The 115343-nt window shown below is 70.4% G+C and carries 82 protein-coding genes, 1 tRNA gene and 1 pseudogene (2 of these 84 cut by a window edge); 28 read left to right on the top strand and 56 right to left on the bottom strand.

Going from position 1 to position 115343, the window contains the following annotated elements; translation table 11 throughout:
- Nucleotides 1-20684, bottom strand: part of the annotated coding region (locus A5681_RS24370) for a non-ribosomal peptide synthetase (protein ID WP_067281902.1) (this coding region is incomplete at its 3' end). The annotated region extends 376 nt beyond the left edge of the window; 20684 of its 21060 annotated nt are in view.
- A 52-nt stretch (nt 20685-20736) separates the two neighbouring features.
- Nucleotides 20737-20958, bottom strand: a complete 222-nt coding sequence (locus A5681_RS24365; RefSeq protein WP_067281848.1) for an MbtH family protein — start codon at nt 20956-20958, stop codon at nt 20737-20739.
- Nucleotides 20959-22010: 1052 nt separating this feature from the next.
- Between A5681_RS24365 and A5681_RS24360 the strand changes: the two genes are divergently transcribed.
- Nucleotides 22011-22796 (top strand): GAP family protein, encoded by a 786-nt coding sequence (locus tag A5681_RS24360; RefSeq protein ID WP_067281844.1) that lies wholly within the window; start codon nt 22011-22013, stop codon nt 22794-22796.
- 141 nt (nt 22797-22937) lie between these two features.
- On the opposite strand, the gene A5681_RS24355 is transcribed toward A5681_RS24360, so the two are convergent.
- Nucleotides 22938-23978, bottom strand: coding sequence for a hypothetical protein (locus A5681_RS24355; protein ID WP_067281840.1), 1041 nt, complete (start codon nt 23976-23978; stop codon nt 22938-22940).
- A 149-nt stretch (nt 23979-24127) separates the two neighbouring features.
- Here A5681_RS24355 and A5681_RS24350 point away from each other — a divergent pair, with 149 nt between their 5' ends.
- The 3 genes from A5681_RS24350 to A5681_RS24340 all read left to right on the top strand — a co-directional run bounded on the left by A5681_RS24350 (nt 24128) and on the right by A5681_RS24340 (nt 26876).
- The gene (locus tag A5681_RS24350) at nt 24128-25684 is read left to right on the top strand and encodes a succinic semialdehyde dehydrogenase (protein ID WP_067281837.1); all 1557 of its coding nucleotides are present in this window, start codon (nt 24128-24130) and stop codon (nt 25682-25684) included.
- Nucleotides 25685-25781: 97 nt separating this feature from the next.
- Complete coding sequence (locus A5681_RS24345) at nt 25782-26360, top strand: cyclic nucleotide-binding domain-containing protein (RefSeq protein WP_067281834.1); 579 nt, start codon at nt 25782-25784, stop codon at nt 26358-26360.
- An 81-nt stretch (nt 26361-26441) separates the two neighbouring features.
- Complete coding sequence (locus tag A5681_RS24340) at nt 26442-26876, top strand: DUF4383 domain-containing protein (RefSeq protein WP_067281831.1); 435 nt, start codon at nt 26442-26444, stop codon at nt 26874-26876.
- Here A5681_RS24340 and A5681_RS24335 read toward each other — a convergent pair.
- On the bottom strand, nt 26873-27709 hold the full coding sequence (locus A5681_RS24335; RefSeq protein WP_156738133.1) for an isocitrate lyase/PEP mutase family protein: 837 nt from the start codon (nt 27707-27709) through the stop codon (nt 26873-26875). The two genes, A5681_RS24340 and A5681_RS24335, sit on opposite strands and share 4 nt — an antisense overlap.
- 128 nt (nt 27710-27837) lie before the next feature.
- Complete coding sequence (locus A5681_RS24330; protein ID WP_231996406.1) at nt 27838-28122, bottom strand: hypothetical protein; 285 nt, start codon at nt 28120-28122, stop codon at nt 27838-27840.
- Nucleotides 28123-28282: 160 nt separating this feature from the next.
- On the opposite strand from A5681_RS24330, the gene A5681_RS28005 reads away from it, so the two are divergent.
- From A5681_RS28005 to A5681_RS27550, 3 genes are all read left to right on the top strand, one after another.
- The gene (locus A5681_RS28005; RefSeq protein WP_269454973.1) at nt 28283-28417 is read left to right on the top strand and encodes a hypothetical protein; all 135 of its coding nucleotides are present in this window, start codon (nt 28283-28285) and stop codon (nt 28415-28417) included.
- Between the two features lie 95 nt (nt 28418-28512).
- A complete protein-coding gene (locus tag A5681_RS24325) occupies nt 28513-29193 on the top strand; it encodes a DUF2510 domain-containing protein (protein ID WP_067281820.1) in 681 nt (226 codons plus the stop codon).
- A gap of 26 nt (nt 29194-29219) precedes the next feature.
- Nucleotides 29220-29378: a hypothetical protein gene (locus tag A5681_RS27550; RefSeq protein ID WP_197498712.1), complete on the top strand. Its 159-nt coding sequence runs from the start codon at nt 29220-29222 to the stop codon at nt 29376-29378.
- A gap of 6 nt (nt 29379-29384) precedes the next feature.
- Here A5681_RS27550 and A5681_RS24320 read toward each other — a convergent pair whose 3' ends face one another.
- A complete protein-coding gene (locus A5681_RS24320; protein WP_067281817.1) occupies nt 29385-30383 on the bottom strand; it encodes an ArsR/SmtB family transcription factor in 999 nt (332 codons plus the stop codon).
- 62 nt (nt 30384-30445) lie between these two features.
- On the opposite strand from A5681_RS24320, the gene A5681_RS24315 reads away from it, so the two are divergent.
- Nucleotides 30446-31690 (top strand): MFS transporter, encoded by a 1245-nt coding sequence (locus A5681_RS24315; RefSeq protein WP_067281814.1) that lies wholly within the window; start codon nt 30446-30448, stop codon nt 31688-31690.
- A gap of 82 nt (nt 31691-31772) precedes the next feature.
- Here the strand turns inward: A5681_RS24315 and A5681_RS24310 are convergent, their stop codons facing one another.
- A complete protein-coding gene (locus tag A5681_RS24310; protein ID WP_067281811.1) occupies nt 31773-32675 on the bottom strand; it encodes an alpha/beta fold hydrolase in 903 nt (300 codons plus the stop codon).
- Between the two features lie 257 nt (nt 32676-32932).
- Between A5681_RS24310 and A5681_RS24305 the strand changes: the two genes are divergently transcribed.
- Entirely contained in the window at nt 32933-33355 is a 423-nt protein-coding gene (locus A5681_RS24305) for a DUF4189 domain-containing protein (RefSeq protein ID WP_067281807.1), read from the top strand.
- A gap of 10 nt (nt 33356-33365) precedes the next feature.
- Here the strand turns inward: A5681_RS24305 and A5681_RS24300 are convergent, their stop codons facing one another.
- The gene (locus A5681_RS24300) at nt 33366-33563 is read right to left on the bottom strand and encodes a hypothetical protein (protein ID WP_067281803.1); all 198 of its coding nucleotides are present in this window, start codon (nt 33561-33563) and stop codon (nt 33366-33368) included.
- 649 nt (nt 33564-34212) lie between these two features.
- On the opposite strand from A5681_RS24300, the gene A5681_RS24295 reads away from it, so the two are divergent.
- Nucleotides 34213-35454 carry a cytochrome P450 gene (locus A5681_RS24295; protein WP_082968524.1) on the top strand — a complete coding sequence of 414 codons (1242 nt, stop codon included), beginning with the start codon at nt 34213-34215 and terminating at the stop codon, nt 35452-35454.
- A gap of 60 nt (nt 35455-35514) precedes the next feature.
- Here the strand turns inward: A5681_RS24295 and A5681_RS24290 are convergent, their stop codons facing one another.
- Nucleotides 35515-36405 (bottom strand): alpha/beta hydrolase, encoded by an 891-nt coding sequence (locus A5681_RS24290; RefSeq protein ID WP_067281896.1) that lies wholly within the window; start codon nt 36403-36405, stop codon nt 35515-35517.
- Nucleotides 36395-37324: an SDR family NAD(P)-dependent oxidoreductase gene (locus A5681_RS24285; RefSeq protein WP_067281899.1), complete on the bottom strand. Its 930-nt coding sequence runs from the start codon at nt 37322-37324 to the stop codon at nt 36395-36397. Before A5681_RS24285 ends, A5681_RS24290 begins: the two co-directional genes overlap by 11 nt.
- Nucleotides 37325-37518: 194 nt before the next feature.
- Between A5681_RS24285 and A5681_RS24280 the strand changes: the two genes are divergently transcribed.
- Nucleotides 37519-38070 carry a TetR/AcrR family transcriptional regulator gene (locus tag A5681_RS24280; protein WP_067281797.1) on the top strand — a complete coding sequence of 184 codons (552 nt, stop codon included), beginning with the start codon at nt 37519-37521 and terminating at the stop codon, nt 38068-38070.
- An 87-nt stretch (nt 38071-38157) separates the two neighbouring features.
- On the opposite strand, the gene A5681_RS24275 is transcribed toward A5681_RS24280, so the two are convergent.
- The 10 genes from A5681_RS24275 to A5681_RS24230 all read right to left on the bottom strand — a co-directional run bounded on the left by A5681_RS24275 (nt 38158) and on the right by A5681_RS24230 (nt 46107).
- Nucleotides 38158-38231, bottom strand: a tRNA-Pro gene (locus tag A5681_RS24275).
- Nucleotides 38232-38290: 59 nt separating this feature from the next.
- The gene (locus tag A5681_RS24270; RefSeq protein WP_067281793.1) at nt 38291-39031 is read right to left on the bottom strand and encodes an IclR family transcriptional regulator; all 741 of its coding nucleotides are present in this window, start codon (nt 39029-39031) and stop codon (nt 38291-38293) included.
- Nucleotides 39028-39858: a cyclase family protein gene (locus tag A5681_RS24265; RefSeq protein ID WP_067281892.1), complete on the bottom strand. Its 831-nt coding sequence runs from the start codon at nt 39856-39858 to the stop codon at nt 39028-39030. The genes A5681_RS24270 and A5681_RS24265 overlap by 4 nt, the downstream gene beginning before the upstream one ends.
- A gap of 11 nt (nt 39859-39869) precedes the next feature.
- Nucleotides 39870-40655, bottom strand: coding sequence for an SDR family NAD(P)-dependent oxidoreductase (locus A5681_RS24260; protein WP_419866353.1), 786 nt, complete (start codon nt 40653-40655; stop codon nt 39870-39872).
- Between the two features lie 189 nt (nt 40656-40844).
- Entirely contained in the window at nt 40845-42245 is a 1401-nt protein-coding gene (gene der, locus A5681_RS24255; RefSeq protein ID WP_067281787.1) for a ribosome biogenesis GTPase Der, read from the bottom strand.
- A complete protein-coding gene (cmk, locus tag A5681_RS24250; RefSeq protein WP_082968523.1) occupies nt 42242-42925 on the bottom strand; it encodes a (d)CMP kinase in 684 nt (227 codons plus the stop codon). Before cmk ends, der begins: the two co-directional genes overlap by 4 nt.
- Nucleotides 42926-42981: 56 nt before the next feature.
- Nucleotides 42982-43725, bottom strand: a complete 744-nt coding sequence (locus A5681_RS24245) for a pseudouridine synthase (RefSeq protein WP_067281781.1) — start codon at nt 43723-43725, stop codon at nt 42982-42984.
- A complete protein-coding gene (gene scpB, locus A5681_RS24240) occupies nt 43725-44432 on the bottom strand; it encodes an SMC-Scp complex subunit ScpB (protein ID WP_067281887.1) in 708 nt (235 codons plus the stop codon). The genes A5681_RS24245 and scpB overlap by 1 nt, the downstream gene beginning before the upstream one ends.
- Nucleotides 44432-45247 carry a segregation/condensation protein A gene (locus A5681_RS24235; RefSeq protein ID WP_067281778.1) on the bottom strand — a complete coding sequence of 272 codons (816 nt, stop codon included), beginning with the start codon at nt 45245-45247 and terminating at the stop codon, nt 44432-44434. Before A5681_RS24235 ends, scpB begins: the two co-directional genes overlap by 1 nt.
- Nucleotides 45244-46107, bottom strand: a complete 864-nt coding sequence (locus A5681_RS24230) for a ParA family protein (protein WP_067281774.1) — start codon at nt 46105-46107, stop codon at nt 45244-45246. Before A5681_RS24230 ends, A5681_RS24235 begins: the two co-directional genes overlap by 4 nt.
- Nucleotides 46108-46429: 322 nt before the next feature.
- On the opposite strand from A5681_RS24230, the gene A5681_RS24225 reads away from it, so the two are divergent.
- Nucleotides 46430-47182: an O-methyltransferase gene (locus A5681_RS24225; protein WP_067281767.1), complete on the top strand. Its 753-nt coding sequence runs from the start codon at nt 46430-46432 to the stop codon at nt 47180-47182.
- A 72-nt stretch (nt 47183-47254) separates the two neighbouring features.
- Here the strand turns inward: A5681_RS24225 and xerD are convergent, their stop codons facing one another.
- From xerD to tyrS, 13 genes are all read right to left on the bottom strand, one after another.
- Nucleotides 47255-48196: a site-specific tyrosine recombinase XerD gene (xerD, locus tag A5681_RS24220; RefSeq protein WP_067281763.1), complete on the bottom strand. Its 942-nt coding sequence runs from the start codon at nt 48194-48196 to the stop codon at nt 47255-47257.
- Nucleotides 48193-48816, bottom strand: a complete 624-nt coding sequence (locus A5681_RS24215) for an NUDIX domain-containing protein (protein WP_067281760.1) — start codon at nt 48814-48816, stop codon at nt 48193-48195. Before A5681_RS24215 ends, xerD begins: the two co-directional genes overlap by 4 nt.
- Nucleotides 48809-50563, bottom strand: a complete 1755-nt coding sequence (locus tag A5681_RS24210) for a CTP synthase (protein WP_067281756.1) — start codon at nt 50561-50563, stop codon at nt 48809-48811. Before A5681_RS24210 ends, A5681_RS24215 begins: the two co-directional genes overlap by 8 nt.
- A gap of 122 nt (nt 50564-50685) precedes the next feature.
- Nucleotides 50686-51630, bottom strand: coding sequence for a copper transporter (locus A5681_RS24205; protein WP_067281753.1), 945 nt, complete (start codon nt 51628-51630; stop codon nt 50686-50688).
- Nucleotides 51631-51638: 8 nt separating this feature from the next.
- Complete coding sequence (gene steA / locus A5681_RS24200) at nt 51639-52820, bottom strand: putative cytokinetic ring protein SteA (protein WP_067281750.1); 1182 nt, start codon at nt 52818-52820, stop codon at nt 51639-51641.
- A gap of 150 nt (nt 52821-52970) precedes the next feature.
- The gene (gene recN / locus A5681_RS24195) at nt 52971-54728 is read right to left on the bottom strand and encodes a DNA repair protein RecN (protein WP_067281746.1); all 1758 of its coding nucleotides are present in this window, start codon (nt 54726-54728) and stop codon (nt 52971-52973) included.
- A complete protein-coding gene (locus A5681_RS24190; RefSeq protein WP_156738132.1) occupies nt 54729-55661 on the bottom strand; it encodes an NAD kinase in 933 nt (310 codons plus the stop codon). It abuts the gene before it with no gap.
- Nucleotides 55658-56518: a TlyA family RNA methyltransferase gene (locus tag A5681_RS24185; protein ID WP_067281743.1), complete on the bottom strand. Its 861-nt coding sequence runs from the start codon at nt 56516-56518 to the stop codon at nt 55658-55660. Before A5681_RS24185 ends, A5681_RS24190 begins: the two co-directional genes overlap by 4 nt.
- Nucleotides 56519-56526: 8 nt before the next feature.
- Nucleotides 56527-56712: a hypothetical protein gene (locus tag A5681_RS24180; RefSeq protein ID WP_067281740.1), complete on the bottom strand. Its 186-nt coding sequence runs from the start codon at nt 56710-56712 to the stop codon at nt 56527-56529.
- A 23-nt stretch (nt 56713-56735) separates the two neighbouring features.
- The gene (locus A5681_RS24175) at nt 56736-57746 is read right to left on the bottom strand and encodes an HAD-IIA family hydrolase (protein WP_067281737.1); all 1011 of its coding nucleotides are present in this window, start codon (nt 57744-57746) and stop codon (nt 56736-56738) included.
- Nucleotides 57743-58531 carry a tetratricopeptide repeat protein gene (locus A5681_RS24170; protein WP_082968521.1) on the bottom strand — a complete coding sequence of 263 codons (789 nt, stop codon included), beginning with the start codon at nt 58529-58531 and terminating at the stop codon, nt 57743-57745. Before A5681_RS24170 ends, A5681_RS24175 begins: the two co-directional genes overlap by 4 nt.
- 28 nt (nt 58532-58559) lie before the next feature.
- Entirely contained in the window at nt 58560-58934 is a 375-nt protein-coding gene (locus tag A5681_RS24165) for a DUF732 domain-containing protein (protein ID WP_067281730.1), read from the bottom strand.
- 75 nt (nt 58935-59009) lie between these two features.
- On the bottom strand, nt 59010-60281 hold the full coding sequence (gene tyrS, locus A5681_RS24160; protein WP_067281727.1) for a tyrosine--tRNA ligase: 1272 nt from the start codon (nt 60279-60281) through the stop codon (nt 59010-59012).
- Between the two features lie 127 nt (nt 60282-60408).
- Here tyrS and A5681_RS24155 point away from each other — a divergent pair, with 127 nt between their 5' ends.
- Entirely contained in the window at nt 60409-61287 is an 879-nt protein-coding gene (locus A5681_RS24155) for a bile acid:sodium symporter family protein (protein WP_067281724.1), read from the top strand.
- 50 nt (nt 61288-61337) lie between these two features.
- Here A5681_RS24155 and A5681_RS24150 read toward each other — a convergent pair whose 3' ends face one another.
- Nucleotides 61338-61949, bottom strand: a complete 612-nt coding sequence (locus A5681_RS24150) for a DNA-3-methyladenine glycosylase (RefSeq protein WP_067281722.1) — start codon at nt 61947-61949, stop codon at nt 61338-61340.
- A 71-nt stretch (nt 61950-62020) separates the two neighbouring features.
- Here A5681_RS24150 and A5681_RS24145 point away from each other — a divergent pair, with 71 nt between their 5' ends.
- From A5681_RS24145 to A5681_RS24130, 4 genes are read left to right on the top strand one after another with little or no spacing between them, the layout of a single operon-like run.
- Nucleotides 62021-63301 (top strand): ammonium transporter, encoded by a 1281-nt coding sequence (locus A5681_RS24145; protein ID WP_067281719.1) that lies wholly within the window; start codon nt 62021-62023, stop codon nt 63299-63301.
- 31 nt (nt 63302-63332) lie between these two features.
- Nucleotides 63333-64088 (top strand): ABC transporter ATP-binding protein, encoded by a 756-nt coding sequence (locus A5681_RS24140; RefSeq protein WP_067281716.1) that lies wholly within the window; start codon nt 63333-63335, stop codon nt 64086-64088.
- On the top strand, nt 64022-64840 hold the full coding sequence (locus A5681_RS24135; protein WP_156738130.1) for an ABC transporter permease: 819 nt from the start codon (nt 64022-64024) through the stop codon (nt 64838-64840). Before A5681_RS24140 ends, A5681_RS24135 begins: the two co-directional genes overlap by 67 nt.
- 6 nt (nt 64841-64846) lie before the next feature.
- Complete coding sequence (locus A5681_RS24130) at nt 64847-65470, top strand: TetR family transcriptional regulator (RefSeq protein ID WP_067281710.1); 624 nt, start codon at nt 64847-64849, stop codon at nt 65468-65470.
- On the opposite strand, the gene A5681_RS24125 is transcribed toward A5681_RS24130, so the two are convergent.
- From A5681_RS24125 to A5681_RS24110, 4 genes are all read right to left on the bottom strand, one after another.
- Nucleotides 65436-65651, bottom strand: a complete 216-nt coding sequence (locus A5681_RS24125; protein ID WP_067281874.1) for a Trm112 family protein — start codon at nt 65649-65651, stop codon at nt 65436-65438. The genes A5681_RS24130 and A5681_RS24125 overlap by 35 nt on opposite strands.
- Nucleotides 65644-68631 (bottom strand): acyl-CoA synthetase, encoded by a 2988-nt coding sequence (locus A5681_RS24120; protein ID WP_067281877.1) that lies wholly within the window; start codon nt 68629-68631, stop codon nt 65644-65646. The genes A5681_RS24125 and A5681_RS24120 overlap by 8 nt, the downstream gene beginning before the upstream one ends.
- Before the next feature lie 86 nt (nt 68632-68717).
- Entirely contained in the window at nt 68718-69122 is a 405-nt protein-coding gene (locus tag A5681_RS24115; RefSeq protein WP_082968520.1) for a DUF4189 domain-containing protein, read from the bottom strand.
- Between the two features lie 108 nt (nt 69123-69230).
- Nucleotides 69231-69470 (bottom strand): hypothetical protein, encoded by a 240-nt coding sequence (locus tag A5681_RS24110; RefSeq protein WP_067281705.1) that lies wholly within the window; start codon nt 69468-69470, stop codon nt 69231-69233.
- Between the two features lie 209 nt (nt 69471-69679).
- Here A5681_RS24110 and A5681_RS24105 point away from each other — a divergent pair, with 209 nt between their 5' ends.
- Nucleotides 69680-70369, top strand: coding sequence for an MspA family porin (locus A5681_RS24105; RefSeq protein ID WP_231996405.1), 690 nt, complete (start codon nt 69680-69682; stop codon nt 70367-70369).
- A gap of 7 nt (nt 70370-70376) precedes the next feature.
- Here A5681_RS24105 and A5681_RS24100 read toward each other — a convergent pair whose 3' ends face one another.
- Complete coding sequence (locus tag A5681_RS24100; protein ID WP_067281702.1) at nt 70377-71828, bottom strand: HNH endonuclease signature motif containing protein; 1452 nt, start codon at nt 71826-71828, stop codon at nt 70377-70379.
- Nucleotides 71829-72268: 440 nt separating this feature from the next.
- Between A5681_RS24100 and A5681_RS24095 the strand changes: the two genes are divergently transcribed.
- The 9 genes from A5681_RS24095 (at nt 72269) to A5681_RS24055 (ending at nt 83061) form a co-directional block, all read left to right on the top strand.
- On the top strand, nt 72269-72748 hold the full coding sequence (locus tag A5681_RS24095; RefSeq protein ID WP_067281698.1) for a hypothetical protein: 480 nt from the start codon (nt 72269-72271) through the stop codon (nt 72746-72748).
- A gap of 5 nt (nt 72749-72753) precedes the next feature.
- A complete protein-coding gene (locus tag A5681_RS24090; RefSeq protein WP_067281695.1) occupies nt 72754-73500 on the top strand; it encodes a gluconate 2-dehydrogenase subunit 3 family protein in 747 nt (248 codons plus the stop codon).
- Nucleotides 73500-75206, top strand: a complete 1707-nt coding sequence (locus A5681_RS24085) for a GMC family oxidoreductase (RefSeq protein WP_067281690.1) — start codon at nt 73500-73502, stop codon at nt 75204-75206. Before A5681_RS24090 ends, A5681_RS24085 begins: the two co-directional genes overlap by 1 nt.
- A complete protein-coding gene (locus tag A5681_RS24080) occupies nt 75199-76992 on the top strand; it encodes a glycoside hydrolase family 15 protein (RefSeq protein ID WP_067281687.1) in 1794 nt (597 codons plus the stop codon). The genes A5681_RS24085 and A5681_RS24080 overlap by 8 nt, the downstream gene beginning before the upstream one ends.
- Nucleotides 76993-77020: 28 nt before the next feature.
- Nucleotides 77021-78037, top strand: a complete 1017-nt coding sequence (locus tag A5681_RS24075; protein ID WP_082968519.1) for an SDR family oxidoreductase — start codon at nt 77021-77023, stop codon at nt 78035-78037.
- Complete coding sequence (locus A5681_RS24070) at nt 78034-79140, top strand: enolase C-terminal domain-like protein (RefSeq protein WP_067281869.1); 1107 nt, start codon at nt 78034-78036, stop codon at nt 79138-79140. Before A5681_RS24075 ends, A5681_RS24070 begins: the two co-directional genes overlap by 4 nt.
- 75 nt (nt 79141-79215) lie before the next feature.
- A complete protein-coding gene (locus tag A5681_RS24065; RefSeq protein WP_067281680.1) occupies nt 79216-79935 on the top strand; it encodes a PAS and ANTAR domain-containing protein in 720 nt (239 codons plus the stop codon).
- Nucleotides 79936-79954: 19 nt separating this feature from the next.
- A complete protein-coding gene (locus tag A5681_RS24060; protein WP_067281675.1) occupies nt 79955-81730 on the top strand; it encodes an ABC-F family ATP-binding cassette domain-containing protein in 1776 nt (591 codons plus the stop codon).
- Between the two features lie 5 nt (nt 81731-81735).
- On the top strand, nt 81736-83061 hold the full coding sequence (locus A5681_RS24055) for a cytochrome P450 (protein ID WP_156738134.1): 1326 nt from the start codon (nt 81736-81738) through the stop codon (nt 83059-83061).
- A gap of 13 nt (nt 83062-83074) precedes the next feature.
- Here the strand turns inward: A5681_RS24055 and A5681_RS24050 are convergent, their stop codons facing one another.
- From A5681_RS24050 to A5681_RS23970, 17 genes and pseudogenes are all read right to left on the bottom strand, one after another.
- Entirely contained in the window at nt 83075-84136 is a 1062-nt protein-coding gene (locus A5681_RS24050) for a type III polyketide synthase (RefSeq protein ID WP_067281666.1), read from the bottom strand.
- A 127-nt stretch (nt 84137-84263) separates the two neighbouring features.
- The gene (locus tag A5681_RS24045) at nt 84264-87293 is read right to left on the bottom strand and encodes a type I polyketide synthase (RefSeq protein WP_067281662.1); all 3030 of its coding nucleotides are present in this window, start codon (nt 87291-87293) and stop codon (nt 84264-84266) included.
- A gap of 1 nt (nt 87294) precedes the next feature.
- Complete coding sequence (locus A5681_RS24040; RefSeq protein WP_067281660.1) at nt 87295-93621, bottom strand: type I polyketide synthase; 6327 nt, start codon at nt 93619-93621, stop codon at nt 87295-87297.
- A gap of 7 nt (nt 93622-93628) precedes the next feature.
- Complete coding sequence (locus A5681_RS24035; RefSeq protein WP_067281658.1) at nt 93629-99988, bottom strand: type I polyketide synthase; 6360 nt, start codon at nt 99986-99988, stop codon at nt 93629-93631.
- Between the two features lie 41 nt (nt 99989-100029).
- Nucleotides 100030-101091 carry a type III polyketide synthase gene (locus A5681_RS24030; protein WP_067281645.1) on the bottom strand — a complete coding sequence of 354 codons (1062 nt, stop codon included), beginning with the start codon at nt 101089-101091 and terminating at the stop codon, nt 100030-100032.
- A gap of 109 nt (nt 101092-101200) precedes the next feature.
- Entirely contained in the window at nt 101201-102619 is a 1419-nt protein-coding gene (argH, locus tag A5681_RS24025; RefSeq protein WP_067281629.1) for an argininosuccinate lyase, read from the bottom strand.
- On the bottom strand, nt 102616-103824 hold the full coding sequence (locus A5681_RS24020; RefSeq protein WP_067281621.1) for an argininosuccinate synthase: 1209 nt from the start codon (nt 103822-103824) through the stop codon (nt 102616-102618). Before A5681_RS24020 ends, argH begins: the two co-directional genes overlap by 4 nt.
- 12 nt (nt 103825-103836) lie before the next feature.
- A complete protein-coding gene (locus tag A5681_RS24015; protein WP_067281617.1) occupies nt 103837-104337 on the bottom strand; it encodes an arginine repressor in 501 nt (166 codons plus the stop codon).
- Nucleotides 104334-105260 (bottom strand): ornithine carbamoyltransferase, encoded by a 927-nt coding sequence (gene argF / locus A5681_RS24010; RefSeq protein WP_067281614.1) that lies wholly within the window; start codon nt 105258-105260, stop codon nt 104334-104336. Before argF ends, A5681_RS24015 begins: the two co-directional genes overlap by 4 nt.
- Complete coding sequence (locus A5681_RS24005) at nt 105257-106444, bottom strand: acetylornithine transaminase (protein WP_269454972.1); 1188 nt, start codon at nt 106442-106444, stop codon at nt 105257-105259. The genes argF and A5681_RS24005 overlap by 4 nt, the downstream gene beginning before the upstream one ends.
- Nucleotides 106441-107322, bottom strand: coding sequence for an acetylglutamate kinase (argB, locus tag A5681_RS24000; protein ID WP_067281610.1), 882 nt, complete (start codon nt 107320-107322; stop codon nt 106441-106443). Before argB ends, A5681_RS24005 begins: the two co-directional genes overlap by 4 nt.
- A 77-nt stretch (nt 107323-107399) precedes the next feature.
- Nucleotides 107400-108611, bottom strand: coding sequence for a bifunctional glutamate N-acetyltransferase/amino-acid acetyltransferase ArgJ (gene argJ / locus A5681_RS23995; protein WP_067281607.1), 1212 nt, complete (start codon nt 108609-108611; stop codon nt 107400-107402).
- Nucleotides 108608-109667, bottom strand: a pseudogene (argC, locus tag A5681_RS23990) (N-acetyl-gamma-glutamyl-phosphate reductase). The gene argJ and the pseudogene argC overlap by 4 nt, the downstream one beginning before the upstream one ends.
- 41 nt (nt 109668-109708) lie before the next feature.
- Nucleotides 109709-112195: a phenylalanine--tRNA ligase subunit beta gene (pheT, locus tag A5681_RS23985; protein WP_067281600.1), complete on the bottom strand. Its 2487-nt coding sequence runs from the start codon at nt 112193-112195 to the stop codon at nt 109709-109711.
- Nucleotides 112195-113238, bottom strand: coding sequence for a phenylalanine--tRNA ligase subunit alpha (gene pheS / locus A5681_RS23980; protein ID WP_067281597.1), 1044 nt, complete (start codon nt 113236-113238; stop codon nt 112195-112197). The genes pheT and pheS overlap by 1 nt, the downstream gene beginning before the upstream one ends.
- A 131-nt stretch (nt 113239-113369) precedes the next feature.
- A complete protein-coding gene (locus tag A5681_RS23975; RefSeq protein WP_067281593.1) occupies nt 113370-114176 on the bottom strand; it encodes a rhomboid-like protein in 807 nt (268 codons plus the stop codon).
- 17 nt (nt 114177-114193) lie between these two features.
- The gene (locus A5681_RS23970; protein WP_067281590.1) at nt 114194-115108 is read right to left on the bottom strand and encodes an adenylate/guanylate cyclase domain-containing protein; all 915 of its coding nucleotides are present in this window, start codon (nt 115106-115108) and stop codon (nt 114194-114196) included.
- 189 nt (nt 115109-115297) lie between these two features.
- Here A5681_RS23970 and A5681_RS23965 point away from each other — a divergent pair, with 189 nt between their 5' ends.
- A protein-coding gene (locus A5681_RS23965) for an oxygenase MpaB family protein (protein ID WP_067281587.1) crosses the window boundary here: on the top strand, nt 115298-115343 show its 5' end (the start). It continues 998 nt past the right edge of the window; the window shows 46 of its 1044 coding nt (coding positions 1-46); its start codon is at nt 115298-115300; its stop codon lies beyond the right edge, outside the window.

Here is a 115343-nt window from a genome sequence, read left to right as displayed (position 1 = left end):
TTCTCGTAGGCGAACAGGGTGTCGAACAGCTGGTCCTGGCCGGTGATGCGGTGAATGTCGTTGAGCGCCAAGTGCTGGTGGTCGAGCGTGTGGTTGTAGGCACCCTGCAGCTGTTCGAGCAGGCCGGCCGCGGTGGTGGTCGGGCCGATGTTCGCCCGCACCGGCACGGTGTTGATCAGGAGGCCGATCATCGATTCCGCGCCGGGGATTTCGGCCGGCCGGCCCGAGACCGTGGTGCCGAACGTGACGTCGTGCTGGCCGGTCAGCCAGCACAGCAGTTGCGCATAGGCGCCTTGGAGCACGGTGTTGACCGTGGTGTGGCAGGAGCGGGCCAGCTCGCCCACGGCGCGGGTGAGGTCGGCGGGCAGCCCGAGCGTCCGGACGCCCTGCTCCCCCGGCTGCAGCCGGTCCTGGCGGCCGACCAGCGTCGGGGTGTCGAAGCCGGCGAACACCTGCGCCCAGGCGGCGCGGGCGGCGTCGCGGTCGCGGGCGGCCAGCCAGGTCACGAAGCTGCGATACGGCGCGGGCGCGGGCAGCCGCTGACCGTAGTAGGCGGCGAAGATGTCGCCGAGCAGGATCGGCATGGACCAGCCGTCGAGCACGACGTGGTGGTTGGTCAGCACCAGGTGGTGGCGGTCAATTCCGGTGCGCAGCAGGGCAACTCGGAAGGGCGGCTGGTTGGCGAGGTCGCACACGGCGGCCCGCTCGGCCGCACACACCTGCAGGACGCGATCGTCGACGTCGTCGACGTCGTCGGGCAGCTCGATGTATTGCCAGGCCGCCGTGGGGTCCGCCGCGATGACTTGCACCGGCTCCTCGAACTGATCGACGAAGCGCGCCACCAGGTTTGGGTGCCGCTTGACCACGCCGCGCACGGCGTCGCGCAGGCGGGCGGGGTCGAGCGGGCCGGTGACGCTGATGTCGAGCTGTCCGGCGTAGAGGTCGCCGGCGTCCGCGCCGGCGCCCCGGACGGTGTTGGCGTGGAAGAGCAGTCCCTGCTGCACCGGAGTCAGCGGGAGCACGTCGGCGATGTCGTGTTGCCGCTGCAGCTGGTCGATCTGCTTCTGGCTGATGCGGGCCGGTGCGACGTCGGAGGGTGTCAATCCGCCGCCGCCGGAGCGCACGTGGGCGCAGATTCCGGCCAGGGCCTCGAACCACAGCCGGCTCAGCCGGGTGACCTGTTCGTCGTCCAGCGCGGAGGGCGCCCAGGTCCAGTTGGCGTGCAGGTGCGGGCCGGACTCGGTGTCGACGGTGGCCGCGTTGAGCTCCAGGGTGTGCATCAGCGGCATCGGGATGGCCGCGGCCGCGGCGGTGACCGAGCCCGGCACCGGCCGCCACATCTCCTCGGACAGCTCGGCCGTACCGCCTTGGCGCCCAAGGTAGTTGAACCCGATCGGCGGGTCGGCGCCGTCCAGGTCGGCATCGGCGTTCAGGTAGCGCAGCAAGCCGTAGGTCAGCGGGTCCGGCAGGGCGCGCAGCTGTTCCTTGCCGGCCTTGACGGAAGCGCCCAGCGCGGCGTCACCGGCGACCACCTGCGCCCAGGACAGTCCACCGACGGTCAACCCCACCGGATATTTGGCGGTGAACCACCCCACGGTGTGCGAGAGGTCGATGTCGCGGCCCAGCTCCTCGTTGCGGCCGTGGCCCTCGACGTCGATGCCGATCGGCGCGTGCGGGTCGCCGAGGAATTCGCCGACCGCCAGGGCGAATGCGACGAGCAGGATGTCCTGGATGCCGGCGTGGAACGCCGCCGGCACCGCACCGAGCAGCATGCCGGTGGTTTCGGCGTCCAGCTCCATCGACAGATGTCCGGCGGTGGCGAAGGTGTCCACGTCGGGGCGCACCGCGGGCAACGCCGCGGGGGTGGCCGCCGCCTGCTGCCAGGCGCCCAGCTGGTCCAGCACGTCCGGGTGGTCCGCGCGCTCGGCCAACCGCGACGACCACCGTGCGAACGACGTCCCCGCCGACGGCAGTGCCACCGGCCGCCCGAGCCGGTGCTGGGCCCAGGCGATGTTCAAGTCTTCCAACAGGATTCGCCAGGACACGCCGTCGACGGCCAGGTGGTGGATGATCACCACCAGCTCGTTGGTGGTGATGACCCACAGCGCGCTCAGCATCGCCCCGGCGGCCGGGTTCAGCCGCGAGCGGGCCTCGACGAGTGCCGCGTCGGACAACTCGTCCACCGTGTGCAGGCAGTCGCGGGCGTGCACCGAACCGGGCTCGGGCACCGTGAGCGACCACTCGTCGTCGACGCGCAGCCGCAGCATGCCGTGCCGGTCGAGCAGGGCCTGCAGCACCACCAGCACGTCGGCCTCGCCCGCCGCGGCGGGCGCCTGCACCAGCATCGTCTGGTTGAACTGATCGACGGGCCCGTCCACCCCGCGCAGCCAGCGCATGATCGGGGTGGCCGCGACCGGACCCACGCCGTCGTCGATCACGCCGTCGCCGGCCTCGGCCACCTCGGCCACCCGCGCCAGCCGGGCGACGGTCTGCTCGACGAACAGGTCGCGGGTGCGCAAGATCAGGCCGGCGGCGCGTGCCCGCGTCACCACCTGCATCGACGAGATGCTGTCGCCACCGAGGTCGAAGAAGGAGTCGTCCACCCCGACGCGGTCGAGCCCGAGCACCTGGGCGTAGATGCCGGCCAGGATCTCCTCGACGGCGTTGCCCGGGGCGCGGTATTGGTCGGCGTCGGAGTACTCCGGGGCGGGCAGGGCGCGGGTGTCGAGCTTGCCGTTGGGTGTGAGTGGCAGGGTCGGCAGCGCGACCACGGCAGCGGGAATCATGTACGCCGGCAACCGCTCCGCCAACGCGGCGCGGACCTCGGCCGGATCGGCCGTTCCGGTGAGGTAAGCGACCAGGCGCTTGTCTCCGGGACGGTCCTCGCGGGCGATCACCACCGCCTGCTCCACCCCGTCTAGCCAGGCCAGGGCCGCGCGCACGTCGCCGAGCTCGATGCGATAACCGCGGATCTTGACCTGCTCGTCGACGCGGCCCAGGTAGTCCAGCTGGCCGTCGGCGCGCCAGCGCACCAGGTCACCGGTGCGGTACATGCGGGTTCCGGCCCCGCCGAACGGGCAGGCCACGAACCGCGACGCGGTCAGACCGGCGCGCTGCCAATACGCGCATGCGACACCGGAACCCGCCACGTACAACTCGCCGACGACGCCGACGGGCACCGGCCGCAGCCGCCCATCGAGGACGAACAACGCGCCGCCGGGCACCGGCGACCCGATCGGCACCACACCCGACTCCACGGATGCCGCCGTCAGGGGCTCGCTGACCGCGGCGTACACCGTGGCCTCGGTGGGACCGTAGGCGTTGATCATCGCCCGATCCGTCCCCCACCGGTCGACCAGCTCGGCGGGGCACGCCTCGCCGGCCACCACCAGGGTGACCGACTCCAGCCCCTCGGGCGACAACATCGCCGCCGCGGACGGGGTCTGGCTCAGCACGCCGACCCGTTCGGCCACCAACAGCGCGTGCAGGTCTTCCGGTGAACGGGCGACCGACTCGGGCACCACGACCAGCCGTCCGCCGTGCAGCAGGGCACCGAAGATCTCGTGGACCGAGACGTCGAAGGCCAGGGAATGCCACTGCGACCACACGCCGGCGCGCGGCAGACCGGCGTCCATGCGCGCGAGCAGTTGGGTCGCGTTGCGATGTGTCACCGCAACGCCTTTGGGGACACCGGTGGTGCCGGACGTGTAGATCAGGTAGGCGAGGTCCTCCGGGCCGGGCGCGGTCGGCGCCGGGCCGGGCTGGTCGGCGGTCTCCACGTCACCGACGTCGATCACCGGCACGTCGTGGCCGATCAGCCGGTCGGCCAGGTCGGCGGTGGTGAGGACGGCCATCGGCGCGGCGTCGGAAAGCACAAACCCGATCCGGGCCTCCGGCAGTGCCGGGTCGATCGGTAGGTAGGCCGCGCCGGACTTGAGCACCGCCAGGATCGCCACGATCGCCTCGGCCGATCGCGAAAACAGCAGCGCCACAAACTGTCCCGGGCCGGCCCCGCGGCCGGCCAGCACGCGCGCCAACCGCTCCGCGGCCGCGTCCAGCTCTTGGTAGGTCATGGACCGGCCGTCGCACACGAGTGCCACGGCCTTCGGCGTGCGGGCCACCTGGGCGGCGAACAGCTGCGGAACCGATACCGGCGCCGCCGCCGGCCCGGTCAACGCCGCGCGGTTCCCGATCTGGTCGAGGCGGGCATGCTCGGCCGCGTCGAGCAGGTCGAGGGTCGACAGCGCCCGGGTGGGGTCGACGGTCATCGCGGTCAGCACCCGCCGCAACCGTCCGACGAGCGCCTCGATGCTGTCCGCGTCGAACACGTCGGTGCGGAACTCCACCGTCCCGCCGATTCCGGCGGGTTCACCCGCGTCGCTCCAGCGCTCGGCCAACGAGAACGTGAGGTCCATGCGGGCGGTTTGGGTGTCCACCGGGATTGGAGTGATCTCGACGTCGCCCAGGGTCAGCCCGCCGACCGGGCCGCCGCCGTGCCCGGCGAAGTTCTGCCACGCCAGCATCACCTGAACCAGCGGGTGATGGGTCAGGCTGCGGGTGGGGTTGAGCCGCTCGACGAGCACCTCGAAGGGCACGTCTTGGTGTTCGTAGGCGGCCAGGCTGCGCTGCCGCACCTGGGCCAGCAGGTCGGTGAAAGTGGGGTCACCGGCCACATCGACCCGCAGCACCAGGGTGTTGACGAAGAACCCGACCAGGTCGTCGAGCGCGGGGTCGCGCCGCCCGGCGATCGGGAAGCCCACCGCCACATCGGGATTGGCGCTGATCTTGGCGAGCAGCACCGCCAGCGCCGTCTGGACCACCATGAAGCTGGTCGCGTTGTGCCGGCGGGCCAGCTCGCCGACTCCCTGCTGCAGCTCGGTCGGCCAGTCGACTTCCACGGTGGCGCCGCGCTGGTCGGCGACCAGGGGGTAGGGCCGATCGGTGGGCAGAGGCAGCCGGTCGGGCATGCCGGCCAAAGCCTCTTCCCAATAGGTCAGCTGGGCGGCGATGGGGCTGCTGTCGTCGTCGAGGTCGCCGAGCTGGGCGCGCTGCCACAGCGTGTAATCGACGTATTGCACCGCCAGCGGCGCCCAGCCGGGGGCCTGGCCGGCGCACCGGCTGGCGTAGGCCATGCCAAGGTCGCGCACCAGCGGGGTGATCGACATCCCGTCGGCCGCGATGTGGTGCACCACCGCCACCAGCACGTGCTCGTCGTCGTCGATGCGGAAAAGCTCTGCCCGCAAAGGGATTTCGGTCGCGAGGTCGAAGGTGTAGCGCGCCGTGGCGCCAACGGCCTCCTCGAGTTGGCCGGCGGACCAGCCGCCCGCATCGACGACCTCCCACCCGAAGTCCGCGCGATCGACCGGGGTCACCAGCTGCTGGGGCGTGCCGTCGGGCGCGGCGATCAGGGTGCGCAGGCTCTCGTGCCGGGCCACCACGTCGGCCAGCGCCGCGCCGAGCGCGTCGGGATCGAGGCGCCCGGTCAGCAGCAGCGCCGCCGCCATGTTGTAAACCGGTGACGGGCCTTGCAATTGGTCGAGGAACCACAGGCGGTTCTGCGCGAACGACAGCGGAACCACCGCGGGACGCTCGGCGGCCACCAACGGCTCCAGCCCGCCCGTGCCCTCGCCGATCCGCAACGCCAGCTGGGCGACCGTGGGCGCCTCGAACACGACGCGGACCGGCAGGCCGGCACCCAGGCTGCTGTTGATGGCGGCGACCAGGCCCATCGCCGAGATGCTCTCGCCGCCGAGTTCGAAGAAGGAATCGTCGATGCCGACGCGGTCGAGGCCGAGGACCTCGGCGAAGATGGCCGCCAGGATTTCCTCGGTCGGGTTTTGCGGGGCGCGGTAGTGCCCGGCGCCGTATTCGGGGGCCGGCAGCGCGCGGGTGTCCAGCTTGCCGTTGGCGGTCAACGGCAAGGCCTCCAGCCCGATGATCGCCGCGGGCACCATGAACCCCGGCAACCGCCCCGAAAGCTGTGCGCGCAAGTCCCCCGGGTCCGCGGTCCCGGTGACATACCCGACGAGCCGCCTGTCCCCGGGGCGGTCCTCGCGGGCGATCACCACCGCCCGCGCGACCCCGTCCAAAGCGCTTAACGCGGCCTGGATCTCACCGAGCTCGATGCGATACCCGCGGATCTTGACCTGCTCGTCGGCGCGGCCGAAGTACTGCAGTTGTCCGGCGTTGTCCCAGCGCACCAGATCGCCGGTGCGATACATCCGCGTTCCCGCCCCGCCGAACGGGCAGGCCACAAACCGTGACGCGGTCAGGCCGGGCCGACTCCGATATCCCAGGGCCACCCCGGATCCGGCCACATAGAGTTCACCGACCACGCCTTCGGGCACCGGGCGCAACGCCCCGTCGAGCACGAACAGCGCCGCCCCGGGCACCGGGGAGCCGATCGGCGGGACCCCCGACCCCGCGGCCAGTGGGGTGCTGATGGCCACGCACATCGTGGTCTCGGTCGGTCCGTAGGCGTTGACCATCACGCGTCCGGGCGCCCACCGGTCCACCACCTCGGCCGGGCAGGCCTCCCCGGCCATCACCAACGCCACCGAGTCCAGGCCGGCCGGATCGAGCATCGCCACCGCCGACGGCGTCTGGGTCAACACGCTGACGCCCTGGGCGATTAGGGCCGCGTGGAGTTCCTGCGGTGAGCGCGCCACCGACTCGGGCAGCACGACCAGCCGCCCGCCGCGCAGCAGCGGGGCGAAGATCTCCCACACCGACACGTCGAAGGCCAGCGAGTGCGCGTGCGACCACACCCCCGGCGCCGGCAATCCCGCATCCAGCGACCCGATCAGCTGCGTCACGTTGCGATGCGTCAGCGCAACACCTTTGGGCACCCCGGTGGTGCCCGAGGTGTAGATCACGTACGCCACGTTGTCCGGTCCCGGCAATGGCAGGCCCGTGACCGGCAAGTCGTCGAGGCGCCGATCGTTGACGTCGATGACGCGCACGCCGTGCCCGGCCAGGCGCCCGGCCAGCTCAGCGGTGCTGACCGCGACCACCGCAGCGGCGTCACCGAGCATGAACCCGATCCGGGCGTCCGGGGACGAAGCATCGATCGGCAGGTAGGCCGCGCCGGTCTTGAGCACCGCAACAATCGCCGCGACCGCTTCGGCCGACCGCGAAAACAGCAGCGCCACAGTCTGTCCCGGGCCCGCCCCGTGGTCGACCAGCAGGCGCGCCAGCCGGTTGGACGCCTCGTCGAGCTCGCGATAGGTCACCGCCAGGCCCTCGCACGTCAGCGCCACCGCATCCGGGGCGGCGGCCACCTGCGCGGCGAACAACTCCGGGACCGACACTGGGGCGCTCGGCCGCGCCAAAACGCCGGTATTGCCGAGCTCTTCCAGGCGCGCGTGCTCGGCCGCGTCGAGCAGGTCGACCGACGACAGCACCCGCGAAGGGTCGGCGGTCATCGCCGCCAGCACCCGCTGCAGGCGTTCGATCAGGGTCTCGACGCTGCCTGCGTCGAAGACGTCGGTGCGGAATTCCACCCGGCCGCCGATGCCGGCGGCCTCCCCCGTCTCGCTCCAGCGTTCGGCCAGGGAGAACACCAAATCCATGCGGGCGGACTCGGTGTCGACCGGCACGGAGCTGACCTCGAGGTCGCCCAGGGTCAGGCCGGCGGCCGGATCGTCGTGCCCGGCGAAGTTCTGCCAGGCCAACATGACCTGCACCAGCGGGTGATGGGTCAGGCTTCGGGTCGGGTTGAGCCGCTCGACGAGCAACTCGAACGGCACGTCTTGGTGCTCGAAGGCCTCCAGGCTGCGCGCCTGGACCCTGGCCAACAGCTCGGTGAAGCTGGGATCGCCGGCCAGGTCGACGCGCAGCACCAGCGTGTTGACGAAGAAACCCACGAGCAGGTCGAGGGCGCGGTCGCGGCGCCCGGCGATCGGGAAACCGATCGAAACATCCGAGCCGGCACCGACTTTCGACAGCAGCACGGCCAGCGCGGCCTGCACGACCATGAACGTGGTCGCGTTGTGCTCGCGGGCCAGCCGGCGAACCTGCCGCTGCAGCTCCGCCGGCCAGTCCACCTCCACGCTGGCGCCGCGTTGGTCGGCGACGGGCGGGTAGGGCCGGTCGGTGGGCAGCTGCACCCGCTCGGGCATGCCGGCCAGGGCGTCCTGCCAGTAGGACAGCTGGGCCGCGATGGGGCTTTCGCTGTCGTCGACTTCACCGAATTGCGCGCGCTGCCACAGCGTGTAGTCGACGTATTGCACCGGCAGGTCGGCCCACCCGGGCGCGTGCCCCGCGCTTCGGCTGGCGTACGCGACACTGAGGTCCGCGGCCAGCGGCGTGAGCGACAGGCCGTCCGCGGCGATGTGGTGCACCACGATCACCAGCAGGTGCTCGTGCTCGTCGATCGCGAAAAGCCTTGCGCGCAGCGGGGTCTCGGTGGCCAAATCGAAGGCGTAACGCGTCGTCGCCGCGATGGCTTCGGCTAGCTCGCCCGCCGGGAATCCGGTGGCGTCGACGACCTCCCAGCCGAAGTCGGCCTCCTCGGCGGGGACCACCAACTGCTGGGGGGTGCCATTGCGTGCGGGGAACAGCGTGCGCAGGGTCTCGTGGCGGCGCACCACGTCGCCCAGCGCGGCGCGCAGCGCGTCGGCGTCGAGGCGCCCGCCCAGCCGCAACGCGGCCGCCATGTTGTAAATCGGGGACGGGCCCTGCAGTTGTTGGATGAACCACAACCGGCTCTGCGCGAACGACAACGGGATCTCCGCCGGGCGCTCGGCGGCCACCAGCGGCCGCAGCCGTCCCGCGCCCTCGCCGACGCGGGGGGCGAGTTGCGCGACCGTCGGCGCCTCGAACACGGCACGCACCGGCAGTTCGGTCTCGAGTGAGCTGTTGATGGCCGCGATCAGGCGCATCGTGGACAGTGAATCGCCGCCGAGATCGAAGAACGAGTCGTCTACCCCGACGCGTTCGACGCCGAGCACCTCGGCGTAGATGCCGGCCAGGATCTCCTCGACCGCCGTGCTCGGGGCGCGGTAGTTGTCGGCGTCGTGGTAGTCCGGGGCGGGCAGGGCGCGGGTGTCGAGCTTGCCGTTGACGGTCATGGGCAGCGCCGGCAGGACGACGACCGCGGCCGGGACCATGTAGGCGGGGAGCCGTTCGGCCAGCGCGGCGCGGGCCTTGTTCGCGTCCGCCGTCCCGGTGACGTAACCCACCAGGCGCTTATCGCCGGGGCGGTCCTCGCGGGGGACGACCACGGCTTGCTCGACGCCGTCCAAAGCACCGAGGGCGGCCTGTATTTCGCCCAGTTCGATGCGATAGCCGCGGATCTTGACCTGCTCGTCGGCGCGGCCGAAGTAGCGCAGCTGGCCGTCGGGGCCCCAGCACACCAAATCCCCGGTGCGGTACATGCGGGTTCCCGGCGCGCCGAACGGGCAGGCCATGAAGCGCGACGCGGTCAATGCGGACCGGCGCCAATACCCGACACCGACGCCGTCGCCGGCCAGGTACAGCTCTCCGACCACCCCGGCGGGGACCGGTTGAAGCCATTCGTCCAGCACGAAGAAGGCCGCCCGCGTCACCGGTGAGCCGATCGGGGGGAAGCCCGACCCCGCCGCCAACGGCGCGCTCTTGCACGCCCACATCGTCGTTTCGGTTGGGCCGTAGACGTTTACCATCACCCGTCCGGGGGCCCAGCGATCCACCAGCTCGGGCGGGCAGGGCTCCGCCCCGATCACCAGAGCGGTCGCATCCAGCCCGTCCGTCGGCAACAACCCCACGGCCGACGGGGTTTGGGTGAGCACGGTGACGCGCTCGTCGACCAGGAGGGCATGAAATTCTTCCGGTGACCGCGAAACCGATTCGGGCACCACCACCAGCCGGCCGCCGTGCAGCAGTGCGCCCCAGATCTCCCACACCGAGAAGTCGAAGGCGTAGGAGTGGAACTGGGTCCAGACCTGCTCCGACGAAAGTTCGATGCCGATCCGCAGCGAGTCGAAGAGCTGTGCGACGTTGTGTTGGGTTACCGCAACGCCTTTCGGCACACCGGTGGTGCCGGAGGTGTAGATGATGTGCGCGAGGTCGTCGGGCGCGGGCGCCGGCGGCGCCGTGCTGGGCTCGGTGTCCAGGGCGAGGTCGTTGACGTCGACGACCGCCAGGTCGAACCCGTTCAAGCGGTCGGCCAGCTCGGTGGTGGTGACCGCGGCGACCGGCGCGGCGTCGGTGAGCATGAACTCGATCCGGGCCGCCGGCAGCGCCGGGTCGATCGGCAGGTAGGCCGCCCCGGACTTGAGTGCGGCCAGGATGGCCACGATCGCCTCGGCCGAACGCGAAAACAGCAGTGCCACACGCTCACCCGGGCGTGCGCCGCGCCGGATCAGCAGGTGCGCCAGCCGGTTGGCCGCCTCGTCGAGTTCGCGGTACGTCATGGACCGGCCGTCGCAGACCAGCGCCACCGCGTCGGGGGTGCGGGCCGCCTGCGCGGCGAACAGTGCCGGAACCGACGCCGGCGCGGCCGGCTCGGTCAGCACTCGCCTGTTGCCCCATTCCTCGAGCCGGGCGCGTTCGGCGGGGTCGAGCAGGTCCACCGCGGACAGCCGGCTCCGCGGCTCGGCGGTGACCGCCGTCAGCATCCGCTGCAACCGCTCGATCAACGCCTCGACGGTCTTGCCGTCGAAGACGTCGGTGCGGTATTCGGCCGTCACGGCGATGCCGGCCCGTTGGCCGGAATCGGTCCAGCGCTCGGCCAGCGAGAACGTCAGGTCCATGCGAGCGGTGTCGGTGTGCACGGGCATCGGCGTGACCTGCAGGTCGCCCAGCGCCAGCCCGCCGGCGGGCGCGGTGACCTCCCCGGGGAAGTTCTCCCACCCCAGCAGCACCTGGATCAGCGGATGATGGGTCAGGCTTCTGGTCGGGTTGAGCCGCTCCACCAAGAGTTCGAAGGGCACGTCCTGATGCTCGAAGGCGGCCAGGCTGCGCCGCCGCACCTGGGCCAGCAGGTCGGCGAACGTCGGGTCGCCGGCCACGTCGACCCGCAACACCAGGGTGTTGACGAAGAAGCCGATCAGCTCGTCGAGCGCGGGCTCGGATCGGCCGGCAATCGGAAAGCCCACCGCCACATCGTCATTGGCGCCGACTTTGGAGAGCAGCGCGGCGAACGCGGCTTGAATGACCATGAAGCTGGTGGCGTTGTGTTCGCGCGCCACGCGGCGGATCTGTTGCTGTAGCTCCGCCGGCCAGTCCACCGCGAGGCGGGCGCCGCGGTGGTCGGCAACCTGCGGGTAGGGCCGATCGGTGGGCAACTGCAGGCGTTCGGGCAACCCGGCCAGCGTGTCGGTCCAGAAGTCCAGCTGCGCCGAGATCCGGCTGTCGCGGTCGTCCACCTCGCCCAGATGCGCGCGCTGCCAGAGGGTGTAGTCGACATACTGCACCGCCAGCGGCGCCCAGTCCGGGGCCCGCCCCGCGCTCCGGCTGGCGTAGGCCAGGCCGAGGTCGCGCGCGAACGGGGTGATCGACCAGCCGTCGGCGGCGATGTGGTGCACCGCCACCACCAGGAAGTGTTCGTCGTCGCTCAGGGTGAAAAGCTCGGTGTGCAAGGGACTTTCACTTGCGAGGTCGAAGGCGTAGCGGGCCGCCCCGGCCACTCGCTCGCGCAGGCGGTCTTGCGGCCAGCCGCGGGCGTCGGTGACGGCGCAGGCGAATCCGATCTGCTCGGCGGAGACCACCACCTGCCGCGGGATTCCGTCGCTCGCCGCGAACACCGTGCGCAGGCTCTCGTGGCGGTCCACGACGTCGGCCAGCGCCGCGACCAGCGCGTCGGCGTTCAGCTGCCCGCACAGCCGCAGCGCGACGGTGACGTTGTACATCGGCGAGGGGCCCTGGAACTGGTCGATGAACCACAGCCGCGTCTGCGCGAACGACAGCGGAATCACATCCGGGCGTTCCCCGGCCACCAGGGGCACCGGGCGGTTCGCCTCGTCGCCGATGAGGAGCACCAGCTCGGCGACCGTGGGTGCCTCGAAGACGGCCCGGACGCCGAGGTCGGCGTTCAGGCTCGCGTTCACCGCGGCGATCAGTCGCATCGCCGACAGGGAATCGCCACCCAGGTCGAAGAACGAGTCATCGACGCCGACCCGCTCGAGCCCGAGCACCTGTCCGTAGATGCCGACGAGGATCTCTTCGGCGGGCGTGGCCGGGGCGCGGTAGCGGTCCACGTCTTGGTACTCCGGCGCCGGCAGCGCCTTGCGGTCGAGCTTGCCGGAGGAGGTCAGCGGGAATTCCTCAAGCGCGACAATGTGTGTCGGCACCATGTACTCGGGCAGCCACGCGCTCAGCTGGTCGCGCACCTCGCCGATCTTGGTGTTGGTGCGCGGGTCGTTGGCGTGGCTGGTGCGCTGTCGCGCGGCGGGCAGGTAGAGGTCGGTCAGAGGCGCGGCGGGCTGGTCCCCGGCGTCGACGAAGACCGCACTGAGCGTCCCCGGTTGGGCGCCCCAGGTCACCGCGACGCGGTAACCGGCGGCCTCCCCGAGGCGATGCAGTTCCTCGGCGACGGCGGCGTCCTCGACATCGGCTTCGGCGAGCGCGTCGGCGACGGGCCGCCCGGCGGCGAGCGCCGCTTCGACGCGGACGTCGTTGATCACCCCGGCCTGCGGGATGTCGGTGATCCGGACGACGGCCGGCCGCTGGGAGGCGAGTTCGTCGCGCAGGCCCGTCAGGCCCGCGCACTCTGTCCACGACCACGTGGGGGCGTCGGCCATCGAACGGACCTGCGCGGGCGCCTTGTGGATGACGACGTCGTAGCGGTACCTGTTGAGTTCGTTGTCGGCGAAGCCGCGCTTGACCTGGATGCCGACGCCGCCGGCCGCCGGGCAGTTGACCGCCCAGGTGGTGAAAAAGTCTGGGGCCAATAGCAATTCGGTCTCGCCGAGCATGGCGTGCCGAACCCGCTGACGGATCTCGGCCGCCTCGGCGGCCTCGGCGGCCGCCCCGGCGCGCGTCAGCACGATCGCGGTCTGGAACGGGCCCTGCAGGGCGTGGTTGCGGATGTCGCCGATGAACAACGCCCCGCCGGGGGCCAGCAGCTCCATCGCGGTGTCGATCACCTCGGCCAGGTAGCCCGCATTGGGGAAGTACTGGACCACCGAGTTGATGACGATGGTGTCGAAGTGGTTGCGCGGCAACCCATCCGCGACGTGGGCGGCCCGGGTCAGCAGCTCGACGCGGTCGCGCCAGGGCAGCTGCAACCGCTCGAGCGAGCGGGCCAGGTTTTCGATCGCCACCGGTGAGAAGTCGGTCGCGACATACTGGTCGGACTGCGGGGCGATCTGCGACAGCAGCAGGCCCGAGCCCGCGCCGATCTCCAGCATGCGCCGCGGCCGCAGCGCCATGATTCGCTCCACCGTGGCGGCCTGCCACTCGATCATCTCCTCGAGCGGGATCGGGTCTCCGGTGTAGCTGCTGTTCCAGCCGCGGAAGTCCATCCCGAACCGGGTGTCGAGCTCGGCGCCGTACAGGTCGTCGTAGAGGTGCTGCCACTCCTCGACGTTGTCGGCGTCGTGGTCGGCGCTGGTGTTGTGGTCGAGGGTGACGTACGCGACCAGCGCAGCGCCGGTCCCGCCGTCGTGCACGGTGACGGCGGCCTGGGTGACGTGCGGGCAGGCCAGCAGGGTGTTCTCAATCTCGCCCAATTCGATGCGCTGCCCGCGCAGTTTGATCTGGCCGTCGGCGCGGCCGACGAAGTCCAGTTCCCCGTCGCGGGTCCAGCGCACCAGGTCGCCGGTGCGGTACATGCGCTCGCCGGGTTCGCCGAAGGGGTTGGCGACGAACCGTTCCGCGGTCAGGTCCACGCGGCCCATGTAGCCGTGGGCCAGCGCGGGCCCGCTCAGGTAGAGCTCGCCCACCACCCCGATCGGCGCCGGTTTCAGCCAGCCGTCGAGCACCACCGCGCGCACGCCCGGGATGGGGGCGCCGATGCGGACGGGCCGATCCGGCGAGAGCGGCGCACTGGAGGTGACCCAGACGGTGGTTTCGGTCGGCCCATAGACGTTGAACATGCGGCGGCCCGGTGCCCACGCGGCCACCAATTCCGGCGGGCAGGCCTCACCGCCGATCATCAGCTTGTCGAACCCGTCCAGCCGGGCGCGGTCCAGTGATGACAGCACCGTCGGGGTCATGAACGCGGCGCTGACGCGCTGGCTCTGCAGCAGCGCCGTGAGCGGTTCACCGGCGTACACCTGCGGCGGCGCCACCACCAGCGCCGCGCCCGACACCGCCGCCAGCAGCATCTCGCCCACCGACGCGTCGAAGGTCGGCGCGGCCACCATCAGGATCCGCGCGTCCGCGTCGAGCCCACACGAATCACGTTGCGCCGTAGCCCATCCCGGCAGCCCGGCGTGGCTCACCACCACGCCCTTGGGGGCGCCGGTCGAACCCGACGTGAAGATCACGTAGGCGGTGTTGTGCGTCGACAGCGGCGCCGCCCGATCGGCGTCGGTGATCGGCTCGGCGCTGCGTCCCGACAGGTCCAGCCCGTCCACCCGCAGCACCGGGCGCGCGCCGGCCCCGGCCGCCTCGTCGTGCCCGCGGGTCAACACGCACACCGCCCCGGCGGCGTCGAGGACCGCGGCGACCCGCTCGACAGGATGGTCCAGCCCCACCGGCGTGTGGACGCCGCCCGCCTTCACCACCGCCCACCACGCGACCACCAGCTCGATGCCGCGATCCATCGCCACGCCCACCGCGCGCTCCGGACCCACGCCCGCGTCGATCAGGGTGCGCGCCAGGCGGTTCGACCACTCGTCGAGCTCGCGGTAGGACAGCTCCCGCTCGCCGTCGACGACGGCGACCCCGTCGGGGTTCGCGGCGACCGCGGCGGCCAGCAGCTGCGGCGCGACTCCGATCGGGGCGGTCACGCCGGCGCCGGACAAGCGCGACAGGACCAGGTCGCGCTCCTCGCGGTCGAGCAGCTCGATGGACGACAGGCGCCGCGCGGGATCGGAGGTCATGCCCGCCAGCACCCGCCGGAACCGCTCGACGAACGCCTCGACGCTCGCGGCGTCGAACAGGTCCGCGTCGAACTCGACGTGCAAGCCGAGTTCACGGCCCGGGAGGGCCTCCATCGTCAGCGGGTAGTGGTTGTATTCGCGGTTGGTGAATTCGGCGATGGCCAACCCGTCGGGGCCCAGCTGCATGCCGTCGCCGATCGGGTAGTTCTCGTAGACGAAGAGGGTGTCGAAGAGCTGCTCGTGGCCGGTGGCGCGGTGGATGTCGCTGAGCGCCAGGTGTTGATGCTCGAGTGTGTCGTTGTGGTCGTCCTGCAGCTGGCGCAGCAGGTCGGCGGTGGTGGTCGTCGCGGTGATCTTGGCCCGCACCGGCACCGTGTTGATCAGCAGCCCCACCATCGATTCCGCGCCGGCGACGTCGAGCTGACCCACCCGGGATCGCGGGGTGCCGAAGACGACGTCGTGCTGACCGGTCAGCGAGGTCAGCAGCAGCGCATAGGCGCCCTGCAGGACGGTGCTGACGGTGGTGTGGCAGGAGCGCGCCAGTTCGGTCAGGGCCTGGGTGGTGTGCTCGGGCACGTGGAAGGAGCCGGTGCCGCGCCGCCCCCGGCCCAACCGGTCCTTGGACCCGACGAGTGTCGGCGTCTCGAAGTCGGTGAGCATCTCGGCCCATGCCGCGCGGGCCGCGTCGAGGTCCCGATCGGCCAGCCAGGTGACGAAGCTGCGATAGGGCGCGGCCGCCGGCAGCCGCTCCCCGTAGTAGCTGGTGAAAATCTCGCGCAGCAGGATCGGCAACGACCACCCGTCGAGCACGATGTGATGGTTCGTCAACACCAGCCGGTGCCGGTCTTCCCCGGTGCGGATCAACGCCACCCGGAAGGGCGGCTGGTCGGCCAGGTCGCCGACGGCGGCGCGTTCGGCCGCGCACAGCTGCTCGATCTGCTCGTCAGTGTCGAGCTCGACGAATCGCCATGCCACAACGGGATTGGCCGGGATGATCTGCACCGGCTCGTCGAACCGTTCGTAGAACCGGCCGGCCAGGTGGGGATGACGGTGGATCACCGCGCGCACCGCGTCGTGCAGGCGATCGGGGTCCAGGTGGCCGGTGAGCGTGAAATCCAGCTGCACGGCATACATCTCGTCGCTGCCGTGCGCGGTGCTGGAGTGGAAGAGCAGGCCCTGCTGCAGGGGCGTCAGCGGCAAGATGTCGGCGAGGTCGTAGCGGCGGTCGAGCTCGTCGATCTGCGGTTGGCTCAGCCGGGCGGGCGCGATGTCCGACGGCGTCAGGCCGCCGCCGCCGGCCCGCACGTGCGCGCAGATGCCGCTCAGCGCGTCGAGCCACAGTTGACTCAGGCGCCCGATCCGCCCCTCGTCGAGCGCCGACGTCGCCCAGGTCCAATCGGCGTGCAGCCGCGGCCCGGCGTCCGTGTCGATGCTGCCGGCGTTCAGTTCGACGGTGTGCGCCAACGGCATTGGGATCGCCGCGGCCGCACCGGTCACCGCAAGGCTCTCGGGATGCAGCCGCCACAGGTCATCGGAGAGCCCGGTGCCCGCGATGAGGCGACCGAGGTAGTTGAACCCGATCGTCGGGTCGGCGTCGTCCAGCTCGACGTCGGCGTTGAGATAGCGCAGCACGCCGTACGTCAGCGGGTGCGGCACGGCGCGGAGCTGTTCCTTGGCGTCTTTGATCACGCTTCCCAGCGCCGGGTCGCCGGCCCGCACCTGGGCCCAGGCCAGCCCGCCGACCGCGAGCGACACCGGGTATTTGGTGGTGAACCAGCCGATCGTGCGCGAGAGGTCCACGTCGGGGGCGAGTTCCTCGTGGCGGCCGTGGCCCTCGACGTCGATGGCGACCGGGCCACCGTCGCCCACGAACTCCGCGCACGCCAGCCCGAAGGCGATCAACAGAATGTCTTGCACGCCAGCGTGAAACGCCGCCGGCGCGTCCCCGAGCAACGTCCGGGTGTCCTCGACGCTCAGCGACGCCGACAGGCGCCCGGCGGTCGCGTAAGTGTCGACCCCGGGACGCACCGCCGGCAACGCGGCCGGTGTCGCCGCGATTCTCTTCCAGGTGCGCGCCTGTTCGACGACCTCGGGGCGTCGGGCGTGTTCGTGCAGCAGCGTGGCCCAGCGGGCGAAGGACGTTCCGCCCGTCGGCAACGCGGCCGGCTGACCGCCCCGCTGCTGGGCGAAGGCGATGTTCAAGTCCTCCAACAGGATTCGCCACGACACCCCGTCGACGGCCAGGTGGTGAACCACCAAGGCCAGCTCGCCCGTGGCAGCGACCCAGACCGCGCTCAGCATCGCCCCGGTGGCGGGGTTCAGCTTCGACCGCGCCTCCACCAGCGCCTGATCGGACAACGCGTCCACCGAGCGCAGGCACGCGGTCGCGTCGACCGATCCCGGGTCGGGCACCCAGAGTGACCATCCGTCGTCGCCGTCGCCCGCGACGCGTAGCCGCAGCATGGCGTGGCGGTCGAGGACGGCCTGCAGGGCCGCCGTCACGTCGGCTTCCGTCGTCACCCCGGCGGGCGCCTGCAGCACCATCGTCTGGTTGAACTCGCCGATCGGCCCGTCGATGTCGCGCAGCCACCGCATGATCGGGGTGGCCAGCACCGGCCCGAGGCCCTCGTCGGCCGCTGCGGTCTCGCCGTCGGCCGCCGCGGAAACGGTGGCCAGGCGTGCGACGGTCTGCTCGACGAAGACGTCCCGCGGTCGGAACCTCAGGCCCGCGGCCCGCGCCCGCGAGACCACTTGCAGCGCCAGGATGCTGTCGCCGCCGAGTTCGAAGAAGGAGTCGTCGGTGCCGACGCGGTCGAGGCCGAGGACCTCGGCGAAGATGGTCGCCAGGATTTCTTCGGTCGGGTTTTGTGGGGCGCGGTAGTGCCCGGCGCTGTATTCGGGGGCCGGCAGCGCGCGGGTGTCCAGCTTGCCGTTGGCGGTCAGCGGGAGGGCTTCGAGCGCCACGATCGCGGCGGGCACCATGAACGCCGGCAACCGCTCGGCGAGCCGGGCGCGCAGCGCGGCCGGTTCGGCGGTCCCGGTGACATAGCCGACCAGGCGCTTGTCGCCGTCGCGGTCCTCGCGGGCGATCACCACCGCCTGCTCGACGCCGTCCAAAGCGTTTAACGCCGTTTGGATTTCACCGGGCTCGATGCGATACCCGCGGATCTTGACCTGCTCGTCGGCACGGCCCAGATACCGCAACTGCCCGTCGCCGCCCCAACACGCCAGATCCCCGGTCCGATACATCCGCGACCCCGGCGCGCCGAACGGGCAGGCCACGAACCGCGCACCGGTCAACCCCGCCCGACCCAGATACCCGGCGGCCACCCCGGACCCGGCCACATACAACTCCCCGACCACCCCGGCCGGCACCGGCCGCAACCAGCCGTCCAGCACGAACACGGCCGCACCGGCCACCGGGGATCCGATCGGCGGTGACCCCGACCCGGCCTGCAGGGGGGCGCTGATCGTCACACACATCGTGGTCTCGGTCGGCCCGTAGGCGTTGACCAGCACCCGCCCCGGCGCCCACCGTTCCACCACCTCGGGCGGGCACGCCTCCCCCGCCAACACCACCGCCACCGAATCCAGACCGGCCGGGTCCAGCATCGCGATCGCCGAGGGCGTCTGGGTCAACACGCTCACCCGATGCTCCACCAGGACCGCGTGCAGCTCCTCGGGTGAACGCGCGGTGTCCTCGTCGACCACCACCACCTGCCCGCCGCGCAGCAGCGGAGCGAAGATCTCCCACACCGACACGTCGAAGGCCAGCGAATGCGCGTGCGACCACACCGCGGGCACGGGCAACCCGGCATCGAGCGAGCCCAGCAACGCCGTCACGTTACGATGCGTAACCCCAACACCTTTCGGCACGCCCGTGGTGCCCGAGGTGTAGATCACGTACGCGAGGGCTTCAGCATCGGGCTCCGGCAACGCCACATCCGGCAGCTCGGCGATGCGCCCATCATCGACCTCGATGACGGCCACACCGCGGCCGGCCAACCGTCCCGCCAGAGCCGCGGTCGTCAGCACCGCCACCGGCCGGGCATCGTCCAACAGGAACCCGATCCGCGAATCCGGGGACACCGCATCGATCGGCACATACGCGGCCCCGGTCTTGAGCACCGCCAACATCGCCGTGATCGCCTCGGCCGACCGCGAAAACAGCAGCCCCACAACCTGTCCCGGGCCCACACCCCGGCTCGTCAGATAGCGCGCCAGCCGATTCGACGCCGCATCCAATTCCCGGTACGACACCGACGCGCCACCGCACGACACCGCCACCGCCCCCGGCGTCCGCGCCACCTGCGCGGCGAACAGCCCGGGCACCGAATCCGACCCCGCCGCCGCCCCACTCAAAACCGCGCGATTGCCAACCACATCCAGCCGTGCACGCTCATCGCCGTCGAGCACGTCCAGCGACGACAACAACCGTGCCGGGTCGGACGCCATCGCCACCAACAGCCGCTGCAACCGGCCCGCCAAATCCGAGACGTCAAAGTTCGCGAAGGGCTGCCCCACACCCACCGTGCTCAGGAATTGCTGATCCCCGAAACCGAGGAAGAACAGCCCGAAGTGGCCCACCGGGCCGAACGTCGTGTACGTCGCGGTCGCCGGGACCCCGGCGAGGCTGAGGGTCATGCGGGCCGGCACGAAGTTGACGACGACCCGGTTGGACTCCTGCGGAGCGCCTCGGAAACCGCCGTCCCCGCCAAGCATGTGTACCGGGAAACGCTGATGCCGCAACGCCTCCCGCGAACGCGTGTCGACCTGCTGGAGGAAATCGCCGGCGGTGACGTCCGGCGCCGCATTCAACACCAGCGGCACCACTCCGGCGAGCATGCCGGGATGCGTCTTCGACGCCGGATCGAGCCGGCGGCTGACCGGGAAGTCGAGCACCACCTCGTCGGAATTGCCCGCGCGGAACGCGCGCACCAGGAGGGCGCAGGCGGCGGTGATCACCGACGACCGGCGGACGCCCAACGACTTGGACAGTTGCTTGATCGCGCCGACCACTGTCGAGTCCAACTGGACCGGCGGCGAGGGGGCGTACGGGTCGCGGTCGCTGGCCGCCTGGGTCACCCGATAGTCGGGCTCACCGGCCGAAGGCAGGTGCTCGGACCAATAAGCCTCGTCGGCAAGGTAATCGGCGGATGCCGCATACTCCGCCTCGCTGCTGACGAAGTCCTGCACCGAGCCGAAGAAGGCCGGCGACATGGCCGTGCCGGAGGCGAGCGCGGAGTAGACAGCCGCGATGCGGCGACCGATCAGCGCGATGCCCATCCCGTCGATGGCGATGTGATGGCAGCAGGTGAACCAGTAATACTCGTCGGGCGCCGTCTGGAACAGGTAGAAGTTCATCATCGGACCGGTGAGCGGCATCGGCGTTCGTTGGATCGCCGACGCCCGGTCGCGGGCCTCGCGCTCCGGATCGGGGGACGCGCTCACGTCGTAGAAGGCCAGCTCGACGTCCGGGTCTTCGATCACCCGCTGGAAGACCTGTCCGTCCGCCTCGAAGAAGCGGGCCCTGAGGCTCTCGGCCTCGCCCACCACCTGTCGCATCGCCTGCTCGAACAGACCGCGGTCGACCGCTCCCTCGATCCGCACGAGCACGCCGAGTTGCCACGCTACATCGAAGTGACCCGTTTGCTGCGCGAGCCAGATATCCAGCTGCGCCCGCGTCAGCGGTAGTGCCCGGTCACTGCGTTCCACTAAGTCCCCCCCAAAACCTTTCCGACTCTTTCATACCTAGACGGTCTATACATCACAAACCGGGAGCGGAGAGCCTCTCGCGCAGCGACTTAGGGCGAATATCGGGCCAGTTTTGTTCGATGTAATCGAGGCAAGCGGCCCGTTCGGCTTCGCCGTAGGCCACCCGCCAGCCGGCGGGAACATCGGTGAAGACCGGCCACAAGCTGTGCTGGTCCTCGTTATTGACTAACACGACAAATTTGCCGGTCTCGTCGTCGAACGGATTGAGCTGCAATGGATTGACCTCCTCCTATGAGCGAGCTGAGAATCGCAGAACGCCGAGCGCAGCACCGAAGACGATGCTGCGCTTCAGGATTGGCCGTCAGTTTCGACCAGTGTGCCGACCCGCCCGGCGGCGCCGTGCCCGCGCCGGCGAGCTTCGCGGAGATCCCCGTCGTAAGGTGACCGTTGTGGCTGCGTCTGGGGCCCCAGTGGTGTCCCCTGCCCAAGTCGCGATGCCGTCCGCAACGCCAACGGTAGCCCACGAATTGGTAGCGATCGCCCCGCGGGCCGTGCCGTTCGCGCACCAGCGAACCATTAGCAAGCTGGCACTACGACAACGAATGTCGTACTCCACGGCTCGCCGTGTACCCGACGGCTCCTGGCCCAAACCTGTGAATTTCGTTCGCACATAAGAGATTCACCGCGAGTGACTGTTGGACGCATGTCGTGCGGGCCAGCAAAACAAAGGTTTGCCCCTCAGGGCTTCGCCGCACCGCACGGGGCCGGGCCGCACGCTTTGACACGCGACCCGAGGGGCGTTGGATTCGTTGCCGGCACGTCGGCGCGCGGCCCGCCGACGACAGCGCGGGGCCTTTGCGGATGACCACTGGTCACTCCGCCCACGGTCCGCTTGGCGCGCGCCGGTGCTGCGGCGATCCGGGCGGAGTCCCGACGAATCCGTGTGCCTGGCCGGGAATCGGAGATTGCTGCATCCCGCCCGAGCGCAGTTGCTGTCGCCCGCGCTGACACCTCCGTGCCATTGCTGCGTGGGTGCGGGCTGCGGCACGGATGCCCCGGTGCGGCCCGAGGCTGGGCTACGGCGTTCCGCGATCGCTCGCGGCTACGCGATCGCAGCGCTGTGATCGACTTCACGGACGGGTGCGCGGCCGCGTTCACACCGGGTTGGCCCCATGTTCACGTGCCCGCGGTCGCTGAAGGTGTTGCACCAGGCCGAGATTCGCATGACGGGCCGAACTCCGCCGCCTGTGCGCTCCGCTCCGGGCCGGCGTTGGCGATCGCGAGTTCGGCGTTTAGCGACCACCGGCCGCGGGTAGAAATGCGCCAATGTGGGGGTCAGTGCTGGGACTGGGAATTCTGGCGGCACTCAATCCCGTGCGCCTGGGCCTGGCCCTGTTGATGATCTCCCGACCGCGTCCGGGGCCGAACCTGCTCGCCTACTGGGTCGGCGGCCTCACGGTCTGTGTGCCCGAACTGCTCGCGCCGCTGATGCTGCTCAATTTCACGTCGGCGTTCGGTTCGCTCGGCCACGGCGGGACCACGAAGGCCACCAGCTCCACACTTCCGCATATCCAGATCGGCCTCGGCGTGCTCGGGCTGTCGATCGCCGCGGTGATGGCCGTGCGGTTCCTGACGCGTCAGCGTGCGGAGGCCGGCGTATCGAGTGACGGGACCTCGACGCCCACCCCGGCGGCGCCTATCGCGGTGCCACGATTTCTGAGCCGCGCGCGCGATGTCCCCCCGGGGGACGGTTCCGGAACTCGGCGTCTGCTTCACAAGGCCCACCGCGCGTGGGAGCAGGGGTCGCTGTGGATCGCGTGGGTGATCGGGCTTGCGTCGGTGCCGGTCGACGGAGTGCTGTTCATTCTGGCGATCATCGTCGCCTCGAGGGCCGCGGTCGCCACACAGGTCAGCGCCTCGATCGCGTTCGTCCTGCTGATGTATTCCGTCGTCGAGTTGATCCTGGTGGGATATGTGGCCGCGCCGGGGAGGACCCAGGCCGTGCTGCGCCAGCTGCATGATTGGGTGCGCGCCTATCACCGCCAGATTCTGGTGACCGTCTTCACGGTGGTCGGCGTGTCACAGCTGGCCCAGGGCATGCACATCCTCTGAGCGCCGGACTGCCCGCCGCCGCGAACGGCCTCTGCTAGGCACCGGCGGTCAAAAGATCGATTCGCCGCATGTGCACGGCGCGCAGTCATCAAGCCGTTGAGCGGCAACAGCTTCCGAGGCGCGACGGGCTTGGGACGAGCTTCATCTGGACTGGTCGAATCGCCGGCGCTGCCGAACCCCATATGCCGCAGCCTTGACGGCCTCGTTGTCCTCGAGCCCCGAACCGAGAGCGCCGCCCAACGTCGCGACTGCCGCCGCCAGCCACGCCAACATCAATAACGCGGAAATGCCGACGGGATGGCCGATATTTTGGGCGACCAGTCGCGGTGGAAGAGTCCACCAAGCGGTCAGCAGGAGCAGCAGGAACAGGCCGACGTGCAGGACGGCGACGCCGATGGTCAGGGTCACCACGGTCGCCGCGTTGTACAAGGCGGCGCGTTCACGTTCCTCCGGCGACTGCGGCCTCTCCCACAATTTGTGGTCGAGGATGAGCCAGGCGATCATCGCTGCGCTGGCCAGTGTGGTCGCGGCGGTCAACCGCCAGGGACCCATGGTGGCGGACAACTGCCAAATGGTCGGATACGCAAGGCTCACAGCGCCGGTCGCGAACGCGGCCATCAGCACTTTGGACAATCCGGCCGCCAATCCCCACGGGCGGTTGGCGTACACCATGCCCGTGAGGAGGCGCAGACGCGACAAGGTTTTCGGCGCGAAGTAGCGGACGACGTCTTCCTCACGCTTCCGGGTCAATCGTTGGGCGGACGGTGGTTGTTGGCCCTCGGTTACCTCGGTCACGACTGTCTGGACCAGGCGCCGTACTCGCCGATCGATGAACCAACCACCCACGCCGGGAATGGAGATCAGTCCGAACCGGCACCGCAGGCTGATGTCGACTATGAGCGGCGTCGTCCCCACGCGCCGCGGTAGATCGGTGAGGTAGACGACGATGTCCTCGGTTTCGCCGGCCGGGTCAACGGCGCGGATGGCTTCGACGAACTCCGCTTGATCATCGAAGGGGTAGGAATCGCGTCGCGTTGATACGACCCAGTCGCCAGTGCCCGGCGCCCACTCCCTGAGGGCTTTCGGGAGCGAGTCAGACAAACGTTCGGCGACCTCCGCCGGCAGACCGGGATCGGCGATAAGCAAGATTGACGACGGAGCGCCTGACACCGGACGGCGCATACCCCTGCCACCTGGCTCCAAACGTCGGCTCCGGACCCGTCCGCGACGCCGGCCGGCGCGGCGCGGTACTCGATCAGGGCCGGCCGCCTCGGCACTCGAGACGGATAGGCTGGTGGTTTGCCCGCCGTGCTCATTGGGGAGGTAACGACATGCCCGCACCGTCAGCCGAGGTTTTCGACCGCTTGCGTCAGCTGGCCGCGATCAAGGACGTCGCCGCCCGCCCGACGAAGACGATCGACGAGGTCTTCACCGGTAAACCCCTGACCACTATCCCGATCGGCACGGCCGAAGACGTCGAAGCGGCGTTCGCCGAAGCGCGCGCGGCTCAGGTCGAGTGGGCGGCCCGTCCCGTCGCCGAGCGCGTCGATGTCATCAGCCGCTATCGCGACCTGGTGGTCGAGAACCGCGAGTTCCTGATGGACCTGCTGCAGGCCGAGGCCGGCAAGGCCCGCTGGGCGGCGCAGGAGGAGATCGTCGACCTGATGGCGAACGCCAACTACTACGTGCGCGTCTCCGCCGACCTGCTCAAGCCCCGAACCGTGCAGTCGCTGCTGCCGGGCGTCGGCAAGACCACGGTCTGTTACCAGCCCAAGGGCGTAATCGGGGTCATCTCCCCGTGGAACTACCCCATGACGCTGACGGCGTCCGATTCGGTGCCCGCCCTGCTGGCGGGTAACGCGGTGGTGCTCAAGCCGGACAGCCAGACCCCGTACTGCGCGCTGGCGTGCGCCGAGCTGCTGTATCAGGCCGGCCTGCCGCGAGCGCTCTATGCGATCGTCCCCGGGCCGGGTTCGGTGGTCGGCACGGCGATCATCGACAACTGCGACTACTTGATGTTCACCGGCTCGACCGCCACCGGCCGGCAACTCGCCGAGCACGCGGGCCGTCGGCTGATCGGCTTCTCCGCCGAGCTCGGGGGCAAGAACGCGATGATCGTCACGCGCGGGGCCAACCTCGACAAGGCCGCCAAGGCGGCCACCCGGGCGTGCTTTTCCAACGCAGGCCAGCTGTGCATCTCCATCGAGCGGATCTATGTCGAGAAGGACATCGCCGACGAATTCGTCGGCAAGTTCGGTGCCGCGGTGCGGAACATGAAGCTGGGGACCGCCTATGACTTCTCGGTGGACATGGGGAGCTTGATCTCCGGCGGTCAGCTGGACACCGTGACCGACCACGTGGACGACGCGAAGGCCAAGGGCGCCAAGGTGATTGCCGGCGGCAAAGCCCGACCCGACATCGGGCCGCTGTTCTATGAGCCGACGGTGCTGACCGACGTCACGCCCGAGATGGAGTGCGCGGCCAACGAGACCTTCGGGCCGGTGGTGTCGATCTACCCGGTCGCCGACGTCGACGAGGCGGTCGAGAAGGCCAACGACACCGAGTACGGGCTCAACGCCAGCGTGTTCGCCGGCTCGTCCGCGGAGGGCCAGCAGATCGCCGCCCGGTTGCGTTCGGGGACCGTGAACGTCAACGAGGGTTACGCGTTCGCCTGGGGCAGCCTGAGCGCGCCGATGGGCGGGATGGGTCAGTCCGGGGTCGGCCGCCGGCACGGCCCCGAGGGCCTGCTGAAGTACACCGAATCGCAGACGATCGCGACCGCCCGCGTGTTCAATCTCGATCCGCCCCTTGGCATTCCGAGCACGCTATGGCAGAAGTCGCTCGTCCCTGTCGTGCGTGCGGTGATGCGGCTTCCCGGGCGCAACTGACCGCGTGCCGTCCGCGGCGGGACTGGATCTAGAGTTGCGCCGCATGTCCGCGTTACGCTCCTCGATGTAGCGTCACATCGCACGTCAGGAGCCCGCTATGAAGGCCGACGAGAAGCAATACCTGGAAGACGCTCGCCGGCTACGCCAGTACGCCACCTTCGAGAAGTTCTCGGACGCCGAACTGCAGCGTCTGGCCCGCGTGGCCCACCGCACTTCGACGTCGGCCCCGTTGCCGCTGATCCACGAGCAGACCCCCTCGGACTCCTGCTACATCCTGCTCAGCGGCGAGGTGGGCGTCTACGCCGGCCGGGACCGCATCGCCGTGCTCGGGCCGGGCGAGGTGATCGGCGAATCGGCGCTGCACCGCGGGAAGCTGCGTTCGGCGACGGTCACGACGATGGGGCCGGCCGAGGTGCTGCGGATCGAACGCGACGAACTGACCCGAGCGCTCGACGACATACCGGCGCTTCGCGAAATCATCGACGCATCCGTCGCGCGACACGTGCCCGTAGACCTGCCGCCGAAGCCAAAACCGGCGCGCACCAAGTTGGGCGCCTCCGTCCACACCGAGCTGGTCGAGCGGTTCGAGCAGGCCGCCGACGCCGCCGGTGTGGACGTCGCCGACGCGCTCGAAGACGCAATGACCCAATGGATCGAACGGAGCAGCACCTCCTAGCCATCACGGCCGCACCCGTTGCCACGGTCTACTACCGCGCGTAGTATTCGGGCTATCCCACCGTGCACAAGGAGGTGCAACGTGAGGTGGAGTTTCGCCCAGATCGGGTTGCTGATCATCTGCGTTTTTCACGTCGCCCAGGCGGTGGCCGGCCTCATCGTCAACCCCAGCTTCGCCACCGGGCCCACCGCGCCCACCGTCCAGCTGCTCGGCATGGACTACAACGGCTGGCACGCCGTCGCCGGTCTGGCCCTGTTCGCCCCGGGCCTGGTGTTCGCGATGCGCAAGTCGTGGGCAGTGCTCTATTTGTTGATCGCCGCGATAGCCGGTGCGCTGCCGGGCATTTGGGCGTTCTTCTCGCACCAGGTCGCCTTCGTGTTCACGTTCCCCAACAACGTCACCGACGGCGTGGTGCACTTGGTGACCGCCTCGGTGATGGTCGCGGTGGCCGCGGTGCAGATCCGGCTGGACGGGGGCCTACGCAACTCCCTCGCCGATCTCCGGAAAGCGTCCTAGCGCGACCGTTCCGTGAACAGCCCATTGAGCTCGTCGAAGCTGCTGGCCCCTGCCAGTCCCGCAAAGGACCCGTCCTCGATCAACTGCCGCGCGGCCGCCAGGAACGCACCCCACGCAACGCGACTGAAGGCCGAGCCCACGCTGATCCGGCGCACCCCTAGCCGCGCAAGGTCGTTAACCGTCAACCCCGTGTCGGACGACACCAGGACGTTGACGGGATACGGCCGCACGGCGTCAACGAGGGTCGCGATGTCCTCTTTCCGACGAATGCCCGGCGCGAAGAGCACCTCGGCTCCCGCCTCGGCATAGGCCTGCAGCCGCCTGATGGCCTCGGCGAGGGGGTCGGGGTGGCCGTAGAGGAAGCACTCCGCGCGGCCGGTCAGCATGACGCCGGTGCCCGAGTCGTCGATCGCCGAACGGGCGGCGCGGATCCGATCGGCGGCCTCGGCAAGTTCGAAGAGCGGCGCGGACCCGCTGCCCGTGCCGTCCTCGATGGACAGCCCGGCTACGCCGGTGGCCACGCAGCGCGCCACATTGTCGGCGAGCTCGCCGACGTCGGAGGCGTAACCGGCCTGGAAGTCCGCGTTGACGGGCACGCCGACCGCGGCCACGATTTCGGCGATGTTGTTCAGTGCGTCGTCGACGGAAAGCGCGGTCACCGCGTCAGGGAGACCGCGCGCGAAGCTCAGGCCGGCGCTCGTCGTGGCCAGCGCCGGGAAGCCGAGCTGTGCGAGGGCGATCGCGGAGCCGGCGTCCCACGGATTCGGGATGAGAAAACATCCCTCTCGGTGCAGCCGGCGAAAATGCGCGACGGCGTCGCGGTGTGGGTCCACCACCCGATTATGCTCGCGCCGGCCTGAACCCGCCGCCACTCGGCCTGACCTGGCCGTGGAAAGCCTTGTGCGCCTTGATGTTTGAACGACGGATGGCCGTGCCGTTCACGGTGACACCGGCCTAGGCGCTAGCTGGGGCCGCCGATCGCACCGAGGCGCTCGTTCACCCGGGCCAGCGCAGCGTCGAAGATCTCCACCTTTTCACCGCGCTTCTCGTTGGCCGGCTGGGCGGCGCCGCGCGCGCCTTCGGCCTCCACCCGCGCCGCGCCCCGCCGCCGCAGCAAGCTGAAGTTCTTCTCGCGCGCTTGCCTGAGCCGGCTCTGCAGGTCCTTCAGCGACTGCTCGTCCATGCGCGTGAGCGCCTCGGGATGACTCTCGCCGATCAACGAGCTTTCCTGCTGGGTCAGGTTCACATGGTGGTTGCTCACTCCTAGATTCATAGCCCGCCCCGGGCACGCCGGCTCGTCGAACGCCGCGGGTCGCGCCGAACCGTCACGCCGGGGCCATCTCGAGTTCATGTCGCGTGGAGGTCGCGCGGCGCGGGTAGTCCTTCGGTCGACGAAGGGAGTCGCGATGGGAAAGCATTCGCAAAAGGACGACGACGAGCCCGCGGGCGGCCGCCCGGGTCCCGCGGACCACGGGCGCGAGGGCGGGATGGCGACCCGCGAGAACGCACCGGAGCTCACCGAGCCCGATCGCGAGGACTGAAAGCGTGCGAGCATGACAGCTTAGGAAACGGACCCGTTTCCAAAGGTCAGGACTGCGGGTAGCCGAGATGTCTCCGCCGCGACGAAAATGGATAGATGCCATCTGAACAGGCGCCGCCCCCGCCGAAATCGGCGCCGGGCTGGTACCCCGATCCCGCAGGGGTAGGCCACGGGCTGCAGCGGTATTTCGACGGCACCAACTGGACCACCGAGTGGGCGTTCTCCACCGAAGCGCCGAAGAAGGACACCCCCGGAAAGGCGGCCCTGGCCCTGGCGGCGCTGGGCGCATTGGTTCTCCTCGTCATCGTCGGCAAGAGCTGGGTTTTCGACCCGAAGAAGGACGGCCAATCGCCCCCTCCGGGCAACTCGGCCACGGCGGGACCGCCGGAATCGACCACCGCCGCGCCGTCAACACCGGCCGGTCCCAAGAAGCCCGACGGGGTCACCTTCACCACCAGCCCCGGCCCGGACGGCGACGTGGTCGACGCGCGATTCGCCATCCGGGACAACTACACCGAGCAGATGATCAAGGACGGCGCCCGGACGGACACCATCGACATCCTCAGGTACGCCAGAGCGACCTATCCCGACGCGGCCGCGGTGAACGTGCAGGGGACCTTCCCGATGACCGACCCGTACGGCAACACCGCGACTCACGTCGCCATCGACCTCACGTATTCCCGAGCGACGCTGAGCAAGATCAACTTCGACGGCATCACCAAAGCCAGCATCTGGGAGATCCGCGACTCCGGCACGATCCTTCCGGCTTTTCAGTAGCAGGCCGGGGCGCGGATAATCGCCTCGTGCCCAGCGAACCCCCACGCCGACCACCGGCCGCGCCGAAACCCCCGCGGGCGCGCATCACGCCCGAGGATTTGGAGCGGTTCGGTGACGAGGAGCAGATGCGCGCGGCGTCGGACGAGGGCCGGCTCCGCGACGAGCGACCGCCCCATCACGGCTAGCCCGGGTCATGCGTCTGCTTGCGGATTTTCTCCGAGGACTTTCAGTAATCGGTGCCCTCGTTCGGTGAGTCGGTAGGTGACACTGCGGCCGACTCTCGTTCCAACGATCGTTCCCGCCTCGCGCAATACGGCGAGGTGGCTGCTGACCGTGCCCAGGGATAGGCCCAGGGTGTGTGCGAGTTGGGTGCTGGTGGCCGGGGTTTGCAGCTGGCGCGCTACGCGAGAGCGGCCAGGACCGAGCAGCGTCGACAGGGCATCGGTGGCTCGAGCGTCAGTGGCGGCCGGCTCGGCATGGGGACCGTGGGCGCAGTAGACCAGGGCGAAGCGCGGTGGTCGTTCACAAGTCCACCAGCCGCCGGTTGTGGTGCGGGGCACAAAGATCAGTCCCTCGTCGATCGTGCGGTCCGGCCAGTGCTGATTGCTGAAGCGAATGCTGTCGTCGCCGACCCAGACCGAGCGTTGCTTCATCGTCTCGACGGTGTGCTTCCAGCCGTAAGCGGCCAGAAGCCCCGCGCGATACATGATGTCGCGCTCGAGGACCGCACGACGCCGCGGCCAGTCTCGCTTGACGAATTGCTGCCAGCCCTGGTCGAACACCGCCGCAGCGCGGGCTCCAAGGTTTTCCTGATCGAGCCAGTCGAGCGGGTGGGTTTTCCAGCTAGCCCCCGCGGCGGCCCGCACCCCGGCGCGGATTTCGTCGTCACTGAAGGTGGCCATCACCGCGAGTTCGTCGCTGATGCGGGTATTGATGCCACGCTCGGGTGGTAACGCGATCATGTCGGGGAGTCTTTTGGTCGAAGCGGTCAGCGCCACCAGTTGGGCAGCGATCGGGCTGGCGCCCAGCCAGCGGCGGTAGGCCGGCTGGTGTTGGGCGTGCCAGCGGGCCAAGGCGGGGTCGGTGCATCGGCGCTGCAAGGTGATCAGCACACCGACGGTCTCGGCCAGCGGCGAGATTGCGAAGCGGCAGTGGGCCAGTGCATTGGGGCTGAGCTTGAGAAGTGTCATATCCTTGCGCCTGTCGCCGCAAGGATAGCGGCGTATTGCGCGGCTGGCCATGCTGTCTGGCTATGCCATTCTCGGTGCCTCGAAACGCATTCCGGTCACCCTTCGGCTGCTTCGTGTTGGGCAGGGCGATCTCGTTAGCCGGTAGCGCGATGACACCTGTCGCGCTGAGCCTCGCGGTGCTGCAGACATCGCATCGTCTGAGCGACCTCGGCGTGGTGCTGGCCGCTCAGGTCACGGCGCATCTGAGCTTGTTGATGGTGGGCGGTGTCATGGGTGATCGCCGGCCGCGGCGTGCCCTCTTGGTGGCAACCAATCTGGGGGCAGGCCTGACCCAAGGCGCCGTCGCCGCTGTCTTGTTGACCGGCCATTACCAATTGGCACTGCTAGCGTGCCTTCAGTTGGCACTGCTAGCGTGCCTTCAGTTCGTCAACGGCGCACTGGAGGCGTTGGCTTCACCGGCGCTCCGAGGCATCGTGCCCGAGCTGGTCGAGCCCGCACAGCTGCCGCGTGCCAACGCAACACTGGCCACCGTGAAGAACCTCACCAAGGTACTCGGGCCGGCCGTTTCCGGTGTGCTCGTCGCGGCGGGCGGCGGCGGGATCGCCCTTGCCGTCGACGCCGTCAGCTTTCTGGCCGCCGCGGCGGTCTTGGCCAGGCTCCGGCTGGGCACCACTGCCATCCGTTCCGGAAACGGTGTCTTGACCGAGATCCGCCAGGGGTGGCTCACATTTCGGTCAACACCATGGCTCTGGGCGACCGCCGTCTCGTTCGCGGTCATCAACCTCATTGGTACCGGAACATGGCAGATGCTGGGTCCCGAAATCACCATGGCGCGGGCCAACGCGTCCGTGTGGGGTATCGCGTTGAGTACCCGCGCCGTCGGCGCCTTGGTAGTGGGCGTGGTGCTGTATCGCCATGCCCCGCAACGATTTCTGGCAGCGGGCCAGCTCCTTGCCGCCGTGGGCTCGTTCGGGCTTCTGGGCTTGGGGGTAGGACTGCCGACTCCTTGGTTTCTGCTCGCCGCATTTATTTCCGGGCTGGGATTTGCCGCACCATCGATCACCTGGGACACCTGCGTGCACCAGCACGTTCCCCGCCATGAGCTGTCTCGCGTTTCGGCTTACAACGATCTGCTGTCGTACACGTGCGTCCCTGTCGGGCAGCTACTCGTCGGACCCGCCGCGGCATGGTTGGGTCCCACCAGCGTCGCGCTTTACGCGGGAGTCGGTTTCGTCGGCGCGGCGCTCGCCCCGCTCACCTGCCGCTCAGTGCGGGAACTCCGCCTTCAGCATCAATCCACGTCGTGAACTTGCTTCCGCACCAACTCAGCACGCCTTGGTTGGCGCGCCCCCTTAAGGCAGAGCCGTAGCGGGCAGGACGACGAGTTGTTCAGCCGGCGGAGACGCGGTCGATGTGGGCCAGGAAATGCGTCAACACCGCATCGGGCGCCTCGATCTGTGGCCAGTGCCCGATGTCGTCGGCGAGCATCACCACGTCGGGTTGGGGAATGACCTCGGCGTAGCGGCGCGCCATGTGCGCCCCGGAGTTGGGGTCGACCGGCCCGTCGATCAACCGCATCGGCACCGCGGTCTGCCGCATGGCACGCACCCAGCGGTTGCGGTGCGTGTAGCGGTCGTTGATGAACCGGCCGACCTTGTGCAGCACGCGGCGGCCGTCGTTGTAGTCCAGGATCTGGTTGAACACCTCCATCATGTGCCGGGTCGGCTTGGTGTTCGGGCCGAACATCTCGCGCAGCGTCGGTTCCAGCAGGCGACGGGACACCGGGCTGTTCTGGACGTGGCTGAAGACGTCGCCGAGCGGGGTGCCGGACATCAGCTTTTGCGCCGTTCGCGGTTTGTAGGCCTCGATGAACATCCCGCCGTTGAGCCAGGTGATCGAGTCGATGCCCATCCGGCCGTGGCTTTGCTGACCGAACTCGTGGCGAGCCAACATCTCCTGGCCCACGGAATCACCGATGTCGTGCGCCAGGATGTGCGCGTTGCCGATGTTGAGGTGCGCCAGCAAAGCCTCGTGCATGTCGGCGTGGTCGATCACCGAGTACTGGTAGGCCACGGGTTTCTCGGAGAAGCCCATGCCGATCATGTCCGGTGCGATGACCGTGAACCGCTGTGTCAGCGTGGGCCAGATCTGTCCCCAGTCAAAGGAATTGAAGGGGTACCCGTGGATCAGTAGCAGCGCAGGCCCGCTGCCCTCCACGCGGTAGAAGATGTCGAAGCCGAGGTAGTCGAAGTAACCGCCGGCGGCCAGCCAGCGTCCTAGTTCAGCGTCCATGACAGTCATCATCCTTCGGCCGCCAGGGTGTCGCCGGCGTTCTCCTCGTTTACGGCCGGGGCGGCGCCATGGCAAAGCATCAGCGGAACCGTCGGCGGCTGGCCCCGCGTCGGGCCGCTCCGGCCGCTGGCCGGGAACTGTGAAGATTTGCTACGCCCGTGTCAAGGCCTTGTTAATGACGGCGCACATGCGCGGTCGAGCCAGCACTGTAGGAGTACGGCACCGGTCGTGCCGGAACACGATGTGAAAGGAAGCATGTGTTCAAGGCTCTTGCGCCCGCGGTGATCCTTACTGTTTGCGCTGTCGGACTGGCCGCACCCGCACAAGCCCAGGGCGGCTTCATCGTGATCGCGGGGTCGGACTCCACCCACTCCGTCGACGTCACCGTCGGCGGTAACCATGCCAGTCTGGCCGACGTCGAGGCGTACGCGATCAGTCATTGCGCCGAGAAGCACGGCGCCACCGACTGCCGCGTTCTCGCCGAAGGCCGGGGTGGCTGTGTAGCCCTCTCGGACAACGGTCACGGCTTGGTCGGGGGCTGGGGCCCCACCCGCAACGCGGCCGGCGCCGCGGCGGCGGCCAAGGTGGTATCGGGGCAGCCGAACGTCGATGGCACGCGCTGCGTCGTCGACCCGGATCTGATTTCCACCGGGAACTTCTCGTTCGTGGCCACGCAGTAGCCGCCTCGTCCTACCAACCCCACTCGTCATCGTCGAGGACGTCCACGGTGACGGAGTTGTCGGCGGGCCTCTTCGTCCCGTAGAGGAACGTGAGCAGAGTCTGGCCGTCGTCAAGGGGTTCGGTGGCGACGACGGTGGCGTGCCCGATCTTCATGCGGATCCGGTCGCCGGGCTTGAGTTCGTCGACGCGCTTAAGGGGCACGCTCACCCATCGACGCCGTGCACGGCTTTGTCCCCACAGTTGCCATCATCCACGCGGCGGGCGAAATCTCCGACGACTTTCGAGCGGGTCGGGTGAAACGGAGCGGTGACGCCCGACGACCAGCCATTGCTTTGAGAAAACGGTGCACTGGCTCCTCACGTTGACAGAGATAGCGCCCAAATCGTCTGATGCGGTGGCGTGAGCCGCGGCGATCAGCCAGCCACCGTAGCCTCCAGCATTATCGCGTCGGCGGTTGAAACCCCGATAGCCCGCGACCTCATCACCTGTGCCGCTACTCGTGATGACTGCCACGGGTATGCGGCCGAAAGCACTCGCACGGAATTGTCGCGATGAGAAAAGGTGACCGTCAATCGCATCGGTAAGCAATGGTCAGCGTCCCCCACTGCGAAAAACGAGGCCGCTCGGCGCAGCGCTACGTTCGCATCTTTGCCTCCGCGTATTGATTTCGCCCCGACACCCCGAGAACCTGAGGCGGTGAAGACCCGTTCTCGGCTTACTCACCGATGACTCGACAACTAGCGGCGAACCGTCAGTTCCGTGCCGGCGTAAGCAGATTGGTTGCTTACTCGTGAGTATCGCTGCCAGGGCGCGAAATGCGGCGGCGCTAGCCGACCCGCTGGCCAGCGCCATCCGGATGAACGTCGCCGGGGCCGTTCGCACCCGCAGGCGGGGCGTTCGAGGTTGGACCGGAGCCGTCAACACCGATTACGACCCGCTCGACCCGGCAACTGCCGCGCAGCCTCACGATGCCTATCGGGCCCTGCACGACGGTGGACGGGTGCATTACAACCCTCGCCGCGCTACGTGGATCCTGCATCGCCTCGAGGACGTGCGCGCCGCCTTACGCGACACCGACTACGTCACCAGCAGCCAGGGTGTGACGCGAATGCGGATAGCCGCTGATCTGGTCGTCGTCACCGACGGTGAGCAACACAGCAGATTACGCAAACAGGTCCAGCCGGCGTTCACCAAGCGCGCCCTCGACAGCTGGCACAGCATCGTCGACAAGCTTGCCGTCGAACTCGTCGACACGATGATCGCCAATCCGGGCGGCGACGCGGTGCAGCTGCTGACGATCCCCATGCCATTGCGGGTCATCGCCGCCATACTCGGCGTCCCCGACAGCGACATCACCGATTTTCGTCGCTGGTCCGAACGCAGTGTGCAGGTGATCGACTTCGTTCCCACGCCAAAGGGAATGCTGAAGGTTGCGAAATCATTGGGCGGCGCCATCGCGCTGCGGCGCTATTTCCTACAGCAGCTCGCCACGGGACACCTCAAAGACTCCGACACCGTGCTGGGTCGGTTGATCGAACACAGCACCGAGGGGTCGTTGACCGACGACCAGCTGTTTCTCATCGCGATCCTGTTGCTCATTGCCGGAAACGAGACCACCACAAACCTTCTCGGCGGCATGCTCGACACCTTCGCCAATGATCCGGCCCTGTTCGACAGACTCCGAGCCGAACCTGAGCTGATTCCCATGGCGGTCGAAGAGCAGCTGCGGTTCACCACACCCATCCAAAACCTCTACCGGTACACCCGGGCGGACTACCGGGTCGGGTCGGTGACGATTCCGGAGGGTTCACGCGTCCTGTTGTCCTTCGGCGCCGCCAACCGTGATCCCCTCGTTTTCGACGACCCGGACACCTACCGAGTCGACCGCAATCCGCGAATGCACGTCGCATTCGGCTACGGCGCCCACATGTGTCTCGGCGCGCCGTTGGCCCGACTCGAGGCACACGCCGTGCTGAGGGAACTCACCAACCGGGTCTCTCAGATCACTCCGACCGCTGCGCCGAGGTGGTCGACCAACAGCTCACTACGCGGGCCTACCCTCTTGCCGTTAACGTTAAAAGCGGCAACTAGCAAGTGAATCCGGGCTGCAGCCACTCCACGGCGCACCGATTCTGTGCTAGTTGAGGATGCCGAATCCTCAGCTAGCGAACGCCTTTTCGAGCGCCGCGCATTGCCGGGCGAAAAAGCTTTGCGCCACTGGGGTTTTGGAGGCGATGATGTCGAATCCGTGGAAGGCTCCTTCGACGACGTCGAGCTCACAGCTCACGCCCGCGGCGCGCAGCCTATGCGCGTATTCCACGTCCTGGGCGTAGAGCGGATCCACCGTTCCCACGCCAATCCACGCGGGAGCAAGATTGGACAGGTCGTCGCGCCGCGCCGGCACCGCAGACTGGCGATCAGCGCCCTTGAGGTACGCATGCCACCCCAGCCGATCGCTCTTTTCGCTCCACATCCGGTAGTGCGGACTCTTAAGGCCCGGGCGACTTGACGGGCGATCGTCGACCATGGGATAGACCAGCAGCTGGAACAACGGTGTCACTTCGCCGCGATCGCGCGCCAGCAGTGCCAGCGCAGCTGCCAGACCGCCACCCGCACTGGCGCCGCCGATCGCGACCCGGCCGGGGTTCACGCCGGGCAGCCGCGTCAACCACGTCAGCGCGGAGTAGCAGTCTTCCAGCGCGGCTGGGTAGGGATCTTTTGGAGCAAGCCGGTAGTCGACTGACGCGACCGGAACGCCCATACGGCCAACGAATCGTCGGCACAGCTTGTCGTCCTGTGCGGCCGTTCCGATGACGTATCCGCCGCCGTGGATCCACAGCAGTGCGTCCCCGTGCGTGCACTCACGCTTGGGCCGGTAGAGCCTGACCCCTGCGCTTCGTGTGATGGTGAGGACCTCGACACCCTCCCGCGCGGACGGGGCGAATCGGGTCAGGTTGCGCATCACCTGCAGCGTCACTTTGTTGAACGGCGACCGGGGAAGCACCCGCGCGATACTCCTCAAGTCGGGGTGATAGCGGTCAGACCGGATACGTGACACCAGTCAACTCCTCGGACACCGTCCACAACCGTTCCTGCACCCGTTGCTCGTAGGACTTCTTGCTGGAACGGACGAGCGTCGGGTAGCCCGCCATCTCCAGGAATCCGTCCGGTCCCCAGTACTGGCCACCCTGTACATCAGGCATCGTCGCGGCGTACAGCTGTGGCAGTGCGCCCTTCGCTGGATCCTGGCCGATGAAAAGGTCTGAAAACTTCATCATCGCCTGGACCGGTTTCCACATGTTGCGGAAGAGATCGGACTTTGTATAGCCGGGGTGGGCAGTCACCGTAATGAGTGGCGCGCCCGACTTGACCAGCCGACGATGAAATGCGTAGCAGAACATCAGGTTCGCCAGCTTCGACTGCGCGTAGGCCAGCGCACTGCTGTACCGGCGCTCCCACTGGAGATCGTCGAAATGGATGGCACCGCCGAGCTTGTGGTCCAAACTTGCCACCACCACCACTCGAGCCCCGTCGACGCCGAGCATGTTCTCGAGCAGCAGTCCCGTCAGCGCAAAGTGGCCAAGGTGGTTTGTGGCGAACTGCAACTCGAACCCGTCAGGTGTCGTCGTCTTGGGCGGGAACGCCACGGCGGCATTGTTGATGAGCAAGTCGATGCGGGGGTGCTCGTTCCTCAACGTTCGGGCAGCGGCACGCACCGACTGCAACGAGCTCAGATCGAGGGCTTGGACGCTCAGGTCGGCGTCCGGCGCTGCTTCGAGAATGCGCTTGCGGGCGACCTCTCCCTTGTCGACATCGCGTACTGCGAGAATTACCGAGGCGCCATGTTCGGCGAGCGCACGTGCAGTGTCGTAGCCGAGCCCCGTGTTCGCGCCGGTGACAATGGCGAGTCGCCCAGTCTGGTCGGGTATGTCCGACTCGGTCCACTTCCGTTTCTGCGCGGCAACCATGCGATCAGGCTGATGAAGATCGTCAGTGAGGTCAATGACGTGCGGCGAAGTTGATAATCGAGTCGCGAGCCGGAGCAAGTCGCTCTCCTCAGCATCGATCGTCGAACAGGCGCTTTGGGTGATAATTGCCTCCGGCGCCATCTCACTGTGAGAGATGCGTTCCATCTGGTCGCATTTGCAGGCAGCATTGACGCGTGCCGAAGATTGATTGGCTGGTCGGGGCAGACAGGAATAGCGCCGCCGCGGACAAGATCTACGCCGCGGCCGCCGACCTCATCGCCGACGTCGGTTATGACGCTTTCACTATCGAAGCGCTGGCCGCGAGGATCCATTGCTCGCCCGCGACTATTTATCGGCGCGCTGGCGGCAAGGCAGCCATTCGCGATGCCGTCGTAGCGATCCAGGCCACCCGGATCCTGCATTCTGTACGTGACGCCATCGACGGACTTAGGGGTTCGGATCGCGTTGTCAGAGCAACACTTTCGGCGCTACAACGCATCCAGTCAGATCCCGTGGTCGAGTCGATGTCATCCTTCCAGATAGCGCCTGACGTTGATTGGGTGACCACTTCGCCAGTGGTCGCCAACTTTGCCGCCGAGATGCTCGGGGAGGACAATCAAGACCCTCTCGCGGCGCAATGGCTCATCCGGGTCTTCCTAGCTCTATTGTGCTGGCCTGTCAGAGACAGCGCTGCCCAGCACGCACTGGTAGAGCGCTTCCTCGGCCCATCGTTCAATGGCCATTGAAGCTGGCGAGCTTCACCTCACCTCGAGGGGCGTAAATACCCCTGCTGCGTATTGGTGATCTAGCGGCAAAACCACTTATGACCTCCGTCGGGCTGACAGGATTTGAACCTGCGACCACTTGACCCCCAGTCAAGTGCGCTACCAAACTGCGCCACAGCCCGGTGCCGCCGGGATCACCGGCAGCAGGTCGAAAGCCTACCGCAGCCGACCCGCCACCTTCCTAATCGACCTTCCGCAACGCCGCGTCCACCCGCTCGACCCAGGCCAACAGGGCCGCGGCGAGTTCGGGTTCGCGGCCGTAGAAGCGCGGCGCCGGCACGGGCACGCTGACCGCCACCGTGTGCCCCGTCACGCCCGTGAGCGCGGCGCCCACCGCACAGATGCCCTCGGTCTGCTCCTCGCGGTCGTAGGCGACGCCGTCGGCCCGCACCCGGTCGAGCTCCTTGCGCAGCGCCGCGGGGCTGGTGATGGTGTTCGGGGTGAGCCGCGCCAGCCGGCTCGGCAGCTGCTCGGCCGGCAGGCCGGCCAGCAGGGCCTTGCCGTTGGCGCAGCAGTGCAACGGGAACGACTCGCCGACCGCGCTGATCGCCCGCAACCGGTGCGGCGAGACCACCTGGTCGACGAACGTCGCGCGATCCCCGTCCAGGATCGACAGGTCGACCGTCTCCCCCAGCTCCCGCGACAGCTCCTCCATGAACGGGTGCACGTCCATCACCACGCCGAGGCGCACGGTGCCGGCCATCCGCGCGATCTCCGGCCCCAGCCGATACCCGCCCCGGCCCCCGCGCGAGGCAACCAGGCCCTCGGCCTCCAGCGCGCCCAGGATCCGGCTGACCGTGGACCGCGCCATGCCCAACCGGTCGCCGATCTCGGCCTGGCTCAGCCCACCGGGGTGGGCCTGCAGCAGCCGCAGCATCTCCGCCGCGCGGGCGATGACCTGAATCCCGCCGTCGGCACTCACGCCGCCCGGCCCGTCTCGATGCGGTAGCTGCCCGTGGGGTCGACGATGGCCACCAGCCGCACGATGCAGCCGTCGCCGCCGACCCAGCGCCACGGGAACGCGGCGAAGGTGACCCGCTTGCCAGTGACCCTGTCCAGGTCGCCGCCGACGTTCTCGAAGCCGTAGATTCCCTTCGACAGGATCGCGCGATGGCAGGGCTCCCATTCCGGGAAGTCGTCGAGCACCCGTCGGCCGGTTTGTTCCTCGTATTCCCTTACCGCCCAGGGCAATAGCCCGCCGGTGTGTTCGGCGGGTCCGTGCGGCGCGATCGAGGTCGCCATCGGGTGGTCCAGCGCCTGGGTGTCGGTGCCGACGGCCTTGACGCCCTTGGCGGCGAACCACTCGCCGGCCTCCTTGTAAAAGCCCGGGGAGTAGGCGTAGTACTCGGCGCTGTCGGAGTACTTGTGGTGCCAGCCGGTGTTGACGACGACGATGTCGCCGGGCCGGATCTCGGGCGTGGCGTTCTCCAGGTCGTCGGCGGTGACCACTCCCCACTTCTCTTTCGGGATCGACACCACCACGCCGGTGCCGAAGAAGGCGCTCAGCGGGATCTCGTGCAGGAAGGGGGTGCCCTCCACGACGTGCGCGGGCGCGTCGATGTGCGTGCCGGAATGCATTACGGTGGTGATCTTTTGGGTCAGCACGCGACTCTTGGCCATGTTGTGCAAGCGCTCGATCCTGACGTCCTCGAAGTACGGCCACGCCGGCACGCCGTGACCCCACGGATGCGACAGGTCGTAGAACTCCAGCTTGGCTTCGGCCTCGCCGAGCGGCCAGGTGATACTCATGTCGGTTCCTTTCAGCACGCGGTGTATCCGCCGTCCAGGTACATCACCTGGCCGGTGTAGAAACGCGACGCGTCGCTCAACAGATAGATCAGCGCGCCGACGAAGTCCTCCGGTTCGGCGAAGCGGCGCAAGGGAATTCGCGCGAACATCGCCTCGCGGGTGGCGCGGCCCTTTTCGTCGTCGGCGTACATCCACTCCGTGAGCTCCGAGCGGAAAACCGTGGGGGCGAGCGCGTTCACCCGAATGCCGGCCGGGCCCCACTCGGCGGCCAGGCTCTTGGCCAGCAGGTCGGTGGCGCCCTTCGACGGGCAGTAGGCGCTGTAGCCCGCGGCGTGCCCGAGGGATCCGCGCACCGACGACACGAGCACGACGCTGCCGCCGGTCCCCTGGTCGAGCAGGACCCGTCCGGCAGCTTGGCAGACCAGCCAGGCGCCCCGCGCGTTGGCGCCCATCACTTTGTCGAAGTCCTCGACGGCCATCTCGGTGATGGGGGCGACGTGGTTCATGCCCGAGGCGACGAGCACCCCGTCGAGGCGCCCGTGCCGGGCGACCGCCGCCTCCACCATGGCCTGGGCGTCGGCCGGGGTGTCGGGCCGGCGCGCGACCACCGCGGCGTCGTCGATACCGAGGGCGTCCAGGCCCGCGGCGTTGCCGCCGGTCAGCGTGAGCCGGGCCCCCGCGTCGGCGAGCGAGCGGGCCGCGACGCTGCCCAGCGCACCGGTCGCACCGGTGATCAGGATCGACTTGCCTTCGACGCTGAAGCGCGCGGCGGCGGGCGCTTCCTGTGCGATGTTCACCATTCCTCCTGCGATACGAGCCGAACGGCCCATATGAGAACCGTAGGGAGCATCCAGCGCCGAAGTCAACGGACTTCTCCTGTGATGTAGCTTTCAGATTCCGTATCGCGGGATTTTGTGCGGAGTGATATCGCCGGCGCTATCGCTTTCGAGAATCGCCGATTGGTCCGGGAGAGAACCCGAAGAACCTCAGCGCCGCTTGGTCCCCCGCTTTTCGCGCACCCGCACGTTGATCCGGATCGGCGAACCCTCGAACCCGAACGCCTCGCGCAGCCGCCGCTCCAGGAAGCGCCGGTACCCGGCCTCCAGAAAACCGGTGGTGAACAGCACGAACGTCGGCGGGCGTGCGGTGGCCTGGGTGGCGAACAGGATGCGCGGCTGCTTGCCCCCGCGCACCGGCGGCGGCGTCGCCGCCACCACCTCCTTGAGCCACGAATTCAGCGGGCCCGTCGGGATGCGCATGTCCCACGACGCCAGCGCCGTCTCCATCGCGGGCACCAGCTTCTGCACCGCGCGGCCCGTCCGCGCCGAGATGTTGACCCGTTGCGCCCAGCGCAGCTGCACCAGCTCGCGGTCGATCTCACGCTCCAGCAACTCGCGCCGGTCCTCGTCCACCAGGTCCCACTTGTTGAAGGCCAGCACCAGCGCGCGGCCCGCCTCGATCACCATGGACAGCACCCGCTGGTCCTGTTCGGTCAGCGGCTCCGAGGCGTCGATGAGCACGACCACCACCTCGGCCGAGTCGATCGCCGAGTGGGTACGCACCGAGGCATAGAACTCGTGCCCGCTGGCTTGGCCGACCTTGCGCCGCAGGCCCGCGGTGTCGACGAACCGCCATACCTTGCCGCCCAATTCGATCAGCGAGTCCACCGGGTCGACCGTGGTCCCCGCGACATCGTGCACCACCGAGCGCTGGTCACCGGCCAGCTTGTTCAGCAGCGAGCTCTTGCCCACGTTCGGTTTGCCGACCAGCGCCACCCGGCGCGGGCCGCCCGGTGCGGGCGCCGCCTCGGACACCTCCGGCAGCGCGGCCAACACCTCGTCGAGCAGGTCGGCGACGCCGCGGCCGTGGATCGCGCTGATGGCGTGCGGCTCGCCGAGTCCCAGCGACCACAGCGCCGCCGCGTCCGCCTCACCCTTTTCGCTGTCAACCTTGTTGGCGGCCAAGAAGACGGGCTTGCCCGAGCGCAACAGAATCCGGGCGGCCGCCTCGTCGGCCGCGGTGGCGCCGACGGTGGCGTCGACCACCAGGATCACCGCGTCGGCGGTGCGCATCGCCACCGACGCCTGTTCGGCCACCAGCTGCTGCAGGCCCTTCGCGTCAGGCTCCCAGCCGCCGGTGTCCTGGACGACGAACCGGCGTCCCGTCCACAGCGCGTCGTAGGACACCCGGTCGCGGGTCACGCCCGGGATGTCCTGCACCACCGCCTCGCGCCGGCCCAGGATCCGGTTCACCAAAGTCGACTTGCCGACGTTGGGCCGTCCGACCACCGCCACGACGGGCGCGGGACCGGCCTCGGCCTGCTCCTCGAGCTCCGATTCGACCGACTCCCAATCGCTTTCGTCGGTCCAGGTGCCGTCGGAAGTCATCGCACCGCCCCGCTTCGCTGGTTGACCAGCTCCAACAGGTGGTCGATCACCTGCGCCTCGGTCATCTCGCTGGTGTCGACGACGACGGCGTCCGGGGCGGCGCGCAGCGGCGACACCGCGCGAGTGGAATCCAGATGGTCGCGCCGGCGTACGTCGGCGAGCACCGCGTCGTAGTCGTCGCCCAATCCCGATGCGACGTTCTGGTCGTTGCGCCGCCGCGCGCGGGTTTCGGCCGACGCGGTGAGGAAGATCTTCACCGGCGCGTCGGGCAGGACCACGGTCCCGATGTCGCGGCCTTCGACCACGACGCTGCCCGGCCCGCCGGCCATTTCACGCTGCAATGCCACCAGCCGGGTTCGCACCGCGGGGACCGACGACACCGCCGACACCGCGCCGGTGACCCGGTCACCGCGGATCTCCGCCGAGACATCCTCTCCCGCAAGGAAAAAGCGATCACCCTCGGGCTGGTAGTCCACCGACATCTGCGCGGTCTCCGCGATCTGCGCCACCGCATCGGCGTCGGCGGGATCGATACCGGCGCGCAGCACCGCGAGGGTCACCATCCGGTACATCCCACCGGTGTCCAGGTAGCGCGCCCGCAGGGCGCGCGCCAATTGCTTTGATACCGAAGACTTTCCGGTTCCGGCGGGTCCGTCGATGGCCACGACAATGGGGTTCACAGCCCGATGGCTCGCTTCACTCCCGTCACTCACTGCGTTCGTTCCGCTCGTTCCGCTCACAGCCCGACCGCCTTGTACAGTTGGCCGATCTCGCCGTGACTCAAGGCCCGGATGCTGCCCGGGCGTTGCTTGCCCAGCGCCAAAGGTCCGATGTCGGTGCGCACCAGCGCCTCGACCGGGAAGCCGGCGGCGCCGAGCAGCCGGCGCACGATGCGGTTGCGCCCCTCGTGCAGCACCACCCGCACCAGGGTCTTGCCCGGAATGGCGTCCACCACCGCGAAATCGTCGACGCGCGCGGGGCCGTCGTCCAAGTCGATTCCCGCCTTCAGCCGCTTGCCCAGCCCCCGCGGCACCGTCCCCGTCACGGTCGCCAGGTAGGTCTTGGGCACCTCGTGCGAGGGGTGCATCAACCGGTGGGCCAGCTCGCCGTCATTGGTCAGCAGGATCAGGCCCTCGGTGTCGGCGTCGAGCCGGCCGACGTGAAAGAGGTTCTTGTTGCCCCGCACCCGGCGTTCCACCAGGTCGCCGATGCACGGCCGGCCCCGGTCGTCCGACATCGTCGAGTGCATGCCCCGCGGCTTGTTCAGCGCCAAGTACACCAACGACTCGTCGAGGACCACCCGGGCGCCGTCAACGCGGATCACCGAGGCGTCCGGGTCGACCCGGGTGCCCAGCTCGGTGACCACCTGCCCGTCGACCTCGACGCGGCCGTCGATAATCAACTTCTCGGCGGCCCGCCGCGACGCAATTCCGGCCTGCGACAACACCTTTTGCAGGCGGATCCCTTCGGTCTCGACCATCAATCCTGGTCCACGTCGAACGTCAGCGCCTGGTCGGGCGCCTGACCGCCGGCGAGTTTGATGAAACGTGGTTCGCTGTCCAGGGATTCGCTCAGGTCGTCGATCGTGTCGACGTCGGGCAGCAGCGGGGCGATGTCGGGCAGGTCGGCGAGCGACGTCAGGCCCAACCGCTCCAGGAACAGGTCGGTGGTGGCGAACGTGATCGCGCCGGTGTCGTCGTCGACCCCGGCCTCGGTGATCAGGCCGCGCGCCAACAACGTCCGCATGACGGCGTCCACGTTGACGCCGCGGACCGCGCTGACGCGCGCCCGGGTCACCGGCTGGCGGTAGGCCACCACGGCCAGGGTTTCCAGCGCGGCCCGGGTGAGCTTGGATCGCGCGCCGTCCAGCAACAGCTTCTCCACGTACGGCGCGAACCGGGCGCGGGTGTACATCCGCCAGCCCTCGCTGGTCTGGCGCAGGTCGATGCCGCTGTCGCGTTCGGTGAGCTCGTCGGCCATCTGCTGCAGCCGCGCGGCGACCCGGTAGACGGGTTGCTGCGTGGCGGCGCCCAGCGCCTCGGCGGTGACCGGGGTGTCGACCACCAGCAGCAGCGCCTCCAGCACGGACCCGAGTTCCTCGGGCTCCATCGGCGCGGCCTCGGCGATGTCCGGGATGCCCGCGTCGAGATCCGTGTCGAGATCGACGTCGGGCAGATTCTCGCTCATCATTCGTCCCGCACTTCTACCAAGGCTTCGCTGGCCGGACGTTCCCCGGTCCATGAAATCTGGAGCACACCCAGCGGCTCCGACTGGTCGAATGCTACCGCCCGGCTCCGGTAGAGCTCGAGCAGCGCCAGGAAGCGCCCGACGACCTCCATCGGCGCCTCGCAGTCGGCGACCAGCTCGGAGAACGTCGCCCACTGGCCGGTGCCGCGGGATTCGAGAAAGGCCAGCAGCTTCTTGGCCTGCTCGGGCACCGACACCGCCACCTCGTGCAGGTGCCCGATCGACACCGTCGGCACGGGCCGCGGGCTGAAAGCGATCGCGGCGATCTGGGCGAAGCGTTCGGCGTCGACGCCGAGCATCACCTCGGGCAGCAGTTCGGTGAACCGGTCCTCCAGCGACACCGCGCGCGGGTAGCTGCGCAGCGCGGTGGCCTCCAGCTCGGCGAACATCTCGGCGACGTGCTTGAAGGCGCGGTACTGCAGCAGCCGGGCGAACAGCAGGTCGCGCACCTCCAGCAGTGCCAGGTCCTCCTCGTCGTCGACCTGGCCGGCCGGCAGCAGCCGGGCCGCCTTGAGGTCGAGCAGGGTGGCGGCGACCACCAGGAACGCGGTGGTCTCCTCGAGGTCCAACTGGGAGCCGATCTCGCGGGTGTAGGCGATGAAGTCGTCGGTCACCTGGTGCAGCGCCACCTCGGTGACGTCGAGGCGATGGGCGAAGATCAGCTGCAGCAGCAGATCGAACGGCCCCTCGAAATTGGTCAGGCGGACTTGAAAGCCGTTCTTGGGTGGCGCCTCACCGTTCGCGCTGGCCGTCACGCGCCGAATCGGTCGATGAACTCGCGGGCCAGGGCGCGGTAGGCGATCGCGCCCGTGGACCGCGGCGCCCAGGTGGTGATCGGCTCGCCGGCCACGCTGGTCTCCGGGAAACGGACGGTGCGGGTGATGACCGTGTCGAACACCAGGTCGCCGAATCGCTCCACCACCCGCGCCATCACCTCGCGGGAGTTGACCGTGCGCGGGTCGTACCGGGTGAGCAGGATCCCGCTGATCTCCAGCTTCGGGTTCAGCCGGTCGCGCACCTTGTCGACGGTGTCGGTCAGCAGCGCCAGCCCGCGCAGCGAAAAGAACTCGCACTCGGTGGGAATCACCACGCCGTCCGCGCAGGCCAGCCCGTTCACCGTGAGCAAGCCCAGCGACGGCTGGCAGTCGATCAGGACGTAGTCGTAGCGGTCTAGCACCGGGTGCAGCGCCCGGCCCAGGGTCTGCTCGCGACCGACCTCATTCACCAGCTGGATCTCGGCGGCCGACAGGTCGATGTTGCTGGGCACCAGGTCCATGTGCTTGACCCGGGTCTGCAGCAGCACGTCGTCGATCGACACCCGCGGCTCGACGAGCACATTGTGAATCGTCTTCTCCAGCTCGTAGTGCGGGACGCCCAGGCCCGCGGACAGCGCGCCCTGCGGGTCCATGTCCACCAGCAGCACGCGCCGGCCGTATTCGGCGAGCGCGGCGCCCAGGTTGATCGTCGAGGTGGTCTTCCCGACCCCGCCCTTCTGGTTGCACATCGCGACGACCTTCGCCGGGCCGTGCGAGGTGCGCGGCTGCGGTTCCGGGATCGCCCGCGGCGGCCGCCCGGTCAGACCGAGCTCGACGCCGCTGTCCGGCTGCTCAGTCATGGCGGGGGTGTTCGGGAGGTGAACATCGACCGAAAGTCTAACGGGTTCGCGCGCGGAAGCCGGGCGACCCGCAGGCAATTCGCCGGCCAATTTCGCCGGATTTGCGCTGGTAGCGCGCCTAATCGCGCTCATCGTTAACAGCAGTCACACCAGCATCAGCGGGGAGGCGGTGGGCGGCTTTCAAACTTGATATCGCGGGCGATATCGCGGCGGTACCGCGGCGCCGAGATTGCCGTGACGGTCGCGATTCGCGGTGCCGCGACGACCTTGGCGGCCATCTCGGCGCCCGCTCCCCTGCGGCCGTCCGCACTAATGTGGCGGCATGGACCTCAAGCGACGGATTCCCCTGCTGCGGTGGTCGGTCTGGCGGATGGCGACCGGGGCGCGCAACATCACCACGACCGGTCAGATCGGCGACGGTCGCGAGGCCGCCGCGGTGGACTACGTCCTGCGCAACGCCACCGCCGGCGACGTCGACGACGTGCTGGCCACCATCGACAAGTTCGCCTACGAGAAGTCGATGCTGATCAACGTCGGCGACGAGAAGGGCCAACTCCTCGACGCGGCCGTCCGCCGCGCCGACCCGACGGTGGCGCTGGAGTTGGGCACCTACGTCGGGTACGGCGCGCTGCGCATCGCGAGGGCCGCACCGAACGCCCACGTGTACTCCGTCGAACTCGCCGAGGCCAACGCCGCCAACGCCCGGCGCATCTGGGCCCACGCCGGCGTCGCCGAGCGGGTGACCTGTGTCGTCGGCACCATCGGTGACGGCGGCCGCACCCTGGACACGCTGGCGGGCGAGCACGGCTTCGCACCCGGCGCCCTCGACTTCGTGTTCCTCGACCACGACAAGGACGCCTACCTCGACGACCTGCGCAGCATCATGGCGCGGGGGTGGCTGCACCCGGGCGCGATCGTGGTCGCCGACAACGTCCGGGTGCCGGGCGCGCCGAAGTACCGCGAGTACATGCGCCAACAGCAGGGCAAGCAGTGGAACACCGTCGAGCACAAGGCGCACCTGGAATACCAGTCGCTGGTGTCAGACCTGGTGCTGGAATCCGAGTTTCTGGGCTGAATCGTGGCCGGGCGTCGGCAATTTGGGGCGATTCCGGCGCGATCGGCACGACAAGTCGACGTTCGGCGCGGGCTACTGAGCGCGGGGGTGGGCGCCGGCCCACACCTCGCGCAGCGCGTGCACGGTGACCATCGTGTAGATCTGCGTCGTGGTCACCGAGGCGTGCCCCAGCAGCTCCTGCACCACCCGCACGTCGGCCCCGCCCTCGAGCAGATGGGTCGCGAAGGAATGCCGCAGCATGTGCGGCGAGACGCCCGACGTGATGCCGGCGCGTTCGGCGGCGTCCTGCAGCACCTGCCACGCGCTCTGCCGCGACAGCCGGCCGCCGCGCACGTTGAGGAAGATGGCCGGCGTCCCGCGCCCGCGGCGGGCCAGGTCCGGGCGGCCGCGCACCAGATAGGCGTCCAGGGCCTGCACGGCGGGGCGCCCGATCGGCACCAGCCGCTGCTTGCCGCCCTTGCCGCGCAACAGCACCGACCGGGCCCGGGTGTCGATGTCGTCGACGTCGAGGCCGACGGCCTCCGAGATCCGCGCACCGGTGGAGTACAGGAGTTCCAGCAGCGCCCGGTTGCGCAGCGTGAGCGGGCCGTCGGACGCGCTGTCGCCGCCGGCGCCCTCCAGCAGCGCCAGCACCTGATCGATGGTCAGGCTCTTCGGGAGCCGGCGGCCCGGGGTCGGCGGGCGGACCGCGCGCGCCACGTCCAGCTCGGCGAGCCCCTCGGCGGCGGCGAACCGGTGCAGGCCGCGCACCGCGATCAGGGCCCGCGCCGCCGACACCGCGGACAGCGCGGCGGTCCCCGAGTCGGGGTCGCCGCGGCGCAGCGCCACCAGGAACTCGCTCACATCGTCCTCGCCGACCTTGGCCAAGTCATGAATTCCGCGCTCCGACAGGTGTTTCGAGTAGCGGCGCAGGTCGCGGCGATAGGAGCTCAGGGTATTCGCCGCCACGCCCCGCTCGATCGTGAGGTGGTCGAGGTAGCCCTGCAGTTGAAGGTCCAGGGCCGCCGTCGTCATCGCGCGGCCTTCCGCGCGGCGAACGCCGTCGGCTTGTCGGGCCAGGGGCTGTCCACCGGCCGCGGTTCTGCTACCCCTTCGGTCACCGCGTGCGCGGCCAAAACCCCTGCGATGGCAATGGAATTCACGATCTCGCCGCTGAACACCCGGCGTACCGCCTCGGCGACGGGGAACCATCGCATCGTCATGTCGGCTTCCTCGTGGTGCGCCTCCGGCCGCTCCACCTCGGTCAGCCCGGTGGCCAGGTACACGCGCACCGACTCGTCGCTGAAGCCCGGCGCGGAGTTCAGGTCCACCAGCACCTGCCACGTGTCGGCCCGCAGGCCGACCTCCTCCTGCAGCTCGCGGGCCGCCGTGCGCTGCGGCGGCTCCCCCGCCACGTCCAGCAGCCCGGCCGGAAGTTCCCACAGCCGGCGGCCGAACGCGTGGCGGTATTGGTAGACCATCGCGATGTTGTTGTCGGAGTTGAGCGCCACGATCGCGACCGCCCCGTAATGCTCGACGACTTCACGAACGGCGGTGGCGCCGCCGGGCATGCGCACCTCATCGCTGCGCAGCGCGAAAATCCTTCCGGTGTACAGCGTTTCGGATGACGCCGTCTCGAAATCGTGCTCAGCCACGGGTGGCGGGTTCAGGTAGCGACTGGCTGACGCTGTCCCGCTGCTGCTGGTTGCCGTTGGAGGCGTGCTCGGGGATCTCCACCGGCAGCAGCTCGCCCGACTGGTAGTCCAGCGCCGCCCCGACGAACGCGACGAACAGCGGGTGCGGCCGGGTGGGCCGGCTCTTGAGTTCGGGGTGAGCCTGGGTACCCACGACGAACGGGTGCACCTCGGGCGGGTATTCGACGAACTCCACCAGATGCCCGTCGGGCGAGGTCCCGGAGAACCGCAGGCCGCTCTCGGCGATCTTGTCCCGGTAGGCGTTGTTGACCTCGTAGCGGTGGCGGTGCCGCTCCGATACCTGCGTCGTGCCGTAGGCCTGCGCCACGATCGAATCCGGTTGCAGCACGGCGGGATACGCACCCAGCCGCATCGTGCCGCCCAGATCGGCCTGGCCGGCCACGGCGTCGACCTGGTCGGCCATCGTGGAGATGACGGGATCCGGTGTGTCGGGGTCGAATTCGGCCGAATTGGCCTCGGCCAGCCCGGCCGAGCGCGCGGCCTCGATCACGATGCACTGCAGCCCGAGGCACAGGCCCAGCACCGGCAGCCCGCGCGACCGGGCATACCGGATGGCGCCGATCTTCCCCTCGATCCCGCGGATGCCGAAGCCGCCCGGGATCAGGATGCCGTGCACGTCACCGAGCGCCGCCGCGGCGCCCGCCGCCGTCTCGCAGCCGTCGGAGGCCACCCATTGCATCTCGACCTTGGCGTGGTGCTTGAAGCCGCCGGCGCGCAACGCCTCGGTGACCGACAGGTAGGCGTCGGAGAGCTCAACATACTTGCCCACCAACGCGATTCGCACGGTCTCGTGCGGCTCGTGCACACGGCGCAGCAGGTCGTCCCACTCGGTCCAGTCGACGTCGCGGAACGGCAGGTTCAGCCGGCGCACCACGTAGGCGTCGAGCTCCTCGCGGTGCAACCGCTTCGGGATGTCATAGATCGACGGCGCGTCCGGTGTCGAGATGACGCCGTCGATGTCGACGTCACACATCAACGCGATCTTGTTCTTCAGCGCCTCGGGGACGTCACGGTCGCAGCGCAGGATCAGCGCGTCGGGGGTGATACCGATGCTGCGCAGCGCCGCCACCGAGTGCTGGGTGGGTTTGGTCTTGAGCTCTCCCGACGGCGCCAGGTAGGGCACCAGCGACACGTGCAGGAAGAAGACGTTCTCCCGGCCGAGGTCGTGGCGGACCTGGCGCGCCGCCTCCAGGAACGGCTGCGACTCGATGTCGCCGACGGTGCCGCCGATTTCGGTGATGACGACGTCCGGGCGGTTGCCCTCGGCGTCCGGCTGGGCCATCGCCAGGATGCGGCTCTTGATCTCGTCGGTGATGTGCGGGATCACCTGGACGGTGTCGCCCAGGTATTCGCCGCGCCGTTCCTTGGCGATGACGGTCGAATACACTTGCCCCGTCGTGACATTCGCCGAGCCGGACAGGTCGCGATCCAGGAATCGCTCGTAGTGGCCGACATCGAGATCGGTCTCGGCGCCGTCCTCGGTGACGAACACCTCGCCGTGCTGGAACGGGTTCATCGTGCCCGGGTCCACGTTGAGGTACGGGTCGAGCTTTTGCATCGTCACGTGCAGCCCGCGGGCCGTCAGTAACTGACCGAGGCTGCTGGCGGTGAGACCCTTACCCAACGAGGAAGCCACGCCCCCGCTGACGAAGAGGTGCTTGGTTGCGGATTGCGGGTGCTTTCGCACAGGCGACCTCCGTGAAGACGGGCAGGGCGTCGAATTTTGCTAGCGAATAACTAGTTGGGCCTGCCGACCCACGGAAACCCACCCTAACATCCACGACCGACGTGTCGCGGCGAACACGCCCGCTACTGGGGCACAGTGATCGACGTCGCGCCGTGACCCGTGCCGTATTGGCCCGGGTGACCGCCGCCCAGCAGGTCGTGCAGGCCCAGCACGGCGGTGATCCGGCCCGGCGCGGTGTCCACGTCGTCGACGGTGCTGACCGCGGAGTTCATCCCGGCGTCGGCCCGCGTCACGGCGACGGCGGCGCCCCCGGTGGCCGAGCCGTCCCGGCCGGCCAGCAGGATCCCGGAGCCGTGCGGCGCCATCGCGGCGGCGAACCGGGCGACGCTGGCGCCCTGGTTGCCGGCGTCCTGGGGCAGCGCGCCGCCGGTGACGATCAGGGCGGCGTTCGCCGCGCCCATGTGGTCGCTGGGCTGATAGGTGATGAAACCAGTTTCGCGCAGCGCCGCCAGCACGGTGTCCCGCTGCGGCTCGTCGACCGCCGGGACCGCCGGATTCGCGTTGATCAGCAACGCGATGCCCATCAGGTCGCCGGCCTGCGAGCCCTGGTCGACGAGCTTGGTGCTCAGCTGCTGACCGGCCGGCAGGATCGACGAGTTCACCACGGTCTGCAGTTTCTCCGCGGAATTGGCCTCGACGAACTCGCTTGTCAACGACACGGTTCCGGTCACCGCGCCGCCGGCCTGGCCGATGATCTTCGACACCGAGGCGACGTCGTCGTCCTTGGCGTCCGGGGTGCGGAACACCACGACCGACTTGCCGGCGAGCGCGTCATGCACCATGCGGCCGCCCAGCTGGAGGTCGAAGTTGTTTGCCGCGCTGAGCTTTTCGTTGAGCACGTTCTTCTGATCGTTGAGCCCGTTGATCTGGGTGTGTAGATCCCGCTTCTCGTCACGCAGGCTGGACAGCAGGGTGTCGGACAGGAAGCCGGAACCGAGCACGACTCCCACGGCCAGCGCCAGGAAGACGGCAGCCAGCGATAACGCGTGTTGGCGGAGCGAGATCATTTCCGGCCCTAGCTCACCAGGTGGGCAACCCAGAGGGAGAAGTGGTTCCAGTAGTCGGTGGCCCAGTGCATCACCACGCCGTCGGTGCGCGACACCCACAGGGCGACGATGACGGCGATCAGCATCGTCAGCGCCAGCAGCGCGATCGCGCCCGCCGAGATGTGATTGCGGTACAGGGTGGCCACGGCCTTGGCGTCCACCACCTTCTCCCCGACCCGGAGCCGGGTCAGGAAGGTCGAGGGGTTGCTGTGCGCGCGCGTGCGGTCGAAGAACGTCTCGATGTTGGCGGTGTGGCCGGCGGTCACCAGCAGCGCGGCGCCGTGGTGGTCGGCCAGCAGCAGCGCCAGGTCGATCGCCGAACCCGCCGCCGGGAACGTCATCGCCCCGACGCCGAGATCCTGGATGCGCTCCAGGCCGGGCGCGTGACCGTCGGCGTCGGCGGGCAGCACCACCTGCGCGCCGCACTTGAGGGCGTCGGTGCTGATCTGGTCGGGGTCGCCGACGATCACCTGCGGCCGATAGCCCGCCTTGCGCAACACATCCGCGCCGCTGCCCACGCCGAAGAGCACCGGCTGGTACTCCTTGATGAACGGCTTGAGGGACTTCAGGTCCTCCTCGGCGCTGGGCTCGTCGGCGACGATCACGACGTGCCGGCGGCGCAGGTCGACGTCGATGTCGGGGATCCCGATGCCGTCGATCAGCAGCGGGCTTTCGCTCTTGATGAACTCGATCGTGTTGCCGGCGAACGCCTCCAGATGCGCGGACAGGCCGCTCTTGGCCTCCCGCATCAGGTCGGCGATGTCGTGGTCGGTGCGCTCGGTGCCGCGGACCAGCCGCCGGTCGCCCGAGTACACGCCGCCCTCGTGCAGGCGGATCTTGGCGCCGTCCTTGACCTTCTTGAAGATGTCCGGCCCGGTCTCGTCGATCAGGGTGACCCCGTTGTTGACCAGGACCTCCGGCCCCATGTTCGGATAGCGGCCCGACACCGAGGGCGAGGCGTTGACGACCGCGGCGATATCGGCCTCCACCAAGGCGTCCGCCGTGATGCGGTCCAGATCCAGGACGTCGAGCACCACGATGTCGCCGGGGCACACCCTGCGCAGCAGTCGGTCGATGTTCCGATCCACCCGGGCGGTGCCGACGAGGCCGGGTCGGGCGGTGTTACGGGTAAGCAGGCCTGACATCTTCATGGGGGCGATTCTGTCGGTGATGCGCGAGGGAGGCGTGGAGGCGCGCCGTAACATCAGCCTCAGAAGTTGACTAGAGTCCCATTAGTCACAAGCCGCTAACGGGTTGATCGCGCGCGGGTACACGGGTTGCGCGGCCGCGGGCGGCGGCCGTTAAATCTCGTCCCGCTGCGCCGCGTCGAGCAGTTCGCGGGCGTGCGCGCGGCCGCTGTCGGATTCGCCCAACCCGGCCAGCATCCGCGCCAGCTCGGCGACCCGCTCGTCGCCGCTGACCCGCCGCACCACGCTGGTCCCCTTGGGACCGGCGCTGTGCACCACCAGATGCACGTCGGCGTACGCCGCGACCTGCGGCAGGTGCGTGACCACGATGACCTGATGGGTGCGGGCCAGCCGCGCCAGCCGCCGCCCGATCTGCACCGCCGCCCGCCCGCCGACCCCGGCGTCGACCTCGTCGAACACCATCGTGGTGCCCGCGGCCGAGGCCGCCAGCACCACCTCGAGCGCCAGCATCACCCGGGACAGCTCACCGCCCGAAGCGCTCTTGGCCAGGGGAAGCTGGTCCATCCCGCGGTGCGCCGCGAAACCGAACTCGACCTGGTCGACGCCGTCGACACCCGCTCGGACCAGCTCGCCCGACGGGAGCGCCAGCGCGGCGGGGTCGTCCTTGTCGGCGGCGGCGTCATTGCTCACCTCGATGCTGAACTGGGCGTCGGCCATCGCCAGCCCGGACAGTTCCGCGGTGACCTCCTTGGCGAGCCGCTTTGCGGCCTTGCGCCGAATGCCGCTGAGATCGATTGCGGCTTGGGCTAATTCGCGGGCGAGCTCGTCGACCCGGGCAGCCAGCGCCTGCAGGCCTTCCTCGGAGACGTCGAGCTGGGCCAGGCGTTGGCGCGACTCCGTGGCCCACCGCAACACCCCGTCGACGTCCGCGGCGTACTTGCGGGTCAGCGTGCGCAGCTCGGCTTGCCGGGCCAGCTTGGCCTCCAGCGCGCTGGCGTCGACCGGCAGCTCGTCGAGAAAGGCGCTGAGTTCGCCGGCCGCATCGGCGACGACCGTGAGCGCCTCGCCGACTTGCCCGGCCAGCGACCGCAGCTTCGCGTCGTCTGTCGACTCCAGGGCGGCTCTGGCCCGCCCCAGGCTGTCCGCGGCGCTGTGCCCGGCGGCGTCGCCGTCGTCGGGGGCGCCGGAAAGCGCCGCGTGGGCGGTGACCGCGGCCTCGCGCAGGGTGTCCAACTCGGAGAGCCGCACGATGTCGGCGACCAGCGCGTCGTCCTCGCCCGGTTGCGGGTCGACGGTGTCAATCTCGTTGAGCGCGAACGCCAGTCGGTCGGACTCCAGCGCGAGTTCGCGCATGCGGTTACGGCGGTCGATGAGGTCGTGGCGGGCGCTGAGCCAGGCGTCGCGCAGTTTGCGGTAGCGCTCGAGCGCGGGGCCCGCCTTGGCGAAGCGATCCAGCGCGCCGCGCTGCTCCTCGGGCCGCATCAGCCGCAGCTGGTCGTTCTGCCCGTGCAGGGTGAGCAGCTCCGCGGTGAAATCACCCAGCGACTTGGCGGGCACGCTGCGACCGCCGAGATACGCCCGCGACGGCCCGTCGCGGCTGACCGAGCGCAGCGCGATCACGCTGCCGTCCTCGTCGCGTTCGGCGCCCGACGCGTCCAGCATCCCGTCCAGCAGCGCCACCGCGGCGTCCTCGAGATCCGTTGTGGTGAAACGGCCTTCGACGACGGCCCGGTCGGCGCCGGACCGGACCCGGGTGGCGTCGGCGCGGGCCCCGCCGAGCAGGTGCAGCCCGGTCACCACCATGGTCTTGCCGGCGCCCGTCTCACCGGTCAGCACGGTCAGGCCGCGGTCGAACTCCCCGACCGCTGCGCTGATGGCGCCCAGCGACTCGATGCGGATTTCGGTCAGCATCTACTTTCCACGCCACCCGGTGACCGGCAACCGGAACTTGCGCACCAGCCGGTCGGTGAACGGCGCGCTGTCCAGGCGCGCCCATTTCACCGGTGTGTCGCACCGTCTCACCTCGATCCGGCTGCCCGCCGGGATCAGGATTTCGCGGCGCCCGTCGCAGAACACCAGGGCGTCGTGACCGTCCGCCTCGATCTCGATCGCGATCGTGGCGTCGGGGCTGGTGACCATCGGCCGGCCGAACAGCGCGTGAGCGTTGTTGGGCACCACCAGGATTGCTTCGAGATCCGGCCACAACACCGGCCCGCCCGCGGAGAACGCGTAGGCGGTCGACCCGGTGGGCGTCGACACCAGCACTCCGTCGCAGCCGAACGCCGACACCGGCCGCCCCTCGATCTCGACGACCACTCCCAGCACGCCCAGCCGCGGGCCCTTTTCCAGGCTGACCTCGTTGAGCGCCCAACCGTGCGCGATTTCGCGTCCGCCGGCCCGCACGAGCACGTCCAGCGTCAGGCGGTCCTCGACCCGGTAGTCCTTGGCGACCACGTGGTCCAGCACCCGGTCGATGGCCTCCGCCTCGGCCTCGGCCAAAAAGCCGATGCGGCCGAGGTTGACGCCCAGGACCGGGATCCCGGCGTTGCGGGCCAGTTCTGCCGCGCGCAGGAACGTGCCGTCCCCGCCGAGCACCAGCACCAGTTCGCAGCCGTCGGCGGCCTGCGGGTCCGCGTCGACCACCTCGATCTCGACGCCCATCGCCCGGATGTCGTCGGGGGCCACGTGCAGCGAGCCGCGGTCGACCGCTTCGGCGGACAGCACACGAAGTCCGATATTATTGTCGCCCAACACTTTCTGCACGCGCGCGGCCGTCTCGGTCGCTTCCTCGCGGCCGGTGTGCACCACCATCAGCACGGTGCGCTGCTCGGTCCCCGACGTCACTGCGGGCTCCGTTCGGATTGGCCCGCTTCTCCTCGGGCCGTCCCGGCCCGCATCGTCGACGGGCCCTCACTCACGGCGCGCTGCACCGCCGAAACCAATTCGTCATTCCCCAATCCCGTCTGGCCGCGAAGCAGGAGGAAGTATTCGACATTGCCCGACGGCCCGGGCAACGGGCTGGCGGTGACGCCGACGGTATGCCAGCCCAGCTCCCCCGCGCGGCGCGCCACGCCCAGCACGGCATCGGCGCGCAATCCGGGGTCGCTCACCACGCCGCCGGCGCCGACCTGGCCCCGGCCCACCTCGAACTGCGGCTTCACCATGGGAACGATATCCGCAGTGGGCGAAGCACATCCAACCAACGCGGGCAACACGGTGGCGAGCGAAATGAACGACAGGTCGGCCACGATCAAATCGGCGGGGCCCCCGATCGCCTCCGGCGACAGGTCGCGGGCGTTGGTCCGCTCGACCACGACGACCCGCGGGTCGCAGCGCAGCGACCACGCCAGCTGGCCGTAGCCGACGTCCACGGCGACCACCTCGGCGGCCCCGCGGTCCAGCAGGACTTCGGTGAACCCGCCCGTCGACGCGCCGGCGTCCAGGCAGCGGCGGCCCGCCACCGGAATCTCGAAGGTGTCCAGCGCGCCGATCAGCTTGTGCGCGCCGCGGGACACCCAGCCCCGTTCCCCGTCGTCGGCGACGGTCAGGGCCGCGGTGACGGCGACGGCGGTGCCCGGCTTGCGTGCCGGCAGCCCGTCGATGCTGACCCGGCCGGCGCCGATCAACTCCGCGGCCTGCTGTCGCGATCGCGCGAGGCCGCGCCGAACCAGCTCGGCGTCGACGCGGGCGCGGCGAGACATGCGCGCACTCAGCCCTTCTCCGCCGACTCCAGCGCGGCCAGCAGCACGTCGTGCGCCTCGGAGAGGCGGCGAGCAATGTCTTCGAGCTCGGTCAGCGACGGAGCGTTGTCGGGATTCTCCGGCGTCCCGGGCTCGGGCAGCCGGGCGAGCAGGGCGTCGATTTCGGCACGGATTTCTTCAGGATCGATAGTCATTGCGCTCTTACGCTAGTCACCCGTCAGTCACCGCGCACCAAGGACCAACGCTGCAACGCGGCCCGGGCGCGGTCGTCGGCGGCCCGGATCTCCGGCGGGCTCCCGTCCGTCCGCGCATCCCATACCGCGCCGGCGACCGCCCGCACGATCGAGAGCCCGTCGCCGTCGTCGGGCCCGGCGCCGCGGACGGTCACCGCCTTATCGTCGACGTCGACACGCCAGCCCGGCTGCGGCCCGACGGCCAGCTGCTCGGCGTCGGAGTGCAGCGCGCGCAGGTCGTGGCCGATGTAGGTGGGCCGGCGCACCGGCTCGGCATACACCGCGTCCCGCGCGGAACTGACCCCGGTGAGCACCATCAGGCTGGGCAGCTTGGCCGCGTTGGCGCCCTCGATGTCGGTGTCCAGCCGGTCGCCGACCACCAGGGGCGCGCGGAAATCGCCGCGCGCCGCCGCGTCGGTCAGCAGCCCGGGGGCCGGCTTGCCCGCGACCTGGGGCTCGGCGCCGGTGGCCGCGCGCAGCGCGGCGACGAAGGAGCCGTTCCCGGGCAACAAGCCGCGCTCGGTCGGCAGCGTCGGATCGATGTTGGCCGCAACCCACAGCGCGCCCGACCGGATGGCCAGCGCCGCCTCGGCGAGATCCGGCCAACCGATGGTCATGGACAGCCCCTGCACGACGGCGACCGGGTCGTCGTCGTATTGGCGAACCGGGCGCAGGCCGACGGCGGCGACCTCGTCGGCCAGGGCGTCGGTGCCCACGATCAGCACCGGCGATCCCGGGGCAAGCCGGTCGGCCAGCAAGCGGGCCGCGCTCTGGGCGCTGGTGGCGACGTCGTCGGCGGTGGCGGTGAAGCCGAGCTCGGTCAGGTGCGCCGCGACCTCGCCGGCGCTGCGCGAAGCGTTGTTGGTGACGAAGAACGCGCGGCTTTCGACCTCGGCCAGCGCCTGGACCGCACCCTCGGTGGGCCTGCGCCCGCGAAACAGGGTTCCGTCCAGGTCCAGCAGCAGGCAATCATATTGGCGCGCAACGCTGGTCATCGGGAGCCCAGCTCGCTGACCCGGTCCTCGGCATCGGTGACACCCTCGACGTCGGCGGCGGCCGAGCGCAAAAACCATTGCAGCGCTTCGTCATTGCGGCCCAGCGCGAGCAGCGTATCGGCGTAGGCGTAGAACAACCGCGCCGCCGTCGAGCCCTGACGGCCGGGATCGAGCTGCGGCGTGGACAACACGGTCAGCGCCTGTTCGAGCTGCCCGAGGTCCGCGCGGGCGCCAGCCGCGACGATGCGCAGCTCGTCGGCGTCGTCACCCGCGAGCTGGGCCGCCTCGGGGCCGCGCGCGAGTTCGATGGCCCGTTCCGGACGGCCAAGTCCGCGTTCGCAATCCGCGATCAGCGCGAGCAGGTTGGACTTGCTGCCCATCCTGCGGGCGGCGCGCAACTCGGCCAGCGCCTGCGCCCAGTCGCCGCAGTGATAGGCGGCGATGCCGACGGCCTCACGAATCGCGGCGATCCGGCTGGACCGGGCCCGCGCCGCGCGGGCATGGCTCAGCGCGGCCTCGGGGTCCTCGTCGAGCAGCTCGCCGGCGGCGACCAGGTGGCGCGCCACCGCGTCCGCCGTGGCGCGGTCCAGCGTGCTCAGCTCGCCGCGGATCTCGGGTGCCAGCTGCCGGGCCTCCACGCCCGGCGGAATGGGCGGTCCGGAGTCCGGCGCGCGGTGGCCGTCGGGCTTCTGCGGTTGCGCGGGTCGCGCGCGGCCCGGCCCCGACCAGGACCCGGATGCGCGCGGGCGCCGTTCACCCCGCTGCCGCTGCCTGTCGTCGACCACGCAGCCGAGGATACGGGGGCGTCGGGGGCTAGTACGCCGTGAGCCGGTTCTGCAGCAGCGGCGCGATCACGGCCGGGCAGTAGTTCGCGACGGCGACGATGGTGAACAGGCCGGCCGACTCATAGCCCAGCCCGCTGCGGTTCGACATTTCGGCGGCCACCGAGTCGAAGGACTGGCCCGGCATCACCAGCATCGGGCACACCGACTCGCCCAGCGCCAGCGCGCTGGCCGGGTGGGGATAGGTGATGCCGGCGTTGCTCAGCGCCATCAGGAAGGCGTTCGAGCGCATGTCGGCGCGGACCGGCGCGGCCAGCGGCGCCGCCAGGCCCGCCACACACGCGCCCACTCCGACGAGACGCAGCAGGGCCCACTCCACACGCCTCAGGGATGTCACCGTGACCACCCTGGCCAATGCGGGTCACAGCCGCAACACGGTGCGGTAAAGATTTGCGCACCCACGCGTTTTGCAGGTGCGTTCCTAGACCTTTTCGATCCCGGCGACGGTGCGCTTGCCGCGGCGCAGCACCAGCCAGCGGCCGTGCAGGAAGTCCGACGGCTGCGGCGCCCAGTCCTCGCTGTCCACCCGGGCGTTGTTGACCGACACCCCGCCCTCGCCGATGGTCCGGCGCGCGGCCTTGCGGCTCTCGGAAAGCCCGCTGGCCACCAGCAGGTCGACGATCCCGTCCGGGCTCCCGGGCTTGAGCTCGGCGATCGAAGCCTCGCGCAGCGCCGCCGCCAGCGTCGCCTCGTCCAGGCGGTCCAGTTCGCCCTGCCCGAACAGCGCGCGGCTGGCGTGCTCGACCGCCTCGGTGGCCGCCTCCCCGTGCACCAGCACGGTCAGCTCGCGGGCCAGCCGCCGCTGCGCCGCCCGCTGCTGCGGCCGCTCGGCCGTCGCCTGTTCCAGCTCCGCCAGCTCGTCGGCCGACAGGAAGGTGAACCACCGCAGGTACCGGATCACGTCGGCGTCGGCGGTGTTGAAGAAGTACTGGTACCAGGCGTACGGCGTGGTCATCGCGGGGTCCAGCCACAGGCTGCCGCCGCCGGTGGACTTGCCGAACTTGGTGCCGTCGGCCGCCGTCACCAGCGGGACGGTGAGCGCGTGCACCGTCGCGCCCAGCTTCTGGCGGACCAACCGGACCCCGGCGATGATGTTGCCCCACTGGTCGGAGCCGCCGATCTGCAGCGTGCAGCCGTACCGGCGGTGCAATTCGAGGTAGTCGTTGGCCTGCAGGAGCATGTAGCTGAACTCGGTGTAGGAGATGCCCTCGCCCTCGAGCCGCCGCCGGATGGTGTCGCGATCCAGCATGACGTTGACCGAGAAGTGCTTGCCCAGGTCGCGCAGGAACTCGATCGCCGACAACGGGGCCGTCCAGTCCAGGTTGTCGACGACGATGGCGCCGGTCGGCGACTCGTCGAAGTCGACGAAGCGTTCCAGCTGGCCGCGGATGCGCTCGGTCCATTCGGCGACGGTGTCCGCCTCGTTGAGGGTGCGCTCCCCGACGTCGCGCGGGTCGCCGATCATGCCGGTGGCGCCGCCGGCGAGCACGATCGGCCGGTGGCCGGCCCGCTGGAAGCGGCGCAGCGCCAGCAGCGGCACCAGGTGGCCCGCGTGCAGGCTGGCGGCCGTGGGGTCGAAGCCGGCGTACACCGTCATCGGCCCGCGCTGCGCCTCGGCGGCCAGCGCGTCGAGGTCGGTGGACTGCGCGATCAGCCCGCGCCAGCCCAGCTCGTCAAGGATCCCGGAAGACATCGCCAGCGACTTTAGTCGCTCCCCGGGGCGCGATTCGCCCCCGCGCTGCCCGATAAGGCAAGCTCATGCCCGGCGCGGCGTCGCGCCATCGCCTTCGGCGGTAAGTGCCCCGACAACGCGGAGCGTTATGGACAACCGATTCTGGCCGTTGGTCGTCGCCGTCGTGATGCTCGCCCTCGGGCTCACCCTGACGATCGACGACTTCAAACGGGCCGCCACGCTACGCAAGCCATTGGTGGTTGCGTTGATCTGCCAGTCGCTGCTGCTGCCGGCCCTGTGCCTGGTCATCGCCGAGGCGTTCCATCTCGAGCCCCGCCTGGCGGTCGGGCTGATGCTGATGGCCGCCACCCCCGGCGGGACGATGTCGAGCATCCTGAGCCACCTGTTCAACGGCGACCTGGCGCTCAACCTGACGCTGACCGCGATCAACGCCGTGCTGTCGATCGTCGCGCTGCCGGCGATCCTGGCGGTGTCGATGACCTGGTTCCTCGGCGGGGGCCGGTTTCTGCCGCTTCAGGTGGACAAGTTCTTCACCGTCTTCGACCTGGTGCTGGTCCCGATCGCGGTCGGGGTCGCCTTCCGGCACCGCTTCCCCGAGCTGGCCCGGCGGCTGCAGAAGCCCGTCCGGATACTGGCCTTTGCGCTGCTGATCCTGGCCGTGCTGGGGGCCATCGCCGGAGGGCGGAAGACGCTGTGGCACAACATCGGGGCGTTGACGGCGGCCGTGGTCACGTTCTGCGCCGTCAGCCTGACCGTCGGCTATCTGGCGCCGCGCCTGATGCGGCTGGCCCCGCGGCAGGCCGTGGCGGTCAGCCTGGAGGTCGGCATGCACAATGCCGTGGTCGCGATGGGCGTGGCGCTGAGCCCGCAGCTGCTGAACAGCGCCGAAATGGCCACGCCGGCCGCGCTATACAGCGCCGTCGCACCCCTGCTGGCCGTGACCTTCGTCTTCGTCGCGCGCCGCGTCGACCCCGCGTTCCGGGCCGCCGCGCCCGCGCATACCTAGTCGCTGGTGGCGACCCGCTTCGCCCGGCTACGCCGAGCTCGCGATCGCCACTAGTCGCTGGTGCCGGGGGCCGGCGCGCGCGGGCTGCGCCGGTAGGCCGAGACTTCGGGACGGCCCGCGAGCCACAGCCGCCACGGCCGGTCGGCGGCCTGGCTGACGCCGACGCGCGGACCGGACACGGCGGTCAGCGGCTCGTTGAGTTGCAAGGCCACCGGGCTGGCGGGATCGAAGAGGTCAATCCCGTTGTCGTCCATGGTGATTCCCAGGGCCGAACACAGGTTGCCCGGGCCGCGGGCGAGGGCCGCCGCGCGGACCAGCTCGCCGCGCCGGGCGCGCGCGACGTCGGCGCCGTCCTCGAGGGCGGCCGCCCGCAGCAAGACGGCCGCCGCGGTGCCGTCCGGACCGCACGAGACGTTGGCGCACACGTGGATCCCGTGGCTGCGATAGGTGTAGAGCCGGCCCGGGGGCCCGAACATCACCGCGTTGCGCCCGCTGATCCCGCGATAGGAGTGGGCCGCCGCGTCCGGCCACGGTCCGTCCGGAACGCCGCCATACGCCTCGACCTCGACGACGATGGCGGTCACGCCGCGGCCGACGAGGGTGGCGCCGAGGAGCCGATGCGCCGCCGCCACCGGGTCGACTAACAGCTGGCTTGCGGCCACCCACCGAACCTACCGGCGGCGCTGCCATGGCAATATCCCGGTGTCTTGGGACCAGTGAAGGAGCGCACGTCATGCATCCGATCGACCCCGCCGCCACCGCGTGGCTGCTGGCCAGCACGGCACTCGTCCTGCTGATGACCCCCGGCCTGGCGATCTTCTACGGCGGGATGGTCCGCACCACCGGCGTGCTCAACATGATCATGATGAGCTTCATCTCCATCCCGCTCGTCACGGTGGCGTGGCTGCTGGTCGGCTACACCATCGCGTTTTCCGAGGACGGCGCGGGCGGGTTCCTGGGCAATCTTTCCCACCTCGGGATGCTGGGCATCACCCCGGACACCGTCCACGGGACGGTTCCCGAACTGCTGTTCGCCACCTTCGAGGTGACGTTCGCGATCATCACGGCGGCGCTGGTCAGCGGCGCGATCGCCGACCGCGCCAAGTTCGCGGCCTGGATGGTGTTCGTGCCGGTCTGGGCGGTCGTCGTGTATTCGGTTGTCGCGCATTGGGTCTGGGGACCCGGTGGCTGGCTGGCCAAGCTGGGCGTGCTGGACTACGCGGGCGGCCTGGTCGTGGAGATCGTGTCCGGCGCCTCCGCGCTGGCCCTGGCGCTGGTGCTCGGTCCGCGCATCGGCTTCAAGAAGGACGCAATGCGGCCGCACAATCTGCCGCTGGTGCTGCTCGGGGTCGGCCTGCTGTGGTTCGGCTGGTTCGGTTTCAACGCCGGTTCGGCCCTGGCCGCCAACGGCACCGCCGCGGCCATCTTCCTCAACACGCTCGTCGCCGGCTGCCTCGGCATGCTCGGCTGGCTGTCGGTCGAGCAGATCCGCGACGGCAGGCCGACAACGTTCGGCGCGGCGTCCGGTGTGGTGGCCGGGCTGGTCGCCATCACGCCGTCGTGCGGAACCGTCAACACGCTGGGCGCCGCGGTCGTCGGGTTGGCGGCCGGGGTCGTCTGCTCTTTCGCGATCAGCGCGAAATTCCGCTTCAACTATGACGATTCGCTTGACGTGGTCGGAGTGCACTTCGTCGGCGGCGTCGTCGGGGTGTCGCTGATCGGGTTGCTCGCGACGGCGGTGATGACGGCGGGCCCGCGCGGCCTGTTCTACGGGGGCGGCTTCACCCAGCTGGGCAAGCAGTTGCTCGCGATCGCCGTGGTCGCGCTGTACGCGTTCACGGTGTCGTTCGTGCTCGCCAAGGTGATCGACCGGGTGATGGGCTTCCGGCTGAGCGCGGAAGACGAGACGACCGGGGTCGACCTCACGCAACACGCCGAGACCGCCTACGCCGAGGGTGTGCACGGCCACCTGCCGCTGCGTCGGCCGGGATTGGACGACCGCACCAACCCTTGACAACGCCTCCCCGGAGGACGATATTCATCACATGATGACTTCATCACGTGATGAATTAATCACGGCCCCGGCCGTCCGCATCGAACACCTGCGGGTGATCCGCGGCAAACGCCCCGCCCTGCACGACTTCTCGGTGCAGATAGGGCCCAGCAGCATCACGGGCCTGCTCGGCCCGTCCGGCTGCGGCAAGACCACCCTGATGCGCTGCATCGTCGGCACCCAGATCATCACCTCGGGAACCGTCGAGGTGCTCGGCCACCCGGCCGGGTCCGCGGCGCTGCACCGCCGGGTCGGCTACCTCCCCCAGGATCCGACGATCTACAACGACCTGCGGATCGTCGACAACGTCCGCTACTTCGCCGCGCTGTACGGCTTCGACCACCAGGCCGCCGACGCCGCGATCGAGCGAGTCGGGCTGTCCGACCACCGAACCGCGTTCTGCGGCAACCTTTCCGGCGGCCAGCGCACCCGGGTGTCGCTGGCCTGCGCGCTGGTCTGCCGCCCCGACCTGCTCGTGCTCGACGAGCCCACGGTCGGCCTCGACCCGGTGCTGCGCGCGGACCTGTGGGAGCAGTTCACCGACCTCGCCCGCGCCGGAACCACGCTGCTGGTCTCCAGCCACGTCATGGACGAGGCCGACCACTGCGGCGACCTGCTGCTGATGCGCGACGGCCACCTGCTCGCCCACACCACCCCGGCCCAACTACGAGAGGACACCGGATGCACGTCACTGGAGGACGCGTTTCTGTCCATCATCAAGCGCAGCACCATGCGCCAGGCCGGCTAGGGCTCAAGGGCTACACCGCCACCACGACGCGGATCCTGCGGCAGCTGGCGGCCGACCATCGCAGCGTCGCGATGATCCTGTTCGTCCCCGTCCTGGTGATCACGTTGATGTACTACATGTTTCAAAACGCCCCGCATCGCCCCGGCACCCCGGCACCGTTCAACAACGCCTGCCTGATCCTGCTGGGCCTGTTCCCGCTGTTCGTCATGTTCATCATCACGGCGATCACGATGCAGCGCGAACGGGCCTCAGGGACGCTGGAGCGAATCCTGACCACTCCCCTGCGCCGGTTCGACCTGCTGATCGCCTACGGCACCGCCTTCTCGGTGGCCGCGGCGGCGCAGGCGACCCTGGCGTGCATCGTGTCGTTCTGGTTGCTCGGCTTCGACACCGCGGGCAGCCCGGCGTGGGTGTTCGTGATCGCGATCGTCAACGCCGTCCTCGGCGTCGGCCTCGGCCTGCTCTGTAGCGCGTTCGCGCGCACGGAGTTTCAGGCCGTGCAGTTCATCCCGTTGGTGATGGTGCCGCAACTGCTGCTGGCCGGCATCATCGTGCCGCGGGCGTTGATGCCGCACTGGCTGCAGTGGGTCAGCAACGTGATGCCGGCCAGCTACGCGCTGGAGGCGCTGCAACAGGTCGGTGCGCACCCGCAACTGACCTACATCGCGGTGCGTGACATCGTCGTCGTGCTGGGCTTCGCGCTCGCGGCGCTGTGCCTGGCCGCCGCGACGCTGCGGCGGCGGACCGCCTAGACCCCGGTGGCGACCACCAACAGCCGGGGCCGGCGGCCCGGTCGGCCGGCCGGCACCTCCGACAGCCGTGAGCGGATCCTCTCCAGCGCTCGAGAGTTGTTTGCCCGCAACGGTATTCGCGATACCTCGATCCGCGCGGTGGCGGCGGCGGCCGGGGTGGACTCCGCCCTGGTGCACCACTACTTCGGAACCAAGGAAAAGCTCTTCGCCGCCGCCGTGCACATCCCGATCGATCCGATGGAGGTGATCGGCCGGCTGCGCGAGGTGCCGGTCGACGAACTCGGCCACACGCTGCCGTCGATGTTGTTGCCGCTGTGGGATTCCGAGGTCGGTACGGCGTTCGTCGCCGCCCTGCGCTCCATCATCGCCGGCAGCGAGGTCAATCTGTTCCGCACCTTCATCCAGGACGTGATCGCGGTGGAAGTGGGCCCGCGCGTTGACAATCCACCCGGCAGCGGACACCTCCGCGTCCAATTCGTCGCATCCCAACTGGTCGGCGTGGTGATGGCGCGCTACATCCTGAAGCTGGAGCCGTTCGCTTCGTTGCCGGCCGAACAGGTCGCTTCGACCATCGCCCCCAACCTGCAGCGCTACCTCACCGGTGATCTGCCGGACGGCCTCGTGCCATGAGCCGGGCGTGCTCGTCGTCGTCGACGTCGCGGGCCTCGTCGACGAGCAGCACCGGGATGCCGTCCTCGATGCGGTAGGCGCGCCGCAGCCGCGGGTTGTACAACAACTTGTCGTCCACGAGCAGCAACGGACCCCGGTCGGCCGGGCACACCAGGATGCTCAGCAGCGAATCGTCAACCATCGGCACGCCCCTTCAGTTCGGATCGGATGCCGGGGGTCAGCTTCCGGAAGTGCTGGCCGTCGGCGTCGAAGTACCACACCTGGCGGCCCGGCTTGGGAATTCCCGCCGCGCGCAGGGCGCTGACGGTCGGACGGTAGGTCGCGCTCAGTGTCATCTCGGGGCAGACCTGGACGATGTCGGGCCCCACGCCGATCGGAATCTTGGCGACGGCGTCCGTCAGGTCGGCCGCCGTGATGCTGGCCCCGGGCAGCAGCGTCACCGCCGACACCGCGACCTCCCGGTCGCCCACCGGCACGTTGTAGGTCACCGCCAAATCGACACCGTTGATGCAGCCCAGCACGTTGGTGACCGGCTCGTCGAACACCAGGCCGCGCGCGGTGTGGACCACCGAGCCGCGCCTGCCGGCCAGCCAGTAGTCCCCGTCGTCGTCGCGGTAGAACAGGTACTCGGTGGAGATCCAGGTGTCGCCCGCGGCGAACACCCCCCGTTTGACCGACGCCGTCGGATCGATCGGACCGTTCGACGCGGCGAGCAGCACCCCGACCTGTTTCGGCTCGGCGACCTGGACGAAGCCGCGCTCGTTCTCCAGGATCAGGTCGTGCTCGGCGTCGTAGGCCGCCAGCTCGATACGCCCGGCGCCGGGCAGCGGACGCCCCTTGCTGCCGACCTTCGCGCCGGACACGTTGGCCAACACCGCTTGTCCGTCGGTGGTCGCGAAGAATTCGACGACGTGCGCGGGCGCGAACGCGTCGACGACCCGGCCCCACAGGCCCGTCGGCATACCGGACCCGATGAACAGCCGGACCGGGTGGTTGCCGTGCAGCACGAACGCGGGATCGTCGACGATCTCGCGCAGCATGGCCCAGGTGTAGGACACCACGGTGACGCCGTACTGCCGCACCTCCTGGACGAACCGGTCGCGGTCCAGGCCGCGGGACAGCGCGATGCGCGTGCCGCCGACCACCGCGCCGCCCAGGCTCACCAGCAACGCCGACTCGTGGTGCAGCGGGGTCAGGCAGTACACGGTGTCCCGGCGGTCCAGGGCGGCCGTCGACGCGGTCCCGAAGGCCGACACCGCCCAGCGGTAGTTGGTGATCTGCTTGGCGACCAGCTCGCCACCGGCCGCGCTGAACGCGATGAACGCCAGGTCGCGGGCCAATCCCGGGTTGGGCCGGTACCAGCCGGGCAGCTGGACGGCGTCCGGGTCGATCTGCTCCATGTCGATGACGTCGCTGTCGTCGGGCAGGTGCAGGTCGCGCGCCTCGCCGCCGCCGAGCACCAGCACCTGCCGCAGACCCTGGCGGTCCGACGCCAGCACCGCCTCGAGGTTGGTGGGGTCGGTCAGCAGCTCGGTCACCCCGCCGAGCCGGACCGACGCGGCCAGGTCGGCGTCCGGCCGCATCACGACGCCGATCGCGCCCAGGCGGGACAGGGCGGCGATGGCCACCAGCGCGCTGGGTCGCGTCTCCATCAGGACCCCGACCCGGTCGCCCTGCCGGACGCCCACCTCGATCAGGCCGCGGACGACGTTGTTGATGCGCCGGTTGACGGCCTCGTAGGTGTGCACCCGGCCGTCGAACAGCAGGAATTCGCCCTGCGGGGCGTCGTGCGCCTGTTCGTCGATGATGCGGCCCAGCGAGATGCGGGTGTGGTCGTTGATCTGCCCCAGCCGGACCAGGCGCGGCAGCGTGCGGGCCGTTTCGACGGCCAGGGTGCGCATCGACTTGTTGGCCGCGACCACCGTGTTGGCCGCGCCGCGCACCATGCCCAGCGCCGCCTCGGACACCTCCCCGAGGCCGTGCGTGATCCGGGAGCTCAGCGCGACCCCGCTGTCGGTGTGCTCGGCGGGCTGGTCGGCCATCAGGTCGATGCCCGACGGCTTGTCGCCGCCGGTGGACAACCACTTCACCCACGCCGCGACGGTCGGCCAACTCTGTTGCGCCGCTTTGGATCCCACGACCAGGCCGAAATGGCCTGTGCGAATGGTGGATTCGTAGACCTCGGCGTCCGGCGCCGCCCGGCGGATGCCCCGCACCGAGGCCGGCTGCCCGATGTCGTCCACCTCGCCGACGAAGGCCAGCACCGGGCAGGTGATGTCGGTGAGCGTGACCATCTGGCCGTTGACGGCGAAGCCGCCGGTCATCATCCGGTTGTGGGCGATGAATTGCTTGAGCAGCTCGGAGATCGCCGGGCCGGACCAGGCGATCCAGCCTTCGCGCTCGAGGAACCGGCGCTGCTGTTCGCGCGGGAGCAACGCCTCGCGGTCGTGCAGCTGGCGCACGAAGTCGACGCGCGCCTTGGCGGTCTTGAGCGGATCGAGCATCTGAAAGCCGGTGCGCGCCATCCAACTGGGGATGGCCAGCCGGCTGAAGACGTGGTCCGCCATGAAGTTGGCGGCGGGCGCGGCGAAGTTTGCCGGGATGCCCATCGGCAGGGCGGCCAGGGTGTCCACCGGCGAACCGAAGGTGACGATGCTGGCCAGGCTCTTCGAACGCCGGTACGCGGCGACCTGGTAACACCACATGCCGCCCTGCGAGTAGCCGACCAGGTGGATGTCGCTGCCGGTGACCTCCTTGACCGTGTCGATGGCCTGGCTGAGCGCGACGATGTGGTCGGCGAGGGTGCGGCGCATGCCGCCTTCCACCTTGTCGGGCTCGCCGAAGTCGATGACCCAGGGATCCAGCCCGTTGGCGTGCAGGATGCCCACCGCGCCCTCGTCGCGCGTGACGTCCCACATGTTCGCCGACATCATCATCGGGTGGACCATCAGCACCGGCGGACCGACCCGCGGCTTGTCGCGACGGCTGTCCGGCGGGAAGTAACGCCGGAGCTTGTACATCGGTACGCTCTCGACGATTTGCGACGGCGATGGGACGCTACCTGTTTCCAAGCCCCCCAGCCGGACGACCTCCAGCCCGTTCTGCGCCGTAGCGATCAGGCGCTCGACCGGTCGCGTGACAATCGACAAGTTGAGATCCACGGCCGCTCCCTTGTGTCTTGACAGCTCCGACATCATGGCACATCGGCGGGCGCGACGGTCCTGGCCAGGCGATTTGCTCCGGGCGGTCAACCGTTGCAGTCGTGCAGGTCCACTTTGGACCCCGGACCCGCACCGTCGAGCGCCGCCGCGTCGGCCGCGTCGAGGGTGAGTGCGACCCGCGCCGCCAGCGCGTTGCCGTCCCCGCCTTCCGCGATCGACAGGCACCCCAGCCCGGACGTGAGTACCTGGCAGTCGTTGGTCTTGCCCATGACGTCGCACCACAGGACGGCGGCGTCCTCGGCCTGCTGCCGGGTGCGGTAGTTGAGGCGGATGGCTTCCTCTCCGGTCGAGGGCGACGCCGCGATCGCACCCCAGCAGCCGGGCCGGCAGTAGAAGTCGATGTCGGCGTGGGCCACCGGGGCCGCCGTTTGCCATCCGGCGGCGAGAAGGGCGCTCACCACCGCCGCCGGCCCGGCCGTCCTATTGGGCATGATTCAGCGTTGCGGCCATTGCTTTCAGCGAGATGGGAACCGGCCATGAGGCCGATTAGAAGGGCGGTCTATTCGGCGGCCGGGCGGGCCTGCCGATCGGCGATCCGCCTAATGGCACCGCGCGAATCGGTTCTCGCAATACATGCCGACGGCATTCGAATCCACCGTGGGACCGTTTTCGTCCCCGGGAGCCGGATTCAGCGCCGGGGTGGACGTGATGAGCTGATTGAGCACGTTCGGTCCCGTCGGGTCTCCGGAATCCGCTTGCGCTACGCCGGTGCCCCCCGTGAGCGCCAGGACGGTCACCGCCCCGGCCAACAATCCCCGAGCGCGCAGGTGGGTTTTCATCGCCGCCCTTTCTGTCGCCGGGACACTCGTCACCTTACCGGTTTGGCAAACGAAGCGGGGGCGGAATCGTCCTTCGCGCCGGCGTTCGCCACCGGTCATCCCCAGAGTTCCGGACCGATGTTCCATAACGGTCACGAACGCAAAACGACTTCGGCCGGTCGGCCAGCAAATTTCGGGACCGCAATCGGGCCGCGCTTACCGTATCGCTCGTGTGGCCGGTAGCCGTCATCGTCCGTCGCGCTGCGATTCTCGCGCTGTGCGTCGTCACGGCAGTGACCTCGGCGCCGCCCACTGCCGCCGATCCCGACGCTGAAAACGCAGCGGCCACGGCGGGAGCACCGGATGACGGGCGAGTGCCGTCGTCCGACCCGGTGACCTTCACGACGCCCGAGGGCTGGACCCTTACCCTCGGGGCGAGGGACGAGTCGCAGGTTCCCGTCGCGCCGCTGACCACCGCGGTGTCGTCCCGCGAATACCTGTCTCGCGGAACGTTCGCCGGTTCGCTGGAGGGACTCGAACAACCTCACGGCGTGCTCGAGGTGGGTTATGAGATCGGCTGCGGAATCGACATGAGCACCTCCAACGGCGTCACCATGGCGGGCAGCGCCGGCCTCAACCCGGGCGTTGGCTTCCCGTTGGCGGGCGGTCTTATCCCCTTGGTTACCGCGCCGATAAACGGCGTGATCACAGTGGGCCTCAAGCCCGGCGTGGTGCTCGTCGTGCCGGTCGTCAGGAAGGACTTCAAGGGCCCGAACCCGCGGGTCATCGTCACCGGCTTTCACGTCAAGATCGACGGATGCGTGGGGCAGTCGTTCATCCGTTCTTACGCGACCCTGACTCAGGTGACGGACGAATCCGACGTGGTGCTGTCCTACGTGGGCGTCACCAAGTCCGTCTGATCCGCGATTAGAAGGGCGGTGGGTCCTCGTCGGGTGGCGCGGGGCCGGTGGGTGCCGGGCTGGTCGGCACCGCGGGTTGGGCGGCGCGGCGGGCTTGGCGGTTGCGGTGGCGTTCGGTGGCGATGCGCTGGGCCCGACTTTGGGCGCGGGTACGGGTGCGCAGCGGCATCATCGCGGTGCGCTCACCACAGCGCTCGACGGGTGTAGGGGCCGGGACGTCACCGGTGGGCGCGCACAGGCCGGGGAACAGCAGCGCGCTGCCCGGGGTGGTGACGTAGGTGTGCCCGTCGGGCAGCCGCCAGATCAAGGTGCCGTCGGGTAACTGTTCGTCGCGCCAGCCCCAGAACGTTTTGAGCAAATGATGTTGGCGGCACAGGCATTTCAGGTTCGACGGATGCGTCGCGCCGCCCTCGGAGTACGGGATCGTGTGGTCGATGTCGCAGTCGACGGCCGGGCGATCACACCCCGGCGCCCGGCACGTCAGATCCCGGCACCGCACGAAATCGGCCAGCCTGCAAGAAGGGGTGTAGCGCGGCTCGGCCTCGCCCGGGGCGCCCAAGGGCACCAGCTTGGCCGAGCCCGCCAACTCGGCGATCACCTCGGCGGGAAGGAGTCCCTCGAAACCGGGCAGGACGCCGGGGGCCGCTCCGCGGCCGGCGACCGTGGCCTGCTCGGCGACGACGTGAATCACCACAGCGCTCGGGATCCGCTCGGCGGCCGCACATTCGGGTGTTCCGCATTGGCACCGCAATCGCTCCGCCCCGGCGGCCAGCGCCCCGAGCGCGTCGGCGCGCCGCTGCCGGTGGTTGCGCGGATCGGCGTCACATACGCTGCGCGCCAACTCATCGAGCCGCCGATCCAGGGCATGCCCGTCGGCGCCGAACACGCTGCCCGTCAACCACGCCATCCCCGACTCGTTGGACTGCACATCCACGAACCGATCGCTGATCGCCTGCTTGGCCCGGCGCACCGCATCGGCATCCACCAGCGCCACCACGCGATCCACCGCCGCGCTCAACCCGCCCCGGGTCAGCGATGGGCGCCGTGACAGCAGGGCCGCAAGCCGCGCATCCACCCGCACCAACACCTCGTTGTCGGTGATCAAGTCGGTGCGGAACACGATCGTCTGGAACGCGCGATAGTCGATGTCGCCGGCGAGGAAAGCCTTGCCGACCTGCGGCAACCGCTCGCGCATCGCCATCGCGTACCGCAGATAGCTATGGGCCATCGCCACACTGCAACCCAGTGCCGCACCGACCTGCGCGGCGACCGCGTCCCACGCGTCGGCCGCCCAGTCCGCCCGCTCCCCCGAGTCCCGGCAGCGCAGCACCAGCAGGTCCCCGATCGCCACCAAGCGTTCGGCGGCGGCTCGGGCCTCCGCGCGGCCCGCGTCACGCATCCGATCCAGCAGCGCCGCCGATTCCGGCGTCCACCGCGAGGCCAGCGAGTACTCGAACATGTGTTCGATGATAGTGGGACCCACCGACAAGTCGCGGCGAGCGCGACGGAGCGGGGATGAACACGCGCGGCGCGGGAGGCTCGAAGATTTTCGCGGGCCCAAACCCGACACCGAGCGGACTGTTTACGCCGACGGGAATCGGGTACGCACGGAATGCGCTTCGGTCACGACGCGCCGTCGGGACCACCTCGGTTGAAACACGCAGCTGGGCGCATGCCAGTTCTCTGGGCAGCCATCGCGAGCCTTCATCGCGCTGGCTGCCTGAGCGTGTTTCGTTTCAGGAGTGAGGTGACGCATGGGCGAGACGGCGGCAGGCATTCTTCGCGCGCGGCTCCCCGATCCCGCCAGTGCCTCGCAATGCATCCCGTATATCCGCATCGATCAGCGCGCGCAGCCGCTCGGCTGACTCACACGAACCAAATAGCGAGGAAGGGAACCCAATGTTGTTGTTAGACAAGGGTAGTCGACGCATGGGCGAGGCCGAACACCTCGCCGAGCGGGCGTTGTACAACGTCGCGCACGGTCGCTTCGAACGCTCGCTGTCCGGGCTGACGGCCATCGCGGCCGTCGTCACGACGGCGGAAATCTATTTCGAGCACTACAAAGCCAGCTTCGGCAACAAGTGGATGTGGAGCCCGATCGTGGTGACACCGCCGGTGGTGGTCGCCGGAATCGGCGGGGTCTTCTCACGACGCTGGGCCAAACTCTGGCTGCCGATCACCGCGGGCGTCTACACCGCCAACGGCCTGATGGGCGAATACCTGCACGCTCGCGGGGTCGCACGCAAGCCGGGCGGGTGGAAGAACGCCTCCTACAACGTGCCCATGGGGCCGCCGATCGCGGCTCCCGGGCTGATGTGCATGGTCGGGGCGATGGGGCTGCTGGCCTCGATCCTGCGGCGCGAGCGGTTCCGGGGCTGACCGCGATGGCCGACACCTCTCGCCCGGATCACCTGCCGAACCTGCGCGCGGATCGCAAGCCGCCCCACCCGTCGTGGCTGCCCAAGCAACGCCGCGGCGTCACACCCCAAATGATCGGCCGTTACCCGGATTTCGACGTGCTGGAAACGACCGACACGTGGGACGACGCCACCAAGAAGGTGGTGCTGGCCCGGCTGGAACCGCCCGGCCCGCTACGGTTCTTCACCGCCGAGGAGGAGCCGTGCCTGCGCGCGTTCTGTGACACGGTGCTGGCGCAGGACCGCGAGCCGCGCGTGCCGGTGCCCGAGTCGGTGGACTCCAAGCTCGCCGACGGGCGCCTCGACGGCTACCAGTACGCCGACATGCCCGACGACCGTGACACCTGGCGGCTGGTGTTGCGCGGGCTCGACGAGACCGCGTCCAGCCGGCACGGCAAGGCGTCGTTCGCCGACGCCGACGCCGACACCCGCGAAGCGATCATCGACCAATTCTCGCAGGGCGCGCTGCAGGGCGGCGACTGGGAACGCCTGAACGTCAAACGCGCCTGGTCGGTCTGCATGCGAATGGCGTTGTCCGGCTTCTACTCTCATCCGTGGGCGTGGAACGAGATCGGGTTCGGCGGGCCGGCCTATCCCCGCGGGTTCATGCGCCTGGGCGGCGCGACCGGCCCCGCGGCCGCCCGCGAACCGTTCGAGACCCGGGGCGCCACCGACGAGGACCCGGTCCGCGTGGTCGAGCGGGGCGAGCTGTGATGGGCGACCGACTCCGCGGGCTGCTGAGGGGGGCCATCGGGCCGAAGGACAACGAATCGCGGTTCCTGCTCGACGTGCATTCGCGCGACCTGCCCGGCGAAAAGACCATGCAGCGCTATCGCGACGACGACGAGGTCGACCTGGTGGTCGTCGGGGCGGGCGCCGGCGGATCGGTTCTGGCACAACGGCTGGCGCGTGCCGGCTGGCGGGTGGTGATCCTGGAGGCGGGCCCGTTCTGGCACCCGGACGAGGACTGGGTCTCCGACGAGGCGGGCTCCCACTCCCTGTACTGGACCCAGAAGCGCATCATCGGCGGTGAAGACCCAATCGAGTTGGGCAAGAACAACTCCGGGCGCGGGGTCGGCGGCTCGATGGTCCATTACGCCGGCTACACCCCGCGGTTTCATCCCAGCGACTTCCACACCTATACGCTCGACGGGGTCGGGGCGGACTGGCCGATCCGGTACGAGGACATCCGCCGCCACTACGAGCGCATCGAGCTCGAGTTGCCGGTGGCCGGCCAGAACTGGCCGTGGGGTTATCCCCACCGTTATTCCTTTTCGCCACACCCGATTTCGGGCGCGGCGGCCAAACTCTGGCGGGGGGCGATGCAGCTCGGCATCGAGATGCGAGTCGGGCCCGTCGGCATCGTCAACGGCACGTTCGGCAACCGCCCACACTGCATCTACCGCGGCTACTGCCTGCAGGGCTGCAAGGTCGCGGCCAAGGCCAGCCCGTTCGTCACCCACCTGCCCGATGCGCTGGCCCACGCGGTGGAGATCCGCGCCAACTGCATGGCCGCCCGCGTCGAACTCGACGAGACCGGCGCGGCCCGAGGGGTGGTCTACTACGACGAGGTCGGCGGCACCGAACGGCTGCAACGGGCAAAGGCCGTCGCGATAGCCGGGTACTCCATCGAAACGCCACGCCTGCTGCTGAACTCGGCGAACGAACGCTTCCCGAACGGGCTGGGCAACAACGACGACCAGGTCGGCCGCTACGTGATGGTCCAGGGCGCCACGCAATCGGCCGGCCGGTGGCCCGAAGAGGTCCGGATGTACAAGGCCCCGCCCCCCGAGGTGTCCTCGGAGCAGTTCTACGAGACGGACCCGTCGCGCGGATTCGCCCGCGGCTTCGCCATCCAGACCGTGTCGCCGCTGCCCATCGGATGGGCCGAACACGTACTGGCCGAAGGGCATTGGGGCCGGGCGTTGCGCGAATACATGCGCGACTACAACCACTGGGCCACCATCGGCGTGCTCAACGAGCTGTTGCCGCTGGCGGAAAACCGGGTCACGCTCGACGAAGAGACGGACCCGTACGGCCTGCCCGTGGCCCGATTCGACTACACGCTGTGCGACAACGACAAGGCCAACATGGCCTACTCCACCAAGGTGATCGGCGACATCCTGCACGCGGCCGGCGCCCAGGACGTGCTCACCATCCAGCGGTTCGCCCACCTCATCGGCGGCGCCCGGATGGGCACCCGCCCGGACAACTCGGTGGTGGACTCCGATCACCGGGTGTGGGGCGTGCCGAACCTGTTCCTCGCCGACGGATCGGTGTGCCCGACGCAGGGGTCGGCGAACCCGGCGCTGACCATCATGGCGCTGGCCTCGCGGCTCGCCGAACGGATGGCGGCCGGCAAGATCGGCACCGACGCCCCGGCGAACACCAGACCGGCGGAGGCGGGGGTCCGTGGCTGACCGCACGATCGACGTCGATGCGACGTTCTCGCCCCGGGTGTTACGCGAGTACGCGCTGCTGGCCGACGGCGAGCGGGGAGCCCTGATCGGGCCGCAGGGCGACGTCGCGTGGATGTGCGCGCCGCGCTGGCACTCCGACGCGGTGTTTTCCAACCTCATCGGCGGCGGCGGGATGTACGCGATCACCCCGACCGACGTGCGGCACGTGTGGGGCGGCTATTACGAGCCGGGCAGCCTGATCTGGCGCAATCGCTGGATCACCCGCGACGGCATCGTGGAATGCCGCGAGGCCCTTGCCTTCCCCGGCGACCCCGACCGGGTGGTGCTGCTGCGCCGCCTGATCGGCTGCCGCGGCACCGCGTGCGTGCGGGTGGTGCTGCAGCCGAGCGCCGCGTTCGGCCGTCACGGCCCCGGCGAGCCCAGCGTCGACGACGGGGTGTGGAGCGGTAAATCGGGCCCCTTGCGGTGGCGCTGGCTCGGCGGCTGCGACGTGCGTTCCGTCAAGGCGGCCCGCGGCCGCGGCGAGCTGCTCACCTGTGAGATCACCGTCGGCGAGGGCGGTCAGCACGACTTCGTGCTGGAGCTCTCCGAACGCTCGCTGCCCGACCGACCACCCGACCCCGACATCTCCTGGGACGCAACGGAGGCCGCGTGGCATCGCAGCATGCCCGAGCTGAGCTGCACGATCGCCCCCCGCGACGGACGCCACTCGTACGCCGTGCTGCGCGGGTTGACCAGCAGCGGCGGCGGGATGGTCGCCGCAGCGACGATGAGCCTGCCGGAACGCGCGCACACCAACCAGAATTACGACTACCGCTACGCGTGGATCCGCGACCAGGTGTACGCCGGCATCGCCGCCGAGACGGTCGGGGCGCACGAATTGCTGGACCGCGCGGTCGAATTCGTCGGGGCCCGGCTGCTCGAGCACGGGCCCGACCTCAGGCCGGCCTACACCGTGACCGGTGACAGCGTGCCCGGTGAGGAAGACCTTGACCTGCCCGGCTATCCCGGGGGCACCGACAAGGTGGGCAATTGGGTCAATCAGCAATTCCAGCTCGACGTCTTCGGGGAGGCGCTGCAACTGCTGGCCCGGGCGGGCAACGCCGGCCGGCTCGACGCCGAGGGCTGGCGCGCCGCGCAGACCGCCATCGGTGCGATCGAAAAGCGCTGGCGCGAACCGGATGCGGGCATCTGGGAGATCGACGACGAGCACTGGACACAGTCCCGCCTGGCGTGTGTGGCCGGGCTGCGCGCCATCGCCAAGGTGGCCGGCGGCGGCCCCGAGGTGGCCGCGTGCGCGTCGCTGGCCGACGCGATCCTGGCCGACACCGCCGCCGGCAGCCTGCACCCGCAGGGCGGCTACTGGCAGCGCAGCCCGCGGCTGCGCGGCACCGACGCGTCGCTGCTGCTGCCGCCCGTGCGCGGTGCCGTGCCCGTCGACGACCCGCGCACCCGGGCCACGCTGGACGCCGTGCGCGAGCAGCTCAGCGACGACGGATTCGTCTACCGCTTCCGGCACGACGAGCGAGACCTCGGCGACGCCGAGGGCGCGTTCCTGCTCTGCGGTTTCATGATGGCGCTCGCCGAACACCAACTGGGACATGACCATTGCGCGATGCGCTGGTTCGAACGCAACCGCGCCGCCTGCGGACCCCCAGGTTTGTTCTGCGAGGAATACGACGTCCGGCAGCGCCAGCTGCGCGGCAACCTTCCCCAGGCCTTCGCGCACGCGCTGCTGCTGGAATGCACGTCCACCCTCGCCGACGACGCCGTCCACCACGACTGACCGCCCGGAACGAAAGGAGATTCAGGCGATGACATCGACCACACAAACGGTGGTGATCACCGGAGCCAGCGCCGGCATCGGCCGCGCCACCGCCCAGATGTTCGGACAGCGCGGGGCGAACGTGGCCCTGCTCGCCCGCGGCGCGGCCGGGCTGGACGGCGCCGCGCGCGACGTCGAATCCGGTGGCGGCAAGGCGCTGGCCATCCCCACCGACGTCGCCGACCACGAGGCCGTCGTCGCCGCCGCCGACGAAGCCGAGGCCGCCTTCGGCCCGATCGACGTGTGGGTGAACGTCGCCTTCACGTCGGTCTTCGCGCCGTTCAGCGAGATCAGCGCCGAGGAGTTCAAGCGCGTCACCGACGTGTCCTACCTGGGCTACGTGCACGGCACCATGGCGGCGCTGGCCAAGATGCGGCCGCGGGATCACGGCACCATCGTCCAGGTCGGGTCCGCGCTGAGCCAACGGTCCATCCCGCTGCAGTCGGCGTATTGCGGCGCCAAGCACGCCATCAACGGGTTCACCGAATCGGTGCGCTGCGAACTGCTGCACGAGCACTCGAAGGTGCGGGTGACCGTCGTGCAGATGCCCGCGGTCAACACCCCGCAGTTCTCCTGGGTGCTGTCCCGGCTGCCCCGCCATCCCCAGCCGGTGCCCCCGATATACCAGCCCGAGGTCGCCGCCCGCGGTGTCCTCTACGCGGCGGATCACCCGGAGCGCAAACAATATTGGGTCGGCGATTCCACCATGGTGACCCTGCTGGCGCAGAAGTTCGTCGCACCGCTGCTGGACCGCTACCTCGGCCGCACCGGGTACGGCTCGCAGCAGACCGACGAGCGGGTCGGCCCGGGACGCCCCCACAACCTGTGGCATCCGCTCGACCAGGAGCCGGGCAGCGACCACGGCGCCCACGGCGGCTTCGACGACAAATCCCACACGATGAGCCCGCAACTGTGGGCGTCGCAGCACCCGGTGGTCAGCGGCACCGGCGCGCTCGGCGCCGCCGGGCTGGGCGCGTGGCTCGCGGCGCGGCGGCGGGCACGATGAACGTCGACGCACCCGTCGACGACGTGACCGCCCAGGTCTACGAAATCCCCACCGACGCACCGGAAGCCGATGGCACGCTGCCCTGGTCGTCGACCACGCTGGCGCTGGCCGAGGTCACCGCGGGCGGGCGGCGCGGGATCGGCTACACGTACGCCGACGGCGCCTGCGCCGCGTTGATCACCGGGAAACTCGCCGGAACGCTCACCGGGCGCAGCGCCCTGGACATCACCGGCGCATGGCAGGCGATGGTCAGGGCGATGCGCAACAACGGGCGGCCCGGGTTGGTGTCGTGCGCGATCTCGGCGATCGACACCGCCCTGTGGGACCTCAAGGGCAAGCTGCTCGGCCTGCCCGTCTGCCGGCTGCTCGGCATGGCGCACGACGCGGTGCCGATCTACGGCAGCGGCGGCTTCACCACCTACGACGAGCGGCAGACCCGCGCCCAACTGGAACGCTGGGTGGACGAGTGGAAGATCCCGCGGGTGAAGATCAAGATCGGCGAGTCCTGGGGGTCCGACGAGCGCCGTGACCTCGAGCGAATCGCCCTGTCGCGCAGCGTGATCGGGCCCGACGTGGAGCTCTACGTCGACGCCAACGGCGCCTACCGCCGCAAACAGGCGATCCGCGTGGCCCACGCGATGGCCGACCAGGACGTCACCTGGTTCGAAGAACCGGTCTCCTCCGACGACCTCGCCGGGCTGCGCGAAGTGCGCGACCAGGTGACCCCGGACGTCACCGCCGGCGAGTACGGCTACGACCTGGCCTACTTCGGCCGGATGCTCGGCGCCCAGGCGGTCGACTGCCTGCAGATCGACGTCACCCGCTGCGGCGGCATCACCGACTGGCTGCGCGCCGCGGCCGTGGCCGCCGCCCACAACGTCGACGTGTCCGGACACTGCGCACCCAACCTGCACGCCCACGTGGCGGCCGCCATCCCGAACCTGCGGCACCTCGAGTACTTCCACGACCACCACCGCATCGAGCACATGCTCTTCGACGGCGCCCTGCCCCCCGAGGGCGGCGCGTTGCGGCCGGATCAGCACCGGCCCGGGCTGGGCCTGGAATTCAAGCACGCCGACGCCGAGCCGTACCGGAAGGCCTGATCCGTGCATGGACCCGCGGGAAAGTGGGCATTGATATGCAAGGGACATAGTTACGGATCTGAAGGGCAGCGCGAGATGACCGTGAACTTCGAAGACGAGGCCGTCCGGCGGCGCGATGGGGAGCCCACCCGGGACGCGACCCCGGCGGAGGCGCTGATGTCCGACGTCGTGCAAGAGGAGGACCTGAGCGCGGTCGACTTGGTGTTGGGGCTGGGCGAACCGCAGCGCGTCGGCCGCTTCCGGTTCTTCATGGAGGGCGAGCGCTGGGAGTGGTCGGATGCCGTCGCGCGCATGCACGGCTACCGCCCGGGAGAAGTGCAGCCGAGCACCGAACTGCTGCTGAAACACAAGCATCCCGAAGACCGCGGGCATGTGGCCGCCGTCCTCGACCGGGTGATGCGGGGCAAGCCGTTCAGCAGCCGGCACCGCATCATCGACACCGGTGGCCGCACCCTGTGCGTCGTCGTCGCCGGCGACCGGATGCTCGACGACCACGGCACCGTGATCGGGACGTCCGGGTTCTACGTCGACGTCACCGACTCGCTGCAGACCGACATCAACAACGTGTTGTCGGCGGTGGCGGACGCCCGCGCCCGCATCGAGCAGGCCAAGGGCGTGCTGATGGCCGCCTACGACATCTCCCCCGAGCGGGCGTTCGACATCCTGGTCTGGCGGTCCCAGGAAACCAACCTGAAGCTGCGCGACCTCGCCAGCCGCTTCCTGGACGCGGTGGCCAGCAAGGCGTCGGCCGAGACCCAGAGCGAAGTCGACCGGGCGCTGCTGACCCTGGAGTAGCCGCAGTAGGGTCGGGCCAGTGGCGCACCTATTGGGAGCCGAGGCCGTCCGCCTCGAATATCCGACCCAGCTGGTATTCGATTCGGTCACGCTGGGCGTGAACGACGGGGCGCGCATCGGCATCGTCGGACGCAACGGCGACGGGAAGTCCAGCCTGTTGCGGTTGCTCACCGGTCAGCTGCTGCCCGACTCGGGCCGCGTGACCCGCCGCACCGGATTGCGAGTCGGCGCGCTCAGCCAGGCCGACACCCTGGACCCGGCGCACACCGTGGGCTGGACGCTGGTGGGCGAGGCGGCCGAACACCAATGGGCCGGTGACGCGCGGGTCCGCGACGTGGTCGGCGGTCTGGTCTCCGACATCGCTTGGGACGCAACGATATCCACGCTCAGCGGAGGCCAGCGCCGGCGGGTGCAGCTGGCGCGGCTGCTGGTCGGCGAGTGGGACGTCATCGCCCTCGACGAGCCCACCAACCACCTCGACATCGAGGGCATCACCTGGCTGGCCGACCATCTCAAACAGCGCTGGGCGCGCAACACCGGCGGGCTGCTGCTGGTGACGCACGACCGCTGGTTTCTCGACGAGGTCGCCACCACGACGTGGGAGGTGCACGACGGGATCGTGGAGCCGTTCGAGGGCGGCTACGCGGCCTACGTGCTGCAACGCGTCGAGCGGGACCGGCTGGCCGCCACCGCGGAGGCCAAGCGGCAGAACCTGATGCGCAAGGAGTTGGCCTGGCTGCGCCGCGGCGCCCCGGCGCGGACCTCCAAGCCGAAGTTCCGCATCGAGGCGGCCAACCAGCTGATCGCCGACGTGCCGCCGCTGCGCAACACCGTCGAGTTGGCCAAGCTGGCCACCGCCCGGCTCGGCAAAGACGTCATCGACCTGCTCGACGTTTCGGTGGCCTTTGGCGGCCGCCCGGTGCTGCGCGACGTCGAGTGGCGGATCGCGCCGGGCGAACGCACCGGCATCGTCGGCGCTAACGGCGCCGGAAAGTCGACGCTGCTGGGACTGATCGCCGGGACCATCACGCCGGACGCCGGCCGCGTCAAGCGCGGCAAGACCGTCCAGCTGGCCGTGCTCGACCAGCAGGGCGACGCCCTGGCCGGCCTCACCGACGACCGCATCGCCGACGTGCTGGGCCGGCTGCCCGGCGGCTACGAAGTCGAGGGCCGCGAGCAGACGCCGGCCCAGCTGCTGGAGCGGCTCGGCTTCGGACGCGGCCAGCTCTCGGCCCGCATCGGCGAACTCTCCGGCGGGCAGCGGCGGCGCCTGCAGCTGATGCTCACCCTGCTCTCCGAGCCGAACGTGTTGCTGCTCGACGAGCCGACCAACGACGTCGACACCGACATGCTCACCGCGATGGAGGACCTGCTCGACTCGTGGGCCGGGACCCTGATCGTCGTCTCGCACGACCGCTACCTGCTCGAACGGATCACCGATCAGCAGTACGCCATCCTCGACGGCCGGTTGCGGCACCTGCCCGGCGGCATCGACGAATACCTGCGGCTGGCGGCGCGCGAGCCCGGCGGGGCGGCGGAAGCCCGGCCGGCGGCCGCCGAGCCGCAAGGCATGTCCGGGGCGCGGCGCCGGGCCACCGAGAAGGAGCTGGCCGGGGTCGACCGCCAGCTCGCGCGGCTGGCCGACCGGATCGCCGACAAACACCGCGAACTCGCCGAGCACGACCAGTCGGACCACGTCGGCATCACGCGGCTCACCCGGGAATTGCGGGCGCTCGAGGACGAGGTCGCCGAGACGGAGGGCCGCTGGCTGGAGCTGTCGGAGGCGCTGGAATGACGCCGGTGCGGTACCGGCCGGGTGAGGCCCTGCTGGCGCTGTACCGGCGGCGCGGGCCGGTCATCAGTTCCGGCGTCGGCCGGCACGGTTACACCTACCTGCTGGGCGCCGAGGCGAACAAATTCGTGTTCGCCAACGCCGACGCCTTCAGCTGGCGGTTGACGTTCCAGAACCTCGCCATCGTCGACGGCCCCACCGCGCTGATCGTCAGCGACGGCGACGACCACCGGCGCCGGCGCAGCGTCGTGGCGCCCGGGCTGCGGCACCGCCAGATCCAGGACTACGTCGCCACCATGGTGTCCACCATCGACGCGGTGATCGACGGCTGGCGACCCGGGCAGCGGCTGGACATCTACTCGGAGTGCCGCTCCGCGGTACGGCGCAGCACCGCGGAGAGCCTGTTCGGCCCCCGCCTGGCCGCCCATTCGGACTTCCTGGGCGAACAGCTGCAGCCGCTGCTGGACCTGACTCATCAACTGCCGCAGGCGGTCGCGGTGCAACGGCGGCTCAACGCGCCGGGTTGGCGACGGGCGCTGGCGGCCCGGAAACGCATCGACGCCCTCGTCGACGAGCAGATCGCCGCCGCGCGCGCCGCGCCGCGGCCCGACGACCACATGCTGACGATGCTGATCAACGGTCGCGGCGACGAGGGATACGCCCTGAGCGACAACGAGATTCGCGACGCGGTCATCTCGCTGATCACCGCCGGCTACGAGACCACCAGCGGCGCGCTGGCGTGGGCGATCCACACGCTGCTGTCCGTGCCGGGCGCGTGGGACACCGCCGCCGGCGAAGTGGCGCGCGTCCTCGGCGGGCGGCCGCCCGGCGCGGGCGACCTGACCGCGCTGACCTACCTGGGCGGCGTCGTCCACGAAACCCTGCGGCTGTACCCGCCCGGGGTGATCTCGGCGCGCAAGGTGATCCGCGACATCTCCTTCCACGGCCACCGCATCCCGGCGGGCCGGCTGCTCATCTTCAGCCCGTACGTCACGCATCGCATCCCCGAGATATGGCCCCAGCCAACGCAATTCCGGCCGCAGCGGTGGGACGCCGACGCGCCGGACTACCGTAAGCCCGCGCCGCACGAATTCCTTCCGTTCAGCGGCGGGCTGCACCGCTGCATCGGCGCGGCCATGGCCACCACCGAGATGACCGTCATGCTGGCCCGGCTGCTCGCCAGGACCACGCTGCGGATGCCGCCCCAGCGCATCCGCGCGGTCAACCTTGCCGCGCTGTCCCCGAAGCCGGGGTTGCTCGTCGACGTCGTCGGCCTTCGTGGGGATCGCGAGCGCGGCGAAGCCGGGCGAAGCGGGTCGCCACCATCGACCTAACCGTGGGGGACGCCTAGCGCCAGCGCAATAGCACCAACTCGGCGCTGAATCCCGGTCCCATCGCGAGCATCAGGCCGGGACCCCCGCCGGGCGGCGGTTTGGCGATGGTGTCGCGCAAGATGTGCAGCACCGACGCCGACGACAGGTTCGCGACCTCGCCCAGCGAGCGCCAGGTCAGCTCGAGGGCATCCGGGGGCAGCTCGAGGCTGTTGCCGATCGCGGTGATCACCTTGGGGCCGCCGGGATGGGCCACCCACGCGCCCACGTCGTCCTTGGTCAGCCCGTGGGCGCTCAGGAATCGGCCGACGTCGTCGGCCAGGTAGCGGTCGATGAAGTTGGTCAGCTCGGGCGACATCACCAGGTGCAGGCCGGCCGAGCTCACGTTCCAGGCCATGATGTGCAGCGATTCGGGGTACAGGCGGCTGCGGGAATCGATGATGTCGGGCCCGCTCGGGCTCATCCGCTCGGCGCGACGATCGCCCACGGCGACCACGGCGGCGGCCCCATCGCCGAACATGGCGGTGCCCACCAGACCCGACACCGTCGGCTTGACCGCCGGGAAGGTGAGCGAGCACAGCTCGACCGACACCAAGACGGCGACGCCGTCCGGCGCGCCGCGCAGGTAGTCGTGCAGCCGGCCCACCCCCGCCGCCCCGGCCGCGCAGCCCAGCCCGAACAGCGGCACCCGGCGCACATCCGGGCGCAGGCCGAGCCGTCCGGCGATCCGCGCGTCGAGGGACGGCACCGCCACTCCGGTGACCGTGGTGGTGGCGATCATGTCGATGTCCTGCGGCCGCAGGCCGGCCTCCTCGAGCGCGCCCAGCAGCGCTTCGCAACCGAGTGCGACGGCGTGTTCGATGAAGACCTCGTTCGCCTCACCGAAATCGGTCAGCGACGCGTACCGCTCCAGCGGCAGAACCAGGTGGCGGCTGTTGACCTTGGCGGCGGCGTGCAACCGCCGCACGATCTCCTCGTGTTCGCGCAATGCGGGGAATTCGACGAGCTGGTCGGTGATTTCGGCCTGGCTGTAACGATGCGGCGGCAACGCTCCGAATACGCCCGCGATGACGCTCATGCCCAACCCTTTTGCTTGCAGCCCCGCTCGAATGGGCCTTTCGCCAATTTCCGAAGTTTATGCGGTTGCCGGTAATTCGGCAAAACTTTGAAGTATTTGACATGTGTCTTATTACGCCAAAAATTATTCATTCGGAGTCCTGGTTTTTCAGCGCCATCGCGATCAGGGCGTCGGGGCTCAGCTCGTCGATCGGGTCGGTGACCGATTCGGCGACAACGTTTTCCGCGCCGCCGGCGAGGAGGAGAAGTTTGTCGAGCAATCCGGTTCTGCGTAGCTCGGCGAGGGGAATCCCGCGCAGGGCAGACCACACCCTTTCGTCGTCCGATTCCTGTCCCGGCCCGCGAAATAGCTGCTGAAGCAGGTGGTCGGCCAGCGCGGCCGGAGTGGGATAGTCGAAAATCAGCGTCCGCGAGAGCGCCAGCCCGGTCGCCGTCGTCAGCCTGTTGCGCAGTTCGACGCCGGTCATCGAGTCGAAGCCGAGGTCGGCGAAGGCGCGGTCGCGATCGATGGCCCGCCCGTCGGGATGTCCCGCGACGGCGGCGGCGTGCTCGCAGACCACTTCGGCCAGTCGCCGCTGTTGTTCCGCAAGGGACAGGGCGTGCAACTGCTCGGCCAGATCCGGGGAGCGCGTTACGTTGGGGGGCAGCGCATCCCGCGCTCCGCCCAGCCAGAATCGTTGGCGGGCAAAGCCATACGTCGGCAGGTCGACGCGGCCGCCCCCGGAGCCGGCCAACACCGCCGGCCAGCCAACGGACACCCCGGCGGTGAACAGCCGACCGGCCGCCGTCAGCAGCGACGCGACCTCGGGAGCCTCCTTGGGCAGCGTGGTCACCACGATCGGCCCCTCGGTGGTCAGCGACTGGTCCACCGCCGCACTCAAGCCGCCGCCCGGGCCCATCTCCGCGAACGCCGTCACGCCGAGGGCCTCGGCGGCGCGCACGCCATCCAGGAGCCGCACCGGCCGGCGCACGTGCTCCACCCAGTGCCGCGCGGACCCGTACCCTGGGCCGGCAGGCTCCCCGGACACGTTGGAAATCAGGCACATTCGCGGCTGCCGCGGCTGGATGTCGGCGATCCGCCGGGCGAACTCGTCGAGCATCGGTTCCATCAGCGCCGAATGGAACGCGTGCGAGACCGCCAACCGGTGCGTCCGCCGGCCGCTGTCCCCCAGCCGATCCGCCAGGGCGGCCACCCGGGCACGTTCGCCCGACAGGACCACCGCGTTGGGGCCGTTGACCGCCGCGATGTCGACACCCTCGCTCAGCATCGGCGCGACCTCGGCCTCGCCGGCGCTCACCGCCACCATCACCCCGTCCCCGGGCAGCGCCGCCATCAGCCGCCCACGCGCCGCCACGATGCGCGCCGCGTCGCCCAGCGACAACACGCCCGCCACATGCGCCGCCGCGATCTCACCGACTGAATGGCCCAGCACCACATCGGGCGTCACCCCCCAGGACCGCCAGAGCGCGGCCAGGGCGACCTCGAGCGCGAACAGGGCCGGCTGCGCGAACTCGGTGTCCTGCAACAGCTGCGCGTCGGCGCCCCACATCACGTCGCGCAGCGGCGACCCCAGGTGAGGGTCGATCGCGGCCACGGCCTCGTCGAAGGCGCGCGCGAAGGGCGGGAATCGTCGGTGGAGTTCACGGCCCATGCCCAGCCATTGCGAGCCCTGGCCGGGGAACACGAAGGCCGTCTTTGCCGCGGACCCGGCGCGGCCGGCGACCACACCGGGGTCCGGCCCGCCGGCAGCGAGCGCCGATGCGCCGCGTGTCAACGCCGCGGCGTCCCCGCCGACCAGCACCGCCCGGTGCTCGAAGACCGAGCGGGTCGTCGCCAGCGACCACGCCACGTCCGCCGCGCTCGGCCCTGCGTCGGCGACCCACGCCGACAGGCGGCGCGCCTGGTTGGCCAGGGCGACCTCCGAGCGCGCCGACAGCACCCAGGCGAGCGGCGTCTCGACGTTTGCGGGCGTATCCGGTTGCGGCGGCGCCTGTTCCACGACGACGTGCGCGTTGGTGCCGCCCATCCCGAAGGACGAGACCCCGGCGCGGCGCGGGCGCCCCGCCGCCGGCCAGGGCAGCGCGGCGGTGTCCACCCGCAGCCCCGCGTGTTCGCTGTCCGAGTAGTTGAGGCTGGCCGGCAGCACCGAATACCGCACGGCCAGAACGGCTTTGAGCAGTCCCGCTATTCCGGCCGCGGCGCCGGCGTGGCCGATGTTGGTCTTGACCGAGCCCACGTGCAGCGGGCGCTCGCGCCCGCCGAACACCTCGCCCAGCGCCCGGGCCTCCACCGCGTCGCCAACCTTGGTGCCGGTGCCGTGGGCCTCGACGTAGTCGATGTCGCCGCTGTCCAGGCCGGCGGCGGCGAGCGCCCGCCGGATCACGTCCGCCTCGCCGGGGACAGAGGGCACGGTCTGACCGGCGGCGGTGTGCCCGGCGTTACCCACGGCGCTCCCCCGGATCACCGCGTGAACGCGGTCCCCGTCGCGCAGGGCCGCCGGCAACGGCTTCAGCAGGACCAGGCCGCCGCCCTCGCCGCGCACGTAGCCGTCCGCCCGCCGATCGAACGCGAAGGTGTGACCCGAGGTCGACAGCGCGCCGAATTCGCGCTCCAGCATTGCGGTTTCGTCGGCCAGGTTGAGGTGAACCCCGCCGGCGATCGCCAGTGCCGACTCGCCGGAGCGCAGGCCTTCGCAGGCGAGGTGCACGGCAAGCAGCGAGGACGATTGGCCGGAGTCGACGGTCAAGCTGGGTCCGCGAAGACCGAAGGCGTACGAGACCCGGTTGGCGATCATCCCCCGGCTGATGCCGGCGAACGAGTGGTGGTCGAGGTTGTCGGCGATGTCGCGCAGCGTGAGGACCCCGTAGTCGTCGCCCATCGCCCCGACATACACCGAAACAGCTTCTCCGCGAACCGTTTCGGGCACCACGAACGCGTCCTCGAAGGCTTCCCAGGTCAGTTCGAGGGCCAATCGCTGGCGGGGATCCATCGCGCACGCCTCGCGCGGCGACAGGTTGAAGAAGTCGGCGTCGAACTCCGCGACGTCGCCGGGCAACCGCGCCGCTTCCCGGCCGCCGCTGATCAGGTCCCAGAACTCGCGGGGGCTCGCCGCGCCGGGTAATCTGCACGCCAGGCCGATGACTGCGACGTCCGTCATGCTAAGGTCCGATCTCTTCGTCGAGGATGGCGAAGAGATGGCTCTCGGTGGCGGTGGCGATGTCGTCGTCGAACAGGTCGTCGGGCTGCTCGGGGTACGCGGCGTCCGTCGGACCGGTCAGGGTGCGCAACAGGGCTTCCAGCCGGGTGACGAGCTGCGCCTTGTCGCCCGGGCTCCAGCCGGATTGGCCGAGCAGCGCCTGCAACTCGCGCGCCACGTCGTTGAAACGGGCCATCCGGTCGGGCGGCTCAGCGGTCGTGCCGGTCGCCAGCTGGCCGTCGAGATGCTCGGCCAGGGCCGCCGGCGTCGGGTGGTCGAAGATGACCGTCGGCGAAAGTGTCAGGCCGGTCGCGATTTTGAGCCGGTTGCGCAGCTCCACCGCCGTCAGCGAATCGAACCCGAGGTCTCCGAAGGCCTGGTCGGCGCTGACGTCCGCGGTAGTGTGCCCCAACACCGTGGCGGCGTTGCCGCACACCAGCTCGACCAGCTCGCGCCGCCGCTGCTCGGGGGCCAGGCCCTCCAGCCGTGCCCGCAGGCCGGTCAACGACACCATGTCGGTGGGGTCGAGGACCCGCCGGACGCGGCGAGTGGCCAACTGGCTCAACAGCGGTGGCAGCGCGGCGGCGCCGTGCGCGAGCGCGGCCGTATCGAGTCGGGTGGCCACGACGACGGGCGGCTCGGTCAGCAGCGCGGCGTCGAGCATGTCGAGCGCCTGCCGGGTGGACAGCGGGGCCAGCCCGGCGCGGCTCATTCGGGCCTTGTCGCGATCGCCGAGGTGCCGGGTCATGGCCGAGGCCTCTTCCCACATCCCCCACGCGATCGACAGGGCGGGCAGGCGGTGGGCGTGGCGGTACGCCGCCAGGGCGTCGAGGAAGCTGTTGGCCGCCGCGTAGTTGCCCTGGCCGGGGGCGCCGACGATGCCCGCCATCGACGAGAACACCACGAACGCCGACAGATCCAGGTCCCGGGTCAGCTCGTGCAGGTGCCACGCCCCGTCGACCTTGGACCGCAGCACCGTGTCGATGCGCTCCGGAGTCAGGGACGCGATCACCGCGTCGTCGAGCACCCCCGCGGCGTGAAACACCCCGCGCAGGGGGTAGCGCTGCGGCACCTGCGCCAGCAGCCCCGCCACCGCTTCGCGGTCACCGACGTCGCAGGCCACCACCGACACCTCGGCGCCCGCCTCGCGCAGCTCCGCGACCAGCCCGGACATCCCGTCCGCGCGCTCGCCGCTGCGGCTGACCAGCATGACGTGCGGCACCCGGTGGTGGCCGACCAGGTGGCGGGCCACGGCCGAACCCGCCATGCCGGTTCCGCCGGTGATCAGCGCGGTGCCACCGGCCAGCCCGGCCGGCCCGTCGGGCATGGTGAGCACCACTTTGCCGATGTGGCGGGCCTGGCTGACGAACCGGTAAGCCTCTGCGGCGCAACGCACATCGAAGGCCTTGACGGGCAACGGCTGCAACGCTCCGGCCGCGAACAATCGCATCAGTTCGTCCGTCATGTCCGCGATGCGGTCGGGCCCGGCCTCCATCAGATCGAACGCACGGTAATAGATCTCCGGATGTGCCGCCGGGTCGCGCAGGTCGGTCTTGCCCATCTCGATGAAGCGCCCGCCGGGGCCCAGCAGTCGCAGCGACGCGTCGGTGAACTCGCCGGCCAGCGAGTTCAGCACGACGTCCATGCCGGCGCCGCCGGTGGCGGTGCGGAACTGGTCCTCGAAGTCCAGCGATCGCGAGTCCGCGATGTGCTCGTCGTCAAGGCCCATGGCGCGCAGGGTGTCCCATTTGCCGTGGCTGGCGGTCGCGAACACCTCGGCACCCCAGTGCCGGGCCAGCTGCACGGCCGCCATGCCGACCCCGCCGGCGCCGGCGTGCACCAGCACCCGCTCGCCGGCGCGCAGGCCGGCCAAGACCGACAACCCGTAATACGCCGTCAGGAACACCACCGGCACGCCCGCCGCCCGCGCCAACGACCAGCCCGGCGGCACCCGGGTCACCAGCCGGCGATCGACGACCGCCTCCGACCCGGTCAGGCCCAATATGCCCATGACCGCGTCACCCACGGCCAAATCCGTGACACCGGGACCGATCTCGGTCACCAGCCCGGCGCCCTCGGCGCCCAGCTGCGCGGCGCCCGGATACATGCCCAGCGCCACCAGCACATCGCGGAAGTTCACCCCGGCCGCGGCGACCGCCACCCGCACCTGGCCGGCGGCAAGCTGCGCCGGCGGACCGGATTGCACCGCCAAGTCCTCCAGCGTCCCGGCGTCGCCGGCGGCGAGCCGCCACACCGACGGCGGCTCGGGCAACGGCAACAGCGGGTGTGGCTTGAGCGGCCGCAGCCGTGCGCCGTAGGCGACGCCCGCCCGCACCACCAATTGCGGCTCGCCGCAGGAGATTACGGAACCGAGATCGAGCGAACCGTCGGAATCGACCAGCACGGCCCGGCCCGGCTGCTCGGCCTGCGCCGACCGCATCAGCCCCCACACCGCGGCACCGGCCAGGTCCGAGAGCTCCTCGCCGGGCAGCGCGACCGCGCCGCGGGTCAGCACCACCAGCGGCCCGGCGCCCTCAACCCTGGACTGCAGCACGCCCAACGCCTGATGGGCCGCGGCGTAGACCGATCCGAGGACCCCGTCGCCGTTCGACGCCGGCTGCCACACCTCGGGAGCGGGGCCGCCGGCGCTGTCCAACGTGACCGGCGACCACACCGCCTCCAGGAGTTCGCCGCCGCCGGAGCGGGCCGCCGCGGCCGCCGACAGCTGGGCGGCCGAGACCGGGCGCGTCACCAGTTCCCGCACCGACAGCACCGGCAAGCCCGACGAATCGGCCAGTTCCACCGACACGGCGCCCTCGCCCACCGGCGCCAGCCGCACCCGGACCCGTGACGCGCCGGCCGCGTACAGGCACACCCCCTGCCAGGAGAACGGCAAGACGGTGTCGGCATCTTCGTCGGCAACGCCCAGGGCGTGCAGCGCCGCGTCCAGCACCACCGGATGGATCCCGAAGCCGCCCACCGTCACACCGGCCTGATGCGGCGCCTCGACCTCGGCGAAAATCTCGGTCCCCCGCCGCCACACCTTCCGCAGGCCGCGGAAGGCCGGGCCGTACCCGTAGCCGCGCGCCGCCAAATCGTCGTAGGCGCCGGTCACGTCGACCGCCGTGGCGCCGACGGGGGGCCACACCGACAGGTCGGTGTCCGGCGTGGGCGCGCCTTCGCCGACCACGCCCTGGGCGTGCAGGGTCCATTCGGAACCGACTTGCGAATAGACCGCTGCAGCACGGGATCCGGTCTCGTCGGCGGCGTCCACCACCACCTGCACCCGCACCGCTCCGGCCGGCAGGGGCAACGGGGCCGACAGCGTCAACTCCTCGATCACCGGGCAGCCGACCTCGTCGCCGGCCCGCAGCATCAGCTCGACGAACCCCGCACCGGGGAACAGCACCATCTGAGTCACGGCGTGATCGGCCAGCCACGGCTGTGCCGCCGTCGACAGCCGGCCCGTCAACACCACACCGCCCGAGTCGGGCCGCTCCACCACCGCGCCCAGCAGGGCATGCTCGGCGCCTGTCAACCCCAAGCCGGCGGTGTCGCGGCCGCCCACCGCCTCCGACGACAGCCAAAACCTGCGCCGCTGAAAGGCATACGTCGGCAGGTCGACGCGGTGGGCGCTCAGCCCGGCGAACACCGCGGCCCAGTCCACCGCCACGCCGGAGACGAACAGCTCCCCGGCCGCCGCCAGCAGCGAATCGATTTCCGGACGGTCCTTGGCCATCGACACCGCCGCGACGGCCGGCGCCGCCGCCAGGGACTGCTCCGCCGCGGCCAGCAATGCGGCGCCCGGACCCACCTCCACGAAGGCGCCGACGCCCAGCGATTCGGCCGCCCGCACGCCGTCGGCGAACCGCACCGGCCGGCGCACGTGCTCGACCCAGTAATCCGCGGACAAGTATCCGGGGCCCGCCAATTGCCCAGTCACGTTGGACACCAGATCGATTCGCGGCGCGCCGGGCGACACCCCGGCCAGCACCGCGGAGAACTCCTCGATCATGGGCTCCATCAACGGTGAGTGGAAGGCGTGCGAGACGGCGAGCTGCCGCACCCGCCGGCCGCAGTCCGCCAGCCGATCCGCCACCGTGGTCACCGCAGTCCGCTCGCCGGAAAGCACCACCGCGTCGGGGCCGTTGACCGCCGCGAGGCTCACGCCGCCGTTCAGCAGCGGCGCGACCTCGGCCTCGGTGGCGCTCACCGCCACCATCACCCCGCCGTCCGGCAGCGCCGCCATCAACCGTCCACGGGCCACCACCAGCCGCGCCGCGTCCGGCAACGACAGCACCCCGGCCACACAGGCCGCCGCGATCTCCCCCACCGAGTGGCCGATCACCACATCGGGGATCACCCCCCACGACCGCCACAGCGCCGCCAGGGCGACCTCGAGCACGAACAACGCCGGCTGGGCGAACTCCGTGCTCTCCAACAGGTCCGGGTCGCCGCCCCACATCACGTCGCGCAGCGGCAACCGCGCGTGGTCATCCACCGCCGCCAGCGCCTCGTCGAGGGCCTGTGCGAACGCCGGGAAGCGTTGATAGAGTTCGCGTCCCATACCCAGCCGCTGCGAGCCCTGGCCGGGAAACACGAACACGCGCTTACCGAGCGAGCGAGAACGCCCGACCGCGACACCCGGGCCGGGCGCCCCGGACGCCACCCCGGCCAGCCCCGCCGCCAACGCGTCCCGATCGCCACCCATCAGCACGGCGCGGTGCTCCAGGACCGCCCGGGTGGTGGCCAGCGACCAGCCGACATCCACGGCACGCAAAGCGGGCTCGGCGTCCAGGAATGCCGCCAGCCGCCCCGCCTGCGCGGCCAACGCCTCGGCCGACCGGGCCGACACCACCCACGGGATCGCCGTGTCAGGTTTATCGCCCTGCGCCGCAACGGTTTCCGGCTCGGCGGGCGGCTCTTCGACGATGACGTGGGCGTTGGTCCCGCTGATCCCGAACGACGACACCCCCGCGCGGCGCTGCCCGTCCCGCGCCGGCCATGGCTGCGGGTCGGTCAGCACCGACACCGCGCCCGCCGACCAATCCACGTGCGGCGACGGCACATCCACGTGCAGCGTCTTGGGCATCACCCCGTGCCGCATCGCCTGCACCATCTTGATGACCCCGGCCACGCCCGCGGCGGCCGACGTGTGACCGATGTTCGATTTGATCGATCCCAGCCACAGCGGCCGCTCCGCCGGCCGGTCCTGCCCGTAGGTCGCCAGCAGGGCCTGGGCCTCGATCGGATCGCCCAAAACCGTTCCGGTGCCGTGGCCTTCGACGATGTCGACGTCCGCCGCGGTCAACCCGGCGTCGGCCAGGGCCGCCCGGATCACCCGCTGCTGCGACGGCCCGTTCGGCGCGGTCAGCCCGTTGGAGGCGCCGTCCTGGTTCACCGCCGAACCGCGCAGCACCGCGACCACCGGATGCCCCAGCCGCCGCGCGTCGGCCAGCCGCTCCAGCACCAGGACGCCCGCCCCTTCCGACCATGACGTGCCGTCCGCGGCGCCGGCGTACACCTTGCACCGGCCGTCGGGCGCCAGCGCCCGCTGCCGGCTGAACTCCACGAAGGCCGCGGGGGTGGCCATCACCGTCACGCCGCCGGCCAGCGCCAGGTCGCACTCCCCGGAGCGCAGCGACTGCGCCGCCAGGTGCATGGCCACCAACGACGACGAACACGCCGTATCGATCGACACCGCGGGGCCTTCCAGCCCCAGCACGTAGGACACCCGGCCCGAGGTCACGCTCAGGGTGGAACCGGTCAGCCCGTAGCCCTCCAGCTCACCCTTCACCTCGCCGCCGTAGCCCGCGTGGATGACGCCGGCGAACACACCGGTCGCCGAGCCCCGCAACGCCAGCGGGTCAATCCCGGCCCGCTCCAACGCTTCCCACGAAATCTCCAGCATCAGTCGCTGCTGGGGATCCATCGCCAGGGCCTCGCTGGGCCCCACCCCGAAGAATCCGGCGTCGAAGTCCGCCGCGTCGCGCAGGAAGCTGCCCTGGCGGGTGTACATCTTCCCCGCCGCGTCGGGATCGGGATCGTAGAGCCCCTCGACATCCCAGCCGCGATCCATCGGAAAGTCCGACACCGTGTCGCGGCCCTCGTTCACCAGCTCCCACAGGGTCTCCGGCGAATCGACCCCGCCGGCGTACCGGCACGCCATGCCCACCACCGCGATCGGTTCGGACAGCCGGCCTTCCAGCTCCGCCACGCGTCGCCGCGCCCGCCGGAGGTCCGCCGTCAGGCGCTTGAGGTAATCGACGTGCTGCGTGGTATCCGGCATCGCGGTCTCAGCGGCCGAGTTCTTCGTCGAGGATGGCAAAGAGTTCGCTTTCGGTGGCGGCATCGAGGTCGGCGTCGAGGCCCTCGGGGGTGAGGTGGTCGGCGGGGCCCAGGGCAGCGAGCAGATCGTGCAGGCGGGCCCGCAGCGCCGATTTGTCGGATGGGTCCCAATCAGGTCGGGTGAGCAGCGCCTGCAATTCGCGCGTGATGTCGGTGAAGCGGGCCAGCAGGTCGGGCTGGTCGTCGGCCGGACCGCCGGACAGGTGGCCGTCGAGGTGGTCGGCGAGGGCCGCGGGCGTGGGATAGTCGAAGATCAGCGTCGGCGAAAGGGTAAGGCCGGTGGCCGTTTTCAGCCGGTTGCGCAGTTCGACGGCGGTGAGCGAATCGAAGCCGAGGTCCCCGAACGCGCGGCCCGCGTCGATGTCGGCGGGGTTGGGCAGGCCCAGCACGGTCGCGGCGTTGGCTCGGACCAGGTCGATCAGCTCACGCTGGCGCGCCTCGGGCGAAAGGCCGTGCAGGCGCGCGGTGAGGCCGGTCAGCAGCGCCGTCGTGTCGACGTCGTCGACGACGCGGCGGGTGGTGCGGGCGGCCAGCTCGCTCAGCAGCGGTGGCAGCGCGGCGGCGTTGTCGGACAACGCGACCCGATCCAGGCGGGCGGCCATCAGCACCGGGATTTCGAGCAGCATGCCGGCGTCGAAGGATTCCAGCGCCTGCCGGGTGGACAGCGGCGCGATGCCGAGCCGGCTCATCCGGGCCTTGTCGCGCTCGCCGAGGTGCGCCGTCATCGCCGAGGCTTGCTCCCACAGACCCCACGCCAGCGACAGGCCCGCGAGCCCCCGCGCCCGCCGGTGGGCGATGAGGCCGTCGAGGAAGCTGTTGGCCGCCGCGTAATTGGCTTGGCCCGGGGTGCCGACGATCCCGGCCATCGACGAGAACACCACGAACGCCGACAGATCCAGCTCCCGGGTCAGCTCGTGCAGGTGCCACGCGCCGTCGACCTTGGCCCGCAGCACCGCGTCCACCCGATCCGGCGTCAGGGAGGCGATCAACCCGTCGTCGAGGACGCCGGCCGCGTGCACCACACCGCGCAGCGGATGCTGCGCCGGGATCCCCGCCAGCATCGCCGCGACCGCGTCGCGGTCCGCGACGTCACAGGCCACCACCGAGACGCCGGCGCCCGCCTCCTGCAACCGCTCCACCAACTCCGCGACCCCCGGGGCCTCGGCGCCGGCCCGGCTGGCCAGCACCACGTGGCCGACGCGATAGCGGTCGACGAGGTGGCGGGCCAGCGCCGAACCGGCCATGCCGGTGCCGCCGGTGACCACGACGGTGCCCCCGGCCAGGCCGCCGCAGCCACTGAGCACGGCGCCCGGCCCGGTCGGGATGGTCAGAGCCACCTTGCCGATGTGGCGGGCCTGGCTGACGAACCGGTACGCGGCCGAAGCGCAGCGAACGTCGAAAGTCTTGAGCGGCAACGGTTTCACGGCGCCGTCCCGCAGCAGTTCCACGATCTGGGCCAGCATCGCCGCGGTGCGGTCGGGTCCGGCCTCCAACAAGTCGAACGCCTGGTACCGCGCGCCTCGATGTTCTTCCGCGACGACGCGCGGATCGCGGACGTCGGTCTTGCCCATCTCGATGAACCGCCCGCCGGGGGCCAACAGCCGCAGCGACGCGTCGGTGAACTCGCCGGCCAGGGAGTTGAGCACCACGTCGACCCCGGCACCGCCGGTCACCGCCGCGAATTTCTCCTCGAAGTCCAGCGTCCGCGAATCACCGATGTGGTCGTCGTCGAATCCCATGGCGCGCAGAGTGTCCCACTTGCCGCGGCTCGCGGTCGCGAACACCTCCGCGCCCCAGTGCCGCGCCAGCTGGACCGCGGCCATGCCCACCCCGCCGGTGGCGGCGTGCACCAGCACCCGCTCGCCGCCGCGCAGCCCGGCCAGCACCGACAACCCATAGAGCGCGGTGAGGAACACCACCGGCACCCCCGCGGCCGTGACCAGCGACCAGCCCGGCGGCACGGGCGTGACCAGCCGCTGGTCCACCACCGCCTCGGAACCGACCACGCCGAGCAGCCCCATCACCGCATCGCCGACCGCCAGGCCCGTCACCCCGGGACCGACCTCGACGACCACGCCGGCGCCCTCGGCCCCCAACTGGCCGCCGCCCGGATACATGCCCAGGGCCACCAACACATCCCGGAAGTTCACACCGACCGCGGCCACCGCCACGCGCACCTGCCCGGTCTCCAGCTCCGCCCGCGGGCACGGGCCCACCACCAGGTCTTCCAGCGTTCCCCCGCTGCCCGCGTCCAGCCGCCAGCCCCCGGCCGGCAGCCGCAGCACCGATCCGCCGCGCGCCGGCCGCATCCGGGCCGCGTAGGCCGCGCCCGCGCGAATCACCAATTGCGTTTCGCCACAGCCGATTACGGCGCGCGCGTCCAGAGATCCGTCGGAGTCGATCAGCACCACCCGGCCCGGCTGCTCGGCCTGCGCCGAGCGCACCAGCCCCCACACCGCCGCACCGGCCAAGTCCGTGACATCCTCACCGGCGAGCGCTACCGCCCCGCGGGTCTGCACGGCCAGCGTCCCGGATTCCGGATCGGCCAACCACGACTGCAGTACGCCCAGCGCCTCGGTGGTGGCCGCGTGCACCGACCGGACCGGATCGGCGCCGTGCGCGCCCGGCTCCCACAGCGTGGCGTCGGAGTCGTTGCCGCTCAACGCTATCGGCGACCACGCGACCTCGAAGAGCCCCTCGGTGGGCGCGGCGGCCGCCGCCAGCTGCTCGGCCGAGACGGGGCGCATCGCCAGCGAGCGCACCGACAACACCGGCAACCCGGAGCCGTCGGACAATTCCACCGACACCGCCCCGGCACCCGACGGCGCTATCCGGACCCGCGCCCGCGAGGCGCCGGCCGCGTGCAGCGTCACCCCCTGCCAGGAGAACGGCAACAGGGTTTGGCCCTGCTCACCGGCGACGCCGATCGCGTGCAGCGCCGCGTCGAGCAACACCGGATGTATCCCGAAGCCGCCGTCCTGCGCGCCGGCGTCGTCCGGGACGGTGACCTCGGCGAAGAGCTCGTCCCCCCGCCGCCACATCGCGCGCAGGCCGCGGAAAGCCCGGCCGTAGGAGTAGCCGCGGCCCGCCAGCCGCGCGTAGGCGTCGGCCACGTCCACGGGCGTCGCCCCCGCCGGTGGCCACACCGTCAGGCCGGCGGGCGGCGCCGCCGCGGCCGGTCGCAGCGAGCCGTGCGCGTGCAGCACCCAATCCGATTGCGCGCCGGACGAATACACCGCCAGCTCGCGCTGCCCCGTCTCGGCGGGGGCCCCGACCACCACCTGCACCTGCACGCCGTCGGTCGCCGGCAGCACCAGCGGGGCCGACAACGTCAGCTCCTCGAGCGCCCCGCACCCGACCTCGTCGCCGGCGCGGATGGCCAGCTCCACGAACCCCGCGCCCGGGAACAACACCGCGCCGCCGACGGCGTGGTCGGCCAGCCACGGCTGGGCGGCGGTCGACAACCGGCCGGTCAACACCACCCCGCCGGAATCGGGCCGCTGGACCACCGCGCCCAGCAGCGCGTGCTGCGCGCCCGCCAGGCCCAGGGTGGCCACGTCGCCCGAACCGGTGGTGCCGCCCGGCAGCCAGAAGCGTTGCCGCGCAAAGCCGTACGTCGGCAGGTCCACGCGGCGACCGCCGAGGCCGGCGAGGGCGGCGCGCCAGTCCACCGGCACGCCCGCCACGTGGGCCTGGCCCGCCGACAGCCAGAATCGTTGCAGCGAACCGTCGTCGCGGCCCAGCGACGGAACCACCAACGCGTCGGCGCCGCAGTCGGTCACGGTGTCCTCGACGGCGGCCAGCAGCACCGGGTGCGGGCTGGATTCGACGAACACCCCGTACCCGGCGTCGCACGCGCTGCGCACCGCGCGTTCGAACTCGACCGTCTGCCGGATGCTGCGGTACCAGTAGTCGGCGTCCAGGCCGGCGGTGTCCAGCAGTTCGCCGGTCACGGTGGAGAACAACGCGACGGAGGACGACCGCGGCTCGATGCCGGCCAGCGCGTCGGCCAGCGCCGGGCGGATCACATCGACGTGGGCGGAATGGGAGGCGTAGTCCACGTCGATCCTGCGGGCGCGCACGCCGTCGGCCTCGCAGTGGATCATCAACTCGTCGAGGGCGCCCACCTCGCCGGACACCACCACCGCGGAAACACCGTTGACGGCAGCGACATTCAACCGTTCGCCCCACCCGGCGATCAATTCCCCGGCCCGGGCCAGGCCGCACGCCAGCGACACCATGCCGCCCGCGCCGGACAATCGCACCAGCAGCCGGCTGCGCAGCGCCACCACCCTGGCCGCGTCCTCGAGGGAAAGCGCGCCGGCCACGTACGCCGCCGCGATCTCGCCCTGGGAATGACCAATCACCGCGTCGGGGACGACGCCCACCGAGCGCCACAACTCGGCCAGCGACACCATCACCGCCCACAGCGCCGGCTGCACCACGTCCACCCGGTCCAACCCGGGCGCACCGGGCGCGCCGCGGATGACGTCGATCAACGACCAGTCGACGTGTTCGGCGAGCGCCTTCTCGCAGCGCTGCAGGTGTTCGGCGAACACCGGTGAGCTGTCCAGCAATTCGGCCCCCATGCCGGCCCACTGCGACCCCTGCCCGGGAAACACGAACACCGTCTTGCCGACCGGTCGCGCCCGGCCCACCGCCGCGCCCGCACCCGGCGCGCCGGCCGCCACATCGGCCAGCCCGGCGATCAGGCGCTCGCGGTCGGCGCCCACCACCACCGTCCGGTGCTCGAACAGCGACCGCGTCGAGACCAACGACCAGGCCACGTCCACCACCCGCACACCCGGGTCGTCGTTCAGCCGCGCCAGGAGCCGGGACGCCTGGTTCGCCAGCGCGTCGGCCGATCTTGCCGACAGCACCCACGGCGCGGGGGCGTCATCGCCCGCCGGCGTGGGGCTTTCCAGCGGCGGCTGCTCGACGATGACGTGCGCATTGGTGCCGCTGATCCCGAACGACGACACCCCCGCGCGGCGGGGCCGGTCCTGCGCCGGCCAGTCCCGCGCCTCGGTCAGCAGCGACACCGCCCCCGCCGACCAATCCACATGCGGGGTAGGCACATCCACGTGCAACGTCTTGGGCATCACGCCGTGGCGGATCGCCTGCACCATCTTGATCACCCCACCGGCGCCCGCCGCCGCCGAGGTGTGACCCATGTTCGACTTGATCGACCCCAGCCACAACGGCCGACCCGCCGGCCGGTCCTGCCCGTACGTCGCCAAAACCGCTTGCGCCTCAATCGGATCCCCGAGGGTGGTGCCAGTGCCGTGCCCCTCGACCAGGTCGACGTCCGCCGCCCGCAGGCGCGCGTCGGCCAGCGCGGCGCGGATCACCCGTTGCTGTGAAGGCCCGTTCGGCGTCGCCAGCCCGTTCGACGCGCCGTCCTGGTTCACCGCCGACCCGCGCAGCAGCGCCAGCACCGGATGACCCAGCCGCCGCGCGTCGGACAACCGTTCCAGCACAAGCACACCGACACCCTCGGAGAAACCGGTGCCGTCGGCCGCACCCGCGTACGCCTTGCACCGGCCGTCGGCGGCCAGCGCCCGCTGCCGGCTGAACTCGATGAACATCGCCGGGGTCGCCATCACCGTGACGCCGCCGGCCAGCGCCAGGTCGCACTCGCCGGCCCGCAACGACCGCGCAGCCAGGTGCATGGCCACCAACGACGACGAACACGCCGTGTCAACGGAAATGGCCGGCCCCTCCAGGCCCAGCTCGTAGGCCACCCGGCCCGATGCCACGCTCAACGTCGAACCGCGCAGCCCGTAGCGCTCCAGGTGGCCCGGCACCCTGCCCTGCCCGCCGTACGAGCCGTGGAAGATGCCGGCGAACACGCCCGTCGGCGAACCGCGCAAGGTGGCGGGGTCGATCCCGGCCCGCTCCAACGCTTCCCACGACACCTCGAGCAGCAGGCGTTGCTGCGGATCCATCGCCAGCGCCTCGCTGGGCGCGATGCCGAAGAACCCAGCGTCGAAGTCGGCCACGTCGGCCAGGAAGCCGCCGCACCGGGCATAGGACTTCCCCACCGCGTCGGGGTCGGAATCGAACAGGCCCGCCAGGTTCCAGCCGCGATCGGCCGGGAAATCCGAGACCACGTCGCGGCACTCGACCACCATCTGCCACAAGGCCTCCGGGGAATCCACGCCACCCGGATACCGGCAGCCCATCCCCACCACCGCCACGGGTTCGGTTGCCGCGGCGAGGTATTCGCGGGCCTCCCGCTTGAGCCGCTCGTTTTCCTTCAGCGAGGCGCGGAGGGCCTTGACGAGCTCCTCGGGGTCGCTGGTCATCGGACTAAATCTCTTAACGGCACAAGAAGCAACGCCTTAGGTCAGTGCCAGCGCAGCAACACGAGTTCGGAGCAGAATCCCGGACCCATCGCGATCATCAGGCCGGGGCTGCCGCTGGGTGGCGGCTTGGCCAGGGTGTCGCGCAGCACGTGCAGCACCGAGGCCGACGACAGATTGCCGATCTCACCCAGCGAACGCCAGGTCAGTTCCAGCGCGTCCGGCGGCAGGCTCAGGCTCGCGTTGATCGCGTCGATGATCTTCGGGCCGCCGGGGTGGCTGACCCAGGCGCCGATGTCGGTCGTCGTCAGCCCGTGCGCGCCGAGGAACCCGGAGACGTCCTGCTCGATGTGCTCCTCGACCACCTGGGCCAGGTCCTTAGCGAGGACGAGCTCGAATCCCGCGGCGCCGACGTCATAGCCCATCGTGCGCAGCGAATCGGGGTAGAGCGTGCTGCGCGAGTCCAGGATCGCGGGCCCGCGGGCGGCCACCTGTTCGGCGCGCCGCTCCCCGACGGCCACCACCGCGCCCGCCCCGTCCGCGAACAGCGCGCTGCCGACCATGCCCTGCAGCGTGGGCTTGTAACCCGGGTAGGTGAGCGAGCAGAGCTCCACCGAGATCAGCGCCCCGGCGGCATCCGGCGCGCCCCGCAGGTAATCGTTCAGCCGGGCCACGCCCGCGGCGCCGGCCACACAGCCGAGGCCGAACAGCGGCACCCGGCGCACGTCGTCGCGCAGCCCCAGCCGCCCCGCGATCCGGGCGTCCAGGGACGGCACCGCGAGGCCGGTGACCGTCGTCGTGATCAGCACGTCCAGGTCCTGCGGCCGCAGGCCCGCCTCGTCGAGCGCGCCCGCGAGGGCCTCAGCACCCAGGTCGACGGCGTTTTCGATGAAGATGCGGTTCGCCGCGCCGAAGTCGGTCAGGGCGGGATACCGCTCCAGCGGCAGCACCAGGTGGCGGCTGTTGACCTTGGCGCTGGTGTGCAGCTGCCGGACGATGTCTTCGTAGCCCTCGAATTCGGGGATGCTGACGAAAAAGTCGGTGAGCTCGCGTTGGGAATAGCGGTACGGCGGCAAGGCACCGAATACGCCAGCGACGACGCTCATTGGTCCCACCCCTTGGTGACGAAGATCAGGGCCGAATTGTTCACCCGGATCGCTTCCTGCGGGCAGTTTAATCGGCTGGCGACCACGCGGCACAGAAACGAAAGTCCTCTCATTGCCCACCGCCCAGCCGCGCTTTGAGCTGCTCACACTCGGCCAGGACGGCTTGGAGCTGCTCGGCGACCCGGACCGGGGCGGTCCCGCCGCGCCGGTCCCGCGAGGACACCGAGCCCTCGATCGTCAACACCTCACGCACCTCCGGCGTCAGCTCGGGGCTGATGGCGGCCAATTCGTCGTCGGTGAGCTCGTCCAGCCCGACGGCGCGCCCCTCGGCCGCGCGCACGGCGGCCCCGGCGGCCTCGTGCGCGGAGCGGAACGGCACGCCCCGGCGCACCAGCCATTCGGCGATGTCGGTGGCCAGCGTGTACCCGGCCGGGGCCAGCGCCGCCATCCGTTCGACGTCGAACGTCAGGCTGGCCACCAGGCCCGCCATCGCCGGCAGCACCAGCTCCAGCTGCGCCACCGAGTCGAACACCGGCTCCTTGTCCTCCTGCAGGTCACGGTTGTAGGCCAGCGGCTGCGCCTTCAGCGTCGCCAGCAGCCCGGCCAGGTTGCCGATCAGCCGTCCCGACTTGCCGCGGGCCAACTCGGCGATGTCGGGGTTCTTCTTCTGCGGCATGATCGAGCTGCCGGTGGACCACGAATCGTGCAGCCGGACGTAGCCGAACTCCGTCGAGCTCCACAGGATGATGTCCTCGGCCAGCCGCGACAGATCCACCCCGATCATCGCGAAGACGAACGCGGCCTCGGCGGCGAAATCGCGGGCCGCGGTCGCGTCGATGGAATTGTCCGCGGCCTGGACGAAACCCAACTTGGCGGCGATCGCGTCCGGGTCCAGCCCCAGCGACGAGCCGGCCAGCGCCCCCGACCCGTACGGCGACACCGCGGCGCGCTTGTCGAAGTCCACGATGCGGTCGACGTCGCGCAGCAGGGGGTGCGCGTGCGCGAGCAGGTGGTGGGCCAGCAGGACCGGCTGGGCGGACTGCAGGTGCGTCTTGCCCGGCATGATCGCCGTCGGGTGCTCGGCGGCCTGGGCGGCGAGCGCGGCCACCACCTGCAGCGCCCCGTCGGCGACCCGGCGCACCGCGTCGCGTAACCACATCCGGAACAGGGTGGCCACCTGGTCGTTGCGCGACCGCCCGGCCCGCAGCCGCCCGCCCAGGTCGGGGCCCACCCGGTCGATCAGCCCGCGCTCCAGCGCGGCGTGCACGTCCTCGTCGGTCACCAGCGGCGTGAAGCTGCCGTCGGCCACGTCCTCGGCGAGGCTGTCCAACCCGGCCAGCAGGCCGTCGCGCTGCTCTTCGGTGAGCAGCCCGGCGTGAAACAGGATCACGGTGTGGGCCCGCGAGGCGACGATGTCGTACGGCGCCAGCACCCAGTCGAAGTGAGTGGACTTGCTCAGTGCCGCCAGCGCGTCCGACGGGCCGTCGGCGAACCGGCCGCCCCACAGCGAGCCCTCCCGCGTGCTCACGCTTCGTCGGCCGCCAGGTCCCGGCGGGACGCGATCTTCGACGACAACCCGTGCACGTAGACGAAGCCCTTCGCGGCCGACTGGTCGAAGGAGTCGCCCTCGTCGTAGGTGGCCAGGTTGAAGTCGTAGAGCGACTGCGCGCTGCGCCGGCCGTTGACGGCGATGTGGCCGCCGTGCAACACCATTCGGATCTCGCCCGTGACGTGCTCCTGGGTCTTGTCGACGAAGGCTTCCAGCGCGGTCTTCAGCGGCGAGTACCACAGCCCGTCGTAGACCAGCTCGGCCCAGCGCTGGTCGGTGTGCCGCTTGAACCGGCCCAGTTCACGCTCCAGCGTGACGTGCTCGAGTTCGGTGTGCGCGGTGATGAGCACCATGGCGCCCGGCGCCTCGTAGATCTCGCGGCTCTTGATGCCCACCAGCCGGTCCTCCACGACGTCGAGGCGCCCGACGCCCTGCGCGCCCGCGCGTCGGTTGAGCTCCTCGATGGCCGCCAGGACCGACACCGCCGTGCCGTCGATGGACACCGGCACGCCGCGCTCGAACCCGACGATCACCTCATCGGGGGTGCTCCAGTTGATCGTGGGGTCTTCGGTGTAGGCGTAGATGTCCTTGGTGGGCGCGTTCCAAAGATGTTCCAGGAAGCCGGTTTCCACCGCGCGGCCCCAGACGTTCTGGTCGATCGAGAACGGCGAGCGCTTGGTCACGTTGATCGGGATGGCGTTCTCCTCGGCGAACGCGATCGCCTTCTCCCGGGTCCACGCGTAGTCGCGGACCGGCGCCAGCACCTCCAAATCCGGTGCCAGCGAAGCGAATCCGACCTCGAACCGGACCTGGTCGTTGCCCTTGCCGGTGCAGCCGTGCGCGACGATGGTGCCGCCGTGCTCGCGGGCGGCCGCCACCAGGTGCTTGGCGATCAGCGGCCGGCTGATGGCCGACACCAGCGGGTAGCGGTCCATGTAGAGCGCGTTGTTCAAGATCGTGGGCAGGCAGTAGCCCTCGGCGAACTCGTCGCGGGCGTCGACGACGACGGCCTCCACCGCGCCGCAGTCCAGGGCGCGCTGGCGGACGACCTCCATGTCCTCGCCACCCTGGCCGAGGTCGATCGCCACGGCCACCACCTCGCGGCCGGTCTCCTTGCCGATCCAGCTGATCGCGACCGACGTGTCCAGCCCGCCGGAATACGCCAGGATGACGCGATCTGACATGAACCAATCTCCTTAGGTTGTGGTGAGAGTCTCGAGGGTGCGGGCCAGCTCGGCGCCGGTCATCGGCTCTCGGGCGGCCACGAAGACGGTGTCGTCACCGGCGATCGTGCCGACGACGTACGGTAGCGCCGCGCGGTCGATCGCGCTGGCCAAATAGTTGGCACCGCCCGGCGGCGTGCGCAGCACGGCGAGGTTGGCGCTGGCGTCGGCCGACACCAGCAGCTCGCTCAGCAGCCGGGACAGCCGGGCCGTGCCGCCGGACACCCCGCGCACCGGGCTGCCGTCCTCCGGAACGATGTAGACCCCGACGCCGCCGTCGGCGCCCCGCAGCTTCACCGCGCCCAGCTCCTCGAGGTCGCGCGACAGCGTGGCCTGGGTGACCTCGATGCCCTCGTCGGCCAGCCGGGCCGCCAGCTCGCTCTGGCTGCTGATCGAGGCCGACGACAGGATCGCCACGATGCGGTCCTGCCGGCCGGCCCGGGTGATCTCGGCTGCGGCCTTCGAGCGGGTCATCGCGCCCGCTCCAAAAGCCACACCAGCAGCGCCTTCTGGGCGTGCAGCCGGTTCTCGGCCTCGTCCCACACCACGCTGGCCGGCCCATCCATCACGGCGTCGGTGATCTCGTCGCCGCGGTGGGCCGGAAGACAGTGCAGCACAATGGCTTCCGGGTCGGCGAGGCCCAGCAGCCGCTCGTTGAGCTGGAACGGCAGGAACGGTGTGCGGCGGTCCAGTCCGTCGCCCTCCTGCCCCATCGACGTCCAGGTGTCGGTCACCAGGACGTCGGCGCCGCGCGCGGCCGCGTCGGCGTCGGCGGTCAAGGCGACCGAGGCGCCGGTGGCTTCGGCGCGCTGCGTGGCGGCCGCGACGAAGGCCGGGGCGGGCGCGAAGCCGTCCGGCGCGGCGATCGTGACGTGCATGCCGGCGGTCACCCCGCCGAGCAGCAGCGAGTGGGCCATGTTGTTGGCGCCGTCGCCGAAGTAGGACATCCGCAGCCCCGCAAGCGATCCCTTGCGTTCGGTGATCGTCTGCAGGTCGGCGAGCACCTGGCAGGGATGGAAGTCGTCGGAGAGCGCGTTAACCACCGGCACCGTCGCCGCGCCGGCCATCTCCTCGAGCCGGCCCTGCTCGAACGTCCGCCACACGATGGCCTCGACGTAGCGGGACAGCACCCGCGCGGTGTCGGCCAGCGTCTCGTCGCGGCCCAGTTGCGTGCTGCGGGCGTCGACGACGACGGCGTGCCCGCCCAGCTGGGCGATGCCCACCTCGAAGGAGAACCGGGTGCGGGTGGAGTTCTTGTCGAAGAGCACCGCGACGCCGCGCGGCCCCTCCAGCGGGCGCCAGCTGAACGGGTCCTTCTTGAGTTCGGCGGCCAGCTGCAGCACCTCGGCCTGCTCGGAGGGTGCAAGGTCGTCGTCGCGCAGGAAATGGCGGGTCATGCCGCGGCCCCGATGGCCCTGTCGAGGACGCCGGGCAGGGCCGCGACGAAACCGTCGAGCTGCTCCTCGGTGACGATCAGCGGCGGGGCCAGCCGGATGACGTCCGCCGCGGCGGCGTTGACCAGGAATCCGGCCGCGCGCGCGGCGCTTTCGGCCTCCTTGGCCCGCGGCGCGGTGAGCACCAATCCCTGCAGCAACCCGCGTCCGCGGACGTGGTCGATCAGCGGGTGATTCAGGGCTTCGATGCCGTGGCGGACCGACTTGCCCAGCACCTCGGCGTGCCGGGTCAGGTCCTTCTCGGCGATCACCCGCAGCACCGCCCGCGCCGCCGCGGCGCAGATCGGGTTGCCGCCGAAGGTGCTGCCGTGCAGGCCGGGGGTCATCAGCTCGGCGGCCGGCCCGACGGCCAGGCAGGCGCCGATCGGCAGCCCGCCGCCGAGCCCCTTGGCCATCGTGACGACGTCGGGGGTGATGCCGTCGTGCTGGTGGGCGAAGAAGGCTCCGGTGCGGCCCATCCCGGTCTGCACCTCGTCGAGCACCAGCAGCGCGCCGTGCCGCGCCGTGATGTCGCGGGCGGCCCTCAGGTAGCCCTCGGGCGGCACGACGACGCCGCCCTCCCCCATGATCGGCTCGAGGAACACCGCCGCGGTGGCATCGTCGACCGCCGCGGCCAGCGCATCGGCGTCACCGTACGGCACATGCGTGACGTATCCGGGCAGCGGTTCGAACGGCGCCTGCTTGCTCGGCTGCCCGGTCAGCGCCAGCGACCCCATGGTGCGGCCGTGGAAACCGCCTTGCGCCGCAACGAGTTTCGTGCGCCCGGTCAACCGCGACAGCTTGAAGGCCACCTCGTTGGCCTCGGTCCCCGAGTTGCAGAAGAACGCCCGCGCCTCCGCGCCCAGCAGGGCCACCAGCTCCTCGGCCAGCGCGATGCCCGGTTCGCTCGCATACAGGTTGGAGGTGTGGCCCAGCGTCGCCATCTGGTGGGTGACCGCCTCGATGACCGCGGGGTGACGATGGCCGAGGACGTTGACCGCGATGCCGCCCAGCAGGTCCAGGTAGGTGTTGCCGTCCACGTCGGTGACCACGGCGCCGTCCCCGCTGGCCAACGCCAGCGGCGGGGTGCCGTAATTGTTCATCATCACGGCTTCCCAGCGCTGCTTCATCGTTTGCCCTTCGGTCACGGGTTCACCACCTTGGTCCCGGTGCCGGCGTCGGTGAAAAGCTCCACCAGCACACAGTGTTCGACCCGCCCGTCGATGACGTGCGCGCTCGGCACGCCCGCCGTGACGGCCCGCAGGCACGCCTCGACCTTGGGGATCATGCCCGTCTCCAGCGTGGGGAGCAGTTGCGCGAGTGTGGCGGTGTCGATCTCGCTGACCAGCGAACCGCGATCCGGCCAGCTGGTGTAGAGCCCCTCCACATCGGTGAGCATCAACAGCTTTTCGGCGCGCAGGGCCTCGGCGAGCGCCGCCGCGGCGGTGTCGGCGTTGATGTTGTGCACGACGCCCTCGGCGTCCGGGGCCAGCGTCGACACCACCGGAATGCGGCCCGCCGTAATGAGATCCAGCACGGCGGCGGTGTTGACCCGTTCGACGTCGCCGACCAGCCCGATGTCGGTGGCCACGCCGTCGACGGTGACGCTCCGGCGCACGGCGGTGAACAGTTGCGCGTCCTCGCCGGTGATGCCGACGGCGTACGGGCCGTGCGCGTTGATCAGGTTGACCAGTTCGCGGCCCACCTGGCCGAACAACACCATCCGCGCCACGTCCAGCACTTCGGGTGTGGTGACCCGGAATCCGCCCTTGAAGTCGCCCTCGATGCCCAGGCGCCGCAGCATGGCGGTGATCTGCGGGCCGCCGCCATGCACGACGACCGGCAGGATGCCGCAGTTGCGCAGGAAGGCCATGTCGGCGGCGAACGCGTGCCGCAGCGTGTCGTCGGTCATCGCGTTCCCGCCGTACTTGATGACCACGACCTTGCCGTACAGCTGCTTGAGCCACGGCAGCGCCTCGGCCAGCACCTGAGCCTTGACCGCGGTGGACAGCTCTCGAGTGTGCAAGAATATGCGCCGCTCTCCCCCGCAAGCGGGAGGTGCCCCCACCCCATCACTGCGTTCTGCATCGTCGCCGGCGCGCGTCATGAGCTGTAGGCCGAATTCTCTTCGACGTAGGCGTGCGAGAGGTCGGTGGTGCGCACGGCGGCGGCGTCGTCGCCCACGCCCAGGTCGACCGTGATGTCGATGTCGGCGCCGGACAGGTCCACCTCACGCGCGCCCGGCGCCCCGACCCCGTCGACGCACACGGCAAAGCCGTTGAACGACACGGTGATCCGATCCGGATCCAGCGTCACCGGGGCCATGCCGACGGCCGCCAGCACCCGGCCCCAGTTGGGGTCGGATCCGAAGACCGCGGTCTTGACCAGGCTGTCGCGGGCGACCACGCGAGCGGCGGTCAGCGCGTCGTCCTCGGAGGCGGCCCCGGTCACGGTCACGGTGACGCGTTTGGTGACGCCCTCGGCGTCGGCCTGCAGCTGCGCGCACAGGTCGTCGCAAACCCGCAGCACGGCGTCGTCCAGATCGGCCTGGCTCGGCGTGATCTCGCTGGCCCCCGACGCCAGCAGCAGCACGGTGTCGTTGGTCGAACAGCTGCCGTCGATGTCGAGCCGGTCGAACGTGCGCGCGGTGGCCCGGCGCAGCGCCCGGTCGAGCGCGGCGGCGTCGACGGCCGCGTCGGTGGTGAGCACGCAGAGCATGGTGGCCAGCGACGGCGCCAGCATGCCCGCGCCCTTGGCCATTCCGCCGACGGTCCAGTTGCCCGCGTGGTGCAGCGCGACCTGTTTCGGCACGGTGTCGGTGGTCATGATCGCGCGCGCGGCCTCGTCGCCGCCGGAGAGCCCGCCGGCCATGTCCTGCACGATCGTGCGCACCCCGGCCAGCACCCTGTCCATCGGCAACCGGTCACCGATCAACCCGGTGGAGCACACCGCGACCTCGATCGCCCCGGTCTCGGTTCCCCAGTCCGACAACGCGGCCGCGACGGCCTCGGCGGTGGCGTGGGTGTCCTGGAAGCCCTCGGGCCCGGTGCAGGCGTTGGCGCCCCCGGAGTTGAGGATCACCGCGCGCAGGGCGCCGGTGGTCAGCACCTGCTGGGTCCACAGCACCGGCGCGGCCTTGACCTTGTTGCGGGTGAACACGCCGGCGGCCGCGTAGTCGGGGCCCTCGTTGAAGACCAGGGCCAGGTCGCGGTTGCCCGACGCCTTGATGCCGGCGGCGATGCCGGCGGCCCGGAACCCGGCCGGCGCGGTGACGCCCTGTTCGCGCACCAAGCGCGCCTCGGTGGTGCGAGTCACGGGGCGACCCCGACCACCGAAAGGCCTTGCGCCTCCGGCCAACCCAGGGCCAGGTTCATCGCCTGCACCGCCGCGCCGCCGGTGCCCTTGACCAGGTTGTCGATCGCGGCGATGGCCACGAACGTCTCGGCGGCCTCGTCCACCGCGACGGCGATGTGCGCGGCGTTGCTGCCGATCACCGAACCGGTGCGGGGCAGCTGGCCTTCGGGCAGCAGGTGCACGAAAGGCTCGGCGTCGTAAGCCTTTTCGTAGGCGGCCCGCAGCTGCGACAGCGGTGAGCGGGTGCGCGCGGTGCAGGTGGCCAGGATGCCGCGCGACGTCGGGATCAGCACCGGGGTGAACGACACCGTGACGTCGCCGTCGGTGACCGCCCGCAGGCCCTGGGCGATCTCGGGGGTGTGCCGGTGGGCCCCCGCGATGTTGTAGGCCCGCGCCGACCCGATGACCTCCGAGCCGAGCAGATCGGTCTTGGCGGCCCGGCCCGCGCCCGAGGTGCCGCTGACGGCGACGACGGTGACCGCGGGGTCGATCAGGTCCTCGGCGACCGCGGGGAACAGCGCGAGCAGCGCCGCGGTCGGATAGCAGCCCGGCACGGCGATGCGGCGGGCGCCGCGCAGCCGGTCCCGCGCGCCCGGCAGTTCCGGCAGCCCATAGGGCCAGCTGCCGGCGTGCGGGGACCCGTAGAACCGCTCCCAGGCGGCGGCGTCGGTGAGCCGGAAGTCGGCGCCGCAGTCGATGATCAGGGTGTCGGGGCCGAGCTGTTCGGCCAGTGCGGCCGAGTGCCCGTGCGGCAGGGCCAGGAACACCACGTCGTGGCCGGCGAGCACCGCGAGTTCGGTGGGCTCGACCAGCCGCTGCGCCAGCGGGGTGAGGTGCGGGTGGTGCTCGCCCAGCGAGCTGCCCGCGCTGGTCGCGGCGGTCAGCGAGCCGATGGCGAGGCGGCCGTCGGCGTGGGCCGGATGCCCCAGCAGCAGGCGCAGGATCTCACCGCCCGCATAGCCGGTGGCCCCGGCAACCGCCACCCTCAATACGTCGGCCATTCCGCCGATTCTGCATGGTTATGCAATGCTTTGCAAATCCATTACCTGGGTCAGCGGCTAGGCCCGCAGCTCGGCCCCGACCGCCTCCGCGGCGCGGCGTACCGCGGCATCGCGGGCCGCGCTGGCGTCGTCCTCGGTCAGCGTGCGGTCCGGCGCGCGGAACCGCAGCGCGAAGGTCAGCGATTTGCGGTCCTCCCCGACCTGGGGGCCGGTGAAGACGTCGAACAGCTGCAGGTCTTCGAGCAGGTCGCCCGCGCCCTCCCGGACGGCGTCGGCCACCGCCTGCGCGGGGACGTGCGCGGGGACCACCAGGCTGACGTCCTGGAAGACGGCCGGGAACGGCGACACCCGGGGGGCGGGCAACGCCTCGACGATCGGGATCGCGTCGAGGTTGAGCTCGACGGCGCAGGTGCCCTTCGGCAGCCCGGAGCGCTCGATCACCGCCGGATGCAGCTGGCCGGCGTGGCCGACGACGGTCTCACCGACGAGCACCTCGGCGCAGCGGCCCGGGTGCCACGGCAGGTGCTGGGCCGCCCGCAGACTCACCTCGACCCCGCTGGCGCGGGCGATGATGCGGGCCGCCTCGAACGCGTCGGCGGCTTCGACGCGCCGGCCGGGGCCCCAGGGGCCGCGCCGTTCGCGCAGGCCCGCCAGCACCGCCGCGACGTGCTGCGGTTGCCGGGGCAACGACGCGTCGAGCATGGCGATCTCGGCGTCGGTGGGCCGCCGGTGCACGGGGATCGGCTGCACGCCGCGGGTCTCCTCGGTCGGTTGCACCACCTGCGCCAGGGCGTACAGCGCGACGTCCACCAGCCCACGGGACACGTTGCGCACCAACGCTTCCAGCAGCGCGGGCAGCAGCGTGGTGGCCAGGTGCGGGCGGTCGGCCTCCAGCGGGTTGAGCACCTGGGTGGTCGAGCGTCGCGGGTCGTCGGCCGGCAGCCCCCACAGGTCGAAAACGCCCGCGGGCAGGAACGGCGTCGGCAGGATCTCCACGTAGCCGGACTGGGCCAGCGACCTGCCGATCGCCCGGCGACGCTTCTGCCCGGCGGTCAGCCCGCGGCCCGCGGGCGCCGCGGGCAGCACCGACGGGATGGCCTCGAGCCCCTCCAGCCGCAACACCTCCTCGACGAGGTCGGCGGGTTGCAACAGGTCGGGACGCCAGCTCGGCGGCGTCACGGTCAGGATCTCCCCGCCGTCGCTCACCGAGGCCCCGATCTGCGCCAGGCGGCGCGCGGTGGTGCCCGGCGGGTAGGTGACACCGGCGACGCGGTCGGGCAGGTCGGCGGGGATCCGGATCGGCGGCAGCGACCAGTCGTCGCGCGGCGGGTCGCCGCGCCAGTCGGTCAGCTCGTCCGACACGGCTCCCCCGGCGATGTCGACGAGCAGCGTGGCGCAGCGGTCCAGCGCGGCGACCGAGATCGCCGGGTCCACCCCGCGCTCGTAGCGCCGGGCGGCCTCGCTGGGCAGGTGCAGGCGGCGCTGGGTGCGCGAGACGGCGGCCGGGTCCCACACCGCGGCCTCCAGCAGCACGTCGGTGGAGTCGGCGCGGACCTCGGTGCTCGCCGCGCCCATCACCCCGCCGATCGCCGCCGTCGCCCGGTCGTCGACGATCAGGACGTCGGCCGGGTCGAGCCGGCGCTCGACGTCGTCGAGGGTGACGACGGTCTCGCCGGGGCGGGCGAACCGCACCGCGAGCCCCCCGGAGATGCGGTTGCGGTCGTGCGCGTGCATGGGGTGGCCGAGTTCGAGCATCACGTAGTTGGTGACGTCCACCGCCGGGGAGGTCGCGCGGATGCCGGCCAGCAACAGCCGGCGCTGCAGCCACCACGGCGACACGGCGTCGGGGTCGATGCCGGTCACCGGGCGCAGGGCGAACCGGCGGACACCGGTTTCGGGCCGCACGGTCAACGGCCACGCTTCGCCGTTGGCGGGCAACGGCTTGACGTCCGCGGGGTCGACGAACGGGAGGTCGTAGTCGCAGGCGATCTCGCGGGCCAGGCCCCGCACCGACATGCAGTAGCCCCGGTCGGGGGTGATCGCCAGGTGGAAGACCACGTCGTCCAACCCCAGCACCGCGGCGCCGTCGGCGCCCGGTTCGGCGGTGCCGGGCGGCAACACCAGGATGCCGGAATGGTCGGCCCCCAAACCCAATTCGGCCGCCGAGCAGATCATGCCGTCGGAGTCGCGGCCGTAGGTCTTGCGCGCCGTGATGGCGAACCCGCCGGGCAGCGTGGTGCCCGGCAGCGCCACGACCACCAGGTCTCCGACGGCGAAATTCGTTGCACCGCAGACGATGTCGCGGGGCTTTTCCTCGCCGACGTCGACCCGGCAGGCCCGGATCGGCTTCTTGAAACCGGTGAGCTCCTCGATGCCGGCGACCCGTCCCACGGTCAGCGGCCCGTCGACCGGGCCGAGCGTGACGACCTCCTCGACCTCGTGGCCGATGCGCACCAGCGTCTGTTCGAGATCGCCGGGGGCGGCGTCCCAGTCCGGGGCGCCGGCCGCCACGATCTCCCGCAACCAGCTGTAGGGGACGCGCATCAGGCACCCACCCCGAACGGCAGCGAGAACCGGACGTCGCCCTCGACCATGTCGCGCATGTCCGGGATGCCGTTGCGGAACTGCAGCGTGCGTTCCAGGCCCATCCCGAACGCGAACCCGGAGTACACCTCGGGGTCGATTCCCGCGGCCCGCAACACGTTCGGGTGCACCATGCCGCAGCCGCCCCACTCGACCCAGCCGGCCCCGCCCTTCTTGCCGACGAACCAGACGTCCACCTCGGCCGAGGGTTCGGTGAACGGGAAGAAGTGCGGCCGGATCCTGGTGCGCGCCTCGGGACCGAACTCGGCGCGGGCGAACGCGTCGAGGGTGCCCCGAAGGTGCGCCATGGACAGCCCGCGGTCCACCGCCAGCCCTTCGACCTGGTGGAAGACGGGCGTGTGGGTGGCGTCGAGTTCGTCAGTGCGGAAGGTGCGCCCGATCGAGATGATGTACACCGGCAGCTCGTGGGCCAGCAGGGTGCGCACCTGCACCGGCGAGGTGTGGGTGCGCAGCAGCTGCCGGGAATCGTCCGGCGCGATGTAGAACGTGTCCTGCTCGCTGCGCGCGGGGTGGTCCGCCGGGAAGTTGAGTGCGTCGAAGTTGAACTGCTCGGTTTCGACCTCGGGCCCCTCGGCCAATTCCCAGCCCATCGCGACGAAGGTGTCGGCGATGTGCTCGGCCAGCTGCGTGATCGGGTGCCGCGCGCCGGGCGGTTGGCGTGTCGACGGCAGCGTGACGTCGATGCCCTCGGCGGCCAGGACCGCGGCGTCGCGCTCGGCGCGCAGCGTCGCCAGGCGTTCGTCGTAGCTGCGCTGGGCCTCGGTCCGCGCGGAGTTGACCCGCTTGCCGGCGTCGGCGCGCTCGTCCTTGGGAACGCCGCCGAGCGCCTGCCGGGCCAGCGCCAGCGGCGAGCGGTCGCCCAGGTGCTCGGTCTTCACGCGCGCGAGCGCGTCGAGATCGCCGGCGCGCGCGATCGCCTCCCGGGCGGCGTGGACCGCCGTGGCCAAGGCGTCCGGTGACAGGTCGACGGGCTGAGCACCCACGCGGCGACACTCTCCTTGCTGATGAGGGCTGGGAGGAAGTGGCCCAGCGGCAAGTGCCGATCATAGTGATGCGGCGTGGACCGCCGGGCGGGCGCTGCTGGCTGACGATGCGCCGGCGGCGCGCGGGCCGCCTAGCCCGCCGGAGCCGGCTGCGGGGCGGTCAGCGCCTCGTCGTTGTGCGCCCCGCCGCGCGCGGTGGCGAACTGCACGATCTTATGGGCCGCCAGCGCGCCCAGGAGACCGAATGCCGGCGCCCCGGCCATGGTCCCCCAGTGGTGGGCCAGCAGCAGGAAGCCGAAGCCGGACGAGGCGGCCAGCATCAGGATGCGCACCGGCGTCCAGTGGATGGGCTGACGGAACCGGGCGGACACCAGCACGCCCAGGACCACGGCGACGGTGTGACCGGCGTCGGTGAAATCGCCGCCGATGATCGCCGAGGCGATGCCGGCCGACACCCACCAGCCGACCCAGGCGGGCCGCCAGCGCTGGGGAATGACCGCCGTCATCGCCCCGAGCACGGCCAGGGCGCCGTAGCTCATCCCGACGTCGCTGGCCCGGGTGATCGACACCGGCATCCACTCGAACTCGACTGCCGCCGCCAGGGCCGCGGCCACCAGCAGCGTCGCGCCGATGTGACCGATCAGGAACGCGACGACGAGCCGGATGGTGCGCAGGTGCAGCTCACCGAGCGCGAGCAGGCAGGTGAGGAAGGGCAACCAGAAGTAGAGCGGACCCGCGTCTACCACCAGAGCGCTGCCCAGCAGCGTGCCCACGTGGCCATGGGCCAGGTTGTGCAGGTTGGTGCTGGCCCGCTCGACCAGCACGTCATGCGCGTGCGGGCCGAGCGCCACGATGGCGCCGCTGACGGCCAGCAGCGCCGCCACGTACCCCACGGTGAACTGGACCCGGGCGAGCCGGGAGAAGATGCCCCCAAACATTGCATCCATTATGTCGGCTAATTTGTTTCGGAAGTGTGATCGGACGCTGTCAACTCCCTATGAGTCCGCAAACGATATATCGCCAGGTCGGCCGGGACTCCGGTCGCCTTCGGCGCGAACACCGGTTTACGTGCGCGTTTGGCGACGACGCCCATCGCGTCCAGTTCGCTCTGGGCGATCAGGTCGAGTGTCGAACCTGACACCATCACCCCGCCCTTGGTGGCCCGTTCCATCACCCGCGCGGCGATGTTGACGTCGACCCCCAGCCAGTCGGACGCCATCCGCTGCGGCCGGCCGGTGTGGATCCCCACCCGCATCCGCGGCGTGTAGCCCGCGACCTCGACCGACTTCAACGCCTCCTTGGCGGCCAGCACCGCGCGCACGGCGACCGTCGGATCGCCGAACACGGCCATCAGGCCGTCGCCCATCCGTTTGACGATGTGGCCGCCGGCGTCGAGCAGCGGCGGCTCGACGGCCCGCGCCACCTGCCGCAGCAGCGTGAGCGCCGCCTCGTCGCCCGCCTGCAGGGACCACGACGAGAAGCCGACGAGATCGGTGAAGACCAGCGTGACCTCCGGGTTGGCCGGCCGTCGGGACACCGACTCGGTCAGCGCCTGCCAGACCTGCAGCAGCCCGAGGCCGACCTCGCGCGAGACCGCGTCGCGATCCCCCAGCAGCCGGTCCGCCGCGCGCGCCGCGGCGCGCGGACCACCGTCGCCGGCCGTGGAGAGCGGGTCGCCGAACTCGGGGTCGCCGGGCAGCAGTCGTCGCGCCCGGCGGATGAAGGCCACCGCGCCCGGGCTCCGGTTTCGGCTGTGCAACCACTGCGCCGCGTTGTGCACGGAGACGGAAGAACCCCGCGGCGGATCGGATGCCGTCACCGTCGGTTCTTCGGGGCCGCCCGAATCCGATTCGCGACGCGCGAGTTCCACCTGGCCAGGTTATTTCGTTCCGCGGGACGCGGGCAATGAAGGGTCGCGCGGTTGTGGCGCAGCTCGCAACGTATGGCCTGATCACGGCGGCGGCACGCCGCTGTCGACGGTCGATAACAAGCGCGGGCGCGCGGCCGAAATCGTAGACAACGTGCGTTGTCAAAGTTATCGTGAGCGCAGGAGGCCGAGATGACTGCCATTCCAACGACATCCGACGATCCGCTGGGACCGGATT

Source organism: Mycobacterium scrofulaceum, from assembly GCF_001667885.1.
Lineage (GTDB): Bacteria > Actinomycetota > Actinomycetes > Mycobacteriales > Mycobacteriaceae > Mycobacterium > Mycobacterium scrofulaceum_C.
This window is presented reverse-complemented; position numbering and strand designations above follow the sequence as displayed.

Excerpts from the sequence above, each read along its gene's own strand:
- A5681_RS24360 (WP_067281844.1), top strand. The coding sequence starts at position 22,011 with ATGTGGGGGTCAGTGCTGGGACTGGGAATTCTGGCGGCACTCAATCCC.
- A5681_RS24355 (WP_067281840.1), bottom strand. The coding sequence starts at position 23,978 with ATGCGCCGTCCGGTGTCAGGCGCTCCGTCGTCAATCTTGCTTATCGCC.
- A5681_RS24350 (WP_067281837.1), top strand. The coding sequence starts at position 24,128 with ATGCCCGCACCGTCAGCCGAGGTTTTCGACCGCTTGCGTCAGCTGGCC.
- A5681_RS24345 (WP_067281834.1), top strand. The coding sequence starts at position 25,782 with ATGAAGGCCGACGAGAAGCAATACCTGGAAGACGCTCGCCGGCTACGC.
- A5681_RS28005 (WP_269454973.1), top strand. The coding sequence starts at position 28,283 with ATGGGAAAGCATTCGCAAAAGGACGACGACGAGCCCGCGGGCGGCCGC.
- A5681_RS24325 (WP_067281820.1), top strand. The coding sequence starts at position 28,513 with ATGCCATCTGAACAGGCGCCGCCCCCGCCGAAATCGGCGCCGGGCTGG.
- A5681_RS24320 (WP_067281817.1), bottom strand. The coding sequence starts at position 30,383 with ATGACACTTCTCAAGCTCAGCCCCAATGCACTGGCCCACTGCCGCTTC.
- A5681_RS24315 (WP_067281814.1), top strand. The coding sequence starts at position 30,446 with ATGCCATTCTCGGTGCCTCGAAACGCATTCCGGTCACCCTTCGGCTGC.
- A5681_RS24310 (WP_067281811.1), bottom strand. The coding sequence starts at position 32,675 with ATGGACGCTGAACTAGGACGCTGGCTGGCCGCCGGCGGTTACTTCGAC.
- A5681_RS24295 (WP_082968524.1), top strand. The coding sequence starts at position 34,213 with ATGAACGTCGCCGGGGCCGTTCGCACCCGCAGGCGGGGCGTTCGAGGT.
- A5681_RS24285 (WP_067281899.1), bottom strand. The coding sequence starts at position 37,324 with ATGGTTGCCGCGCAGAAACGGAAGTGGACCGAGTCGGACATACCCGAC.
- A5681_RS24265 (WP_067281892.1), bottom strand. The coding sequence starts at position 39,858 with ATGAGTATCACCTGGCCGCTCGGCGAGGCCGAAGCCAAGCTGGAGTTC.
- der (WP_067281787.1), bottom strand. The coding sequence starts at position 42,245 with ATGACTTCCGACGGCACCTGGACCGACGAAAGCGATTGGGAGTCGGTC.
- A5681_RS24245 (WP_067281781.1), bottom strand. The coding sequence starts at position 43,725 with ATGGTCGAGACCGAAGGGATCCGCCTGCAAAAGGTGTTGTCGCAGGCC.
- scpB (WP_067281887.1), bottom strand. The coding sequence starts at position 44,432 with ATGAGCGAGAATCTGCCCGACGTCGATCTCGACACGGATCTCGACGCG.
- A5681_RS24230 (WP_067281774.1), bottom strand. The coding sequence starts at position 46,107 with ATGACTGAGCAGCCGGACAGCGGCGTCGAGCTCGGTCTGACCGGGCGG.
- A5681_RS24225 (WP_067281767.1), top strand. The coding sequence starts at position 46,430 with ATGGACCTCAAGCGACGGATTCCCCTGCTGCGGTGGTCGGTCTGGCGG.
- xerD (WP_067281763.1), bottom strand. The coding sequence starts at position 48,196 with ATGACGACGGCGGCCCTGGACCTTCAACTGCAGGGCTACCTCGACCAC.
- A5681_RS24205 (WP_067281753.1), bottom strand. The coding sequence starts at position 51,630 with ATGATCTCGCTCCGCCAACACGCGTTATCGCTGGCTGCCGTCTTCCTG.
- steA (WP_067281750.1), bottom strand. The coding sequence starts at position 52,820 with ATGAAGATGTCAGGCCTGCTTACCCGTAACACCGCCCGACCCGGCCTC.
- recN (WP_067281746.1), bottom strand. The coding sequence starts at position 54,728 with ATGCTGACCGAAATCCGCATCGAGTCGCTGGGCGCCATCAGCGCAGCG.
- A5681_RS24185 (WP_067281743.1), bottom strand. The coding sequence starts at position 56,518 with ATGTCTCGCCGCGCCCGCGTCGACGCCGAGCTGGTTCGGCGCGGCCTC.
- A5681_RS24180 (WP_067281740.1), bottom strand. The coding sequence starts at position 56,712 with ATGACTATCGATCCTGAAGAAATCCGTGCCGAAATCGACGCCCTGCTC.
- A5681_RS24175 (WP_067281737.1), bottom strand. The coding sequence starts at position 57,746 with ATGACCAGCGTTGCGCGCCAATATGATTGCCTGCTGCTGGACCTGGAC.
- tyrS (WP_067281727.1), bottom strand. The coding sequence starts at position 60,281 with ATGTCTTCCGGGATCCTTGACGAGCTGGGCTGGCGCGGGCTGATCGCG.
- A5681_RS24155 (WP_067281724.1), top strand. The coding sequence starts at position 60,409 with ATGGACAACCGATTCTGGCCGTTGGTCGTCGCCGTCGTGATGCTCGCC.
- A5681_RS24145 (WP_067281719.1), top strand. The coding sequence starts at position 62,021 with ATGCATCCGATCGACCCCGCCGCCACCGCGTGGCTGCTGGCCAGCACG.
- A5681_RS24140 (WP_067281716.1), top strand. The coding sequence starts at position 63,333 with ATGATGACTTCATCACGTGATGAATTAATCACGGCCCCGGCCGTCCGC.
- A5681_RS24135 (WP_156738130.1), top strand. The coding sequence starts at position 64,022 with ATGCACGTCACTGGAGGACGCGTTTCTGTCCATCATCAAGCGCAGCAC.
- A5681_RS24125 (WP_067281874.1), bottom strand. The coding sequence starts at position 65,651 with ATGGTTGACGATTCGCTGCTGAGCATCCTGGTGTGCCCGGCCGACCGG.
- A5681_RS24115 (WP_082968520.1), bottom strand. The coding sequence starts at position 69,122 with ATGCCCAATAGGACGGCCGGGCCGGCGGCGGTGGTGAGCGCCCTTCTC.
- A5681_RS24110 (WP_067281705.1), bottom strand. The coding sequence starts at position 69,470 with ATGAAAACCCACCTGCGCGCTCGGGGATTGTTGGCCGGGGCGGTGACC.
- A5681_RS24100 (WP_067281702.1), bottom strand. The coding sequence starts at position 71,828 with ATGTTCGAGTACTCGCTGGCCTCGCGGTGGACGCCGGAATCGGCGGCG.
- A5681_RS24095 (WP_067281698.1), top strand. The coding sequence starts at position 72,269 with ATGTTGTTGTTAGACAAGGGTAGTCGACGCATGGGCGAGGCCGAACAC.
- A5681_RS24090 (WP_067281695.1), top strand. The coding sequence starts at position 72,754 with ATGGCCGACACCTCTCGCCCGGATCACCTGCCGAACCTGCGCGCGGAT.
- A5681_RS24085 (WP_067281690.1), top strand. The coding sequence starts at position 73,500 with ATGGGCGACCGACTCCGCGGGCTGCTGAGGGGGGCCATCGGGCCGAAG.
- A5681_RS24075 (WP_082968519.1), top strand. The coding sequence starts at position 77,021 with ATGACATCGACCACACAAACGGTGGTGATCACCGGAGCCAGCGCCGGC.
- A5681_RS24070 (WP_067281869.1), top strand. The coding sequence starts at position 78,034 with ATGAACGTCGACGCACCCGTCGACGACGTGACCGCCCAGGTCTACGAA.
- A5681_RS24065 (WP_067281680.1), top strand. The coding sequence starts at position 79,216 with ATGACCGTGAACTTCGAAGACGAGGCCGTCCGGCGGCGCGATGGGGAG.
- A5681_RS24050 (WP_067281666.1), bottom strand. The coding sequence starts at position 84,136 with ATGAGCGTCATCGCGGGCGTATTCGGAGCGTTGCCGCCGCATCGTTAC.
- A5681_RS24045 (WP_067281662.1), bottom strand. The coding sequence starts at position 87,293 with ATGACGGACGTCGCAGTCATCGGCCTGGCGTGCAGATTACCCGGCGCG.
- A5681_RS24040 (WP_067281660.1), bottom strand. The coding sequence starts at position 93,621 with ATGCCGGATACCACGCAGCACGTCGATTACCTCAAGCGCCTGACGGCG.
- A5681_RS24035 (WP_067281658.1), bottom strand. The coding sequence starts at position 99,988 with ATGACCAGCGACCCCGAGGAGCTCGTCAAGGCCCTCCGCGCCTCGCTG.
- A5681_RS24030 (WP_067281645.1), bottom strand. The coding sequence starts at position 101,091 with ATGAGCGTCGTCGCTGGCGTATTCGGTGCCTTGCCGCCGTACCGCTAT.
- A5681_RS24020 (WP_067281621.1), bottom strand. The coding sequence starts at position 103,824 with ATGTCAGATCGCGTCATCCTGGCGTATTCCGGCGGGCTGGACACGTCG.
- A5681_RS24015 (WP_067281617.1), bottom strand. The coding sequence starts at position 104,337 with ATGACCCGCTCGAAGGCCGCAGCCGAGATCACCCGGGCCGGCCGGCAG.
- argF (WP_067281614.1), bottom strand. The coding sequence starts at position 105,260 with ATGACCCGCCATTTCCTGCGCGACGACGACCTTGCACCCTCCGAGCAG.
- pheT (WP_067281600.1), bottom strand. The coding sequence starts at position 112,195 with ATGCGCGTCCCCTACAGCTGGTTGCGGGAGATCGTGGCGGCCGGCGCC.
- A5681_RS23975 (WP_067281593.1), bottom strand. The coding sequence starts at position 114,176 with ATGTTTGGGGGCATCTTCTCCCGGCTCGCCCGGGTCCAGTTCACCGTG.